The organism is Tsukamurella ocularis (genome assembly GCF_965138335.1).
Classification (GTDB): domain Bacteria; phylum Actinomycetota; class Actinomycetes; order Mycobacteriales; family Mycobacteriaceae; genus Tsukamurella; species Tsukamurella ocularis_A.
Map to the genome: position 1 here is coordinate 324574 of NZ_CBCSDV010000001.1, position 112730 is coordinate 437303.

Genomic DNA, 112730 nt, shown 5'->3' on the forward strand with positions numbered 1-112730 from the left:
GCGGGCGCGCCCGCAGNGNCGAGTCCCGCGGTCCCGATGCCCGAGCTGCTGCGCCGCGCCGCGGCCGCCCACGCCGACCGGATCGCCGTCGTCGACCGGGACCGCAGCATCACCTACGGCGAGCTGGACCAGTACAGCGATCGCCTCGCGCGCTATCTGATGACGGTGGGCGCGGCCCCCGAAGAGCGTGTGGCCCTGCGCATCCCGCGGTCGCTCGAATCCGTGATCGCGGTGTGGGCGGTCGCCAAGACCGGTGCCGCCTTCGTGCCGATCGATCCCAAGCTCCCCGCCGAGCGTGCCGAGCACATCGCGTCCGCCGCGGCGCCCGTCGCCACCCTCACCCCGGGCGATCTCACCCGCGTGTGGGGGCCGGGTGCGAACGCCGGCGCCAGCGATGCCGAGTGGCCCACGATCGACCTGGCGAACCCCGCCTACCTGATCTTCACCTCCGGTTCCACCGGCCGCCCCAAGGGCGTCAGTGTGACGCACTCCGGCCTGTCGAGCCTCGCGGCGGAGCTGGTCCGCGCGCACGGCCTGGCCGACGGCTCGCGGGTGATGCACTTCGTCTCCCCGGGATTCGACGCCTCGGTACTCGAGCTCCTCATGGCGGTCGACAGCGCCTCCACGCTCGTCGTCGTCCCGCCGGACGTCTACGGCGGTGAAGAACTGGAAGACGTTCTGGCGCAGGGCGAAGTGAACGGTGGGTTCATCACCCCCGCCGCCGTCGCCACGCTCGATCCGGCGAAGCTCCCCGCCCTCACCTCGCTCGGCGTGGGCGGCGACACGGTGCCGCAGGCGCTCGTCGACAAGTGGGCGGGCAGGGGACGCAGCCTCGTCAACGTCTACGGACCCACCGAGACCACCATCGCCGTGACCCTCGGCGCGCTCCGCGCCGGTGAGCCGGTGCGCCTGGGCGGTCCGATCCCCGGCACCCGCCTCTACGTGCTCGATCCCTACCTGCGGCCGGCGCCCTCGGGCGTCGCCGGCGAGTTGTACATCTCCGGCCCCGGCATCGCCCGGGGGTACCACGGCAACCCCCTCCTCACCGCGGAGCGGTTCGTGGCGGACCCCTTCGGGACCGACGGTGCTCGCATGTACCGGTCCGGCGACCTCGTCCGCTGGGACGCCGACGGCGCGCTCGAATTCCTCGGTCGGATCGACTCGCAGGTGAAGCTGCGCGGCTTCCGTATCGAGCTCGGCGAGATCGATGCCGCCGTCATGCGGGTGCCCGGCGCCGAGCGCGCCGTCACTCTCGTCCACGGCGATGACACCGCCACCGCGGAGCTCGTCACCTACGTCACCGGTACCGCCGACGTCGACGCGATCACCGCGAGCATCTCCGCGGAGCTGCCGGCGTACATGGTCCCGGCGCACATCATCGCCCTCGGCGAGTTCTCGCTCACCGTCAACGGCAAGGTCGACCACAAGCAGCTGCCGCAGCCCGAGCGCGCGGCGATCGCCGTGGCCGCCGGCCGCGGCCCGAAGACCGACGCCGAGACGCTCGTCGCCGAGGCGTTCGCCGAGGTGATCCCGGGCGTGCGCAAGGACGACCTCAACGTCGCCACCACCCTCTTCGATCTGGGCGGAAACTCCCTCTCGGCCACCCGTATCGCCGCGCGCCTGGGCTCGGCCACCGGCACCCGCGTCAGCGTGGCGACGGTCTTCGCCAACCCCACCGTCGAGGGCCTCGCGGCCGCGATCGGAGGCGCGCCCGTGCCCGCCGCGGCGATCGCGGCCGCGGTCGCGGCCGAGCCGGTGACCGCCGCCGAGCCGGAACCCGAGTTCGCGGCGTCGTCGGATCCCGAGGAAGCGGCCGAGCTGCTCCCCGCCCAGCACCAGATGTGGGTGCGCAACCGCGTGAGTCCCGATGGTTCGTACCACATCCCGGTCGCGCTGCACCTGCGCGGCGATGTGGACGTCTCCGCCATGCGCGTGGCGCTGGGCGACGTGGTGGCCCGCCACACGCCCCTGCGCACCGTCTACCGCAACGGCCCGACCGCGGGGGAGCCCGAGGTCCAGGTGCTGCCCGCCGGCCCGAATCTCGTGCCGTTCACGGAGCGCTCGGTCGCGCTCGACGAGCTGATGGCGGCCGCCTCGGACTACGCGGGCGAGCCCTTCGACCTCGCCGCCGACGTGCCGATCCGCGCACGCCTCTACCGCATCGACGACCGGCACCAGGTACTCGTACTGGTGATCCACCACATCGCCGCCGACGGTTGGTCCATGATGCCGCTGGCCGGCGATCTGGCGACCGCCTACGCCTCGCGCACGCACGGCAAGGCGCCGAAGTTCCCGCCGCTCGCGCGCACCTACACCGAGCATGCGCGCTCCTACAAGCACCGTCTCACGGGGGCGCCCCGCCAGGCGCTCGACCGGTTCTGGGCCGACGTGCTCGCCGATCCTCCGGCCGAGTCCGTGCCGCCCGCGGCGGTGCCGCGGTCCGGCGGCGTCGTCTCCGCGGCCCGCACGATCGACACCCGCGTCGCGCCCGAGGTGTGGGCCGGCGTCGCCGGCCTCGCTCGCGCGCACACCACCACCCCGTTCATCGTGGTGCACGCTGCGCTCGCCGCGGCGATCTCGCGACTGTCCGGCCAGGGCGACCTGGTGGTCGGCACCGCCGTCGCCGGGCGTGGCGAAGCCGAACTCGACGGTCTCGTCGGCATGTTCGTGAACTCGATCCCGCTCCGCACCCGCACCACCAACGATCAGACCTTCGCGCAGCATCTCGCCTCCGTCAGCCGGGGCGATCTCGACGCGCTGGACCACTCGGACCTGCCCTTCGAATCCGTGCTCGAGCTCGTCGATCCCCCGCGCGCGGCCGGTCGCCACCCGATCTTCCAGGTGATGCTCAACCAGCGGCCCTTCGACACCCAGCACTTCCCGATGGCGGGCGTCGACGTCGAGGTCGTGCCCGTCGACGTGCCGATCGCCCGGTTCGACCTCGAGTTCACCCTCGGTGCCGACGGCACCATCGAACTGCGCTACGCCTCGGAGCTGTACCGCCGCGAGCAGGTCGAGTCGATCCTCGACGCCCTCGTCGCGGTGCTCACCGCGGTGGGCCCGAACCCGCAGACCACGATCGGGGAGCTACCGATCATGTCGGCGGAGCGGCTCGCCGAGCTGACCCCGGTGCGCGGTGTGCAGGCCGACTTCCACACCCCGCTCGGCCAACTCATGCGCGAGGCCGCCCGCACCTACTCCAACCGGCCAGCCGTGATCGACGGGCAGCGGGTGCTGACCTACCGCGAGCTGTACGCCGATGCCCGCAAGGTGGCCGCCGCCGTGCTCGCCGCCGGCTCCCGCCCCGGCGAGGCCGTGCTCACCGACCTACCGCGTTCCGCGGAGTCCATCACCGCCTTCTGGGGGATCACCCTGGCCGGCGCCGCGGTGGCCCCGGTGGATCCGAAGTACCCCCAGGACCGTCGCGACTACATCGCCGACGACGTGCGCGCCCGCGTGGGAGTGACCGCCACCGGATCCGGTGTGGAGGGCGTCAACTGGGTCGCGATGGACAACCTGGACGGTGACGGCTACGACCCGCAGATCGTCCCGAACCTCGACGACGCCGCCTACGTCATCTACACGTCCGGCTCGACCGGCCAGCCCAAGGGCACCGTGGTCACGCACCGCGGCCTCGGCAACTTCGCCGAGGAGCTGCACGTGCGCCTGCAGACCGGCGCCGACACCCGCGTGATGGCGTTCGCCTCCACCGCCTTCGACGCCACGGTGCTCGAGCACCTCATGGCGATCCGCGTGGGCGCACCGCTCGTCGTGGTGCCCGCGGGCACCACCGGTGGCCGCGAGCTGGAGAAGATCATCGCGGATCACGGTGTGACGCACGGATTCCTGACCCCGTCGACGTTGGCCACCGTCGACCCGGACGCCGTGCCGTCGTGGACGCACGTCCTCGCGGGCGGCGAGGCGCTGGGCCCCGGCCTGGCGAAGAAGTGGAGCGTCGGCCGACGCCTGCACAACGGCTACGGTCCGACGGAGACCACGATCATGACCGCGATTTCCGACGCACTCTCCGGCGACGGCCGCGTGCCGATCGGCCCGCCCGTCCGCGGCCAGGGACTCATGGTGCTCGACGACGAACTGCGTCCCGTGCCCGTGGGCATGCCCGGCGAGCTGTACGTGGCCGGCCCGCAGCTGGCGCGCGGCTACCACCGCCGCCCGCAGCTCACCGCCGCGCGCTTCGTCGCGAACCCCTACGGCGAGCCCGGTGCGCGCATGTACCGCACCGGCGACGTGGTCCGCTGGACCCGCGGCGACAACGGTCGACTCATCGTCGACTTCGTGGGACGCAACGACTTCCAGGTCAAGATCCGCGGTATCCGCATCGAACTCGGCGAGATCGACGCGACCATCGACACGATGCCCGGCGTCGATTTCGTCTCGACCCAGGTCCGCCCGGGTCCCGACGGTGCGCCCGCCCTCGTCGCGTACGTCAAGGGCGACGTCGACCCGTCGGCGGTCCGGGCCCACGTGCGGACCCGCCTGCCCGGCTTCATGGTCCCCGCCGCAGTGATGATCATCGCCTCGGTGCCCATGGGCAGCACCGGCAAGCTCGACAACGCCGCCCTGCCGGATCCCTACTTCGGCGGCACCGGCAACGCCGCGGCCAAGCCCACCACCCCGGGGGAGAGCCGCGTCGTCGAGGCCTTCCGCAAGGTGCTCGGCAACGACGCCATCGGCGTCGAGGACGACTTCTTCGACCTGGGCGGCAACTCGCTGTCCGCGAACGAGCTGGTGAGCCTGCTGGGCAACGGGATCGAGGCGCGCACCGTCTTCGACCTGCGCACGCCCGCGGCGATCGCCACCGCGCTCACCGGCGATCCCGACCGGATCGCCAACGAGTCCGCGCTCGAGGACCAGGGGCTGCGCCGCGTCCAGCGCGGCGACCGCATGCCGCTGTCGTCCGCGCAGGAGCGGATGTGGCTGCAGAACAAGATCGATCCGGGCCCGACCTACAACATCGGCGCGGCCTTCCTCGCGAGCCGCCCGGTCGACAAGACCGTCCTGGACGCCGCCCTGCGCGACGTGCTCGCGCGGCACGAGAGCCTGCGAACCCGGTACCCGTCCTCGGGTGAGGGCCCCTACCAGGAGATCCTGCCCGCCGACGCGCCCGAGGTCCGCGATTTCGCGGCCGAGTTCGGCACCGCGACCTCCAACGTCGCGGGCCAGGAGTCGGCGATCGCCGAGTTCGTGGCGCGACCGTTCGCCCTCAACCGCGACGTCCCGCTGCGCGTCATGACGGCGCCCACCGGCAAGGGCTCGATCCTCGCGATCGCGGTGCACCACATCGCGGCCGACGGCGCCTCGGTGGTCCCGCTGACCCGCGACCTGATGGCCGCGTACCTCGCCCGCAGCACCGGCTCCGCGCCGCAGTGGACCGAGCTGCCTCTGCAGTACGCGGATTACGCGGTGTGGCAGCGCGGCCAGGCGGAGAAGGACGCCGGCGCGGTGGACTACTTCGCGGAGCGACTCGCGGGTGTGCCCGAGGAGAGCTCCTTCCCGGCCGACGGACCGCGCCCGACGATCGGCTCCACCGACGCGGGCGAGGTCGCCATCGTGCTGCCCAAGGCGGAGCGGGACGCTCTGGCGGACTTCGCCGGTCGGCGGGGCGTCTCCATGTTCATGGTGCTGCACGCGGGCCTCGCGGCCCTGTTGCACCGCGTCAACGGCGCGGACGACGTGGTCGTGGGCACCCCGGTGATCGGCCGCACGGACCGGCGCCTGCGCGATGTGGTCGGCATGTTCGTCAACACCGTGGCGCTGCGCACCGCGGTGACCGGCGAGGAGAGCTTCAACGCCCTCGTCGATCGGATCCGCAGCGGCGACCTGGACGACCTGGTCCACGCGACCGCGCCGTTCGAGCGCGTCATCGAGGCCCTGCAGCCGCCGCGCAGTCGCGACCGGCACCCCGTCTTCCAGGTGGTGCTGAGCCATCAGAACCTCGGCGACCCGCTGAGCGTCATCACCTCCGACGGCGGCGGCATGTTCGAGCTCGAGCCGCTGCCGCTGGCCGCCGCCACGACCACGTTCGACGCCACCTTCGAGGTGCGCGAGGTCGAGGAGGGGCTCCGGTTCAACCTGCGCTACCGCACCGACCTGTACCGGCCCGCGACGGCCGAGGGCATCGTCGGCCGGCTCGCGCGGCTGGTGACGGCCGGCGTCGCGTCCCCGGACACCCCCGTCGCCGACCTGCCGGTGCTGCTGCCCGAGGAGCAGGAGCTCTTCCAGCGCGCCTCCACCACGATCGAACCGCACACCATGGCGGAGATCCTGGCGCGGGCCGTGCGGCAGCGCCCGGGCGCTCCCGCGGTGCGCGAGGGCGATCTGCACTACACCTACTCCGAGCTGGACTCGGCGGTCTCGGCACTCGCCAACCGCCTCGCCGGCCTCGGCGTGGGTGCGGGCACCAGGGTGGCGGTGTCCATTCCGCGATCCGCCGCCTCGGTCGTGGCCTTCTGGGCCGTGGCCCGGCTCGGCGCCGTGTACCTGCCCGTCGACCCGAACTACCCGGCGGAGCGGATCGAGTACATCCTCGAGGACGCCAAACCCGCACTGGGGCTGACGGTCCGCGACGCGGCCGACGGCCTGCCGAAGTCGGTCGACTGGGTGACCGTGGATCTCTCGCCCTCGCGCGTCCAGCATCCGCCGGCGGAGGTCGCGCCCGTGGGCGTGGACGATCCGGCGTACGTCATCTACACCTCCGGCTCGACGGGCAGGCCCAAGGGCGTCGTGGTGCCCCACCGCGGGCTCGCCGCGATGGCCGACACCCTCGTCCGCCAGCACGCGGTGGGCGCCGGCGCGCGTGTGCTGCACTTCGCCTCGCCCAGCTTCGACGCCTCGATCCTCGAGCTGCTCCTCGCGACCTGGTCGCGCGCCGAGCTCGTGATCGCGCCGGTCACGTTGTACGGCGGCTCGCCGCTCGGCGACTTCCTGGCGGACAACGAGGTGACCCACGCCTTCATCACTCCGGCCGCGCTCGCCACGATCCCCGATCGCGACCTGCCGCTGCTCGAGGCGCTCAGCGTGGGCGGCGACGTCCTGCAGACGGAGCTGGCGCGCCGCTGGGCGGGCGGACGCATCCTGATCAACGCCTACGGCCCGACCGAGGTCACCATCGCCGCGACCATGGGCGCCGTCGACCCCGATGCCGTGGGCATCGGCAGCGCGGTCACCGACGCGCAACTGATGATCTGCGACGAGCGGCTCAATCTCGTGGCGCCCGGCACCGTCGGCGAGCTGTACGTCGCGGGCCCCGGGGTGGCGCACGGCTACCTGGACCGCCCGGAGCTGACGGCCGCGCGGTTCGTGGCCAACCCGTACAACGACACCGAGGGCTACAAGCGGATGTACCGCACGGGCGACCTGGTGCGCTGGCGCGCCTCGGACTCCGGCGAGCCGGTGCTCGAATTCGTCGGCCGCAGCGACGATCAGCTCAAGGTGCGCGGCTTCCGCGTGGAACCCGGCGAGGTCGCCACCGCCGTCGAGAGCCATCCGGACGTGCGGCAGGCCGTCGTGGTCGTGGACCGCGGGGACGGCTCGCTCGAGGCGCAGGCCGCGGCCCGCCTGGTCGCGTACTACGTGGCCGAGCGCGCCGTCACCGTCGACGCCCTCCGCGCATGGGTCGGCGATCGCCTTCCGCGGCACATGGTCCCGGCGGTCTTCCAGGAGATCGACAGCGTGCCGGTCACCGCGCACGGCAAGACGGATCTCAAGGCCCTGCCGCCCGTCGGCGCCCCGGCGGCCGGCCGCGCGTCCGACGAGGTCCTCGTCTCGCCGCTCGCGGACATCGTGCGCCCCGTGACGCGGCAGCTGCGTGTGGACGCGGCCGCCGATCTCGAGGACGCGGTCGCCGAGATCCTCTCCGATGTGCTCGGCGTGGCCTCGCTCGGGGTGGACGACGACTTCTTCGCGGTCGGCGGCACCTCGCTGCAGGCCGCGATCGCGGTCGACCGGTTGCGTGAACGGTTCAACGCGGAGGACGCCAGTATCCGGTGGTTCTTCGAGGACGCCAAGGTCGGCACGATCGCGGCGCGGATCGCGGGCGCGCCGGCGCCGGTGTCCACCACCGCTGTGATCACCGGTGTGGCAGCGGATTCCGACACCGCGATCACCGATCCGATCCTGCCGCTGCGCGCGGGTACTCCGGGCGTCGACCCGCTGTACTGCGTGCACCCCGCGGTGGGCCTCGCGTGGAACTACCTCGGCCTCTCGGGAGAGCTCGACCCGAGCATCCCGATCATCGGCCTGCAGGCGCCGGGCATCTCCTATCCGATGCCGCCCGCGGACTCCATCAAGGAGCTCGCGCGTACCTACGTCCGCAGCATCCGCGCGAGCCGTCCCCACGGCCCGTACAACCTGCTCGGCTGGTCGCTCGGCGGCCTCATCGCACACGAGATGGCCGTCGAGCTCCGGGAACTGGGCGAGAAGGTCAACCTGGCCCTCATGGACGCCTATCCGCTGGGCGACTACCGGGGCGCCCGCGAGGAGATGTCCATCGCGGCGCTGCTGCGGGAGTTCGTCGGGCTCGACGTCGACGAGGACGCCGAGATCACCGCGGACGCCGCGCTGGACCTGCTCTCCACCGCGGGCGGGCCCGCGCGCGAGCTCTCCCGCGGCCAGATGGAGCGGCTGCTGGCGAACTACCGGCACAACACGATGCTCGGGTACTCGCACCGTCCGCGCGAGTACGACGGCAACATGCTGGTGTTCCGCGCGACGGAGCAGAGCACGGGCGGCCTCGTGCCGCAGCTGTGGCGGCCGTACGTGACGGGCCTGGTGCAGGTGCACGACATCGAGGCGACGCACAACCAACTCGGCGCGTCGCCGGCGATCGACGAGGTCGCCCGGACGATGAACGTCTTCCTCACGGGCAACTACACCGCGGTGGTCAAGTCCAAGACCAAGACGCTCGACGACTCGAAGCCCCTGGTCAGCGTCCGCGGCCTGACGCGCAAGTACGGGCGCGGCAAGAAGGCCGTGTACGCGCTGGGCGGCGTCGACCTCGACATCGCGCCCGGCAGCGTGCACGCGCTGCTCGGCCCGAACGGCGCCGGTAAGACGACCACGGTGAAGATCATCTCGACGCTCATGAAGCCCTCCGAGGGCTCGGTGACGATCGACGGTGTCGACGCCCTGGCCGATCCGCGCCGCGCGCGGTCGATCATCGGCCTCTCGGGCCAGTACTCGGCGGTCGACGAGAACCTCACCGGCCGCGAGAACCTCGAGATGTTCGCCCGGCTCTACGGTTTCGACAAGATCTCGGCGAAGGCCCGTGCGAACGAGCTGCTCAAGCAGTTCCGGCTCACCGCCGCGGCGGACCGCGCCTCGGGCACGTACTCGGGTGGTATGCGGCGGCGCCTCGACCTGGCCGGCGCCATCATCGCGCGGCCCCGCTTGGTGGTGCTCGACGAGCCGACCACGGGCCTCGACCCGCGTAGTCGCAAGGACGTCTGGGACGTGATCGCCCGGCTCAGCAAGGAGGACGGCATCTCCGTGCTGCTCACCACGCAGTACCTGGACGAGGCCGAGATCCTGGCCGACCTGGTCACGATCATCGATCAGGGGCGGATCATCCGGTCCGGCACCGTGCCCGAGCTGAAGGCCGCCGCCGCGGCGGACCTGATCCAGATCGGCCTGCGCGAGCGCGATCGCGTGACCGCGTGGCCGATCCTCGCCCGGCACGCCATCGACGGCACCGCGATCCGGGAGGCCTCCGGGCTCAGCGCGATCCGCGTGGCCGACGGTCAGCGCAAGTTGGTCGCGGTGCTCAACGACCTGCGGGAGGCCGGCGTCCACCTCGAATCGGCGATGCTGCGCGAGGCCACCCTGGACGACGTCTTCTTCGCTCTCACCGGCGAGGACGCGAACAAGACCGAGGAGAACAACGCATGACCGCGATCATCTTCCCGCGGGAGCGGGAGCCGTCGCTGGGCGGATTCGTCAGCGATTGCGCGGTGATGACCCGCCGCAACCTGACCACCCTGGTCCGGATCCCCCAGTTGCTGCTGGGCGCGACGGTGCAGCCGATCATGTTCGTGCTGCTGTTCAGCTACGTCTTCGGCTCCGCGCTCGGCGGCGAGGTGGGCGGCGACCGGTACCGCGAGTTCCTCCTGGCCGGCATCCTGGTCCAGACGGTGGCGTTCAGCTCCGGGCCCACCGCGATCGGCGTGGCCTCGGACATGAAGAACGGCATCATCGACAGGTTCAGCTCGCTGCCCATGTCGCGTCTCGCGGTCATGGTCGGGCGCACGACCTCCGACCTCGTGGTCAACGTGATCAGCGTGGCGGTGATGCTGCTGGTCGGCCTGGCCGTGGGCTGGCGTTTCCGCGGCAGCTGGGTCGACGCCGCTCTCTCGCTGGTCGTGCTGTTCCTCTTCGGCTTCGCGATGTCCTGGCTGGGCGCCCTCATCGGCCTGTCCGTCTCGACGCCCGAGTCCGCGCAGGCGCTCTGCATGATCGTCATGTTCCCGATGGCCTTCATCTCGTCGGCCTTCATCGCCTCCGGCGATCTTCCGGGCCCGCTCCGCACGATCGCCTCGTGGAACCCCGTGACCTCGATGGCGCGCTCGCTGCGGGAGGCCTTCGGCAACCCGCTCAGCCCGAAGCCCGTGGTGGACGAGCCGATCAACTGGGCCGCCCAGCACGCGACCGCGTACTCCGCCCTCGTCTCCGTCGCGATGATCCTGGTCATCGTTCCCCTCGCCGCCCGTGCGTACATGAAGCACTGACGGCCCGAATTCCCACCGACCCCGTATCCCTGTGAAGAAGGAGCAGCACCCATGAACAACCCCTTCGACAACGAGTCCGGCGAGTTCCTCGTGCTCGTGAACGACGAGGGCCAGCACTCGCTGTGGCCCACGTTCCGCGAGGCCCCGCGCGGCTGGACCGTCGCGTTCGGCGAGGGCGGCCGCTCGCGGGCGGAGTGCCTCGAGTACATCGAGTCGGCGTGGACGGACATCCGTCCGCTCAGCCTGCGCGCCTGACCGTCGATCCCACCGCCGCGTCCGGCAGGGCACGTGCCCTGCCGGACGCCGGCGTACCAGCGACCGGGCCCGGGGCCATCGCCGCGGCCCCGGCCGTGCCCGGAACCGGGGCGCGCCGGGTCACATGGCGTGCGGGTACACGCTCACCATGTGTGCGCCGTACCAGCAGGTGACCGTGATGACGCCGACGCAGGTCCACACCTGCGCCGGCTTCGAGGCCTTCGCCAGTGCGATCGCGATCGGGATCAGCAGCACGAAGGCGGGCAGTAGCAGGCGCGGGCGGGACATCATGAGGCCGCCGGAGCCCAGCAGCGAGATCACCACCAGCGCGCCGTACAGCGTGATCGGCCACGGCATCTTCGAGCGGATCGCGAGCACGATCAGGACGATCGACGCCGCGAGCAGCGCGACCACCGAGAGGTCCGCGATGTCGGAGCCGTTGATCAACGTGTAGTTGACGAACTGCCAGGTCTGCACGCCCAGATCGAACGTCGTGCCCCAGCCCTCCGTCTGGATCCGGAACCAGCCCGTCAGGCTGCCGGTGTGATGGGCCACGATCAACAGGTAGGTCACCCAGCCCAGCGGCGTGAGCAGCACGCAGACGGCGGCCTTGACCCGCTCGGCACCGTCGGACGAGAGGACCGCGAGGATCGCCGCGAGCGCGACCACCCCGATCAGGACCACCGATGTGGGGCGGCAGAAGCCGGCCAGGGCCGTGCAGATCCCCGCGAGGATCCACTTGCGGTCCAGCACCCCCACCAGCGCCCAGCCGGCCAGCGCGCAGTAGAGGGCCTCCGTGTACGCCATCGTCAGCACGATCGACATCGGGGCCGCGGCGAAGAGCACCGTCGTGAGCAGGCCCGCGCGTTCGGCCAGCCGGGGCGGCACCTGGGGCATGTGCCGCACGCACAGTCGGCCCAGCCGGTAGGCCGCGACCGCGGCGACGCAGCCCAGGATCACGTTGACCGTGAGGGCGGCGCGATAGGCGTCGAAGCCGGGCAGCTGCGCCACGGCCCGGACCAGCATCGGGAAGCCCGGGAAGAAGGCGTAGGCGGTGTCCGCGGTGTGCTCGCCGCGGGCGTCGACGAACCGCCACGGCATGTCGTCGTAGCCGTACGTCGCGAGCCCGATCATCCACTTGCCGTCCCACGCCGTCAGGAGATCGGCGAGGTTCTGGTTGCGGAGCTGCGCGAACCGGGCCAGCACTGCCAGCCCGATGCCGCGGATCGCGAGGTACACGGCGATCGGGAGCCAGACGTCGCGGGTCCGGTCGAGCAGCGACGACGGTGCCGGCGCGGCTCCGGGGTCGGCGAGGTCGGGGGCGGTCGGCACGGCTTGCATCGTACCGACGGTGTCGGGCACGTCGCCCCCGCGCGCGCCGACCGCCGTCACGGCGCGGCGACCCGGGTGATCGTGCAGTTGACCGCGTTCGTGCCGGACTGCGTGAATTCCTGCTCGTTGACCACGATGGTGCAGGTCACGGGTCCGGTGCCGGTCACGATGAGCGACATCGTGTCGCCGATGGTCGCCGTGCCCTGCCACTCCCAGGGCAGGCTCGACGCCTTCGGGACGGTGGTGCCTCGCACCCCGACCACGAGGACCGCGCCCGCGCCGGTGCCGGTCGCGGAGAGCTTCAGCCGGACCGTCTGACCGGTGCCCGCGCCCGTGGTGGTCTTCGGTGCGGTGGTGAGGAAGCCGTCGGACTGGGTGGCCGGTTCGCTGGGCGGCGCGACGGTGCCGGTCGTCGGGGCGCCCGCCGTCGTCGTGGTGGCGCCCGCGGAGAAGGTGACCGGCGACGCCGTCGTGGAATCGTCGCTGCGCAGGCTCACGCCCAGCGCGACCGCCCCGGCGACCAGGACCACTGCGACGATCGCCACCAGCGCGATGATCAGGCCCTTGTTGCCACCGCCGCCGTTGCCCCCGCCGCCGACGGGTCCGTTCCCGTACGGCGGAGGCCCGGCGGGGTAGCCGCCCTGGGGCTGTCCCTGCTGGTCGAAGCGCTGCGTCCCCTGCGGACCGAGGGGGCGCCCGGCCTGCGGGTAGCCGCCCTGCGGGGGAGTGCCGGGGTAGCCGCCCTGCGGGTAGCCCCCCTGCCACTGTCCGGGCCGGGCAGCGGGCTGTCCGCCCGGTTGCCCGGTCGGGCGTCCGCCGGCGTCGTGGCCGGGGTTCTGGCCGCCGTAGGGATTCATGGGGATCTCCTGTGTTCGCGTTCGCACCGATTATCGGTGATGTCGCTGAACGGCGGGTTGCGCACCGCTTGGAACCGGTGCCCTCCGGACCCAAGAACCCAGGTCGGTAGGATCGAGGCGCACATCGAAGACCGCAACGGAGAGGTTCCACGTGGCACTCGTCGTCCAGAAGTACGGAGGCAGCTCCGTCTCCTCCGCCGAGCGCATCCGGCGCGTGGCCGAACGGATCGTGGAGACCAAGCGCGCGGGCAACGACGTCGTCGTCGTCGTGTCCGCGATGGGCGATACCACCGATGAGCTGCTCGATCTCGCCAATCAGGTGTGCCCCGCGCCGCCCGCCCGCGAGATGGACATGCTGCTCACCTCCGGCGAGCGGATCTCCAACGCGCTCGTCGCGATGGCCATCCACTCGCTCGGCGCCGAGGCGCAGTCCTTCACGGGCTCGCAGGCCGGCGTCATCACCACCAACCGGCACGGCTCGGCGAAGATCATCGACGTCACGCCCGGGCGCGTCCAGGCCGCGATCGACGACGGCAAGATCGTCCTCGTCGCCGGCTTCCAGGGCGTCTCGCAGGACACCAAGGACGTCACCACGCTGGGCCGCGGCGGCTCCGACACGACCGCCGTCGCGCTCGCCGCGGCGCTGAACGCCGACGTCTGCGAGATCTACACCGACGTCGACGGCATCTACACCGCGGACCCGCGCATCGTGCCCAACGCCAAGCACCTCAAGACCGTCTCCTTCGAGGAGATGCTCGAGATGGCGGCGTGCGGCGCGAAGGTGCTCATGCTCCGGTGCGTGGAGTACGCGCGCCGCTACAACGTCCCGGTCCACGTGCGTTCGTCGTACTCGACCAAGCCCGGCACCATCGTCAACGGATCTATGGAGGACATCCCCGTGGAAGAGGCAATTCTCACCGGCGTCGCCCACGACCGCAGCGAGGCGAAGATCACCGTCGTCGGCCTCGAGGACAAGCCGGGCTACGCCGCCCGCGTCTTCCGCGCGATCGCCGACGCCGAGATCAACATCGACATGGTGCTGCAGAACGTGTCCAAGGTGGACACGGGGCGCACCGACATCACCTTCACGCTGCCGCGCGAGCTCGGCCCGCTCGGCGTCGAGAAGCTCGAGGCACTGCGCAGGGAGATCGGCTTCGACTCGGTGGTCTACGACGACCACGTCGGCAAGGTCTCCCTCGTGGGCGCCGGCATGAAGAGCCACCCCGGCGTCACGGCGACCTTCTGCGAGGCGCTGTCGAAGGCCGGCATCAACATCGAGCTCATCTCCACCTCGGAGATCCGCATCTCGGTCCTCATCCGCGACACCGAGCTCGACGAGGCCGTCAAGGTGCTGCACGACGCCTTCGACCTCGGCTCGGACGAAGAGGCCACCGTCTACGCCGGAACGGGGCGATAGTCATGGGCGTACGCGTCGGAGTCGTNGGCGCCACCGGACAGGTGGGCGCCGTCATGCGACAGCTGCTGCTGGACCGGAACTTCCCGGCCGACGAGGTGCGGTTCTTCGCGTCCTCGCGGTCCGCGGGCAAGAAGCTGCCCTTCGGGGACCGCGAGATCGTCGTCGAGGACGCCGAGACCGCCGACCCGACGGGGCTCGACATCGCGCTGTTCAGCGCGGGCGCGACGATGTCGCGGGTGCAGGCGCCGCGCTTCGCGGCCGCCGGTGTCACCGTGATCGACAACTCGAGCGCCTTCCGCAAGGACCCGGACGTGCCGCTGGTGGTCTCGGAGGTGAACCCGGAGCAGGTCCACGACCTGAAGAAGGGCATCATCGCCAACCCGAACTGCACCACCATGGCCGCGATGCCGGTGCTCAAGGTGCTGCACGACGAGGCGGGCCTGCAGCGGCTCATCGTCTCGTCGTACCAGGCCGTCTCCGGCTCCGGCCTGGCCGGCGTCGAGGAGCTCGTCTCCCAGGTCCGTGCCGTGGAGCCGGAGGCCGAGAAGCTCGTGCACGACGGCTCGGCGGTGGACTTCCCCGCGCCGAACAAGTACGTCGCGCCCATCGCGTTCAACGTGCTGCCGTTGGCCGGTGCGATCGTCGACGACGGCTCCGGTGAGACCGACGAGGACCAGAAGCTGCGCAACGAGTCGCGCAAGATCCTCGGCCTGCCCGACCTGCTGGTGTCCGGCACGTGCGTGCGCGTGCCCGTCCTCACCGGTCACTCGCTGTCGATCAACGCCGAGTTCTCCGCGCCGTTGTCGGTGGCACGGGCCCAGGAGCTGCTGGCGGACGCTCCGGGCGTGAAGCTGGTCGACGTGCCGACGCCGCTGGCCGCCGCGGGCGCCGACGATTCGCTGGTCGGCCGCATCCGCCAGGACCCGGGCGTGCCCGAGGGCCGCGGCCTCGCGCTGTTCATCAGCGGCGACAACCTGCGCAAGGGCGCCGCGCTGAACACTGTCCAGATCGCGGAGCTGCTCGTCTGACGCTGCTGGATCGAACGGATCGAACGGCCCACGGAAGAGGACTCCGTGGGCCGTTCGTCGTTCCCCCGGGTCAGGCGGGTGCTGGGGCGATCCGCCCCGTCACCTCGCCGAGATCGATGCGGCCGCCCCCCGGGGCCGGGGCACTCGCGCGGATGGTGACGGCGTCGCCGTCCGCGAGGAAGGTGCGCTCGGTACCGTCGGCGAGACGCAGCGGCTCCGCGCCGTTCCACGTGAGCTCGATGAACGAGCCGCGCTGGTCGCGCTCGGGGCCGGAGATGGTGCCGGACGCGAACAGGTCGCCGGTGCGCAGCCGCGCGCCGTTCGAGGTCATGTGCGCGAGCATCTGCGCGGGGGACCAGTACATCGGCGCGTAGGGCGGGCGGGAGACCGTCTCGCCGTTGAGCTCGACCGCGAGCTCGATGTCCAGGCCCCAGTCCTCGGCGTCGCGCAGGTGGGGGAGCGGCTCGGGATCCTGTGCGGGCGTCGCGACGCGCGCGGCCTCCAGCGCCTCCAGCGGGGTGATCCACGGCGAGATCGAGGTCGCGAAGCTCTTGCCGAGGAAGGGGCCGAGCGGCACGTACTCCCAGGCCTGGATGTCGCGGGCGGACCAGTCGTTGACGATGCAGACGCCGAAGACGTGCTCGGCGAAATCGCCGGTGGGTACGGGCGTCCCGGCGTCGCTGCCCGCGCCGACGACGAAGCCGAGCTCCGCCTCGATGTCCAGGCGCACGGACGGCCCGAACACGGGGGCCTCGTCCGACGGTGCCTTCCGCTGCCCGGCGGGCCGCACGACGGGCGTCCCGGAGGGAACGACGGTGCCCGCGCGGCCGTGGTAGCCGACGGGCAGGTGCTTCCAGTTCGGCAGCAGCGCAGCGGAGTCCGGGCGGAACAGGCGGCCCAGGTTGGTGGCGTGGTGCTCGCTGGCGTAGAAGTCCACGTAGTCGGCGACCTCGAAGGGCAGCAGCAGCGTCACCTCCGCGACGGGGTACAGGGCGGCGGTGCCCTCGGCCGCGCGTGCGGGATCGGTGAGCAGCGCGACGATCTCGGCGCGGACGCGCCGCCAGTCCGCGCGGCCTCGGGCGAGGAAGCCGTTGAGCGACGGTGCCGCGAAGACCGGATCGCCCAGCGCCGCGGCGAGATCGAGCACGTGGTCGCCGATGCGCACGCCCACGCGGGGTGCGCCGGTGGTGGGACGGAAGACGCCGTACGGCAGGTTCTCGACGCCGAAGCCGGAGCCGGCGGGCACGGGCGCCCAGGTGGTGGTCACGATCGCTGTCCTTCGGTCACGGGTTCGGGGGCGAGGCCCGCGGCGGCGGCCTCGGCGGGTGGGGTCGTGGTGCTGCAGGAGCCGTAGGCGTGCAGCAGCCGGCGGGCCGCCGCGGCCCCGTCGGGCGGGAGGCGCAGGGCCTCGGCGGTGAGCGCCGGGCCGTCGGTGCTCGCCACCGCGTCGGCGACGGTATCGGGGTCCGCGCCGACCGCGGCCCGCGCGGCGGCCAGCACCAGGTTGAGGAAGCCGTGGTGGAGGAAGCCGGTCGCCGGATCCCGGTGCCGCACCGCGTGATGCAGCCCGGCCGTCGCCTTGACGCGGACGCCCGCGGCGGCGGCCGCGACGAGCGCATCCGCGACCTCGTCGGGACGCGGGAACAGGTCGGCCCGGATTCCGCCGCACCGGATCTTCAGCCCCGCCCCGTGCCCGGCGAGCGCCGCGGCGAGGCGGGGCGTGGCCGCGCGGTCGGGTGCCTCGACGAAGACCGGCCTGCCGAGAGCGGTCAGGGCCGGGATCGTCGCGCCCAGATCGGCGGGATCGCAGGCGATCTCCAGCAGGGCGAGCCGGGAACGGGGGTCGGCCTCGACGGTGGCCGCCGCGGCCGCGAGCGCACCGTCGGGCGTGGCCGCGGAGGCGATGAGGCCGAGCGCGATGCGGTCGTCCGGGGCGAGTCCGGCCCTTAGCTCGTCGATCCGCTCGACGGGGCAGAGGAACCGGTGCGTGAGCATCGGGTCGTCACCGGCCAGGTCACGACGGTGCCGCGCCAGCGCCTCGCCCATCGACAGCGCCGTCGGCGGGAAGAGGCCGGCGTCGTCCACGAGCGCGGCGAGCAGCGCGCTCACCGCGACCAACTGCGGTAGTACGCACCGTCGTCCACGGCCCGCGCGCCCTCGCCCAGCTGGAGGGGAGCGAAGGTGTCGACCATGACCGCGAGCTCGTCGAACCGCTCCAGACCGATGCTGCCCTCCATCGCGCCCGGCTGCGGGCCGTGCGCGTGTCCACCCGGGTGCAGCGAGACCGAACCCGGGCCGATGCCGGTGCCCTTGCGTGCCTCGTAGTCGCCGGCGACGTAGAACATCACCTCGTCGGAGTCCACGTTCGAGTGGTAGTAGGGCACCGGGATGGACAGGGGGTGGTAGTCGACCTTGCGCGGCACGAAGGTGCAGACCACGAAGCCCGAGCCCTCGAAGACCTGGTGCACCGGCGGCGGTTGGTGCACCCGGCCCGTGATCGGTTCGAAGTCGGCGACGTTGAAGGTGTACGGGTACAGGCAGCCGTCCCACCCCACCACGTCGAACGGGTGCGTCGGCAGCACGTACCGGGTGCCGGTCGCGCCGCCGGGCCCGCGGTGCTTGACCAGCACCTCGACGTCGGTGCCCTCGCGCAGCAGGGGGGCCGACGGGCCGTGCAGGTCCCGCTCGCAGTACGGCGCGTGCTCGAGCAGCTGCCCGTACCGCGAGAGGTAGCGTTTCGGCGGCGCGATGTGCCCGCCGCCCCCGCCGCACGCCTCGATCACGTAGGCGCGCAGCGTCGTTCCCGCAGTGGGTACCCAGCGGTGGGTGGTCGAGCGAGGCAGCAGGACGTAGTCGCCGGCACGGAACTCGAGCTCACCGAACACGGTCTCGACGATGCCGGAACCCTCCTCGACGAACACGCATTCGTCGCCGATCGCGTTGCGGTACAGCGGCGACGGATTCGCGGCCACCACATAGGAGATCCGCACGTCCGCGTTGCCCAGCACCAGGCGTCGCCCGGTGACCGGGTCCGCGGCAGGGGCGTCGCCGTCGAAGAGGTCGTGCAGGCGCAGATGCCGGGGCAGCAAGGGGGCGTTCGGCGACAGGCTCAGGTCGCCGGGCTCCCATACCTCGGCGGAGATGATCGCCGAGGGGACGCCGCGGTGATAGAGCAGTGAGGAGTCGGACGAGAAGCCCTCCTCGCCGACGAGCTCCTCGTAGTACAGTTCGCCGTCCTCGCGCCGGAACTGCGTGTGGCGCTTGGGCGGAATCGTTCCGATGCTGCGGTAGTAGGCCATGGGAGTCCTCCTGTATCCGGAACGGTGTCAGAGATTGCCGCGCCGGTCCTGCTCGCGCTCGATGGCCTCGAACAGGGCCTTGAAGTTCCCCTTGCCGAAGCCGAGCGAGCCGTGGCGCTCGATGATCTCGAAGAACACGGTGGGCCGGTCGCCCAGCGGCTTGGTGAAGATCTGCAGCAGGTAGCCGTCCTCGTCGCGGTCGACCAGGATGCCGCGCGAGCGCAGCTCGTCGACGGGGACCCGGACCTGCCCGATCCGCGCCCGCAGCTCCGGATCGTCGTAGTAGGCGTCCGGGGTGTTCAGGAACTCCACGCCCTCGGCCCGCAGCGCGTCCACCGCAGCGAGGATGTCGTTCGTGGCGACGGCGAGATGCTGCGCGCCCGGGCCGCCGTAGAACTCGAGGTACTCGTCGATCTGCGAGCGCTTCGCGGCGATCGCCGGCTCGTTGAGCGGGAACTTCACCCGGTGGTTGCCGTTCGCGACCACTTTGGACATGAGGGCCGAGTAGTCGGTGGCGATGTCGTCGCCGATGAACTCGGCCATGTTGGTGAAGCCCATGACCCGGTTGTAGAAGCCGACCCACTCGTCCATCCGGCCGAGTTCGACGTTGCCGACGATGTGGTCGAGTGCCTGGAAGATGCGCCGGGGCGCGCCGTCGCGCTTGCGGAAGGTGCTGGTGGCGGGCACGAAACCGGGAAGGTACGGCCCGTCGTACCGGGCCCCGTCGACCACCCGCTGCACCAGCGTGTGTCGCGTCTCGCCGTAGGTCGCGATGGCGCCGATCCGCACGGTGCCGTGATCGTCGGTCACGTCGTGGGGCTCCTCGAGCACCGTCGCTCCGGATGCGCGGGCGTGCGCGATGCACCGATCGACGTCGGGGACCTCGAGCGCGATGTCGACGACGCCGTCGCCGTGCCGGGCGTGGTGCTGGACGAGGGGGCTGTCCGGGCTGACGGCGCCCTGGACGACGAAGCGGATGGATCCGGAACGCAGCACGTAGGCCTTGTGGTCGCGCGCGCCCTGCTCCGGGCCGCGGTACGCGACGAGCTCCATGCCCCAGACGGACTGGTAGTAGTGCGCGGTCTGGGTGGCGTTGCCCACGACGAAGACGATCGCGTCCCAGCCGTTGACCGGGAAGGCGTCGCGCGTGGCGTCGTAGGAGACGAGCCCGACGAGTTGCTGGAGCTGCTCGGCGCCGAGCCCGGCGAGCTTCTCCTCGTCGGTCAGGGTCTGCTCGAGGGAGGTCTGCTCGGGTGCGGTCCTCGTCGTCATGGTCGTCTCACCTTCCGGGCCGGATGTAACGTGTGTCACCACCATCGACCCGCGTCTCCCCGATGACAACATCGACAGCTCTCTCTGCCCAAACTGCCGCCGATCGCCGCTGATTCGGTACATCATGTAGTCAGATCGACTAGAAAGAACCCGCCATGCTGGAACCCGTGAAACTGGACGACGTCGACTTCGCGCTCCTCGACTCACTGCATCGTGACCCGCAGATCGGGGCGCTCGAGACGTCGCGGCGCGTCGGGGTGGCCCGCGCGACGGTGCAGGCGCGGCTGAAGAAGCTGGAGGAGGCCGGTGTCATCGCGGGGTACCAGCCGCACCTCGACGTCGCGGCCGCCGGTTTCGGCGTGCAGTGCTTCGTCCAGCTCGAGACCGCGCAGGGCGAACTGAGCGCCGTGGCCGACGAACTGGCCGCCATCCCGAACGTCCTGGAGGCCTTCGCGACCACCGGCGGCAGCGACGTGCTGTGCCGGGTGGCCGCGGCATCGCATCAGGGCCTGCAGGAGACGCTGCTCCGGATCGGGCGGTCCCCGCTGGTCGCGCGATCGATCAGCATCGTCGTGCTGTCGGAGATCGTGCCCTTCCGGGCGATGCCGCTGCTGCGGACGCTGGACGCGCGGCCGGTGCCCCGCGCACCGCGGTACCGCGGCTGAGCAGATTGCACAGTTCTGTGTACCGAGGCTGTACATCCGGTGGGCACTCTGCCCGATCATCCGGCGGATCGTTGCCGTCGCGCCACCGGGGGTCTCACAGTGATGTCGTTCACATCGGCATTCCGCAGTCCCCAGGAGCGACATGAAGCAGCTGCTCACCCGGTTCGAAGCCAAGGCGCCCGAGGTGGTCTTCGAATGGCACGACCCCGAGACCTCCGCCCGAGGCTGGACCGTGATCAACTCCCTGCGCGGCGGCGCGGCCGGCGGTGGCACCCGGATGCGGCAGGGCCTGGACCGCCGCGAGGTGGAGTCGCTCGCGAAGACCATGGAGATCAAGTTCACCGTCGCCGGGCCGGCGATCGGGGGCGCCAAGTCGGGCATCGACTTCGACCCGACGGACCCGCGCAAGGACGAGGTGCTGCGGCGCTGGTTCAAGGCGGTCGCACCGCTGCTCAAGACGTACTACGGCACCGGCGGGGACCTCAACGTCGACGAGAAGTCGGAGGTCGTCCCGATCACCGAGAGCCACGGGCTGTGGCATCCGCAGGAGGGCGTGGTGAACGGGCACTTCGCCGCGGACGGCCGCGACCGCGTGCAGCGGGTCGGCCAGTTGCGGCTGGGCGTGGCGAAGATCGTCGAGGACCCGCGGTTCACGCCGGACCACGGCAGTCGCTACAGCGTCTCCGATCTCATCACGGGCTGGGGCGTCGCCGAATCGGTGCGGCACTACTACCGGGTCTACGGCGGCTCGCTCGCGGGCAAGCGGGTGATCGTGCAGGGGTGGGGCAACGTCGGCGCGGCCGCGGCCCTCTACGCCGCGCAGGCGGGTGCGCGCGTCGTCGGGATCCTGGATCGCGACGGTGGCCTCGTCCGGCGCGAGGGGATCAGCGCCGACGAGGTGACGGACCTGTTCCTCGCGAAGCGCGGCAACCAGTTGATCGCGGACGACCTGCTCCCCGTCGGGGAGGCCGCCGAGCAGATCTGGTCGATCGGCGCCGAGGTCTTCCTCCCCTGCGCCGCTTCGCGTCTCGTGACCCGCGACCAGGTGGACGCGATGATCGGGGCCGGCCTGCAGGTGGTCGCCTCGGGCGCCAACGTGCCCTTCGCCGACCCCGAGATCTTCTACGGGCCGGTGTACGAGCACGCGGACCGGCAGGTCGCGGTGATCCCGGACTTCATCGCCAACTGCGGCATGGCCCGTGCCTTCGCGATGCTCATGGAGGGCGAGGTCGAGGTCTCCGACGAGGCGATCTTCAGCGACGTCTCGCGCACGATCGGCACCGCTCTCGAGCGTTGCCGGGAGCGGTCCGCGAGCTCGACGCTACTGGCCGCCACCGCGTTCGAGATCGCGCTGGACCAGCTCGTCTGACGGTGCCGGGCGGGCCGACGTGGGGCCGGCCCGCCCGTGATCTCACATGCGCCGCAGCTCCGGCCACAACGTCGACCACGGCGCGCGCGGGTGGCAGAGCCGGATGTCGACGCCGGTCGACGCGGTCGGGAAGCCGATCCGGTGGTCGAACCGCCGCAGCGTGCGCGCCCGGTCGCACATGTCGTCCTGCAGCTCGGCGTCGGAGCTGATGACGCGCAGCACCGTCGTCGCCGCATCGTCGGGCTCGCCGAAGAAGCCGTAGCCGCGACTCGGGCTGAACACCGGGGGCAGGCCGTGCCCGTAGTACTGCAGGGCGGAGGCCTGCCAGTAGGAGCTGGCGACGATCGCCTGCGGCCGTTCGCCTTCCGGCAGTTCCGCGATCGACTGCTCGACCGCACGGGTCAGCTCGGGCCACCCGAACTGGCCGTAGACGGAGATCTGCATGCCCGCCTCCATCACCGACTTCGGCTCCTCGATCTCGGATTCGGGGGTGAACGGCAGGCTGACGACGATCGAGGCGGCCGCGAGGATCGACAGCGGCGCGGTCACCGCCAGGCGCAGCGTGGGCCTGGGGAGCGCCTCGAAGGCGACGGCGCCGGCCGCGATGATCACCGGCAGCATGCCACCGGGGTAGTACGGCCGCCCGGCGGTGATGATGAAGACGATCACCAGCAGGACGAAGGCGGGCGCGAGGAACCGGAACGGGCGGAGCCGGTCCGAGCGCATCAGCGCGTACAGGCCGTAGAGCAGGAGGAGGCTGCCGAGCACGCCGGCGGTGAGGAGCATGATCGGGATGAAGCCGATCCGCCCGCCCGCGTACTGGCTCTCCTCGGCGACCTGATCGGTGAGCTGGAGGTACGGCCAGCCGCGCTGCGCCTGCCAGAGCAGGGCGGGGATCATCGTGACCACGGTGAACGCCCCGCCGAGCCACAGCGCCGGCCGGCGCACGAGATCCCGTGGCCCCCAGATCAGCGAGGCCACGATCGCACACACCCAGAACACGGGGATCAGCCATTTGACCTGCATGTCGATCGCGGTCACGACCCCCGCCGCGAACAACAGCCAGTCCTGGCGGGTGCGCACCCAGCGCACCACCAGCCACGTGATCGCCACCCACAGCGGCGTGTCGATCGCATTGGTGGCGAGCAGTGAGGACTGCAGCAGCAGGAAGGTGGACGTCGCGTAGGCGCCCGCGGTGAGGGCCTGCGCGAAGCGACCGCCGCCGAGTTCGCGGGCGATCAACGCCGACAGCAGGATCCCCATCAGGGTGATGAGGATCGACGGCAGGCGGAAGAGCACGAGCGAATCGCCCGGCAGGGCGTCGCCGAGGAGCGCGAGCAGAGGCAGGATCGGCCCCTGGTCGGCGTAGCTCACGGACAGGTGATGGCCGGCGGCGATGAAGTACAGCTCATCGCCGAACAGGTGGTACTTGCTCGCGCCGAACGTCGCGACGATCCCGCTCAGCAGCAGGATCGGCGCGAGGGCGACCCAGGCGATCGGCGCGGGGTCGACGGCGTCGGTGCGATCGACGGGGGCGGAAGCGGTCTCAGTCATCGGTGTCCTCCGACGGTGCGAGGGGTGCGGTTCCGTGCGGCGAGGGCTGCACCGCTGCGAGGAAAGTGCAGATCATCTGATCGGCGTGGGCGTCGATGTCGAATGCGGATGCGCGGGCGGCCCGGCCCGCGGCGCCGTCGATCGCGTCGCGGATCAGGCGGGCCATGATCGTGGGCTCGAAATCGGAGGAGAACTCGCCGGATTCCTGTCCGTCCCGCAGTATCGCGGCGAGCGGCGCGAGCATCTCCTTCTCACCGTCGCTCGGGCTGAAGGCGGGGGTGCCGTCCGGGTTCCGCAGGTTGAGGACCACTTCGACCATGGCGCCCAGGTATCTGCGTTGCTCCTTGATGTATTCGAGGTTGGTGGCGATGTAGGTGCGCAGGACGTCGGTCGCGGAGTGCTGCTCGGCGAGCCGGGGCCCCATGAACTCCGCACCGGCCACGAACAGCTGGATCACGACCTGTCGCATCAGGTCGTCCTTGCCGTCGAAGTGGTACGAGATCACGCCCTTGGAGATCCCGGCCTGCTGCGCGATGCGGGCGAGGGTGGCACGGCCGTATCCCTCATCGGCGAGGACCTCGACCGCCGCAGCGATGATCTGGCGGCGGCGGGCCTCCTCGATGAACGACCTCTGGCCGCTCGGTTCCTTTTCTGGCCGCATGGTCAAAAAATAGCACGCGCGGCCAGGATCGTCGACCCTGTTCGGCGGGGCGGAGACGAGAAACGGGGCCCTCCGTGGTGGAGGACCCCGTTTCCCGGGCTGCAATAGGTGGCTTGATCAGGCCTCGGTGGTGCGCGTCGGCCGCGAGCCGAGCTCCTCGTCGAGACGCAGGAGGCCGGGGCCGTCACCGTCGATGAGCTTGAGGCGACCGACGATCTCGCTGACGGTGGCCTCCTCCTCGACCTGCTCGTTGACGAACCACTGGATGAGGCTCTTGGAGTCGATGTCGTCGTTCGCGGCCCGGTACAGGTCGCGGATCGAGTCCGACACGCGGCGCTCGTGCTCCAGCGCGACGTTGAAGACGTCGAGGACGGTCGTCACGTCCACCTTCGGGGCGGCGGAGGCGCCGATCTTCGGGTGGTTGTCGCGGTCCGAGAGGTGGTCGATCCACTTGTTGGCGTGGACGATCTCCTCGTCGGCCTGATGGCGCAGCCAGGCCGCGATGCCCGGCAGGTCCCGGATCTCCATCTCGATGGCCAACTGGCGGTAGACCAGCGAGGCCTCGAACTCGAGCGTGATCTGATCGTTGAACTTCTCTTCGAGTGCATCCGTGAGCTTCATGGACCCGACTCTAGAACCGTTCCAGGATTCCCGCAACGCAGGCAAGGCGACCCTTTGCGCAGGTCAGGGGCTATTTCTTAGGTTAGCCCTACCCCTCTTAGCCACGCCTATCGCAAGATCGAGCACCACGAACGCGAGCAGCGAAACGCCGAAGACCGGCAGGAACCAACCGAGGAACGCGATGCCCAGAATCGCCGGAATCGCGTGCGACGGTTCGACCTTCCGGATCGCGCCCCGCGCCGGCGGCTTCGGGAGCCCGCCGCGCTTCGGCCGCCGCTGCCACCACATCAGGTAGCCGCGCACGATCACGGTCACGAGAAGTGCTGCGAACGCAACCAATGCGATCTGGTTGAGCAGACCGAACTGCCAGCCCATGTGGGTGTTGATGAGCAGCTCCGTCGCCTTCGCCAGCAGGGGCCATGACGCGAACGCGAGCACCGTGATCACCTGACCGGTCGCCGGATCGACGGTGGCCGAGTCGATCCCCATCCGCCACGGCTGCCGGGTCTGCGCCACCGTGATCGCGACGTTCGGGTCCGTCGGGATCGAGACCTGGACGGCACCGTCGACGCCCCGCGCCGCGGCCTCCGTGACTGCCCGGTCCAGGACCGCGATGTTCCGGGACCGGGTCTGCTCCGCGACCTCCGGTGCCACCGCCGGTGCGGCCGCGGGCATCTGGTGGTCGGCGTGCTCGCCGCCCCCGGTGTGACCGCCGTCCGGCGTCAGCGATGTGGACAGCGCGGGCTTCGTCCAGCCCAACTCGGCCCGCAGCTGGCCGATGTTCTCGCCGGCGTACTTGGACCAGGTCAGGCCCGTCGCGGAGAAGAACAGCAGCCCGAGCAGGAGCCACGTGCCCACGGCGGCGTGCCGGCTCATCCGGCCGCCCCGGCCCTTGGCCCGGCGGTCGTAGGCCAGCATGCGGCGCGGGTTCCCGCGACGGTGCCGCCACCACAGGTAGAGGCCGCCGAGCGCGACGACCCACAGCCACGACGCGGCGAGCTCGCTGTAGAACCGGCCGACGTCGCCGAGGTGCAGGTCGACGTGCAGCCGGTCGATCCAGAACCGGATCGGCAGCGCTTCGACGGATCCGTACACCGGCAGCGCGCCCTGCACCTGCGCCGACGCGGGGTCGACGTAGACGGCGAGCTGGCGGCCGTCGGCGGCGAGCGACGGGTCGTCGAACAGCACGCGAGTGGTGAGCCCGGGGCCGTCGCCGGTCCGCACCGCCGCCACCGGCAGGCCGGGCCGGGCGGCCTGCGCCGCGGCGACCTGCTCGGCCAGGGGCCGGGCGGGGCCGTCCGTGCGCGCCTCGATCTGGTCGGCGTAGACGAACTTCTCGACGGTCGGCGCGGCGGCGTAGAGACCGCCGCTGATCGCCGCGATGAGCAGGAACGGTCCCACGAGCAGGCCCGCGTAGAAGTGCAGCCGCAGGATCGCGGCCCGCCACCCGGTCCGCGTGGGGGCGGGTGTGGCGGCGGGAGGGGAGGACTCGGTCGGCGGCGCGTTCTCGGCCGCCGAATCGGTTACTGACATGAGGACACCTCACGGGTAATGCGCGTACGCGCGGGGAGCCCGGGCGGCGAAGCCGATCCGGGCGGGTGACGAGGGGGTGAGGGTGTCAGGCGGGCGGCGCGCGGAGCGCCCCGTTTCGCGCGAGCACGGGGAGCGGGACGGCGCGGAAGGTCCAGACCGGGGTGACGACGGTGCGCGAGCGCTCCCGCCATGTCGGGATCAGGGGCGTCAGCGTCGCCAGCGCGACCCGCAGGGCGTGCTCCGCCCCGGCGATGACGGTGCCCGCGACGATCGCCGCCATGAGGTGCGCGGCGGCCATGGTCGGGCTCACGGCGAGGTGCCCCATCGTCAGGCCGAGCGCGAGGTGGCCCCCGCCCTGTCCAAGGAGCAGCAGCCCGGCGACGGTTCGCGCGCCCGCGGTCCGCGGCCGCGCGGCCACCGCGCCCAGGACGGCGCACACCGCGGCGAGCAGCAGTACCGCGGTCATCGGGACCGACGGTGCCGGGGCGCCTGCGGACATGTCCATCGCGTGGGTGGTCAGGGCCGGCGTCGAGTGCATCGCATGTCCGCCCACGGCGTGCTCGGGCATCGCGGACACGGCGTCGGATGCCATCGCGGACATGCCGTGACCGGGCATGGCGTGCCCCGGCATCGCGTGCCCGGGCATCGAGTGGGTCGCCATCGCGGCACCGCCGGCGCGCATGGCGAACGCGTGCGCGGTCAGGCTCGCCGCGAAGGAGACCGCGCCCACCGCCGCGCCACGGACCGTGGCTTCGGGGCTGGCGGGGCGGAACACAGGCGGAATACTACTCCCCGTAGGGGGCGCGTCCGGAACGGGAACCGCAGGTCAGGGCCGGGTGGCGGCGACGAAGGCGCGAATGAGGGCGGGATCCTTCACGCCGGGCTCCGCCTCGACGCCGCTGGAGACGTCCACCCCCGACGGTCCGAAGGCGGCGATCAGCGCGGCCACGTTGTCGGGGCGCAGGCCGCCTGCGAGCAGCCAGTCGACGGTGGGCGGTACCGGCAGGTCCGCAGGCGAGAACGTCGTGCCCGAGCCGGGCACCGTCGCATCGATGAGCAGGCGCTGCGCGCCGGCGTGACCCGCGGCGGTGAACCGGGCGGCGGAGATCGCCCGGATGGTGCGGAAGCCGGCATCGGCGGCGCGGGCGAAATGGTCGTCGGGTTCGTCGCCGTGGAGCTGGATCGTGCCGACGCCGGCCTCGCGGGCCAGCCGCAGCACCTCGTCGATCGGCTGGCCGCGGAAGACCCCGACGGTCTCGACGCCGGCGGGCACCCGCGCGACCAGCGCCGCAGCGTCAGCGGCCTCGATCAGCCGGACGCTGCCGGGGGCGAAGACGAATCCCACGGCATCGGCACCCGCCTCGACCGCGGCGTCCACGGTCTCCGCGGTGCGGAGCCCACACACCTTGACGAACACACTCGGGATCGTATCGCGACGCCGCAGGACGGTATGAGGCCCGTTCGCGGGAGCTCATTTGCTCTCGCTGGTGGCCCGTTCACTGCCGCGCGGGATTCTTCGGGGCGACGTGTCCTCCGATTGGATGATTGATCGAATTCGGTGCCGCCGGCTAGCGTTGATCTAAATCATTCAGGCGCGTCGCGATGAAATTGCGCGATCGAGCGAAGGGGTCGATATGAAGTGTAAGAAGTGTTTCACTACCGTCCATCAGTGTTCTGGATGCAGTGGCGGTCGCAGCAACTTGACCTGCAGCAGATGCAACAACACCGGCTACGTCTGCGGACAACACGGCGGGTTCTGGAAGTAGGTAAGAGCAATGGAAATTCCTTTGATTGTCGGAGTTGTTGCGTACGTCATCACCGGCTTCATTCTCGGCAAGATCTATTATCAGCGGCGTCATGGCGTGTACAGTCCATTGTTCGGCCCCGGTGCCAAGAATCCCACCCGGATCGCATTCGCATTCGCCTGGCCGGTGATGATGCTTCTGCGGAAATCGGAGCTGTGCACGTGTCGTGACCACGTGATGGAACGAGCGCAGGCGCGTCAGGAGTACGACGCGTACAACAGCGCGCTGCGAAACGAGCGCGGCGGCTACTGAGCCGTCCCCGGTTCTGGGCGGGGCGGCCACTCGAATGGGTGCCCGATCGCGCCGGCTATTGACTGGACTTCGGGGCGCCTCCTACGGCAGATCGCCGCCCGCGCCGCGGAGGAAGGCGCCGCTCACGGCGACGGCGGGTCCGGAGCTCTCGCCGGAGACGACGAGCGTCGCGAAGGCGAGGTCGCCGACGATGCCCGCGAACCAGCCGTGCGCGTGGGTGTTGTCGCCGAACTCGGCGGTGCCGGTCTTGCCGCCGAGACCCTCGATGTCGCGCAGCGCCGTCGCCGTCCCCGAGGTCACCGTCTCCCGCATCGCGGTGCGGAGCGCGTCGGCGACGCCCGGATCGATCGGCTGGGGCGCGACGTTCGTAGGGGCGGGCTCACCGTCGAACAGCGCGGGCCGGGCCGTCGTGCGGGCGGCCAGCGAGGCCTCGACGACGGCGAGCCCGAACGGTGAGGCCGTGACCCGGCCCTGGCCGATGGACTCCTCCACGCGCTCCGCGGGGGTGCGGGCGGCGGGGACCGAGCCGGTCACCGTGGTGATGCCCGGGATGGTGAAGTCGACGCCCAGGCCGAAACGCCGGGCGGTGTCGGTGAGCGCGGTGTCGCCGAGCTTGGTGCCCAGGCCCGCCATCGTCGTGTTGCAGGACTTCGCGAAGGCGGTGTGCAGCGGCACGGTGCCGAGCGCGAACTCGTTCTCGTTGGGGATCGTGCGGTCGCCGAAGGTCGCGCGGCCGGGGCAGGCGAGCTGCGCATCGGGCGTCGTGAGCTTCGCGTCCAGCGCGGCGGCCGTGGTGATGGTCTTGAACGTCGAGCCGGGCGCGTAGAGGCCGGTCAGCGCGACGGGGCCCTGCCGATCGGCGGCGGCGTTCTGCGCCACCGCCAGGATCCCGCCGGTCGACGGGCGGATCGCGACGAGCATCGTCGCGCGCTTCTCGCCGGAGACGGCCGCGTTCGCGGCGCGCTGCAGGCCGGCGTCCAGCGTGGTCCGCACGGGGCGCACCGGGGCGGCGGGGAAGGAGTCGACGAGCCGCAGCGGCTTCCCCTCGCCGTCGACGACGGTGACCGACGAACCCGCCGCGGCGTCCACGTCCCGTCGCCAGCGCTCCTCCAGGCCGGAGACGACGGGCGAGCGGTAGGCGGGCGCGGCGGTGAGCAGGCGTCCCTCCTCGCGCACGGTCACCCCGTCGATACCGGTGAGCGCGCCGACCTTCTTCGCGTCGGCCGCGCGTAGGGAGATGACCGCCGTGGGGGAGTCCTTGCCCTCCACCGTCTTCCGGAGCCCGGCGGCGGTCACCGTCGGGTCGGCGGCGGCGAGCCGGGTGGCGAGGGCGTCGGCGGCGGAGGTCGCCTTCGCCGGGTCCAGATTCACGACGGTGACCGTCTGCCACGTCATGAGCGGCGCGTTCTTCCGGTCGACGACCGGGGTGTCGTAGGGCTTCTCGTCGGCGTAGAGCAGGCGCGCGCCCTCGGCAGTCGCATCCGGGTGCACGACGGTGGGCGCCCAGGTCACTTTTCCGCCCCCGGCGGCGACCTTGGTGGTGAACCGCACGCCGTGCTTGCGGGGAAGAGCCCACGACCAGGTGAGCGTCCGGTCCTCACCGTCCTTGCCGGCGGTGACGGTCGGCTTCGCGTCTCCCATGCCGTCGAAGGTGGCCTGCAGCGCCTTCGTGGCCGACTCGGGATCCGAGGTGAGGTTGGCGGCGTGCGAGGCGTCACGGCCCGAGAGGGCGGTCGCGAACTTGGTCACCACGTCGTCCTCCGAGCAGGCGACGAGGGACCCCGCGAGGGCGGCGACCGCGAGGATCGCCGCGGCGCCGCGGGCGGGGCGGCGACCGGCGGCGCCGGAGGCGTGGCGAGCGGGCCTGTTGAGGGCGGAGCGCATGCGTCCAGTCAACCCGCGCCGGTGATACCCGCCAAAGAGCGAAATCGGCGTCGACGATAGCCGTTCGCTATCACTGCAGGTCCAAGGGCACACGAAGCGCGTCGACCGCGATGGCTGCCACGGTTCCGATCGCGGCGTCGACCCGCGGAAGGCTCGGATCGTTGCGCGCCGCGTGCGTGAAGACCGCCACCGCGACGGGGTACTCGCCCGGGTAGGCGATGACCGCGACCTCGTTGCGGAGCGCGCCGAGGGTCCCCGTCTTCCCCGCGATCGACGGTGCCGAGCCGAAGCCCGACGCGACGCGGTGCCGGAAGACCTGCCCCGCGAGCGCCGAGCGGGCGAAGGCGCACTGCTCGCTGGACGCCGCGGCGTCCGACCAGACCGCGGCGAGCAGCGCGGTCATGTCCGCGGCCGTGGTCGCGCTGCCGAAGGTCGGGTCGTAGGCGCGCACGGGGCGCGCGAGGTCGTCGTCGGCGAGCGCGGCGAAGGCCTCGGCGACGGTGTGCGTATCGGTCTCGGCCATCATCGCTGCGTGGATCTCGGCGTCGCCGCCGACGATGCGGGTGCCGCGCAGCCCCAGGTCGCGCGCGGTCCGCTGCACCGCGTCGAGGCCCACGAGGCGCATCAGTACGCCCGCCGCCGCGTTGTCCGAGACCGCGATCATCGAGCGCACCAGGTCGCGCACGCTCATCTGGACCGGGTCGGACAGCGCGGCGATGCCGGTGGGGCCCGGCGTCGAGGCCGCGGGGTCGACGACGACCCGCGCGCGCGGGTCGAGTCGGCCGGCGTCGACCGCGCGCGCCGCGGCGACCAGGAGCAGCACCTTGTAGACCGACGCGGGTACGACGGGTTGCTCCCCGCCGACGGACAGTGCGACGACCGGATCCGCCGGGCGGCCCACGACGCGGGCGTGCAGCCAGCCGTTGCACCCGGCGTCGGCGAAGACCGCGTCGATCCGCTCGGCCGCCGTCACCGGCCCCGCCGCCACAGCGCCGATTCCAGCCGCGCCGCGTCCGGGTGGTCGCGGCGGCCGAGGACCTTGACCCGCAGCGGAAAGTCCGTCGCCGGGCGGCGGGCGGTCCCGGCGGGGGTGTCGTCGCCGGCGGCGACGGGCGTGAACGCCAGGCCCGCGGCGACGGCGGCGTGCGCGGCGGCCTCGGTCTCGGTGATGAGCACGGTGGACGTGATGCCCCGCGCGGTGAGTCGGTCCAGCAGGAGGTCGGCGGCGGGCGGGTTCGCCGCGCGCGGCGGCAGCGCGACCGCCAGTGTCGAGAGGTCGCGCAGACGCGGCGAGCGGAATCCCTCGGGCACCAGGAAGTCTCGTGGCAGGGCGATCACGGGGCCCGACGGTGCGCCGTCCCCCAGTACCGGGTGCTCGACCACCGCGACGTCCAGGAGGTCCTCGGCGACGGCACGCGCCAGCTGCGGCGAGGCCCCCGCCGAGAGGGTGAGCGGCGCACCGTCGATCCCGGGGGAGAGCGCGGCCGCGCACGCCGCGGCCACGGCGGAGCCGAGCGCGTCGCAGAGCGCGACCCGGCGCTCACCGGTGCCCGCGCCGAGGCGTGCCGCCTCCGCCACGAACCGGTCGGCGTCGCGGACCATGACCCGGGCCCGCGGTAGCAGCTCGCGGCCGGCGGGAGTGAGGTCGGCCCCGCGCCGGCTCCGGTCGATGAGCGTGACGCCGAGCGCCTCCTCGAGCCGGCGCAGGCCCGCGGAGACCGGCGGCTGGGTGATGCCGAGCCGGTCGGCGGCGCGCCCGAAATGCTGCTCCTCGGCGACCGCGACGAAGAAGCGCAGGTGCCGGATGAGGTCCATGTGCCGGAGTCTAGCCAGCCGAAACCCGCACGCGCGGCGGTGGGAACGACGACAATCGACAGGCGTGAGTGCTGCCGTGGACGCCGAGATCGCGCAGATCCGCGATGCCCTGACCGCACGAATGGGCGAGATCACCGTCTCCGTCGTCGCGGCGATCCGGAGCGAGATCCCGTTCTACGCCGACGCCGGCGCGGTCTCCGAGGAGATGGTGACCACCGCGGTGCACGACAACCTCAGCTACATGGTGCGAGCACTCACCGACAGCCGCTTCGACACGGCTCCGGCCGCGGTGACGGGTCGCACGCGCGCGGAGATCGGGGTGCCGCTCGCCGCGATCATGCACGCCTACCGGATCGGCGTGCACCGCGTCTGGCAGGAGGTGCATGCGATCGCCGAGGCGCGGCCCGGGCTGAGCAGGCAGGCGCTGCTCCTGGCGACGCAGCACATGTGGGAGGCGCAGGACGCCTTCGTCGACGCGATGGCCGGCGCGCACCGGGACCGCACCACCGAGCAGGCGCTCGACGACGCGGCCGAGCGGGCCGCTCTCGCGGAATACCTTCTGCAGGGCCATATCCCGAGCGATCAGAGCCTGTGGGAGATCGCGACGCTGCTGCGCATCCCCACGAAGGGCCCGTACCTCGCGGTGGCGGCCGCGACCGTCGACGTGGGCAGGTCCCCGCTGCCCGGCATCGCCGACCGGCTGCGCGCGATCGACGCCTATTCGGCCTGGCGGCTCCTGCCCGATCAGCAGATCGGCATCATCCACGCCCCCACGCCGGCGGTGCGGGGCGCGGTGATCGACCTGCTGCGGCGGGTCGCCGTCGCCCGCGTCGGCGTGAGCGCGCCGTTCGGCGACCTGCGCGACACCCCGCACGGGCTCAACTTCGCCCGTCGGGAGTTGGTCGGGCCGGGCACCGGCGTCTCGGTGTTCGACGGCTCCGTTCTCGGCACCGCCGCGATCGCCGCGCCCGAGACCACCGTCGACCTGGCGCGGGGCGTGCTGCGCGGCCTGTACGAGCTGCCCGACGACGACCGCGAGCCGCTGTTCGCGACCTTCCGCGCCTGGGTCGCGCACGACGGGAACGTCAAGGACGCCGCCGCCGAGCTGTTCGTGCACCCCAACACCGTTCGGCACCGCCTGCGCAGGGTCGAACAACTGACGGGTCGCTCGGTGGGGTCGCCGCGCGAGGTCGCCGAGTTGTGCCTCGCCTTCGAGGTCGACGCCCGGGTCCGTTTGCGGGTGGGAACCTCGCGCGATGTGACGGCCTGAGGTCGCCGGCGGCGAGCCGACCCGCGAGTAGCGGATGGCAAAGATGTCAGGTGCCGAACTGCAGTTCCAAGCTGTGGTGATTGTGTTTGGTGACACTCCAGCGGGCTGAACGGTGTTTGCGTCACCATCGACGCCACAGGGTGTTCCGGGTCACTCTGTAAAGGACGAATCCGACACCCGCCCACGAAGGACTCCGATGACGAACCTCGCCGAGAACCTCACCGCCGCCGCGGCTTCACACGCGGACACCATCGCCCTGAAGTGCGACGACCTCCAGTTCACGTACGCGGGGTTCGACGACGCCACGGCGCGGTTCGCCACCTACCTCGCGGAGCAGGGCATCGCGCCGGGCGACCGGGTGGGCATCATGCTGCCGAACACCCCGGCCTTCGCCATCGTCTTCTACGGCATCATGCGCCGCGGCGCGATCGCGGTGCCGATGAACCCGCTGCTCAAGGCCGCCGAGGTGGAGTACTACCTGGCCAACACCTCCGCCAAGGCGCTGTTCGCCACCCCGGTCTTCGCCGAGGACGCCGAGTCGGGCGCCAAGGCCGCCGGCGCGGCCTGCCACTTCGGTGACGACGCGGCCCTCGCCACGCTGCTCGCGAAGTACGAGCCGACCGCGGCGGTCGAGCCCCGGGAACCGTCGGACACGGCGGTGATCCTGCACACCTCCGGCACCACGGGCAAGCCCAAGGGAGCCGAACTCACGCACGACGGTCTGGGCCGCAACTGCGAGATCGCCGGTCGCACGCTGCTGCACCTGCACAACGAGGACGTGGTCATGGGCTGCCTGCCGCTGTTCCACGTCTTCGGCCTCACCTGCGGCCTCAATGCGGCCGTCCGCTTCGCCTCGACCCTGACCCTGATCCCGCGGTTCGATCCGCGCAAGGCGATCGAGGTGATCGGGCGGGATCGCGTGACCGTGTTCCTCGGCGTCCCGACGATGTACTCGGCGATGGTCGCGGCGCTGCAGCCCGGCGACGACGTCTCCTCGCTGCGGGCCTGCGCGTCCGGCGGCGCCGCGCTGCCGCTGCAGGTCATCACGGATTTCGAGAAGGCCTTCGGCGCCATCATCATGGAGGGCTACGGCCTGTCGGAGACCTCGCCCGTCGCCTCGTTCAACCATCCGGACAAACCGCGCAAGGCCGGTTCCATCGGCACCCCCATCGAGGGCGTCGAGATGCGAGTCGTCGACGACGCCGGCAAGGAGGTGCCGCAGGGCGAGCGCGGCGAGGTGCAGGTGCGCGGCCACAACATCATGAAGGGCTACTGGCAGCTGCCCGAGGCGACGGCCGCCGCGATCGACGCCGACGGCTGGTTCTCCACCGGTGACATCGGCATCGCCGACGAGGAGGGCTACTTCTCGATCGTCGACCGCAAGAAGGAGATGATCATCCGCGGCGGCCTCAACGTCTACCCGCGCGAGCTCGAAGAGGTGCTCTACAGCCACCCGGAGATCGCGGAGGCCGCGGTCGTCGGCATCCCGCACCCCGAGCTCGGCGAGGAGGTGGGCGCCGCCGTCGCGCTCAAGTCCGGCAGCACGCTGACCGCGGAGGCCGTCCGCGAGTTCATCAAGGAGCGCGTGGCCGCCTACAAGTACCCGCGCCACGTCTGGCTGCTGCCGGAGCTGCCCAAGGGCGCCACCGGCAAGGTCCAGAAGCGCGACATCGACGTTCCTTCCGAGTACACGGCCTGACATTCCCCTTCGCACGAGAGATCGAGGCACCACCATGACCACCGATTCCAACCAGGCCCCCGATGTGGAGCTGGGCGCTCCGCTCGACCTGCTGCTCGTCAATTCGACGAAGTCCTTCGCCTCCCGCATGATGCCGAACGCCGCGTGGGCGCGGATGGCGCAGTCGCTGGCGGGCAAGCCCGTCACCGTCGCCGAGCGCGGCGCGGGGCTGGTGAAGGAGCTCGGCCTCATCGCCGCGGGCAAGAGCCAGCGCGCCCCGAAGAAGGGCGACTTCCGCTTCTCCGATCCGGCGTGGACGCAGAACCCGTTGCTGCGCCGCGTCGAGCAGGCCTACCTCGCCGCGTCCGACACCGCCGAACAGCTCTACTCGGACGCCGACCTCGACTGGAAGGACGCCGAGAAGATGCGGTTCGTCCTCGACAACGCGATCGAGGGCCTCTCGCCGACCAACAGCCCCCTGCTCAACCCGCTGGGCTGGAAGGCGCTCATCGACACCGGCGGCCTGTCCGCGGTGCGCGGCGTGAAGAACTTCGCCCGTGACATGTCCAGCACTCCGCGGATCCCGTCGATGATCGACCCGGACGCGTACGTCGTGGGCGAGACGCTCGCGACGACCAAGGGCACCGTCGTGCTGCGTACGCGGATGTTCGAGCTGATCCACTACGCCCCGCAGACCAAGCAGGTGCACGAGATCCCGCTGCTGCTCATCCCGCCGGTGATCAACAAGTTCTACATCATGGACCTGGCGCCGGGGCGCAGCCTCATCGAGTACTACCTCAAGGGCGGGCACCAGGTGTTCGCGATCTCGTGGCGCAATCCGCAGGCGCGGCATCGTGATTGGGGCTTCGACGAGTACGGCGCGGGCATCGTCAAGGCGCTCGACGCGCTCGAGGTGATCACGGGCGCCGACAAGGCGAACCTGTTCGCCACCTGCTCCGGCGGCATCATCACCTCGATGCTGCTCGCGCACCTGTTCGCGACGGGCCGCGGTGACCGCATCTCCTCGATCACCTTCGGCGTCACCGTGCTCGACCAGAGCCACGCGGGCCTGGGCTCGGCGATCGCCAGCGAGCGCGGCGCCGACGCGGCGATCCGCAGCTCGGCCGGCAAGGGCTACCTGGAGGGCGCCGCCATGGCCGAGATGTTCGCCTGGCTGCGCCCGACCGACCTGGTGTGGCGCTACTGGGTGAACAACTACATCCAGGGCCGCTCGCCGGCGCCCTTCGACGTGCTGTTCTGGAACGCCGACACCACGCGGATGACGGCGAACCTACACAAGGACATGGTGACGATGGGTGTGAACAACACCCTGGTGACCCCGGGCGAGCAGATGATGATGGGCACGCCCGTCGACCTGTCGAAGGTCGAGTGCGACGCCTACGTGCTCGGCGGCCTCTCCGATCACATCTGCCCGTGGCAGGCCACCGAGCGCAGCGGCGCGCTGCTGGGCAGCAAGGACAACACGTACGTGCTCTCCACCGCCGGCCACATCGCCGCCCTGGTCAACCCGCCCGGCAACCCCAAGTCCTCGTTCCGCGCCGCGCAGGTCCAGCACGATCAGACCCCCGAGGAGTGGTTCGAGACGGCCGAGAAGCAGTCCGGTTCGTGGTGGCCGCACCACCTGGCCTGGCTGACCGAGCGCGCCGGCGCGGAGGTCGACGCGCCCGCCCAGCTCGGCGCCCCCGGCTACGAGCCGCTCGCGCCCGCGCCCGGCACCTACGTGCACGAGAAGTGAGGACACCGTGACCACCACGATCTCCACCCCGAAGGAACTGCTCGGCCTCGTCGGTCAGCCGCTCGGCACCACCGAGTGGTTGACGATCGACCAGGAGCGGGTGAACCTCTTCGCCGACGCGACCGGCGACCATCAGTGGATCCACGTCGACCCGGAGAAGGCGGCCGCCGGCCCGTACGGGCGGACCATCGCCCACGGCTATCTGACCCTGTCGCTGGCGCCGCTCCTGATCGCGGAGGCGCTCGTCGTCGAGAACGTGCAGGCCGCCGTCAACTACGGCCTCAACAAGGTGCGGTTCCCGGCGCCCGTCCCCGTCGGCTCGCGGGTGCGCGCCGCCGTGGAACTGGCCGGGGCACAGGAGAAGCCGGCGGGGATCGAGGCCGTCATCCGCCTGACGTACGAGGTCGACGGTGCCGACCGTCCGGCCTGTATCGCCGAGACGGTGGTGCTCTACCGATGAGCGACGACCTGACGCAGGACGTCGACGTGGACCTGCCCGAGGACCTGCTGATCGCCACCGGTGGCCAGCGGATCCGGGTGCGGTACCGGCCCGGAACAGGCGTGCCGCTGGTGCTGTGCAACGGGATCGGCGCGAGCCTCGAGGTGCTGGACCCGTTCGTGGACGCGCTCGATCCGCAGCGGCCGGTGGTCCGGTTCGACGTGCCCGGCACCGGGGAATCACCCACGTCGATGCTGCCCTACGGCTTCCCGTACCTCGCCTGGGTGCTGGGCCGGGTGCTCGACGAGCTGAACATCGGCGTCGTCGACATCCTGGGCCTGTCCTGGGGTGGGGCGCTGGCGCAGCAGTTCGCGTTCCAGAACCCGATGCGCTGCCGACGGCTGATCCTGGTCTCCACCGGCACCGGCGCGATCATGGTGCCCGGCGATCCCCGGGTGCTGCGGAAGATGGTGACGCCCCGGCGGTTCCGCGACCCCGAGTACGCGGCGCAGGTGGCCGGCGAGCTGTACGGCGGCGGTGTCCGGGACAACGGCAACGACGTGGGGCAGATCTTCGTCCGGCAGATGCACGCCGGCTCGAAGATGGGCTACCTGCATCAGTTGCTCGCCGGCTCGGTGTGGACGTCGATCTTCGCGCTCCCCGCGATCCGGCAGAAGACGCTGCTCGTCTTCGGCGAGGACGATCCGATCATCCCGATGATCAACGGCCGGATCTTCGAGAAGCTGATGCCGCGGGCCACGCTGCATCGCCACGCGGGCGGCCACGTCGACCTGGTGACCCGCGCCGACGTGCTGGCGCCGGTGATCGATGAGTTCCTCGGGGTGCCGCACGTGGGGCGGCGGGAGTGGCGCGGGCGGACCGGCGGCCTGCTCACACCTCGCGATTGACCCTGGAATGATTCCAAAGTCGGGCGTACTCTATTTCGCATGAGTGAGGTGGACACGGCTGAGGACCGGCTGCGGGGCGTGGGGCTGCGGATCACCGCGCCCCGCGTCGCCGCACTCGGCTATCTCGACGGGCACCCGCACGCCACGGCGGACGACGTGGCCGAGTACCTGCGCGGCAGGCTCGGCACCGTCGCCACGCAGACGGTCTACGACGTGCTGCGCGTGTGCGCCGAGAAGGGCCTCCTCCGGCGCATCGAGCCCGCCGGCTCCGCGGTGCGGTACGAGGCCCGCGTCGCCGACAACCACCACCACCTGGTGTGCCGGTCGTGCGCGAAGATCGTCGACATCGACTGCGCCGTCGGTGCCGCGCCGTGCCTCACCGCCGACGACGACCACGGCTTCGTCATCGACGAGGCCGAGGTCACGTTCTGGGGCTACTGCCCTGACTGCGCCCCCTGATCCCCCGCCCGGCGGCGGATCGAGGCGTCGGCCGGAGGCCGGTTGTGATTCGGACTACTGTCGGAAGGGAACGCCGCCCGGACGGGCGGACACACCTACGCGAAGGAGCGCCGGATATGAGCTTGGACGTCGTCTACACCATCTCCTCGACCGCCACCGGTGGCGGCCGCGACGGGCACGTGACGTCGGCCACGGGCCGCATCGACCTGGATACCCGGCCTCCGAAGGAGATGGGCGGCAACGGCGAGGGCACCAACCCGGAGGAGCTGTTCTCCGCCGGCTACGCGGCGTGCTTCCTGGGTGCGATCCGCGCCGTCGGCCGCAACGAGAAGGTCGCCGTCCCGGACGACACCACCGTCGACGTCACCGTCGGCTTCGGCAAGACCGAGTCCGGTTTCGGCATCAACGCCGCGATCAAGGCCACTCTCCCGGGCCTCGCCCAGGCCGACGCGGAGGCACTGGTCGCCAAGGCGCACCAGCTGTGCCCGTACTCGAACGCGACGCGCGGCAACATCGACGTCGATCTGACCACCGCGGTCTGATCGACACCTGAGCACGCTACTGCGGCCCGCCGCCCTGGGACTGGTCTTCCTGGGCGGCGCGGCCGGCACCTTTCTCCGCGCCGCGGTGGGGCATTGGCTGCCCCACAGCCCGTTCCCGTGGGCCGTCTTCGCGGTGAACATGCTGGGCGCGTTCCTCCTCGGCGGCATCGTCGAGGCACTGTTCCGCCGGCCCGACGACGAGCGGCACCGTCGTATCCGCCTGCTCCTCGGCACCGGCTTCTGCGGGGGCCTCACGACCTACAGCGCGTTCGCGCTGGACATCCACGACGCGGCCCCGGCCGTCGGCGCCCTGTACGCCGGTGCGACGGTGCTGCTGGGCCTCGTCGCGGCCCTCGTGGGGGCGGCGGTGGTCCGGCGATGACGACCCTGCTCGTGGCCCTCGGGGGCGGGCTCGGGGCCGTCCTGCGCTACCTGGTCGACGGTGCGCTGCGCGCCCGACTGTCCTTCTGGGCGACGGCCGCGATCAACGTGTCCGGCTCGTTCGTGCTGGGGCTGCTCGCGGGGGCCGTCGCCGGGGGAGGCCTCGGCGGGACCGCGCTCGCGGTGCTGGGCACCGGCGTGTGCGGCGGCTACACGACCTTCAGCACCGCCACCGTCGAGACGCTGACCCTGCTGCGGGACCGTCGCTACCGGGACGGCGCGGTGTACGGGCTGTCCACGCTGGTCGCGAGCGTCGTCGCGGTGTGGGGCGGCTACGCCCTCGGCGCGCTCTGAGTCATGCGCCGCTGCGCTCGACGGCGTACCGGTACACCGGCCGGCTGAGCGCGAGCGAGAACAGCATCAGGAACATCACGATCAGTGCGCCCCACATCGGCAGGCCGGCCAGCGGCGCGCCGTTGTGGTCGATGCCGAAGCGGCTCACCGGATCGTCGTACTCGCGCGGATTGCCGAGGAGGACGGACGCCGCGGCCAGCAGGAAGCCGACGAACACGGCGAGCCCGTAGAGCACCGTCGCCCAGCGCTGCCCGAAGAGGGCGAACAGCCCGGTGAGGGCCATCGCCGCGACGGCCACCAGGCCGGCGATGGCGATGATCAGGATCGTGATCGTCCGCACGCCCAGCGGCGACGCGGGGAAGTTCCCCGGGTAGCCCGTGGTGCCGAGCAGTGCCGAGCACTGGATGATCGCGGTCACGTAGAGGGCGATCGCCCCCGCGCCCGCCGCGAGCGACACGAGGACCCACAGCCACATCGCGCCGGGCCGGCTCGGTTTAGCCACTAGGCGAGCTTCGCCTTGACGGCGGAGGACAGGCGCTTGCCGTCCGCCGCGCCCGCGGCCTTCGCGTTCGCGACCTTCATGACCTGGCCCATCTGGCGCACCGTCGGCGGCTCCCCGAGCTCGGCGGTGACCTCGGCGATCGCGGCGCCGACGAGGGCGCCGAGCTCGTCGTCGCTCAGCTGCTTCGGCAGGTAGCGCGACATGACTTCGGCCTCGGCGCGCTCCTTGGCGGCCAGCTCGTCGCGGCCGTTGGTCGCGAAGATCTCGGCGGCCTCGCCGCGCTTCTTCACCTCGCGGGCGACCACCTTGAGGAACTCCTCGTCGGTCAGCGCGTGCGCGGTGCCGGAGGTCTCCTCGTTCTGGATCGCGGAGAGCAACATGCGCAGCGTCCCCGTGACCAGGGTGTCCTTAGCCTTCATCGCGGTCTTGAGATCGTCGCGGATAGCGGCCTTCACTTCTGACATGACGTCCAAGTTACGCGGTGTGCGCGCCTGCGGCAGCTGAGTATCCTGGGGGAATGGCAGTTCATCCTCTTCTCAAGGCCGGCGCCGGGCTGGCGGGCGCGGGCGTCGCGTCCATCGCCTACGCAGGAGTCTTCGAGCGCAACGCCTTCACCCTGCGCGAGCACACGCTGCCGATCCTGCCGCCGGGCACGCCGACGCTGCGGATCCTGCACATCTCGGACCTGCACATGACGCCCGGGCAGCGGCTCAAGCAGGCCTGGGTGCACGAGCTGGCCGCGCTCGAGCCGGACCTGGTGGTGAACACCGGCGACAACCTGTCGCACCCGCGGGCGGTGCCCTCCGTGGTGCAGACGCTCAACCCGCTGCTGGGCCGGCCCGGTCTGTTCGTCTTCGGCTCCAACGACTACTTCGGTCCGACGCCGAAGAACCCCGCCAAGTACTTCGACAAGAACCACGAGCGCAAGCACGGCGATCCGCTGCCCTGGCAGGACCTCCGGGCGGCGTTCTCGGAGCGCGGCTGGCTCGACGCCACCCACCAGCGGCGGCGGCTCGAGGCCGGTGGCGTCACGATCCAGGTCGCGGGCGTCGACGATCCGCACATCGAGCGGGACCGGTACGAGACCATCGCCGGCCGCGCCGACGAGTCCGTCGACCTGCGGCTCGCCCTGACGCATTCGCCCGAGCCCCGCGTGCTCGACAGGTTCGCCGCCGACGGCTACGACCTCGCCCTCGCCGGCCACACGCACGGCGGGCAGCTGTGCCTGCCGGTGTACGGCGCGCTCATCACCAACTGCGGGCTGGACCGCTCGCGGGTGAAGGGTGCCTCCGCGTGGGGCGCGCACATGAAGCTGCACGTGAGCGCGGGGCTCGGCACCTCGCCGTGGGCACCGTTCCGCACCTTCTGCCGGCCGGAGGCCTCGCTGCTCACCCTCGTCGGCGCGCCCGTGCGCGACCGGGAGGTGGAGATCGGCCCCGTCGTCGCCCCGGAGGCGGTGCAGGCCTGACCTGCCGATTTCCTGCCCGACGGTGGCTGTAGTAATCTATTGCAGGTTGTCACCACGGGGTGTGGCGCAGCTTGGTAGCGCGCTTCGTTCGGGACGAAGAGGTCGTGGGTTCGAATCCCGCCACCCCGACTCGTTGGTTGAGACGACAGCAGGGCCCCTGATCAGTGGAAACACTGGCCAGGGGCCTTACTTGTCGGCATGGGGTGTCGGCTCGTGCTCCGCGTACGTTCCGAAGTCAGTGCGGTGGACGCGTGCTGGCACGACCTTGATCATGATTTCCTGGCGGTCCGGTAGTGCTCCAGCGTCACCAGCCGCTCGTGAGCGTGGTCGACGATCCGCGCCGGGTAGCCGTGGTCGTATCCGCCGGTGTGCTTCCACGGTGTCAGTGCAGCGGCGCCGCTCAGGTGCCGGAGTTCCGGGACGTATCTGCGGACGTACTCGCCCTGGGGATCGAACTTCTCGGCCTGCGCGGTGGGGTTGAACACCCGGAAGTACGGAGCGGCGTCGGTCCCCGTCCCGGCGACCCACTGCCATCCGTGCGCATTGGATGCGGGATCGCCGTCGATCAGCAGATCCTGGAAGTGTGCGGCGCCGTGGGGCCACCAGACGTGCAGGTCCTTGGCCAGGAAGCTGGCGACCACCATCCGCACGCGGTTGTGCATCCATCCCTCGGCAAGCAGCTGGCGCATGCCGGCGTCGACGAGGGGGTACCCGGTCTCGCCCCGTTGCCACGCCTCGAACTCCGGGCCCGGAGCGAGGTACTCCAGACCAGCGAGTACTTCGGTGAGGTCCGTGGTCAGGCTGCCGGGATGATGGTGCAGGACGTCGGCGTAGAAGTCGCGCCAGCACAACTCGGAGGCGAACTTCTCCGCCCCTTCGCCGCTTCCGAGCCCGTCGAGCAAGGTGCGGGGATGCACTGCGCCCACCTTGAGGTACGGCGACAGGCGCGAGGAACCATCGAGGTCCGGGCGGTCGCGGTCCAGCGCGTAGCGCGGAAGACCGTCGGTCCGGAAACGCTCCCAGACGGCCAGCGCGGCCTTCTCCCCCGCGGCGGGGAGCGGGACTTCGCACGACCGGACCGCGGCGTGGAGCGCCTCGCGCGCATCCGCGCCGGAGCTCCCGCTCGGAGCGGTCCAGTGGATCTCCGACGGGAGCCGGGCGGGGCGCGGCCAGCGGTGCTCGCGCCACGCTCGCTGGAACGCGGAGAACACCCGGTACGGCGAACCGTCGGGCTTGACCACCCGGCCGGGAGTGACGGCGTACGGCGATCCCGTCTCGATCCAATCGATCCCGTGCTCGGCGAGCGCCGCGCGCACGGCCGCATCGCGGCGTCGTCCGAAGGGGGTGGTCTCGCGACTCACGTGCACGGCGCTCGCGCCGACGTCGCGCGCGACGGCGACCACCTCGTCGACGGGCGAACCCGAGCGGAGGACGATGCCGCCGCCCAGTTGCTCGTCGAGCGCGAGCACGGTGGCCGCGAACCACGCTTCGCGCGGCCGGGCTCCGTCGTGCAGCAGTGCCGGGTCGACGACGACCAGGGGAACGACCGGTCCGTCCTCGGTCGCCGCGCACAGCGCCGGGTTGTCGCCCAATCGCAGGTCTCTTCGGCACCACCAGATCACGGTCACATCGCAAACGTACCGACCGAGGGAGACCCCGCCCTCGGTCAGTTCGTTCCGGCGAAGGAGAACGATTGCCATATATACCCCTAGGGGGTATATATGGAGGAGTCCTCCGACTGTGGAGGCAGCCGACCGCGAACTCGCGCACGCACACCGAAGGAGCACGTCATGGACCACAGTGCACACGCCGCCGCACCGTTCCCGCAGGGTCTGCAGACCGTGGAGCAGGGCTACCGCATCACCCCGTCGCTGACGATCCTCGGCGCCGGTCGCACGCGCGTCGAGTTCGCGATCCTCGGCCCGGACGGCGCGCCGGTCACCGACTTCGACGTGCAGCACGACAAGCGGTTGCACTTCATCGCCGTGCAGCGCGACACCAGCGGCTTCCAGCACGTGCATCCCGTCATGGACGCCACCGGCACCTGGTCGGTCGAGCTCGACCTCACCCCGGGCGTCTGGCGCTTCTTCGCGGACATCGTCCCGACCGCGCTCGGCACGGGCATCGTGCTCGGCGCCGACGTGGCCGTGCCCGGCGAGTACCGCCCCGTCGACCAGCTCGCCCCCCGCGCCGTCGCCGACATCGACGACTACCGGGTCACGCTCGACGGTGCCCTCGCGCCCGGGCGGGCCGGCGAACTCGTCGCCACCGTCACCCGCGACGGTGCCCCCGTCACCGATCTCGAGCCCTATCTGGCCGCCTACGGCCACCTGGTCGCGCTGCGCGCCGGCGACCTCGCCTTCCTGCACGTCCACCCCGAGGGCGACCCGTCGGACCCGTCGACCCCCGCCGGCCCCGAGATCCGGTTCCACGCGATGGCCCCGTCGGCGGGCACGTACCGGCTGTTCCTCGACTTCCAGCACGAGGGCACCGTCCGCACCGCGGAGTTCACCCTCGTCGCCGACGGTGCCGCACCGCACGACGGAACCGATGCCCACGCCGGTCATACCGGCGGCCACGCCCACCACTGATCCGTCCGCACCGACCACCAGGAGCCACCGTGGGTCCCTTCTCGCACCGCGACTTCCGTCTGTTGTTCGGCGCGCAGATCGTCGCGCTGCTCGGCACCGGGCTGACCACCGTCGCGCTGGGCCTGCTCGCCTACGAGATCGCGGGCTCCTCGGCCGCGGTCGTGCTCGGCACCGCCCTCACGATCAAGATGGTGCTGTACGTGGTCATCGCGCCGCTGGCCGCGGCGTACGTCGACCGGCTGCCGCGCCGGGCCTTCCTGGTGGCCCTCGACCTCGTGCGCGCGGCCATCGTGCTCGCCCTGCCCTTCGTCACCGAGGTCTGGCAGGTCTACGTGCTCATCGGCGCGCTGCAGGCCGCATCGGCGGCGTTCACGCCCACCTTCCAGGCCGTGATCCCGGACATCATCACCGACGAGCGCGAGTACACCACCGCGCTGTCCGCGTCCCAGGTCGCGTACACGATGGAGAGCCTGGTCAGCCCCGTCGTCGCCGCGGTGGCGCTGCTCCTCATCGACTTCGACGTGCTGTTCCTCGGCACCGCAGTCGGTTTCGTGATCTCCGCGTTCCTCGTCCTCAGGGCGACGGTGCCGAACGCGCGCCGTGCGCCCATGGGCGGCCCTGCGGACCGGATCCTCTCCGGCGCACGGCTGTTCGCCCGCACCCCGAGCCTGCGCGGTGTCCTCGGCGTGAACTTCGCGGTGGCCGCGGCCGGATCGATCGTGGTGGTCAACACCGTCAACTACGTCCGCGATCGACTGGGCGGCAGCGAGTCGCAGGTCGCGTGGATGCTCGCCGCGTCCGGCGGCGGAACTCTGCTCGTCGCCCTGGCCGTGCCACGGCTCCTGGACCGATTCACCGAGCGGTCCGTGATGCTCACGGGCGCAGCGCTGCTCACCGCCGCGGCCGCCGGTGCAGTCGCGATGGCCGCCGCCGATACCCCGTCGTGGGGGCTGACCGCGGCGGTCTGGTTCGCCAGCGGCGCCGGCTCCGCCATGGCGATCACACCCACGGGCAAGGTGCTGCGCGCCGCCGCGGCGCCCAGCGACGTGGCCGCCGTCTTCGCCGCGCAGTTCTCGCTCTCGCATCTCGCCTGGCTCGTCGCCTATCCGATCGCGGGCTGGGGCGCGAACCGCTTCGGGCTCGTTCCCGCCTGGGCGCTGCTGGCCGGAATCGCCGCTGCCGGAGCGATCCTCGCACCCGTACTCTGGCGCCGCGCGCCCGCCGCACTGCCGGCGCCGACGACCGCCCACACCACTGCGGACGCGGCCACCCCGGCACCGTCGGGAACGGCGGACGGTACGCCGGAGCGCGAGCCCGCGCTCGTACCCGGCAGCGACGCGTGGCGGCACACCGCCGCCGCGGGCGGCACGCTCACCGAATGCCAGTGCACCTGCGGGCAAGCGGCCTGACGCGCCACCGGTAGGGCGACGCGCCGGCGCTGGTCACCAGGCCGCGACGAAACCCGCGAGAAGGACTGCGAAAGCGCCGATCTCGGCGACGACGAGCAACACCATGAAACCGCGTACTCCCGGTGCGGGCGGCGCCAATTGGTTGTCGGTGTCGCGGCGTGCGCCGTGCCAGCAATAGCTCGCGATAGCGGCGACGAAGAAGAAGGCGAGGACAGCGGAGGCTGTCAGGTCCACCCACTGCGGCCACGCGCTCAGCTCCACGAAGATCGCGATCAGCGCGAGCGCGAAGGAGTACATCAGCGCTGCGCGGTGCGCGATGTCCACGTACACGTGGGCCTGGTGCTCGGGGGACGTCATGATCCCGTGGTACTTCCACACTCCGAGCCCCAACGCCCACAGGAAGACCAGCCCCGCGGCGAGCAGCGTCAGTCGGGTGTCGAGGCCCAGCGCGGCCGCGTCGAGCGTCATGCGTGCGCGCGGCCCAGGACCAGCGGCGAGGTCGGGAAGGGCACCCATGCGGGCGCGAGCATCCGGTCCTCCACAGTGGTCACGGCGAAGCCCGCCCCGCTGATCAGCCCGACGGCGTCGCGGTGGGCGTGGCAGTTCCCGAACACGCGCGGCCACAGGGTGGTCGCGTCCACCGCCTTCTGCAGGCCCTCGAGCATCCCGCCGCGCGCGGCGACGTGCTCGAGGAAGCGCAGCTCGCCGTCGGGCCCGAGGAACCCGCGTACCTGTCGGACCGCGCCCTCGGGGTCGGGCAGCGAGCACAGCACCAGGCTGAAGACCACGGCGTCGAAGGGATCCGCCGGGACGTACTCGTCGAGCCGCTCGGGCCGGACCTCGATGCGCTCGTCGGCGACCTTCGTGGCCTCGGCGCGCAGTGCGCGCTCGGGCTCCAGCGCGACGACCGCCGTGACCTCCGGCGGGTACAGCGCGAAGTTCGTTCCGGTGCCCGCGCCCACCTCCAGCACGCGACCCGACAGCCCGGCCAGGTTGCGCCGCCGCAGCTCGGTCAGCAGCGGCGGCTCGTTGCGCACCAGCCGCGGCCACATCGTCACGAAGAACGTCTCGCCCATGCTCCATCAGTACCGCATGGCCGCCCTCGCGGCGGCATTCCGGCGGATGCGAGTACCGGGCGCCCCGCGCCGCCTGGTAAACCCAATGGAATGACCACCCTGGAGGTACCCGCGCAGTTCGCCCGCAGCGGCGGCGGATTCGATTCGCTGCCCGCCGCGGAGGGCCGATGGGCGCCCGGCACCCTGTCGGGGCCGGCGATCGCGGGCCTGCTCGCGCAGGTCCTCGACACCGAGTTCGGCGACGGCCTCGTCGGAACGCGCTGGCACTGCGACATGTTCCGCATGGTCCGCTCGGGCCACCTCGACGTGCGCACCCGCCTGGTCCGCTCGGGACGCCGCATCCGCGTCGCCGAGGCGGAGATCGTTCAGAACGACAAGACCGTCGTGCGTGCGGCCGTGACGTTCTACCACCGGGCCCCGCAGCCCGACGGTGCCGTCTGGTCGGATCCGCACGTTCCCGCCCCGCCGCCACCCGAGGCGCCGCGTCTCGCGATGGCGGGCGGCAGCGGTGACTACGTCTCGTCCGACACCCCGGAGCACTGGGCCACCGCCGAGCGCAAGCGCGTGTGGACCCGCGGCTGGCGCGTCCTCGACGGCGAGGAGACGACGCCCTTCGCCCGCGCCGCGATGGTCTCCGACTGCACCAACCTGGTGACCGGCATGGGCACGGGCGGCGTCGAGACCATCAACGGCGACGTCTCGATGGCCATCGCCCGCGCGCCCCGCGGCGATGAGATAGGGCTGGAGGCGGACCAGTTCGTCATCGTCGACGGCATCAGCATCTCGTCCGCGAGCATGTTCGACCGCGCCGGCCGGTTCGGCGTCTGCACCGTCACCGGGGTCGCCACCGGCTCCGCCGTTCACGGGCCGACGTCTTCCTGAGTGCGCGGAATCGTCGGGTAACGGACACGCAACGGTCACCTGTAATTCGTCACACCGGCCACAGCCGCCCCTTACTGTGCAGGTGAACGCCCCACCCGGGGGCGCGCAGAGAGGGACTCTCATGGGGCTCGCCAGCGTTCGCAGCGAACTCGACGATCTCACCGCCCAGCTCACGCTCATCGCCGCGTCCGTCGGTCGCACCGGCGACGACCTCCAGATCGACGCCCGCAGCCTGCACGAGACCGGCTCCTGCGATGCGGTCAACTCCATCGCCCGCCGCCTCGACGACCAGGGGCTCCAGCTCCGTCGGCTCCAGGCGCGGATCACCCGCGTCGTCGACGCGCTCGCCTGATCAGCCCCGCCCGATCCGCATCTCGGCGAGCCAGGCGCGGAAGTCGGCGTACGCAGCCGTGAGATCGTCCGAGGGCCAGTCCGGGGGTCGCAGCTCCGGCGGCAGCAGCGGGTCGCGGTACAGGTGCCGCACCACCGACACCATGGTCAGGAAGCGCGCCTGACCGTCGTCGCCGGCGTCGGCGATCGCGCCCAGCAGCGCGTGGCCGTGCCGGGACCACTCCGGCAGGTCCCACAGCGTTCGGGCCAGGTCGACGGGGTCGTCGTCCGGCCGTGCCGTGAAGCCGGTGGTCACCTGTCGCACCGTGGCGGGGAGTGCGCGGTCCAGGTTCGCCGGCCGCATCCACACGCCCTCGCGCAGCTCCGCGAGCCGCAACCGCGTCATCTCCGTCCGCAGCTCGGCGCGGTCGCCCGCGCTGCGCCCACTGGTGGTGATGATCGCCGTCTCCCAGGCCCCGTCCCACGCGACGGTCGCGGGGGAGTCGGTGCGCGCCTGTCGCTGCGCGAGTCTCTCCGACAGGGCGTACAGGCCACCGTCGCGGACCAGATCGCCGGAGGCCACCATGCGCGACATCGCGGCGCGGGTCGTGGACTCCGAGACCCCGAACAGCCGCATGGCGGCCACGATCTCGCGCCCCTCCAGTTCCGGCGGGTGCGCGCCGAGCAGCAGACTCAGCACGGCTGAGCGCGCGGAGACCGTCGTGGCGAGGGGCATGGACATCGGCGTCGACGCTACACCGGGGCGCCGTCGCTTCTTCGCTACTGAAACCCGTCCGATTCTCGGTCGGGCCGAGACATATCGATCCTGGGTGAGGAACAGGCCGGTTTCGGAACCCGACCCCATTGCATATCTGGTGCGACTGTCGCGAATATGCAACACTGAGAGGGGCGGCCCGAGCGGGCCGCGCACCGTCGAACGAAGGAGCAGGCGTGCCGACCCACGAAGTGACCAACCAGGTGCCGCCGCTGCTCGGCTTCAACGCCGCCGAGACCCCGATGATCGACGACGCGTTGCGGCGGGCCCACGTCGACGCGGCGCAGTCGGACGCCATCCATGCGCTCGGCGCGCTCGCCGGCACGGCCGAGGCCCTCGAGTGGGGCGACCTCGCCGAGGCGCATCCGCCCGTCCTGAAGACCCACGACCGGTACGGCAACCGCGTCGACGAGGTGGTCTACGACCCCGCGTACCACCAGCTGATGAAGGTCGCCGTCGAGCACGGTCTGCACGCCGCGCCCTGGGCCGAGACGGATCGCAACGCCCACCTGGTCCGCGCCGCGAAGTTCAGCGTGTGGGGCCACGTCGACGCGGGCCACGGCTGTCCGATCTCCATGACCTACGCGGTGGTGCCGGCGCTGCGCGCCAACGCCGAGCTCGCCGCCCAGTACGAGCCGCTGCTCGCCGCGAAGGAGTACGACTTCGGCCTGCGGGCCCCGCTGGGCAAGCGCGGCCTCATCGCCGGTATGTCGATGACCGAGAAGCAGGGCGGCTCGGACGTCCGTGCCAACACCACGCGCGCCGTCCCGCAATCCGATGGGACGTACCGGATCACGGGCCACAAGTGGTTCACGTCCGCGCCCATGTCGGACCTGTTCCTGACCCTCGCGCAGACCGAATCCGGCGTCTCCTGCTTCTTCATCCCGCGCGTGCTGCCCGACGGGACGCGCAACGTCTTCGCCCTGCAGCGCCTCAAGGACAAGCTGGGCAACCACTCCAACGCGAGCAGCGAGGTGGAGTACGACGAGACCGTGGGTTGGCTCGTGGGGGAGGAGGGCCGCGGTGTCCGCACGATCGTCGAGATGGTCAACATGACCCGCCTCGACTGCGTGCTCGGCACCGCCACCGGCATGCGCGCGGGGCTGGCGCAGGCCGCGCACCACGCCGCGCACCGGAAGGCCTTCGGCGCGAACCTGATCGACCAGCCGCTCATGCGGAACGTACTCGCCGACCTCGCCGTCGAGGCCGAGGGCGCCACCACCGCGGGCCTGTGGCTCGCGGGCCTCACGGACCGCTCCGTCGCCGGCGACGAGGACGCGTCCCTGCTGCGCCGGATCGCCCTGGCGGTCACCAAGTACCACGTCTGCAAGCGCGGCCCGATCCACGCCGCCGAGGCGCTGGAGTGCCTGGGCGGCAACGGCTACATCGAGGATTCACGGATGCCGCGCCTGTACCGCGAGGCGCCGCTGCTCTCCGTCTGGGAGGGCTCCGGCAACGTGGCCGCCCTCGACGTGCTGCGTGCGATGGCCCGCGAACCGCAGTCCGTCGCGGCCTTCTTCGCCGAGCTCGACGCGGCCGCGGGCGCCGACACCGTCTACGACGAGGCCGTCACGAGGCTCAAGGGCACGTTCGGCGCGCTCGACCTCACCGACCAGGCCGCGATGCAGTTCGGCGCCCGCCGCCTCGTCGGCGACATGGCCGCGGCGCTGCAGGGCTCGCTCCTCGTGCGCTACGGGCACCCCGCCGTGGCCGACGCCTACACCCGCACGCGCCTGGCGGGCGACCGCGGCGATGTCTTCGGCACCCTCCCGCAGGGCGTCGACACCGACGCGATCCTGGACCGCGTCACGCCGAAGATCGGCTGATCAGGCGCGGAGCACGTCGCGCACGTCGGCCGGGACGATGTCCGCGAGATCCGACCAGGGCAGCGCGAACGGCCTGAAGTCGCCCGCCGCGTGCGCGACGGGCACGTAGAACGTGATGCCCGCGTCCGTGGGGAGCCAGTTCGCCAGCGTCGTCGACTCGTTCAGAAAGAGCGTGGGGCCGTCGGCGGTGGCCTGCTCGCGGATCAGCTCCTTCACCCGCGCCGTCGCATCGGGGGTCGGCAGCAGCTGGGACAGCAGGATCGGCTGCGCCGTATCGGTGTTGATGACGACGGTCCCGATCTGGTTGTTCGGGTGCGCCGCGCCCTGCATGAAGTAGTTCGTGAGCAGGATCCCCGCGACCGAGCGGAGCCCGATGCGGCTCACGCGGGAGCCCTCGCCGTTCGCGAGGGAACCGCGGGCGAGGGTGACGGGCCTCGGTGCTCCGCCGAGTTCGCGCACCCGATCGTCCAGGGACGCCCGGATCGAGGTGGTGAACCGCGCCGTGACGGACGCCGAGCCGTCGGACAGGGTCGGCACCTCCACGTCGTAGGTGACGGCCCGATCGGATCCGGAGACGCGGGTCGATCCGGGCACGTAGCCGTGCGCAGCCGCGGCCGTCGGGCCGATCGGGCCGAGATCGCGCGGGGGCGCCGTGGACGACGTGGCCGCTGACGTCCCCGTGGAGACCGATCCGCCGGCGGCGCGGCTCGTCTCGGTCGGTGGCGCGGAACGGTCACCGCAGGCCGTGAGCACCGCGGCGACGACGAGCCAGCCCGCGGCGATCCGGGTGCCGCGCATGATCAGTTGCCCGGGGGCTCCGGTGCGGGGGTCTCCACCGGGCCGCCGCCCTGGCCGCCCGCGCCCGGAATGGTGAACTGGCCGAAGCCGGGAATCGTGATGGTGGTGCCGCCCGGGCCGGTCTGCACGCCCGGCGCCGACGGGTTCGACGGGGCCGGCGCGATCCCGTTCGACAGGTTCAGCGTGATCGTCGAGCCCGGCTGGCTGAAGCCCGACGGCGACGTGGAGACGACGGTGCCGTTGGCGGCCGAGTTGTTCACCCACGCGACGGTGGTCTTGAAGCCCGCGGCCTCGACGCGCGCCTTCGCCGCGGCCTGGTTGAGCCCGATGACGTTGGGGATCTTGCCCGGCCCGAAGCCGTCCTTGTACTTCGGATCGACCGGCGGCAGGGAGACCGGGCCGTAGATCGTGGACACCGGTTTGAGGCCGTTGTACCAGGCCAGGGCGGGCTCGTTGCCGCCGTACACGTTGCCCTCGCCGCACGGGCGCAGGGGGCTGGTGCAGATGGGTCCGGGGGAGTTGCCGTCGTTGTAGACGTAGCTGGCACCCGCGTACTGGTTGGTGTACGCGAGGAACGCCGAGGAGCGGAAGGTCTCGGTGGTGCCCGTCTTGCCGGACAGCGGCAGGGTCCAGCCCGCCCGCGAGGCGGATCCGGCGGAGGTGCCCGCACCGCGGTCGTCGGCGCTGAGCGCGTTGGCGAGCGTGTTCGCCAGGCCCTTGTCGATGACCTGCTCGCACTTCTCGGACTTGTAGGGCACCGGTGTGGTCTCCGGCTTACCGTCGGCCCCGACGGTCTGAATGCCGTCGCTGTTGCGCTTGGGCTGGGTGATCGACTGGACCGGATTCGGCGGGCACCACACGCCGCCGGACGCCAGCGTCGCCGCCACGTTGGTCAGCTCGAGCGCGCTCACCGCGGTCGGTCCGAGGGTGAACGACGCCAGGTTCTGCTTCTTGAACATGTCGGCGAGGCTGTCGTTGCCGAAGCCCGAGCTGCCCGGCTGGGTGTACGAGCGGAGCCCGAGCTTGACCGCCATATCGACGACGGGCGTCACGCCCACCTGCTCGATCAGCTTGACGAACGGGGTGTTCGGCGACGTGGCGAGGGCCTGGGTGAGCGACATCGAATACGGATACGGACCCGCGTTCTTCACGCAGTAGGAGTCCGAGGGACAACCGGCGTAGCCGCCGTGGCCCATGCCCTTGACGTGCGAGTTCTCGCCCGGCCTGATCACGTTCATGACCTGCGCGACGTTCGACAGCGTGGGGCTGGCCGTGCCGGTGAGAGCGCCCTGCACCGAGTCCTGCACGCGCGGATCCAGCGTGGTGCGGATCGTGTAGCCGCCCCGCATCACGGTCTCCTTGGGGATGCCCGCCTCGGAGAGGTACTGCAGCACGTAGTCGCAGAAGTAGCCGCGGTTGGCCACCGCGGAGATGCAGCCGCCCGGCAGCGTGTTGGGCCGGGGGAGCACGCCGAGCGGGGTGTTCTTCGCCGCGCGGTACTCGTCCGCCTTGTCCGGGAAGTTCGCCACCAGGGTGTCCAGCACCGTGTTGCGGCGGTCGATCACACCCTGCGGGTTGGCGTACGGATTGAGCGAGGAGCTCGACTGCACCATCCCCGCGAGCATCGCGGACTCCTGGATGTTCAGCTGCGAGGCGCGCTTGCCGAAGTAGGTCTGCGCCGCCACCTCGATGCCGTAGGCGCCGTTGCCGAAGGGGACCAGGTTGAGGTAGCGCGCCAGGATCTGCTCCTTGGCGATCACCTTGGCCCGCGCGTCGTCGACCCCGTGCTCCTCCTTCGCGCGCTCGGTGAGCGTGCGCTCGAGGGTCAATGCCATCCGCACCTCGCGCAGCTTGCGGGCCGGGGTGGTGGCGACCGCCGCCCGACGGTCCGCGTCCGACTTCGCGAGCACGAGCAGCTGATAGTTCTTGATGTACTGCTGATCCAGCGTGGACGCGCCCTGCTGCACCTCGCCCGCGGACTGGTTCTTGAGGAAGGCGCGCACGGTGCCCTGGTAGTCGACGCCGTCGTGCTCCATGAACCGCTTGTCCTCGATCGAGATGATCGAGCGCACCATGTTGGGCGAGATCTGATCGAAGGGGACCTGCACGCGGCGCTGGTCGTAGAGGTAGGCCATGGGCGCCCCGGTGGTGTCGGAGACCGTGGTGACCTCCGGGACCTGCCCCTCGAGCAGCTCGGAACTGATGTTGTCGACGGTGTCCGCGGCGCGGTTGGAGATCAGGCCCAGCCCGCCGATGTAGGGGAACAGGACGCCGGCGACCAGCAGTCCGGCCAGCAGGACGCAGCCGGCCAGCTTCGCGATCACTCCGGGTTTCGACACGGTCACCAGGATACGTGCCGACCCGCCGTGAACCCCGGTCCCGACGCGCCGACCAGGTGATCGGTACGGGCGTCCTGGATTTCTTGGACCACTGTTCGATTTACCTCGGCCCTCGACTTGTTTCCGCCGTGTGATTCAGGTAACACTATTGCAGACGATGTGGCGAGCACCTCGATCGGCCCCCCGCACACCTCCGGGTGGGACCGCCGCCGGGGCCGGGCCGCACCACGCGAAAGGGGAGTCAGATGACAAGTGCACGCGTTCTGGTCGACGACGAGGATCGCCTGGTTTGGGTTTCCAAGGCCAAGTGCCGCGATGTGGACCCCGACGAGTTGTTCGTCCGCGGCGCCGCCCAGCGCAAGGTCGCCACGATCTGCCGGCACTGCCCCGTTCAGCTCGAATGCGGCGCCGATGCGCTCGACAGCCGGGTCGAGTTCGGTGTCTGGGGCGGCATGACCGAGCGTCAGCGCCGTGCCCTCCTCCGTCAGCACCCCGAGGTCACCAGCTGGCGATCCTTCTTCGAAGCCCAGCGCGACCGCAAGCGCGTCGCCGCGGGCTGATTCCCCCGGCTCCCGCCCGGGAGTGATCAGGGCCTCGTACCGTTCGACGGTGCGGGGCCCTTTCGTTTGTCCAGCTACGTTTCTCGGGAGGAACAACAGGGGGCGTCGGCGGGGCCGGGCGACGGGCTAGGAGCCCACGATCTGCTCGGCGACGGCCTGCAGCGCCTCGAGGTTCGCCACCTCGAAGGGGAGCGAGGGCACCCCGACCACCGGCACCGTCGGGCATCGGCCCACGAACTCTCCGAGCACCTGCACCTCGCGGGCGGCGATCTCCGCGCGCCACGCGTGCACCCGCAGCAGCCCCTCGGCGGTGCGGGCGGCACCGTCGGACCCGAGCCGGCTCGCGGCCTCCCGGGCCTGGTCCGCGCCGATCGTCGCCAGCCCCGGATGGGTGCGGTTGACGATGAGCCCGGCGAGCGGCATCGACTCGCCGGCGAGCCGCTCCACGAAGTAGGTGGCTTCGCGCAGCGTGTCCTCCTCGGGCGAGGCGACCACCACGAAGCGGGTGCTGGGGCGCGCCAGCAAGGCGTACGTGCGATCGGCGCGCTCCTGGAATCCGCCGATCAGCGTGTCCATCTGCGCGACGAAACCGGAAGCGTCGGAGAGCATCTGGCTGCCCACGATGGTGGAGACCAGCTTGAGGGCCAGGCCCATGCCGCCGGAGACCATGCGGCCGAAGCCGCGCGTCGGGCCGGCGATGAGGCGCATCAGCCGCGAGTCCAGCAGGGAGCCGAACCGCTTCGGCGCGTCGAGGAAGTCGAGGGCGTTGCGCGACGGCGGGGTGTCCACCACGACCAGGTCCCAGCGGTCGTCGGCGGTGAGTTGCCCCAGCTTCTCCATCGCCATGTACTCCTGCGTGCCGGAGAACGACGAGGCCACGGTCTGGTAGAAGGGGTTCGCGAGGATCTCCTGCGCCCGAGCGGGATCCGCGTTGGAGGTGACCATCTCGTCGAAGGTCCGCTTCATGTCGAGCATCATCGCGTGCAGCGACCCCTCGCCCGGGACGGAGACGGTCTGCGGCTCGTTCGTCAGGTCCGCGACGCCCAGGGCCTGCGCCAGGCGGCGCGCGGGGTCGATCGTCAGCACCACCACGCGACGGCCGTGCTCGGCCGCCCACAGGGCCATCGCCGCGGCCGTCGTGGTCTTGCCGACGCCGCCGCTGCCGCAGCAGACGACCACGCGGGTGCCGGGATCGAGCAACTGCGGGCCCAGCTTCAGGTCGATCATCGGACCCCCGCCTCGATCAGTGCGCCGGAGAGCTCGTCCACGCCGCCCAGGTCGACGCCGCCCGTGAGGAGCGGCAGTTCCAGCCGGCCCGGGGCCTCGATCAGCGCCAGGTCGTTCCGCGCCTCGGCCTGCCCGCGGACCGTGCGCGCGAACTGGATGGTCTCCGTCAGCAGGCCGGCGAGGTCCGCCTCGGACAGGGGCAGGCCGGCACCGTCGAGGGCGGCGCGCACGGCGGGCCCGTCCACGGCGCCGTCGGCGGCCGTGTCCAGCTCCTCGTCGGAGAGCAGCTGCGGCAGCGAGCGGTTCACGATCACCGCGCCGACCTTCAGGTCCAGCGCGTGCAGCTCCTTCGCGGCCTCCGCGGTCTCCTGGATGGGGAGCGACTCGAGCAGCGTCACCAGGTGCACGACGGTGTCGGGGGAGTGCAGCAGGCGCACCACGCGGTCGGCCTGGCCCGCGATCGGGCCGGCCTTCGCGATCTCCTTCATCGCCCGCGTCACGTCGAGGAACTTGCCGATCCGGCCCGTGGGGGGAGCGTCCACCACGATCGCGTCGTAGGCGTAGCGTCCGTCGCTCGCACGGCGCTGGGTGCACTCCATGATCTTGCCGGTGATGAGGATGTCCTTGAGGCCGGGCGCCAGCGTCGTCGCGAACTCGATCGCGCCGATCGACTTGAGCGCGCGCGCCGCCAGGCCCATGCCGTAGTTCGTCTTGAGGTAGTCGAGGAACGTCGCCTCCACGTCCATCGACAGCGCGTGCACCGCGCCGCCGCCGTCGGCCGTCGTGATCTTCGTCTCGGTCGGAGGCAGTGCGTCCACATCGAAGATCGGGGCGATGCCGCCGCGCCCCTCCACCTCGATGAGCAGCACCTTCTTGCCGACGGAGGCGAGCGCCAGCGCGAGCGCCGAGGCCACCGTCGACTTGCCGGTGCCGCCCTTGCCGGACACGAAGTGCAGTCGCGACTCCCGGAGCCCCTCGGGCCAGGCCGTCGCCGCGTCCTGCGCGACCCCGCCGGGGTCCGCCTCACTCACCACCACGACCGGAGCATATCCATACCTCCGTACACGGCCGGGCCGTTAACGTGAACCTCCCCCGGCAATGCGACCGAGAACACGTTCTGCGTCGGCGTAGGGATCGCGCCTGTCGCGCCGCGCCCGCGGTGGATAGGGTGATGCCATGAGCGAGAAGACCACCTGGGAGTACGCCACCATTCCGCTGCTGACGCACGCCACCAAGCAGATCCTGGACACCTGGGGCGCGGACGGCTGGGAGCTCGTCACCGTGCTCCCCGGCCCGACCGGTGAGCAGCACGTCGCGTACATGAAGCGGGCCACGTCGTGACCGCCTCCGAGCGCCTCGCCGAGCTGGGCATCGTCCTGCCCGAGGTCGTGCCCCCGCTGGCCGCGTACGTCCCGGCCACGCAGGTGGGAGACTTCGTCTACACGTCCGGCCAGCTGCCGATGCGCGACGGCGAGCTCGTGGCGCAGGGCAAGGTCAGCGAGAACCGCGAGGGCATCGTCCACCTCGAGGACGCGACGTTCGCGGCCCGGCAGTGCGCGCTGAACGCCCTCGCGGCGATCCACGCGCTCGTCGGTATCGACTCGGTCAAGCGCATCGTCAAGGTCACCGGTTACGTGGCCTCCGCGCCCGGCTTCTCCAACCAGGCGCAGGTGCTCAACGGCGCATCGCTGCTCCTCGGCGAGGTCTTCGGAGACGCCGGCGTGCACGTGCGGTCCGCCGTCGGCGTCGCGGAGCTGCCGCTCGGCGCGCCCGTCGAGGTCGAGCTCACGGTCCAGGTATGACGCCCGCGTCCACGACGGACTCCCGCCCGGGCCACCCGCTGCCGAAGAAGCTGCGGCAGGTCACGCCGTACGCGGCGGTGCTGCTGTGTGACAACCCGTCGGTGATGACGCTCGAGGGCACCAACACCTGGATCCTGCGCGCCTCGGGCCGCGAGGAGGCCGTCGTCGTCGATCCCGGGCCCAAGGGCGACAAGAAGCACCTGCGGCGCGTCGCGAAGGCCGCGGGCACCGTCGCCCTGACCCTGGTGACGCACCGGCACGCCGACCACACCGGCGGCCTCAAGCGGTGGGCGGAGCTCACCCGCAGCCCCATCCGCGCCTTCTCCCCGACGTACTGCATCAACACCGCGACGCCGCTCACCGGCGGCGAGGTGATCGAGGTCGCCGGGCTGCGGATCGAGGTGCTGCACACCCCCGGCCACACCGCCGACTCGCTGAGCTTCCTGGTCGACGGTGCCGAGGGCGAGCCCGGCGCGCTGGTCTCGGGCGACACCATCCTCGGCCGCGGCACCACCGTGCTCGACGCGGAGGACGGCACCCTCGCCGACTACCTCGGCTCGCTCGACGCCCTGTCGACGGTGGCCGCCGGCCGCGTCCTGCTCCCCGGCCACGGCCCGGACCTGCCCGACGCCGCCCCCGTCGTCGCGGCCTACGCCGCGCACCGCCGGGACCGGCTGCAGCAGGTCCGCGACGCGCTCGACGAGCTGGGCGTCAGCGCGGCCGACGCGAAGCCGATGAAGGTGGTCAAGCACGTCTACCGCGATGTGGACAAGAAGGCCTGGCCGGCCGCGCGCATGTCGGTGAAGGTGCAGCTGCAGTATCTCGCCGAGCACGGCTGACCGACGATCGTGGCGCTGCGGTGGATCGACGCGACCTTCCTTCGGGGCGGCACCAGCAAGGGACTGTTCTTCCGCGAGGGGGACCTACCGCCCGCGGGCTCCGAGCGCGACGGGCTGTTCCTGGCCGCGCTCGGTTCGCCGGATCGATTCGGACGCCAGCTCGACGGCATGGGCGGCGGACTGTCGTCGCTGTCGAAGGTCGTCGTCGTTCGGGCGACCGATCGTCCCGACGTCGCTCTGGAGTACACCTTCGGCCAGGCCGCGATCCGCGAGCCCGTGATGGACTACTCCGGCAACTGCGGGAACCTCTCCGCCGCCGTGGTCCCGTTCGCGCTCGAGGCCGGGCTGCTCAGCCTCGACGACGGCGATCGCGCCGTCGCCGTGCGCAACACCAACACCGACAAGGTGATCCGCGTCCGCCTGGCCGTCGCCGGCGGTGTCGCCGCCACCGAGGGCGGGCTCGCGATCCCCGGTGTCCCCGGGACCGGTGCGCCGATCGAGCTCGAGTACCTCGAGCCGGGCGGGTCGCGCACGGGGAGGCTGCTGCCCGGCGGCGGCCCGCGGACGGGGCTGCGGTTCCAAGGCCGCGACTACACGTCATCGGTGGTGGACGCAGCCACGCCGATGGTCTTCGTCGCGGCGGGGGAAGTGGGAGTGACGGGCGCCGAGACGCCGGACGAACTCGACGCCGACGTGGGCCTGCAGGCGCGGCTCGACGGCCTGCGCCGTGCCGGAGCGGTCGCCATGGGGCTGGCGGACCGGCCGGAGGAGACGCCGCTCGCGGTGCCCAAGATCGCCGTCGTCCTCGGCCCGCGCGCGACGCGCACCCTCGACGGCGCAGAACTCCCGGCCGCCGCAGCCGACGTCGTGGTGCGGACGATCTCGATGGGGCAGACGCACCGCGCCATCCCCGGTACCGCCGCGCTCGCGGTGGCCGTCGCAGCCGCGGTGCCCGGCTCGGTGGTCGCGGAGGCGGCGTCGAGCGCTGAGGGCGACGTGCGCATCGCCACCCCGTCGGGTGTGGTCACGGCCCGGGCCGTGGTGGCCCCGCGGCCCGACGGCCCGCACGCCGTCAGCGCTTCGCTGCTGCGGACGGCCCGGCCCCTCATGCGCGGTCGGGTCGCCGTCCCCGGCGTGTGATCCCGCAGTCGGCGGGACCGGAGCCGCGCGACGCTAGCGGGCGCGGCGGGCCAGGCGCTCGGAGTCGGTGATCACCACGGACTTGCCTTCGAGGCGCAACCAGCCGCGGTGCGCGAAGTCGGCCAGGGCCTTGTTCACGGTCTCGCGGGACGCGCCCACGAGCTGCGCGATCTCTTCCTGTGTGAGGTCGTGCGTCACCCGCAGCGCGCCGTTCTCGTGCGTACCGAAGCGCTGTGCGAGCTGCAGCAGCTGCTTGGCGACGCGGCCGGGGACGTCGGTGAAGATGAGGTCGGCCAGGTTGTTGTTGGTGCGCCGCAGGCGACGGGCCAGCACGCGCAGCAGCTGCTCCGCGATCTCGGGCCGGTCGCGGATCCACGCGCGCAGGGCCTCGCGGTCCATCGTCATCGCGCGGACCTCGGTGATGCAGGTGGCGCTCGACGTGCGGGGGCCCGGGTCGAAGATCGACATCTCGCCGAACATGTCCGACGGGCCCATCACGGAGAGCAGGTTCTCGCGGCCGTCCGGCGAACGGCGGCCGAGCTTCACCTTGCCGGACAGGATGATGTACAGCCGGTCGCCGGGCTCGCCCTCATTGAAGATGACGTGGCCACGGGGGTAGTCGACCTCGTGCAGATCCTTGGTGAGCGCATCGACCGCGCCCGGCTCGACACCCTGAAAAATGCCGGCCCGCGCCAGGACCTCGTCCACGGGGTACCTCGTTCCTTGATCGACGATCCGTCGCAGGCGGCGATCGCCGCGACCTGGTGTGTGAGTTTATGCAGCGTTCCGTGCAGATGTGGGAAATCGCACAGACGACTAACGGAAAGACTACCCGCTCACATGTCCAAGGGCACGACGGCGTTCCGCATTGCGGCCGCTCTGGGCCCTCGCGCGGTCAGCTGGCGCGCCGCTCGGCGCCCCCGTCGAGGTCGAGGCTGTCGACGGCCTTGGGGAGGCCGATCCGCGCCAGTGTCTCGACGTCGGGGGCCTCGTCGTCGGCGGTGGCGGGGGGCGCGACGGGCTCGGCCGTCACCCGCGTCTCGATTCGTTCCATGGCCAATGCGAAGAGCATCAGCACCACCGGGAACAGCAACCCGAGCAATCCTTGCATGCCGGACAGTAAACACAGCCAAGGTCTCGATACGGCAACGAACGAGCCACGGCAGCGTCGTTAGAATCGGTTCCCATGCCCCCGGAGCCGGAAACCCACCTCGGACTGGTGCGCCGTGCCCGGCGGATGAATCGGACACTCGCCACCGCGTTCCCCCACGTGTACTGCGAACTCGACTTCACCGATCCACTGGAGCTGTCGGTCGCCACGATCCTCTCCGCGCAGTGCACCGACGTGCGCGTGAATCAAGTCACACCGGCGTTGTTCGCCCGGTACCGGACGGCCGCCGACTACGCCGGGGCCAACCGGGCGGAACTGGAGGAGTACATCCGCTCGACGGGCTTCTACCGCAACAAGGCCACGTCGATCATGGGGCTCGGCCAGGCCCTCGTGGACCGTTTCGACGGCGAGGTTCCGCGCACCATGAAGGAACTGGTGACCCTGCCCGGCTTCGGCCGCAAGACCGCCAACGTGATCCTCGGCAACGCCTTCGACGTGCCCGGCATCACCGTCGACACCCATTTCTCGCGGCTCGTGCACCGCTGGGAGTGGACCGAGGAGACCGACCCGGTGAAGATCGAGCACGCCGTGGGGGAGTTGATCCCGCGCACGGAGTGGACGCTGCTCAGCCACCGCGTGATCTTCCACGGCCGCCGCGTGTGCCACGCCCGTAAGCCCGCGTGCGGCGTCTGCGTGCTCGCCAAGGACTGCCCCTCGTTCGGGACCGGGCCCATCGACCCCGTCGAGGCCGCCGATCTCGTCAAGGGCCCCGAGCGCGACCACCTGCTCGAGATCGCGCCGCCCCCGCCGCGGCGGCGCCGGGTCCCGGCCGGGGGCGCCCGGTGACCGAGCCCTCGAAGCCCGATGCCGACCGCGCGCCCGCGCCCCTGCTGCCCGGCGAGCGCAGCCGCGTCCCCGCCGGCGTGCGTTGGCTCATCGTCTGCGCGATCGTCGCGGTCGCCCTGGCCGTCGCCATCTGGCCCCGCGGGAACGACGGTGCCGCGTCCCCGACGGCGCCGGCGGCGGCACCGTCGACCAGCGTGAGCCCGGGGCAGCTGGCGGACGCGCGTGCCCGGGCGGCCCTGCCCCCGTGCCCCACCGGGATCGGCGCCGCGCAGCTCGCGGGCCGGTCGCTGAGCTGCCTCGGCGACGGCGGCCCCGTCGACCTGGCCGCCGCGGGGAACAAACCCGTCCTGCTCAACATCTGGGCCTGGTGGTGCGGCCCGTGTCGCGTCGAACTCCCCGTGCTCGCCGACGTCGCGGCGCGCGCCGGGGACCGGCTCACCGTGCTCGGCGTCCACGCCGACCCGAACGCCGTCGCGGGCCTGGACCTGCTGGCTGAGCTGAAGGTCGCGCTGCCGACCGTGCAGGACCCGCAGAGCGCGGTCGCGACGGCTCTCGGCGCGCCGCGGGCCTACCCCGTGACCGTTCTGTTGCGTTCCGATGGCACTGTGGCCGGTGTGCACGCACAACCCTTCACCTCCGTCGACGAGGTGGCCGCCCTGCTGACGACCGAGCTCGGGGTGTCCCTGTGAGCGCGCCGCGGTGGCTGGACCCGCTGCTCGGCAACCTCGGCGACGTGGCGAGCGAGATCGAGCAGCGCGGCGGCGCCGTCGCCGCCCTGCAGCGCGTGCGGAACCCGCGCCGCGCGTCGGTCCTCATCCTGTTCGACGGTGACCCCGCCGCGTCCGGCGCGACGCCGCCCGCGGACGCGACGGTGCTGCTCACGCAGCGCGCCTCCGCGATGCGGCAGCACGCGGGGCAGGTGGCCTTCCCCGGCGGCGCCCGCGACCCCGAGGACGCCGACGACGTGGCGGTCGCCCTCCGCGAGGCGTGGGAGGAGACCGGGCTCGACCCCGACTCCGTCGAGGTGGTCGCCGAACTGGATCCGATCGAGGTGCCCGTCTCGGGTTTCCGCGTGGTCCCGGTCATCGGCTTCGCGGCGCGTCCCTCCGAGGTCCGCGCCGTCGATCCCGCCGAGACCGCGCTGGTCCGGCGGGTGCCGCTGACCGAGCTCATCGACCCCGCGCACCGGTTCATGGTGCGCAAGTCCTTCTACCGCGGCCCCGCCTTCGCCGCCGGGCCGATGCTGGTGTGGGGCTTCACCGGCGGCCTGGTGAACGCCCTGATCGGGGCCGCGGGCTGGGAGCAGCCCTGGGACACCGACGACGTCCGGCCGCTCACCGATGAGGTGCGCGCCGCGGCCGCCCGCGCCCAGACCTGGCAGGAGAGCGCTCGATGACCGGTTCGACCTGGGTCGACGTGATCGTCGTCGTCCTCATGATCCTCGCGGCGATCTCCGGCTACCGGCAGGGCGCGGCCGCCTCCGTGCTCGCCTTCGTCGGCGTGGTGCTCGGCGCCGCCGCCGGCGTGCTGCTCGCGCCGCACGTCCTCGGCTCGGTCGACGGCGCGAAGGGCCGCGTCATCCTCGGCGTCGGGTTGCTGGCCGGGCTGGTGATCATCGGCGAACTCTCCGGCATGGTGCTCGGGCGCGCGGTGCGCAGCTCGATCCGCAGCCCCGGACTGCGCACCGTCGACTCCGGCGTGGGCGCCGTGGTGCAGGTCGGAGCGCTGCTCGTCGCCGCCTGGCTGGTGGCGATCCCGCTGACCTCGGCGGCCGCGCCGCAGGTCTCCCGGTCCGTGAACGGCTCCGCGGTGCTCGGCGCCGTCAACGACTTCGCGAAGGCCGTGGGCGCCGACGGGCTGCCGCAGAAATTCTCCGCGGTCATCGACGACTCCGGGTTGCCGCAGGCCCTCGGCCCGTTCGTCAACACCCCGGTGGTCAGCGTCGAGACGCCCGACCGCGTCGACTTCACCGACCCCGCGGTACAACGCGTCCGGTCGTCGGTGGTCCGCATCGACGGCCAGGCCCCGTCGTGCAGTCGCGCGCTGGAGGGCTCGGGTTTCGTCGCGACCCCCGGCCGCGTGGTCACGAACGCGCACGTCGTCGCCGGCACCCGCAGCGTTCAGGTCACCGTCGACGGCACCAAGAAGTACAGCGCCCAGGTCGTCTACTTCGACGCGCAGACCGATGTGGCCGTGCTCAATGTGCCCGGGCTGCAGGCCAAGCCGCTGCGGATCGTGTTCAACGGCGCCAAGCCCGGCGACCCCGGCTTCGTGCTCGGCTACCCCGGCGGCGGGCCGCTCACCCTCTCGTCGTCGCGGGTCCGCAGCCAGCAGACGCTGGAGGGCCGCAACATCTACCGTGATGCGCAGGTCCGGCGCGACGTCTACCTGCTCCGCGGGCAGGTCCGCCCCGGCAACTCCGGCGGCCCCGTCTTCGACCGCGAGGGCAACGTCGTCGGCGTGATCTTCGGCGTGGCCGTCGACGACGCCGACACCGCCTTCGCCCTCACCGCCAAGCAGGTCGAGCCCGCCCTGCAGGCCGGCACCACCGCCACGGCGGGCGTCTCGACGGGGGCCTGCGTCAACCGCTGACGGCGCCGGTCGCCGGGCGCGTGCCGACGGCACCGTCGGGCGAGGGAGGTCAGGTCAGGGCAGCAGACGGGGCCCCGGCAGGCCCGCGAGGAAGTCCACCAGCTGCGGCCCGACGATGCCGGGCGCCTCCTCGTGGGCGTAGTGCCCCGCGTTCTCGACGGCGCGCACGCGGTAGTCGGTGGCCCAGTCGTGGCTGGAGTAGACGGGTTGCGGCAGCACGTACGGATCGGCCTCGCCGCGGAAGGCGAGCACGGGGATGTGCAGCCGCTGGTTCATGCTGCTGAGGAACCGGGCCCCGTCGGGGCGGAACTGGCTGCGCCAGGCCCAGCGGGCGTACTCCAGGGCGCTGTGCGCGGTGCCGGGGATCTGGATGGCGCTGCGGTACTGGGCGAGGGCGTCGGCGTAGTCCGCGGTACGGCGCCACGTCGCGCCGCTCCGCGCGGCGTACACGGCGCCGATCTCGGCACCGTCGTCGCGCGTGAGGCGTTCCTCCGCGACACGGGGGAGCTGCGCGAAGGTGATGGGGCCCAGCATCGCCGAGCGCTGGTCCTTGTTGCGCAGCGCGGAGCGCTTGAGCGCGATGGGGTGCGGCGAGGAGACGACCGCGATCGCGGACACCACCCGCGGGTGCAGCGTGGCGGTGGCCCAGCAGCCCAGGCCGCCCTCACCGTGCCCGACGACCGCGGCCGACGTGTGGCCGAGCGCGCGGATCAGCCCGGCGACGTCGCCGGAGAGGGTCCACCCGTCGTAGCCGCGCGGCGGCTTGTCGCTGTCGCCGTAGCCGCGCAGGTCGAACGCGACGGCGCGGTAGCCGGCCTCGTGGAGTTGCGGCAACACGTGCCGCCAACTCCACCAGAATCCGCCGAAACCGTGCAGCAGCACCACGAGCGGCCGATCGGAATCGAGGGTCTCGGCGGCGGAGTCCGCGGCGGGCCGGTACTCGACGGCGTGCAGCCGGATGCCGTTGGCGCGGACGTCGAGGTGTTCCCACGGGCCGGGGAACCGGACGGTCGACGGATCGGGGCTGGTCACCGACGGTGCCTCAAGGTCGGGCCGTCAGCGTCGTGCGACGCTCGACGGTGCGCCCTCCGGCTGCTTGAGGGCAGCCGGGGCGGCCTCGCTCTTGAGCATCGACTGCGACTCCTTGAGCGAGGCGATGGTCTTCTGCGGGCCCTTGATCCGCTTGACCTTGAGGTAGCCGAGGAACGCCGCGATGCCGGCCACGACCAGCATCAGGACGAAGACGATGAGGGACGCGGCCCACATCGGCAGCCAGACGTTGAGCAGCCAGGTGAGGAAGAAGAAGAAGAAGAACGACGAGTACAGGGCCACGACGCCCGCGACGGCGAAGAAGGCCGAGCCGGTGGCCGCCTTCTTCACGTCCCGCATGGTCTCGGCCTTGGCGAGCTCGACCTCGGCGCGGACCAGGGAGGAGACCTGCGTCGATGCGTCCCGCACCAGGCTGCCGATCGTGGGATCGCCCGAGGCGGTCACGTTGGGATCGGTCAGCGGGATCGCCGAGAGCGTCCGCGGGGTCCCGCCGGTGGGTGTGCTGTCCAAGCTCACTGTAGGTCCTCCTCTAGTTGATAGTCATCGTGCCAGAGGTCACCCCCGCGTGTCCGCGCGACCACGACGTGTCGACCCCTGAGCCGCACCCGCGGCCCGTCACCGAGCCCCGTGGACCCGCCCGCGCCGCAGCAACAACAGCGCGCCGATCACCGACGCGGCCACGGAGGTCAGCAGGACCGCGGCCTTGGCGAGATCGGCCTCCCCCGGCGGCAGTGCGAGCTCCGCGACCAGCAGGCTCACGGTGAACCCGATCGCGCCGAGCACGCTGAGCGCCAGGATGTCCCGGTTGTCGAGGCCTTCGGGGCGCTCGGCCAGCCGTAGCTTCACCGCGATCACGCTGGCCCCCGAGATGCCGATGATCTTGCCGAAGAACAGGCCGATCATGATGCCCAGGGCCAGCTCGTCGGTGAACAGCTCGCGGAAGACCTCACCGTTGACGGCGACGCCGGAGGCGAAGAACGCGAAGATCGGCACGCAGATCAGGGCCGAGACCGGCTGGATCTTGTGCTCGAGCCGCTCCGCGGGGGAGTCGAGCTCGCCCGGATCGGACTTGACCCGGGTCAGCAGGCCCAGTGCGACGCCCGCGATGGTGGCGTGCACGCCCGACTGCAGCATCGCGACCCAGACCACGATCGCGATGGGCACGTAGTAGAGGGGTGTGGAGATCCGACGGTGCTGCCCGAACCAGTAGAGCGCGCAGCCGGCGGCGGCGACCGCGAGCCACCCGGCCTTGAGGTCGCCCGCGAAGAGAACGGCGATCACGGCGATGGCGATGAGATCGTCGACCACGGCCAGCCCGAGCAGGAAGACCCGCGCGCCCGACGGCAGCCGCGAGCCGATGAGCGAGAGGATGCCCAGTGCGAAGGCGATGTCGGTGGCGATGGGGACGGCCCACGCACTGCCGATGTAGGGGTTGTCGCGGGCGATGCCGAAGGCGATGATCGCGGGCACCACCACGCCGCCGACGGCGCACAGCACGGGGAGCGCGGCACCGCGCAGCGTGGACAGCTCGCCGACCACCAGCTCGCGTTTGAGCTCGACGCCCGCCACGAAGAAGAAGATCGCGAGCAGCCCGTCCTTGGCCCAGTCGGCCAGCGAGAGCTGCAGGTGGAGGCTGTGGCCGAAGATCGTCCAGTCGTCGCTGCCGACCTTGATCTCGGCGAGATGGAGATAACTCTCGGACCAGGGCGAGTTGGCCCACAGGAGTGCGATCGCCGCTGCGATGAGAAGCGCTGTGCCGCCCACGGTCTCGGTGCGCAGGAAGCGGATCAACGCCCGTGAGGCCCGGAACCGGGGCGGTGCGTCGTTCATTGGTCGACCGTACCGCAGGTGGTGACGGTGACCCGGGTCACCGCGTCCACTCGGTGCCGCCCCGCGTAATCTCCTGCGAATGAATCGCAGGCGAATCGTCGTCGCCTCCATGGTGGGCACCACCATCGAGTTCTTCGACTTCTACATCTACGCGACCGCAGCAGTGCTGGTCTTCCCCACCCTGTTCTTCCCGAAGGGGGACGACACCGCGGCGCTGCTCGCCTCGTTCGCGACCTTCGGCCTGGCGTTCGCGGCGCGGCCCCTCGGGTCGATCCTGTTCGGCCACTTCGGTGACCGGGTGGGCCGCAAGGCCACCCTGGTGGGGTCGCTCCTCACCATGGGCATCGCGACCTTCCTCATCGGCGTGCTCCCCACCTTCGACCAGGTGGGCTACTGGGCGCCGGCCCTACTCGCCGTGATGCGCTTCGCGCAGGGCCTGGGCCTGGGCGGCGAGTGGTCGGGCGCCGCGCTGCTGGCGACGGAGACGGCTGCGCCTGGCAAGCGGGCGTGGGCGGCGATGTGGCCCCAGCTGGGCGCGCCCTTCGGCTTCTTCCTGGCCAACGGCACCTTCCTGGTGATCATGCAGCTGATGGACTTCGATTCGAAGACCTCCACTTCGAACCACGCGTTCATGACGTGGGGCTGGCGCATCCCGTTCCTCGCCTCGGCGGTGATGGTGATCGTGGGCCTGTACGTGCGTCTCAAGCTGACCGAGACCCCGGTGTTCGCGAAGGCCGTCCAGGACGGCAAGAAGGTCAAGGCCCCGCTGGGCGAGGTGCTGCGCACCGCGTGGCGGCCGCTCATCATCGGCACCTTCGTCATGGTCGCCACCTACACGCTGTTCTACCTCGTGACCACGTGGATCGTCTCGTACGGCACCGGCAAGGTGGTCGACAAGTCGGGCGTCAAGCTCGGCATCTCCTACATCGACTTCCTGCAGATGCAGCTCATCGCGGTGCTCTTCTTCGCCGCCTTCGTCGCCGTCTCCGGGTACTTCGCCGATCGCATCGGCCGCCGCAAGGTGCTCATCGTGGTGACGCTCGCGATCATCGCCTACGGCCTGTCCTTCCAGTGGATCCTCGACCCGGCGACCACCACCCAGGGCACGATGCTCGCCGTGCTCATCGCGGGCCTCACACTGATGGGCCTCACCTTCGGCCCGATGAGCGCCGTGCTGCCGGAGCTGTTCGCCACCAACGTCCGCTACACGGGCAGCGGCATCTCGTACAACTTCGCGTCGATCCTCGGCGCCGCCATCGCGCCGTTCATCGCCACCTGGTTGGTGAGCGACTACGGCGTCGGCTGGGTGGGCGTGTACCTCGCGCTCGCCGGCGGCGCCACGCTGATCGCCCTCCTCGTGATGCACGAGACGCGCGACGTGGAGCTGGAGAAGGTGTGAGCATGCGGATCCTCGTGGTGGGCGCCGGCGCGACCGGCGGGGCCTTCGGCAGTCGGCTGATCGAGGCCGGCCGGGACGTGACCTTCCTGGTCCGCCCCGCCCGGGCCGCGGCCCTGCGCCGCGACGGGCTGCGGTTCACGGACCCGGCCGGCACCCGCACGCACGAGGTCGCCGTGCTCACGGCCGACGAGCTCGCGGCGGCCCCGCAGGCCTTCGACCTGGTGATCCTCACGGTCAAGGCGCCCGCGCTCGAGGCGGTGATCGACGACCTGCGCCCCGCGGTGGGGGAGGGCACCGTCGTCCTGCCGATCCTCAACGGCATGGCCCATCTGGACCGGCTCGAGGCCGAGTTCGGGCCGCGCGTGCTGGGCGCGCTGGCGATGATCGTCGCCACGCTGGACGACGGGGCGGTGGTCCAGATGACCGACTGGTCCGCCCTCACCCTCGGCGACGGTGCGCCCGACGTCGCGCGGGCGCTCGACGTCCCCGGCATCCGGCTCACCGTGAGCGAGGACGTCACCGGGGCGCTGTGGGCGAAGTGGGCGTTCATCGCGGCCACCGGGATCCTCTGCTGCCTGTTCCGCAGCTCCGTGGGGCCGGTGATCGCGGCCGGCGGCGAGCCGCAGGTGCGGGCGATCATCGCGGAGACCGAGGCCGTCGCGGCCGCCGCCGGGCATCCGGTTCCCGCGGACGCGCACGAGCGGACCGAATCGGTGCTGCTGGATCCGGACTCGGCGATGACCTCGTCGCTCTACCGGGACCTGGTGGCGGGCCTGCCGAACGAGGCCGAGCACATCCTGGGCGACCTCGCCGCGCGCGCCGGGGAACTGGGCGTCGCGACGCCGCTGCTGGACCTCACGCTGGTGCAGGTCCGGGCGGACGCGCTGCAGCGAGGGTGATCCCGGCCGCCTCGGCGGCCCGACGGTACGCCGCGGCCAGCGTGGCGACCGTCTCGTGCGCGTTGAGCCCGCTCGGGTTGGGCAGCACCCACACCCGCGTCCCGCCGATGGTGCGATCCTGCGGCCCGGGCACGGCCTTCGGCTCGTGGAAGGCGGTGCGGTAGGCGGTGATCCCGAGGACCGCGAGGATCCGCGGCGCCACCTCGAGCACGCGCGCGACGAGGGCCTCGCCGCCCTCCCGGAGCTCCTCGGCGGTGAGTTCGCTCGCCTTCGCGGTGGCGCGGGGTGCGACGTTCGTGATGCCGATTCCCGCGTCCACCAAGACGTTCCGGTCGGCGAAGCTCATCCCGTCGGTGGCGTCGATGGCGCGGTCGACGATGCCCGCGGCGTACAGCGCGGGGTAGAAGCGGTTGCCGGGCCGGGCGAAGTGCGCTCCCGTCGCCGCCGTCCACAGCCCGGGGTTGATGCCCGAGAACAGCAGCCGGCACTCCGGCCCGATGAGGTCCGGCACCGTCGTGTCCGAGTAGGCGAGCAGCTGCTCGCGGGTGAAGCCCATGGATACTGCCTACCGGTTCGCGCCCGCGTGGTCCACCTCCCGTGGTCCACTGGCGCCATGACCGTCGACGACCTGCTCGCCCGCACGGAGATCCACGACGTGGTGCTGCGCTACTGCCGCGGTATCGATCGCCTCGATCCGGAGGCGGTGCGCGCCTGCTACCACCCCGGCGCCGTCGACCACCACACCGGCTTCGACGGCCCGGTCGAGGAGTACGTGCCCTGGGTGCGCGGACAGCTGGAATCCCTGGGCGGCACGCATCACCAGGTCGGCAACCACCTGTGCGAGCTGCACGGCGACGTCGCGGTGGTCGAGACCTACTGCACCGCGACGCACTGGTCGGCCCCGGGCGCCGAGCTGCAGGCGTATCTCACGGTGGGACTGCGGTACGTGGACCGGTTCGAGCGCCGGGACGGCCGCTGGGCGATCGCCGAACGCTGGGCGGTCACGGACTGGACCCGCTGGGAGAAGGACCTGACCGGGCCGCTCGGCGTGCCGGAGGCCGGGCCGCCGCCCGCGCGCGGCGGGGGCGATCCGGTGGACGTCCTGCGCGCTCAGGTGTTCGGCCGCGAACGCTCGTAGAGCCGCCGCACCACGTCTTCGATGTCGGGTTCCTCGACGGTGAGGTCGCGCACCGTCGCCCGCTCGGCCACGGCCGCGAGCACCTGCGGCAGTGGGGCGTTCAGCTCCAGTCGCTGGCGCAGGCCCCCGCCCTCGCTGGCGAGGTGCCGCGCACCGTCGACCGCGAGATCGGGGGTGGGGCGGTCCAGGTCGAGCACCAGGACGCGCGCGGCGCCGACGGTGCCGACCAGCCCGGCGAGCGTGCCGTCGAAGGCGGTGCGGCCGTGGTCGACGACGAGGATCCGCTCGCAGAGGCGCTCCACGTCGCCCATGTCGTGGGTGGTCAGCAGCAGGGTGAGGCCGCGCTCGGCGCGCTCGGCGATGAGGAACTCGCGCAGGCGCTGCTTGCTCAGGACGTCGAGGCCGATGGTGGGCTCGTCGAGGATCAACAGCTCCGGCGAATGCATGAGCGAGGCAGCGACTTCCGCGCGCATCCGCTCGCCGAGGCTGAGCTGGCGCACCGGCCGGTCGAGGTAGGCGCCCAGCTCCAGCTGCTCGATGAGCCGGCCCGCCCGCGCCGTCGCCACGGCGTCGGGGAGGCGGTGCACGGCGGCGAGGATCTCCAGCGATCGCCCGGTGGGCAGGTCCCACCACAGCTGCGACCGCTGCCCGAAGACGACGCCCACCCGCCGGGCCACGTCGCGTCGCCGGGCCAGGGGATCGAGTCCGACGGTGCGCACCGTCCCCGACGTGGGTACGAGGATGCCCATGAGCATCTTGATCGTGGTGGACTTCCCCGCGCCGTTCGCGCCGATGTACCCGACGGATTCGCCCGGTGCGATCGTCAGGTCCAGGTGGTCGACGGCGGTGGTGAGCATCTTGGTACGGCCGTTCCACCCGCGCTTGGCGAACGTGCGCGTCAGGCCGCGCGTCTCGATGATCTGCTCCGTCATCCGCCCGCTCCCCGGTAGTGCCGTAGTCCCGCCCGCCAGGCGATCGCTGCCAACAGCATCGCCCACAGGGTGACCACCGGGAGCAGCCACGCCGACCACGGCTGGAAGACCCCCTGTCCCGGCAGCCCCAAGATGACCAGCGAGGGAAGATATCCGGTGAACGCCAACGGGAGAACGAACCCCAGAGTCACCTTCACGGCACCCGGCCACACCGATGCCGGCTGGGTGGATGCGTAGTGCCCGCCGTACACGAACGCGTTGGTGAACTCCGCGCCGTTGACGAGGACGAACTGCACTCCCGCCGCGATCACGAACAAGGACGCGTAGATCACGGGGCCGCACGCCATCGCGAGTGCCACCATCCCGATCGTGGCCGGGCGCCAGTCGATCGGATTGTGCGTGAGGGCGTACCCCAGTGCGAAGATGCTCACCAGCGGCCGCGTGAGTCGGTGGAGCCTGATGTCGCTGGTCATCAGTTGCAGCAGGATCGGCTGCGGGCGCAGGTAGAAGACGTCGACGGTGCCTTTGCGGATGTACCGGTGCAGCTTGTCGAGGTGCCCGAACAGGATGTCCGCGGAGCAGAACGAGAGGTCGGCGAGCGCGAAGACGAGCAGCACGGCGGAGAAGGTCAGGCCGCCGATCACCTTCGCGTTGTGGAACAGCAACCATACTTCTGCGAATTCGACGAGCCCCAGCACCGCCGCCGTGACCAGGTCGAGCGTGAGGGAGGCGCGGTACGACGCCTGCGCCTGGACGCGCGAGGCCAGCACGGCGCGATACGGAGCGAGCGGCCCGGGGCAGGTATCGGTGGAGAGGTCAGCCACCCTGCACCTCCAGTCGCTTGCGCCCCGCGGCGGTGAGCACGGCGCCGAGTACGAGCGCTCCCGCGCCCCACGCCGCCTGCGCCGCGACGACGGGTAGTGCAGCGGCTACGTCGATCCTGCCCGACAGGATGTCGCAGGGCGGCATGAGGATCGACGCGAAGGGCGAGTACGCGGCCATCGCCGCCAGCCAGTCGGGAAAGAGCCCGATCGGCACGAACATGCCCATGAGGAAGCTGGCGACGATGACGTAGAACAGGACGATGCCGCGTGTCTCGACCACCCAGAAGCCCAGCACCTCGACGGCGTACAGCAGGGCGCGGGCCAGGACTATCGACAACAGGATGCTCAGCACGGCGAGCGGATAGGCCGCGGGCTGGTCGGCCCAGGCCATCATTCCCGTCACCAGCCCGACGGCGACGAGCGGTGTCCACCGGGGAATGAGGGAGTAGAGGGCACCGCCGATCCCGGTGGCGAGCGTGGCGAACTGCACGTTGAGCGGGCGGAGGAAGTCGACGGCGATGTCGCCGGTGCGTATCCGCTCGGGGAGGTCGCCGTCGGTGCCGAAAGCACCGACAGCCGTGAGGAGGCCTTGCGAGAGGAAGATGTAGCTCACCATGAGCTCGGGCGTGTAGCCGCCCGCGGAACCGCCCGCGCCCGCGAGCGTCGCGAGCAGGATCGCCATCTTGAGGAAGCCGAAGACGGCGTTGGTGAACAGGCCCGCCACCGCCGCGCCCAGGTAGGTCGACTGCTGGCGGAAGCCGGCCACCGTCAGGCGGACGTACGGGCGGAGAACAGCGAGGAGGGCGGCACGCCCGGGAACTGCGGCCGCGGATGGCGACGACACAGCTACCGGACGTTACCGCCCTCGGTCGCTCGAAGCGAGGTGATTCAGCTCCGCTGCTTGCGGATGTTCTCGAAGACCGTCGGATCCACCAGCGTCGACGTGTCGCCCAGCTCGCGGCCCTCGGCCACGTCGCGGAGCAGGCGGCGCATGATCTTGCCGGAACGGGTCTTCGGAAGCTCGGGCACGATGTTGATCTCGCGCGGCTTGGCGATCGGCGAGATGTCCTTCGAGACCTGCGCCGTCATCTCGGCGATCAGCGTGGCAGGGTCGGAATCGTCGACGCCCTGGCGCAGGATGACGAACGCGGCGATGGCCTGCCCCGTCGTCGCGTCGGACGCGCCCACCACGGCCGCCTCGGCCACGGCCGGGTGCCCGACGAGCGCGGACTCGACCTCGGCGGTCGAGATGCGGTGGCCCGAGATGTTCATGACGTCGTCGACGCGGCCCAGCACCCAGAGCGCGCCGTCCTCGTCGTACCGCGCACCGTCGCCCGCGAAGTACCAGCCCTGGTCGGCGTAGCGCGACCAGTAGGTGTCCACGAACCGCTCCGGATCGCCCCAGATGCCGCGGAGCATCGCCGGCCACGGCTTGTCGAGCACCAGCAGGCCGGATTCGCCGCGGGGCAGGCTGTTCCCGTCGTCGTCGACGATGTTCGCGCTGATGCCGGGCACGGGCTCCATCGCCGAGCCGGGCTTGAGCACGGTCGTACCGGGGAGCGGCGCGACCATCGCGGCGCCGGTCTCCGTCTGCCACCAGGTGTCGACGATCGGGGCCGTGCCGGCGCCGATGACGTCGCGGTACCAGCGCCACGCCTCGGGGTTGATGGGCTCGCCCACCGAACCGAGCACGCGGATCGAGCTCAGGTCGTGCGCGTCGGGGATCTCGCGGCCCCACTTCATGAACGTGCGCACCAGCGTGGGTGCGATGTAGTAGATCGAGACGCCGTACTTCTCGATGATCTCGAAGTGCCGGTGCTCGTTCGGCGAGTTCGGCGTGCCCTCGTACAGGATCTGGGTGGCGCCGTTGGCCAGCGGGCCGTAGACGATGTAGGTGTGGCCCGTGACCCAGCCGATGTCGGCGGTGCACCAGTACACGTCCTTCTCCGGCTTGAGGTCGAAGAGGTAGTGGTGCGTGTACGCGGCCTGCGTGAGGTAGCCGCCTGAGCTGTGCACGATGCCCTTGGGCTTGCCCGTGGTGCCGGAGGTGTACAGCAGGAACAGGGGGTGCTCCGCGTCGAAGGCCTCGGGGGCGTGCTCCGACGATGCCGCGCCCACCGACTCGTGCCACCACACGTCGCGGTCGTGCCAGTCGATGTCGTTCTTGCAGCGCTGCACCACGATGACCTTCTCGACCGTGGTGGTCGTGGTGCCGTCGACGTCCATGTCGAGCGCCTCGTCGACATTGGCCTTGAGCGGCGCGGGCTTGCCGCGGCGGAACTGGCCGTCGGTGGTGATGACCACCTTCGCCTCGGCGTCGTCGACGCGCGAGCGCAGGGCCGCGGCGGAGAAGCCGCCGAAGACCACCGAGTGGGTCAGGCCCAGGCGCGCGCAGGCGAGCATGGCGACGATGGCCTCGGGCACCATCGGCATGTAGATCGCGACCCGGTCGCCGGGCTGCAGGCCCAGCGAGCTCAGGTAGTTGGCCGCGCGGCTCACCTCGTCCTTGAGGTCGTTGTAGGTGAGGTCGCGGCTGTCGCCGGGCTCGCCGATCCAGTGGATCGCGACGCGGTCGCCGTTGCCCGCGTCCACGTGGCGATCGACGCAGTTGTACGCGACGTTGAGCCTGCCGCCCACGAACCACTTGGCGAAGGGGGCGCCGCTCCAGTCCAGAACCTCGCCGAACGGGGTGTCCCAGTGCAGCCGGTTCGCCTGCTCGGCCCAGAAGCCCAAACGGTCCGCTTCGGCACGGTCGTACAGGTCGCGCCCCTGCGTGTTGGCCTGAGCTGCGAATTCTGCGGAAGGCGGGTATGCGGCGGTCGCGGAATCAGTCATGGGTCAATCGTAGGGACCCCGTCAGGGCACGGGCAGGGCTTTTCCGAATCTGGGACGCCGAGGGCCGGGGTTGCACGGGGTTGCCCTCCTCTTATACCCCGGGACGACGACGTTCGGTGCGGACTCGCCGGGACGGGGATCGACAGCGAGCATTGCCGGGACAGAGTAGTGAGGTGCGCTTAAAGTGCTGTGCACTGAACTGGCCAACTCCGGCGGAGGTAGTAGTGAGAAGACAAACACAGCGGTGGTCGACGACGCGGGCGATCCTCGCGGTCGCCGTCGCCGCGAGCCTGGCGGTGTCCGGGTGCAGCATGGACGGCGCGCGGTCGCAGAACACCGTCGGGCCCGATGCGATCGTGCGGGTGAACGGCGGTGAGCCGCAGAGCGGACTGGTTCCCTCGGACACCAACGAGAACATGGGCGGTCGCGTGGTCGACTCCCTGTTCACCGGGCTCTACAGCTATGAAGCGGACGGGACACCCGAGCTCGCGAACGCTGAAGCGGTCGAGACCACGGATAACAAGCGGTTCACGGTCAAGCTCAAGCGCGACTGGAAGTTCACCGACGGCACCCCCGTGAAGGCGCAGAACTACGTGCGCGCCTGGAACTTCGGTGCCGCCATCGGCAACCTGCAGAAGCAGCAGAGCTTCTACGCCCCGATCGCCGGCTTCGACGAGGTGTCCGAGAAGGGTGCCACCAAGACCGAGATGAGCGGCCTCAAGGTGGTCGACGACTACACGTTCACCATCGACCTCGCCGCCCCGAACATCGACTTCAAGCTGGCGCTCGGGTTCACCCCGTTCGTGCCCCTCCCCGACGTGTTCTTCACCGAGGGCAAGGAGAAGTTCGGCCAGAACCCCGTCGGCAACGGCCCGTACAAGCTCAAGCAGTGGCGGCACAACGTCCAGCTGGACGTCGTCCGCAACGAGGACTACAAGGGGCCCAAGCCGAAGAACGGCGGCCTCACGTTCGTGATGTACGAGTCGTTCGACCCGGCGTACACCGACCTGACGTCGGGCAACCTCGACGCGCTCGACACCATCCCCAACAGCGCGTTGCGCTCGTTCAAGAAGACGCTGGGCAAGAAGGCGATCACCAAGCCGACCGCGCAGACCCAGTCGTTCGTGATCCCCGAGTTCCTCGAGCACTTCGGCCCGGACGAGGAGGGGCGGCTGCGGCGGCAGGCGATCTCCATGTCGATCGACCGGCAGCAGATCATCGACGTGGTCTTCCAGGGCTTCCGCAACCCGGCGCTCGAGTTCACGGCTCGCTCGATCCCCGGGTGGAGCGGCGATATCCCGGGCAACGAGACCGTCAAGCACAATCCGGAGCTCGCGAAGCAGCGGTGGGCGCAGGCGAACGCGATCAAGCCGTGGACCGGTGCGTTCACCATCGCCTACAACTCCGACGGTGATCACAAGCAGTGGATCGACGCGGTCACCAATCAGATCAAGAACACCCTCGGCATCGAGGCCGAGGGCAAGCCGTACGCCACCTTCAAGCAGATCCGCGACGAACTGACCAAGCGCACGTTGAAGTCGGCCGGCCGTAACGGCTGGCAGGGCGACTACCCCACACTGCTGAACTTCCTCGAGTCGAACTACGTGACCGGCGGCGGCTCGAACGACGGCGACTACAGCAATCCGGCGTTCGACAGGAAGATCGCGGAGGGGCAGCAGGCGCTGGATCCGGCGCAGTCGACCCGACTGATCAACGAGGCGCAGTCGATCCTGCTGGCGGACCTCCCCGTCGTTCCGCTCTGGGACTACAACGCTGCAGCCGGTGTCGGCGAGGGCGTTCACGGGGAGCTCACGTGGAACGGCCGCTTCGACTTCACGAACATCACGAAGGAGTGATGGCATGACCAGATATCTCCTGAGCAGGCTCGGGCAGTTGGTGATCGTGTTCTTCGGCGCCACGCTGCTCATCTACGCGCTCGTGTTCCTGGTGCCCGCGGACCCCATCGCGGCGCTCGGCGGCGATCGCACGCTGCCTCCCGAGGTGGTCGAGGGCCTGCGCGCCCAGTACCACCTCGATCAGCCCTTCCTGGTGCAGTACTGGTACTACATCAAGGGCGTCTTCTCACTCGACTTCGGCACCTCGTTCTCCGGACAGCCGGTGTGGGACGTGATGAAGCGGGCCTTCCCCGTCACGGTGAACCTCGCGCTCATCGCGCTCGCGGTCGAGACGATCCTGGGCATCTTCTTCGGCGTCATCGCCGGCCTGAAGAAGGGCAAGCTGTTCGACACGTCGATCCTGTTCGTCTCGCTGATCATCATCGCGGTGCCGATCTTCGTGCTCGGCTTCATCGCCCAGTTCATCTTCGGTGTGAAGCTGGAGTGGTTCCCGGTGACCGTCGGCGGCAACCTGGACTTCTACCACCTGCTGCTGCCGGGCATCGTGCTCGGCCTGGTGTCCTTCGCGTACGTCGTGCGGCTCACCCGCTCCCAGGTCTCGCAGAACCTCACCGCCGACTACGTGCGGACCGCGACGGCCAAGGGCCTGCCGCGCTCGCGCGTCGTCCTGGTGCACGTGCTGCGCAACTCGCTGATCCCGGTGGTCACGTTCCTGGGCGCCGATATCGGCGCGCTCATGGGCGGCGCGCTCGTCACCGAGGGCATCTTCAACATCCCCGGCGTGGGCGGCACCATCTACCAGGCCATCATCCGGGGCGAGGCCACCACAGTGGTCTCCTTCGTGACGGTGCTCATCGTCATCTACCTCATCTGCAACGTGGTGGTCGACCTGCTCTACGCCGCCCTCGACCCGAGGATCCGTTATGCCTGAGAATCACACCTATCCCGGACAAGAACGCTTCGTCGCCGCGGCCGACGACGTGGTGTTGGGCGCGGTCGACGCCGTGGCCAAGGACGTCGAGCCCGCCGGCTTCTGGAAGACGGCCTGGCTGCAGCTCAAGGTGAAGCCCCTGTTCTGGGTCTGCATCGCGCTCCTCGCACTGATCCTGCTCGTGGTCCTGTTCCCATCGGTGTTCGCCTTCGGCAAGGATCCGCACGAGGCGTCCCTGGACCGCTCTCTCCTGCCGCCGAGCGGCGAGCACTGGTTCGGCACCGACCTGCAGGGCTACGACATCTACGCGCGCACGATCTACGGCGCCCGGGCCTCGGTCCTCGTCGGCGTCCTCACCACGATCGCCGTGGTGGTGATCGGCGGCATCCTCGGTGCCACCGCCGGCTTCTACGGCGGCTGGCTCGACTCGCTCATCGCGCGCCTGTCGGACATCTTCTTCGGTGTCCCGTTGATGCTCGCGGCCGTCGTGGTCATGCAGATGGTCAGCTCGCGCACCGTGTACTCGGTGGTACTGGTCCTCGCGATCTTCAGCTGGCCGCAGATCGCCCGCATCGCGCGGTCGGCGGCCATCTCGATCCGCAACGAGGAGTACATCGACGCCTCGAAGTCGTTGGGGTCGTCCAAGGTCCGCACCTTGTTCACGCACGTGATCCCCAACTGCCTGGGCCCGGTGATCGTGGTCGCGACCGTCGCGCTGGGCATCTACATCGTCACCGAGGCCACCCTGTCGTACCTCGGCATCGGCCTCCCGGCCAGCGAGGTCTCCTGGGGCATGGACATCTCCGACGGGCAGACGCTCCTCCGCGAGGGCACGCCCATCCTGTTCTTCCCCGCGACCGCCCTGGCGATCACCGTGCTCACGTTCATGATGCTCGGTGACGTCCTGAGCGACGCACTCGATCCGAAGGCGAGGAAGCGCTGATGTCCGACGAGCACAAGCACGGCCTGAGCAAGGTCAAGGACAAGGTCGCCTCGGCGCTCGGCAAGTCGCCGTCGCCGCTGCTCGAGATCCGCGACCTGGTCGTGGAATTCGACGTCCAGGGCAAGCCGGTCCCCGCGGTGCGGGGCGCCAACCTCACGGTCTATCCGGGCCAGACGGTGGCGATCGTCGGCGAGTCCGGCTCGGGCAAGTCCACCACGGCCGCGGCCGTGATGGGCCTGCTGCAGGGCACTGGCAAGGTCGCGAGCGGCCAGATCGTCTTCGACGGTCAGGATCTGTCGAAGGCCTCCGAGAAGGACTTCCAGAAGATCCGGGGCGACGGCATCGGCCTGGTCCCGCAGGACCCGAACACCAACCTGAACCCGCTGTGGCGCGTGGGCTTCCAGATCAAGGAGACCCTCAAGGCCAACAACGCCGAGGAGGGCGACGCCAAGAAGCGGGCGATCGCCCTGCTGGCCGAGGCGGGGATGAAGGATCCCGACAAGCGGGTGAACCAGTACCCGCACGAGTTCTCGGGCGGCATGAAGCAGCGCGCGCTCATCGCGATCGGCCTGGCCTGCCGGCCGAAGCTGCTCATCGCCGACGAGCCGACGTCCGCGCTCGACGTCACGGTGCAGCGGCAGATCCTGGATCACCTGGACACGCTCACCTCCGACCTCGGCACCGCGGTGCTGCTCATCACGCACGACCTGGGGCTGGCCGCCGAGCGCGCCAGTCACCTCGTCGTGATGTACAAGGGTCGCGTCGTGGAATCCGGTCCCGCGCTGGAGATCCTGCAGGATCCGCAGCACGAGTACACCAAGCGGCTCGTCTCCGCCGCGCCGTCGCTCTCGGCGCGCCGGTCCGAGATCCCGCCGGTCGCGGCCGCGGTGACGGACGTTGCGGAGGCCGGCGCCGGCGGTTCGGACGCCGGGCTGGAGACGGCCAAGGCCGCGCTGAGGGACTCCGCAGCGAAGGGTCCGGCGGAGGTCGTCGTCGCCGCGAACCTGGTGAAGGACTTCCCGATCCGGGGATCGCTGCCGTTCCAGAGCAGCGACTTCCGCGCGGTCGACGACGTCAGCTTCACCATGCTGCGGGGCACCACGACCGCGGTGGTCGGCGAGTCCGGCTCGGGTAAGTCGACGGTGGCCCGCATGGTGCTCGGCCTGCTCGAACCGACCAGCGGCACCGTCGAATTCGATGGGAAGGACGTCACCACCCTCCGCGGCGCGGAGGCGAAGGCGTTCCGGCGGCGGGTGCAGCCCGTCTTCCAGAACCCCTACGGCTCTTTGGATCCGATGTACTCGATCTACCGAGCGATCACGGAACCGTTGGTGGTGCACGGCATCGGGGACAAGACGTCGCGGGTGGAGCGGGCGAAGGAACTGCTCGAGATGGTGGCGATGCCGGCGGACACCATGCACCGCTACCCCAACGAGCTGTCGGGCGGTCAGCGGCAGCGCGTCGCGATCGCGCGAGCGCTGGCCCTCAACCCCGAGGTGATCGTGCTCGACGAGGCGGTCTCCGCGCTCGACGTGCTGGTGCAGGCCCAGATCCTCACGCTGCTCGAGGGTCTGCAGCAGGAGCTGGGGCTGACCTACCTGTTCATCACGCACGACCTGGCGGTGGTCAAGCAGATCGCGCACCAGACGCTGGTGATGGCGGGCGGCAAGGTGGTCGAGTCCGGTCCGACGGATCAGGTCTACGACAACCCGACGTCGGACTACACACGGACGCTGATCGCGGCCATCCCCGGCGGCTCGATCGAGCTGGCGGGCTGATCGGAGGGGACGCGCGGCGCGCGGGTTAGGGTGGGTCGTGTGACCGACCCGCTGAGCCCGCTCGTCGCCGTCCCCGCCGTCGCGGAGGCGGCCGCCGCCGCGCGGGAGGCGCTCGCCAAGGTGCACCGGCATCCCGCGAACCGGCGGGAGTGGCGGGCGACCGCGACGGAATCGTCGCTGCGCGGGGCCCGGGCCTCGGCCGCGCTCGACGGCGCGGCCGTCGCGCTGAGCCGCGACGAGCTGATCAACGATCCGGTGCTCGCCGGCTCGATGCGCGCCTACCAGGCGATCGACGGTGACCTGCTGGACGCCTCGGTCGGGGTGTGGCGGCGCGCGCCGTTGCAGGTCCTCGCCCGGCTGCACACGCTGGCCGCAGCCGATCTCGTCGACGGTGACGATTCCCGGCTCGGGCGGCCGCGGCCCGGGACGGGGGAGCGGCTCGGCCTGCTCGCGCAGCTCGTGACCGGTGGCACGGAGGCGCCCGCGCCGGTCGTGGCGGCGATCGTGCACGGGGAACTGCTCTCGCTGCGCCCGTTCGAGGTCGCCGACGGGGTGGTCGCGCGTGCCGCGTCGCGGTTGGTGACCGTCGCGTCGGGGCTCGATCCGCACGCGCTCGGTATCCCGGAGACCACCTGGCTGAAGTTCGCGCCGAGCTATGCCGATGCGGCGGACGCGTTCGGCATGGGGGAACCCGACGGCGTCGTGGCGTGGGTGGTGTTGTGCTGCCAGGCGCTGGAGGCCGGCGGGCTGGAGGCACTGGCGCTCGCGGAGCGCTGACGGCGGAGTCCGCTCCGCCCGTGAGTGTTCGGGCATGACCCGGACATGCGCAACGGCGACCCGGCCTGAGCTGAGGAAGGGGCACTCGAGGTGCTTTCCTCAGAACGGGTCCGAATCGCCGTTCGCTAGCACGGATCCCGGTTACCAAGCGTGCGTGAGGGTGGGCTGTATTACGGCCTCGGCGTGCACCGGTGGAGAGATCCACTATCCGCGGATCTTGTGCTGACCACTGAAGTTCCCCGGTGACGCAGGCTCACAGCGCTTTCCGCCATAGGTGGCGAGCTCCGCGTGGGTGCCTGGTGTCCGTGCTGGGAGCCTTGACGCTCAGGAACCCTCGACCTTCTCTTCCGGTGGGGGTTTGGCTTTGCGCCGCTCCGTGACTCCTTTCTACCCTGTGAGCGCCGTCACAGCAAGGGGTCGGCCGGAATTTTCTCGGATCTCTTGCTACCGGCCGGTATCAGCGCTTCTTGCGGTGCAGCACAAGGTAAGTCGCCACACCGGCGCCCGCGGCGACCACGCCGAGGCCCGCGCTGGCGAGCACGGAATTCCGCGACGGTGTGGGTATCCGATCGCGCAACGGTGTGGGGTTCGAGAACGAGACGACGGGCCACCCGCGCTCGGCCGCCTCCTTGCGCAGGCCGCGGTCGGGATTGACCGCGGTGGGGTGCCCGACGGCGGCGAGCATGGGCACGTCGGTGATGGAATCCGAGTATGCGAAGCACTGCTCGAGGTCGTAGCCGTGCTCGGCCGCGAGCGCCTCCATGGCGACGACCTTGTTCTCGCCGTAGCAGTAGAACTCGACCTCGCCGGCGTACTTGCCGTCCTCGACCTTCATCTTCGACGCCACCGAGTAATCGGCACCCAGCATCTCCGCGATCGGACGCACCATCTCCTCGCCCGAGGCGGAGACGATCACCACGTCGTGGCCGCGGGCGTGGTGCCCGGCGATCAGCTCGGAGGCCTCGGCGAAGACCAGCGGGTTCACCACGTCGTGCAGCGCCTCGCGGACGATGGTCGACACCTGCTCCACGTTCCAGCCCTCGCACATCTGCGTGAGGTGGTCGCGCATGCGCTCCATCTGGTCGTGATCGGCGGCCGTCAGCATCATGAGGAACTGCGCGTAGCTCGACTTGAGCACCGCGCGGCGGTTGAGCAGCCCCTCGTCGAAGAAGGGACGCGAGAAGGCCAGCGCGGACGATTTCGCGATGATCGTCTTGTCCAGGTCGAAGAAGGCGGCGACCCGGCGCACCGGGGCCTCGTCGGGCGCGGTAGGGCTCACGTCGATCAGCCTACCGGTGCCCCAGCGCTCCGCACCGCGCAAGAGCGGAGACCGGTTTCCTCCACAGCTTTCGCGAATCGGACAGGTTTCTCCACAGGCCGGGGCGGGATCGGACGAACCGGACAGCGGTTCGGACGATGCTGTGGTCATGCGGGGGATCGAGATCGGGATGGCGGTGGCCGACGGGGCCCTGGCCGACGACGTGCGCCGGGCCGCCGCCGCGGCCGCGCGGGCGGTCACGGACATCGATCGGGGCAGGCCGCGCGCGTGCTGGGCCTCCGCGGCGGGGCTCGTGCTGGACCTCGCCGCGGCGTCGGCGATGGCGGAGGCGGCGCGTGCCGGCGGCCTTCCGCGCCGCGAGGGGGTCGCGATCGTCGCGGGCGAGGCGGGGATGGCGGAGCTGGCGGCGGCCGTCGAAGTGGGGGCGACGCAGGTCTTCGTGCTGCCTGCGCAGGTCCGTGAGCTGGCTCGATTCCTCGCCGCCCGGGAGCAGGACGACGGCGCGCGCTCGCGCGTCGTCGCCGTGCTCGGCGGCCACGGCGGGGCCGGCGCCTCCGTCCTCGCGGCGGCCGTCGCAGTGACCGCGCCCGGCCGCGGGATCACGGCGCTCGCCGTCGACGCGGACCCCTGGGGCGGCGGGCTCGATCTGCTCCTCGGCTGCGCGGACACGCCGGGCCTGCGCTGGGGCGACCTGGCGCTGCGCGGCGGCCACGTGCCGTCGGACGCGCTGGTCGCGGCGCTCCCGGGGCGGTCCGGGGCCGTCGCGGTGCTCTCTGCGGGTGGCGCGGTGGCGGGCGCGGGCCGCGACGCGGGAGGCGCACCGTCGCCCGAGATCCCGGTGGAGGGGCTGCTCGCCGTCATCGACGCGGGCCGCCGCAGCGTGGGCGTCACCGTCGTGGACCTGCCCCGGCGCGACGACTCCGCGACCTCGGCGTGCCTCGAGGTCGCGGACGTCGTGATCGTCGTCGCGGGGGCCACGGTGCGAGGGTGCGCGGCCGCCCGCTCGGTGGTCGACGGCGTGACGGGCCGCGCGCGGCGGATCGGGCTGGTGGCGCGCGGCCCCGCGCCGGGCGGTCTCTCGGCGCGGGACGTCGAGCGGGCGGTCGGGGTGCCGTTGGTGGCGTCGATGCGTCCGCAGCCGGGCCTGGCCGCCCAACTCGACGACGGCGGTCTGCGGCTGCGGCGGGGCACGCCGCTGTCGGTCGCGGCCGGGCGCGTGCTCGACGCCGTGCGGCGGAGCGCGGCATGACCTCCCCGGACGGCGACCTGCTGGCGAGGGTGCGGGAGCGGCTCGCGCACACCGCCGCGGTCCTCACCCCCGATGTCATGGCGGCGGCGCTCCGCGCGGAATGCGGAGGCGTGCTGGGCGATACGGACCTGCTCGACGGCCTCGCCTACCTCGAGACCGAGCTCGTCGGCGCCGGGCGGCTCGAACCGCTGCTCGCCGACCCGGACGTGGCGGACGTACTGGTCCACGGCCCGCGGAAGGTATGGGTGGACCGGGGTCGGGGGCTCGAGCCCGCCGGCATCGCCTTTGAGGACGACGCCGCCGTGCGCCGGCTCGCGGCCCGGCTCGCGCTGGCGGCCGGTCGGCGTTTGGACGATGCGCAGCCCTGGGTCGACGGGCACCTCCCCGCCGGTCCGGGTGGCCGGGCGGGCAGCGGGATCAGGCTGCACGCCGTGTTGCCGCCGCTCGCGCACGGCGGCACTTGCATCTCGCTGCGCGTGTTGCGGCCGGCGACGCAGACGCTCGACTCGCTCGTCGACGGCGGCGCGGTGCCCGCCGACGTGGCCGGACTGGTACGCCGGGTGGTGGCGGCACGGCTCGCCTTCCTCGTGGTCGGCGGCACCGGCAGCGGCAAGACGACGCTGCTCAACGGGCTGCTCGGCGCGGTGGACCCGGGGGAGCGGGTGCTGTGCGTCGAGGATGCGCACGAGCTCGATCCCGTGCACCCGCACGTGGTCTCGCTGCTGGCGCGGGGCGCGAACGTCGAGGGCGTCGGCGAGGTGACGGTACGCGACCTGGTGCGGCAGGCGCTGCGGATGCGGCCGGACCGGATCGTCGTCGGGGAGGTCCGCGGCGCCGAGGTCGTCGACCTGCTCACCGCCCTCAACACCGGCCACGACGGTGGCGCCGGCACCGTGCACGCCAACTCCCCGCGCGAGGTACCCGCCCGGCTCGAGGCGCTCGCCGCGCTGGGCGGCCTGGGTCGGGAGGCGCTCCACGCCCAGCTGGCCGCCGCCTTCCAGGTGGTCTTCGCGGTCCATCGCTGGACGTCGGGGAGGCGCGGGCTGCGCAGCATCGGCATCGTCGACCGCGGCGACGACGGCTACGTGCGCGTGCTCCCCGCGTGGGACCGCGACGGCGGATTCACGGCGGAGGCCGACCGCGTGCGCGCGCTGCTCGCGGAGCGGGGCGTCCCGTGACCGCCGCGATCGTGCTGCTCGCCGCCGCGGCGCTGGCCTGGCCCGGCGGCCCCGCCGCCGCGCGCCTGCGGGCGGCGCACGCGCCCGCGGCCGCTCCGGTCGCACTGCGCTGGGGCTGGCTGGCGGTCGCGCTGCCGGTCGGTGCCCTGCTCATCGGACCGGGGCAGGCGCTGGCCGCGGCGCTTGCGGCCGGCACCGTCCGCGATCTCCGCTCGCGCAACCGAGCTGCGCGAGCGCGGATGTCGCGACTCTCGGCGATCCTCGCCGGCGTGGACGCGATGGTCGCCGAACTGTCCGTCGGGGCGCACCCCGCGGCCGCGTGCACCACCGCGGGCCGCGACGCCGAGGAGCCCCACGTGCGTGCCGTCTTCGCCGAGATGGCCGGCCGGGCGGAACTCGGCGGCGACGTGGCCGCGGGCCTGCGCACGCACGCCGACGAGAGTGCCGCGTGGCCGCGGATCGCGGCGGCCTGGGAGACGGGCACGCGCCACGGCATCGGCATGGGCGAGCTGCTCGCCTCCGTCCGAGAGGACCTGCGCGCGCGGGAACGGTACGAGCGGCGCGCGCACTCGTCGCTGGCCGGNGCGCGCGCCACCGCCCAGGTACTCGCCGCGCTGCCGGTGCTCGGCGTGGCGATGGGACAGCTCATCGGTGCCGACCCGCTCGGCACGCTCTTGGGCACCGGCGCGGGCGGTGCACTGCTGGTGGTCGGGACCTGCCTGACCTGCGCCGGACTGCTCTGGTCCCGCGCCATCGCCGACGGTGCCGGCGGCACCGGCCTGGGAGCCCGGACATGAGCGGGCACGGGCCGCTCGCGGCGGCGCTCGCCCTGCTGGCGGCGGCACTGCTCGTGCTCCCGGTGGCGGCGCGCCCCGCCGCGCGGCCGCGCCGGACCCGTTCGAGGCCGCCGCGGCCTACGACCTGTTCGCCGTCTGCCTGCGCGCGGGCATGCCGACAGCCGACGCCGCCAGAGCCGTCGCCGCGGGCGCCCCGCCCGCGCTCGCGGACATGCTCACCCGAGCCGCCGAGCTGCTCGCCCTGGGCTCCGACGCCGAGACCGCCTGGCGGACGGATTCGACGGATCCGCAGGTGGTCGGACTCACCCGCATGCTCCGACGGTCCGCCCGCGCGGGCTCCTCGCCGGCCGCCGGCCTGGCGGATCTCGCGCGCACCGAACGCGCACAGGCGGAGGACCGCGCGGTGGCGGCGGGCGAGCGGGCCGGTGTCGCGGTGGCGGGACCGCTGGGGCTGTGCTTCCTGCCGGCGTTCGTGTGCCTCGGCATCGTGCCGGTGGTGATGGGACTCGCGGGCAGGGTGCTCGGGGAGGGGCTGCTGTAGCGGCCCGACGGAAGGGGGATGGAATGTGGATCCGATTGCGATGCAGGATGACCGAGCTGATGCTGGAGGACGACGGCATGAGCACCGTCGAATACGCGATAGGCACCATCGCGGCCGCCGCGTTCGGCGCGGTGCTCTACGGGGTCGTCACCGGCGACAACATCGTCAGCGGGCTGACCGACATCATCGGCAAGGCGCTGGGCACCTCCACCGGCTAGCCGGCGAGGCGGGCGCGGTCACGGTGGAGGCGGCGTTCGCCGTCGCCAGCCTGTTCACCGTGCTCGTGCTCAGCGTCGGTGCGGTCGTCGGCGTCACCGCGCACGTGCGGTGTGTGGACGCCGCCCGGGAGGCGGCCCGGCTCACTGCCCGAGGCGACGACGCTCGTGCCGCGAACGCCGTCGCCGAGGTGGGGCCACCGGGCGCGACGTCGACGGTGCGTCGCGACGGCGACACGGTGACCGTGCAGGTCCGGGCGCCGGTGGCGCTCCTCCCGGGGCTGACGGTCTCCGCCACGGCGGTCGCCGCCGCGGAGCCGGGGACGGTCCCGTGACCGCGACCGCCCGCGCCGGGCCGCGGAGCACACCGCGGGCGCGGGCGCGCTCGGCGGGCGGGGCGGAGGACGGGGTGGCGACGGTGCTCGCCGCCGTCATGGTCGCCGCGATCGTCGTGGTGGCGGTCATGGTGGTCGACGTCGGTGCCGCCGTCTCCGCCCGCCATCGCGCGCAGACGGCGNCCGACCTCGCGGCGCTCGCNGGCGCCGCGAGCGCGATCGACGCGGAGGAGGCGTGCGCGGCGGCGGACCGTCTGGCCCGGGCCAACACGGGATCGCTGCGCGCGTGCGCCGTGGACGGCTTCGAGGTGACGGTGCGGGTGAGCGTCCCGGTCTCCCTGTCGGTCTTCGGAGCCGACGAGGCCGCCGCCGTCGCCCGGGCGGGACCGGAATGAGCGGCCTCACCCGGCCAGGAAACCCCACTCCCGCGCGAGGTCCGTCCACGGCCCGACCGCGACGATCCGCCCGTCGACGAGCACCACCACCCGGTCGGCCCGGGCCAGCGCGGCCCGTTTGGACGTCGCCCCGATCACGGTGGCACGTCGCTCGCGCAGCGCCTCCCACAGCTCGATCTCCGTGGTGGCGTCCAGCGCACTGGACACGTCGTCGGCGAGAAGGAGCTCGGCGTCGGTCGCCAGCGCCCGCGCGAGCGCGAGTCGCTGCACCTGACCACCGGAGAGCCGCACCCCTCGGTGCCCGACCAGCGCGTCCCGTCCGCCCGCCGCGGCGACATCGGCTCCGAGCCGGGCGTCGGCGACGGGCCCCTCGAAGGCGCGGTCGTGCCCGAGGCGGACGTTGTCGGCGAAGGTGCCCGACAGCACCCGGGGCACCTGGGCGATGTGCGCCACCTGTCCCGGCCGCAGGAACATCTCGGCGTCGGTGACCTCCCGGCCGTTCCACAGGATGTCGCCGCGGTGCGAGACCAGACCGGCGAGGGCCGCCAGCAGGCTCGACTTGCCGGAGCCGACCTGTCCCACCAGGAGCACGAGCTCGCCCGCCGAGACGCGCAGGTCGACGTGCTCGACGCCGATCGTCCCGTCGTCGTGGACGGCGGCGACGTCCCGCAGTACCAGTTCGTTCAGCGGAACCCGGGGCACCGGCGGCGGCTCCGGTGCGGTGCCGGAGACCAGGTCGACGCCGGGCGGCACGGTCATCAGGTCGACGCCGCCGGCGAAGCGGCTCGTCTCCGCCTGCCAGGCCCGGGTGCCGGGCGCCTCCGTGACCACGCTGCCGGCGACCCGGCCGAACCAGCCGAAGCCGCTCACCGCGTTGGCGACGAGCAGCGCCGTCGCCAGCGACCAGACCCCGCCCGAGTACGCGGCCCAGGCGGCGACCACACCGGCGTTCACCATCACCACGGGGACGCCCTCGAGGACCGCTTGCACCCGGTGCTCGGTCACCGCCGCCTCGACGCGACCCGCGTCGACGCGACGCAGGTGCGCGAGCACGGACGGCGTCGTCGCCGCGAGCTTGACCGTCCGGGCCGACTCCAGGGCAGACACGAGCGCCCGGCCGAACCGCGCCCGCGCGCTGGAGGCGGCGGCGGCGGACCGCCCGGCGATCGGCCGGCCGGCGCTCGACGCCACCGCCGACGCGACCAGGACGACGATCAACACCGCACCCGCGAGCCAGGTGCCTCCGAGAACCGCCGTCGCGGCGGCGATGAGGAACCCGCTGCCGAAATCCACCCAGCGGTCCGCGTACCGCGCGAACCGGTCGGCGTCCATCGTCCGGGCGACGACCTCACCCGCCGGAGTGCCGGCCAGCCGGTGCGGCTGCGTCTGGCCGCGCAGGACCACCATCCGGACCCGCAGCATGACCTCGACCCACCAGCGCGGATAACGACGGAACGCCTCGGCGATCGCCAGGGGCGCGACCATCAGCGAGACGACCACGCCGACCATCAGCCACCCCGGGCGGTCGCCCGCGCCGGCGGCCTCGACCGTCTCGCCCCACAACAGGCCGGTCACCGCGCCCTGCGCGCCGGTGAGGGCGGCGAGGAGGAAGAGGACCGCGCCGACCACGCCCCAGGTCGGCCTCACCAGGAGGGCGTGCGTGATGCCGCGGGTCAACGACGGTCCGCCGCCGACCTCCCGGACGGGCGGCGGCGGTCCCGTCCGGCGTCGTCCGCCGACGCCGGCGCTCCCCGCCACGGGGAGCGCCGCCGGGATCGTGTGCGCCGCAGGCGGGACAGCGGACGGTGCGCGGCCGCGACCCGATGTGGAATCCGGCCCGCCGGGCGCGGCACCGTCGGGGTCCACCGCCTCGGACCGACTGGCGGCGAGGAGGGTGGCGAACGGCCCCGGCGTCGCGGCCAACGCGGCCCGTGCCCCGAACTGCACGATCCGCCCGCCGTCGAGCACCGCCACCAGGGGCGCCCGCTCGATCGTCGTCAGCCGATGCGCGATGAGGATGCCCGTGCGGCCCGCCAGAAGCCGGTCCGAGGCTGCGATCACCAGCCGCTCGGTGAGCGGGTCCATCCGCGCGGTGGCCTCGTCGAGCACCACCACGTCGACGTCGCGGACCATGAGGCGGCAGAAGGCGACCAGTTGCTCCTCGCCGGCCGACAGTGTGGTTCCGCCCGGTCCGAGCGAGCTGCTCAGGCCGCCCGGCAGGCCGTCGACCCACGAGCGCAGGCCCAACTTCTCGATCGCGGCACTGATCCGATCGCGGGTGACGGAGGGGTCGAACAGGGCGATGTTGTCCGCCAGGGAGCCGATCAGGATCTCGGTGCGCTGTGTGACGACGCCGACGCGCGACCGCAGTCGTTGCAGGTCGATTCGCGTGATGTCGTGGCCGCCGACGAAAACGGTGCCGGGCGGTGGGTCGATGGCGCGCGAGAGCAGGGACGCCAGGGTCGACTTGCCGGATCCGGTGCGCCCGACGAGAGCGACGGTGTGCCCCGCCGGGATCGTGAGATCGATGCCGCTGAGCGCGAACGCGCCTTCCGCATAAGCGAAGTCGAGTCCGCGGATGTCGATCTCGAGCCCGGACGCCGATTCCGCGGACGACGGAACGTCGGTGCCGCCCTCGGGCTCAGGGGGAGCGGCCAGCATGGTCCGGATCCGGATGATCGCTCCCATCCCGGCCTGCAGGTCGGGTAGCTGCTCCGCGAGCTGGGCCACCTGGCCGACGAACATCGAGGTCACCAGGAACAGCGTGACGAGGCGGGCGACCGACATCGAGCCGTCGATCGTGAGAACGACCCCGGTGACCGCGATCGCCGCGAGCAGCGCGTGCAGCAACACGCCCGCCCGGCGGGCCAGCCGCGATTCCATCTGGACGACCGCGAGGAAGCGCGTGTGAATCTGGGCCGAGAGTCGTGCCAGCCGTGCGATCACGTGCGACTGGCCCAGGCTGGTCCGCAGATCGTTGCGGCCGGCGATCCCCTCCTCCAGGGCGGCGGCCTGGTCCGTCCACGCGATCTCCTCGATGACCTTGCGGCGGGCGATCTCGCCGAGGAAGCCGCGGATCGCGAACCAGGTGACGACCGCCAGCAGCGGGAACAGGAACGCCGCCGGCCACCACGCGACGGCCGCCACGAGCCACATCGGCACGCTGGACGAGACGGTGCGGAACAGGCCCCACAGCTGCCACCGGGCCAGGTTGCCGATCTCATGGGTGTCGTCATCGACGCGGTCCAGGATCTCGCCGACCGCCTGTTCGCTCAGCGCGGCGAGCGGCTGGTGCATCGCCGCGTGGAGCACGTCGTCCCGCAGCCGCCCCTCGGCGCGATCCACGACGGCGACCCACGCGATCTTGCCCACCGACTCGATCACCGCCGACCCGATCAGGCACAGCGCGAGCACCCCGATGAGCCCGCCCGTCGGATCCTGCGCCACTCGTCCCGCCACCACGGTCCCCGCGGTGGCCCCGATCGAGGCCACGCAGACGGCGACGATCGCGCCGAGGGCCACGGGGCCGCGGAGCCGCCGCCAGGTGACCCGGCGTTCAGGGCCGATCGGCGGAACCGGCGGAACCGGCGGTGCCGGAGCCGGTGCGTCGGAAAGGGTCGAATCGGACATCGTGCTCCACGGTAGAGCGCGCCGGTGATCGCTGTCGCGTCGTTTTCCGGCGGTCCGGCCTGCCGTCGTGTGCCCACTGTGGTCGCAGCTCCGCCGCGAATCCCGTTCGCTCAGCCCTCGATCAGCGCAGCGGCATAGCGGCGCGCCGAGATCCGGTAGCGGGGGAGGTGGTCCGCGAGGGCGTGCATCGTGGAGGCGAGTGCCTCCCGCTCGCGCCCGAGATCCGCAAGCATCAGGGCGCGGAACACGACGACGGCGTCGTCGAGCCCGTCACCCGAGCCGGTGTCGAGAGCGGCGAGCAGCCGGAGTCCTTCGTCCGGTGCGCCGAGGTTGCGCAGGGAGCTCGCAAGCTGGATCGTCGCCTGGCGCGCGCGGTGCTCGTCGAGCCCGGCCTCCAGCGCCGCTCGGTAACCAGCCACGGCGAGGTCGGGGCGGCCGAGCGCGTCGTGCGCCCCGGCCCCCCTCGAACAGGCGCACGCCCTCGGGCACCTCGGGGTCGGCGACGGTGCGTTCCATCCGGGCGAGGAACGCGGCCGGGGCATCGGTGTCCAGGTGCCGCCAGACCGCGTCGACATCGTCTTCCCACGCCATCCGATCGGTCGTCACTCCGCCACCGTAGTTCCCGATCGCCGGCGAGGTGCTGCGCGCAGCCGAAGACCGGCGCACACTGGGGCGGTGGCGTACGACGAGGGACTGGCGGACAGGATCCGGGACGCGATCGACGGGCGGTCCGGCGTCGTGGAGAAGCGGATGTTCGGCGGGCTGGCGTTCCTCGTCGACGGACACATGGCGATCGCCGCGAACAGCAAGGGCGAGTCGATGGTGCACCTGGACCCGGACGTCGCGGAGGAGCTGCTCGGGCCGCACGTGCGGCGCACCGTCATGCGGGGGCGGGAGATGCGCGGCTGGCTCGACCTCGATGCGGAGGCGACGGCCTCGGACACCGAGCTCGCGGAGTGGGTGCGGCGCACCGTCGACTACGCGCGGTCGCTGCCGCCGAAGTGACCGGGCCCGGGGTCTCAGCCGGCGGCCACCGCCGCGAGCACCAGGTCGAGCACGAGCACGGCGCCCTCCTTGTCCAGCGGGTCGTTCCCGTTGCCGCACTTGGGCGATTGCACGCACGACGGGCACCCCGACGGGCACTCGCACGCCGCGACCGCGTCGCGGGTCGCGACCAGCCACGTGGCGATCGACTCGTAGCCCCGCTCGGCGAATCCCGCACCGCCGGGGTAGCCGTCGTAGACGAAGATCGACGGCAGGCCGGTGTCGTCGTGCAGCGCGGTCGAGAGCCCGCCGATGTCCCAGCGGTCGCACGACGCCACGAGCGGCAGCAGGCCGATCGCCGCGTGCTCGGCGGCGTGCAGCGCGCCCGGCCAGCGTTCCGGCACCAGGCCGGCGCCCTCCAACACCTCCGGGGTGAGGGTGATCAGCGCGGCGCGGGTCGCGAGCGTGGTCTCGGGCAGGTCCAGCTCGACCGCGTCCATCACCTCGCCGCTGCGCAGCGTCCGCAGGTAGCCGACCACGCGGCTGGTCACCTCCACCGAGACGAACCGCGCCGTGACCTCGCCCAGTACCTCCGTCGAATGCACCGCGGTCACGTGCACGTCCAGGTCCTCGCGCGCGGATGTCGTCCACTCCGGCTCCTCCGCGTGCACGAGCGCCAGCCCGTCGTCGAGGTCCAGCTCGTCCACCACGTAGGACTCGCCCTGGTGCACGTGCACCGCGCCCTCGTGCACCGTCGACAACGCCCGGGCGAAGTCGACGGTCCCCAGCAACCGGCCGGTGGCCTCCTCGACGATGAGGATCTCGCTGCCCGCGCCGCCCCGGATGTTCACGCCCGCATGGGGATCGATGCCGGCGGCGAGGAAGTAACCCGCGGGCCGCTCGCGCAGCAGGCCGTCGGCCACCAGCCGCCCCACCACGTCGACGGCGCCGAGCGTCCCGACCTCCGCTCGCGTGAGCGGGATCTCGCTCGCGGCGCACAACAGTTGCGGCCCCAGCACGTACGGGTTCCAGGGGTCGGTGATCGTCGCCTCCACCGGACGGCCCAGTAGCGACTGCGGGTGGTGCACCAGATAGGTGTCCAGCGGATCGTCGCGGGCGATCAGCAGGATCAGCGAGCCCTGACCGCGCCGCCCGCTGCGCCCCGCCTGCTGCCAGAACGAGGCGACGGTACCGGGGAAGCCCGCTATCAGCACCGCGTCGAGGCCCGCGATGTCCACGCCCAGTTCCAGCGCGTTCGTCGTGGCCACGCCGAGCAGCGCCCCGTCGTTCAAGCCCTGTTCCAGCCGGCGGCGGTCCTCCGCGAGATACCCCGCCCGGTAGGCGGCGATCCGTTCCGCCAGTTCGGGCGTCGCCTCGGCGAGCATCCGACGGGCCGAGAGCGCGACGGTCTCCGCGGACCGTCGGGACCGGACGAAGGCGAGGGTGCGCGCTCCCTCGACCACCAGGTCCGCGAGCATCCTGGCGGCCTCCGTGGTGGCCGCGCGGCGGACCGGCGCCCCGTTCTCGCCCTCGAGGTCGGGCAGCAGCGGCGGCTCCCACAGCGCGACGGTCCGCGGTCCGTGCGGGGACGAATCCTCGGTGACGGCAACGCACTCCGCCCCGATGAGCCGTGACGCCGCGCCAGCCGGATCCGACGTGGTGGCGGATGCGCAGATCACCGTGGGCGTGCTGCCGTACTTCGCGGCCACCCGCAGCAGCCGGCGCAGGACGAGGGCGGTGTGCGAACCGAAGACGCCGCGGTAGTGGTGGCACTCGTCGACCACCACGTACTGCAGACCGCGCAGGAAGCGGGCCCACTTCGCATGCCGCGGAAGAAGTCCCACGTGCAGCATGTCCGGGTTGGTGAACACCCAGCGGCTGTCGGAGCGCGCCCAGCGTCGCATCTCCTGCGACGTGTCGCCGTCGTACATCGCCGGGGAGGCGTCGGCGGGGCCGTACGCCGTGGTCAGGCGGACCGCGGCCCGATGCTGGTCGGTGCCGAGCGCCTTCGTCGGCGACAGGTACAGCACCGTCGCCCGGGGATCGTCCGCGAGTGCCGCGAGCACCGGCAGTTGGTAGGCGAGGGACTTGCCGGAGGCGGTCCCCGTCGAGATCACGACGTGCCGGCCCGCGTACGCGTGCTCCGCGGCCTCGATCTGGTGCCGCCACGGCTCGCGCACGCCCTCGTCGACCAGTCCCTCCCGCACGCGGGGCGGGACCCACGCCGGCCACGGGGCGAATTCCGCTCGGCGTGACGGGATGTCCGCGACGTGGGTCAGGCTCTCGGTGCCGGAGCCCGAACCGGCCATGACGCGGTCGAGCAGTTCCCTGCCGAAGGTGTTGTGCTCCACCGTGATAGCCCCCGCATCGACGCGCAGTCCGGGCGGCCGGACGGGCCGTGGACGTGCCGGTCGTCCAGTCTAGCGGCGACGGTAACGGACCGTCGTCCGGTGGGACGGCGGGTGAACAGAAGGCGAAATCGCTCCGCCCGCTGTCGCTCGATGGGAAATCGTGATTGACTGTATGCGGTCGCAGCTCCCGCCGGGGTCCGTCAGGGACCATCGGGGGATCGATGTTGCGGGCGTGGTACTGAAGGTTTTTGTGTGCGGTCTCCGCAAACGGCTCCAGAAAGTATGGCGGCCGGAACCGGCCAGGAGTCGCACCCCACTCGGGGAACGGTTCCTACACCGGTAGAAAGACAAGTTAGGAAACATCTCAATGGCACAGGGAACTGTGAAGTGGTTCAACGCGGAGAAGGGCTTCGGCTTCATCGCACCGGCCGACGGCTCGGATGACGTGTTCGTCCACTACTCGGAGATCCAGGGCAACGGCTTCCGTACCCTCGAGGAGAACCAGCTCGTGGAGTTCGAGGTGGGCCAGGGCACCAAGGGCCCGCAGGCCACCGGCGTCCGCGCTCTCTAAGAAACCCCGCACCACGCGATAAGAGTTTCTCGCAGCACCCCTCCGCCTTCTCGGCGGAGGGGTGCTGTGCATTTCACGGCCTGTTCGACGTGTCGGCGGTGCCGCGGCGCACCACGGCCCTCTAGGCTCATCACGTGTCCCAACTGTCACTCTTCTCCGCCGAGCAGACCGAGCCGTCGCCCCGCGACCTCGCCGGCCTGCTCGCCTCGACGGGGCAGATCGTGCAGGTGGGAGGGAGTGCTCGGGTCTCCGTGGTCGTCGCCGATCAGTGGCGCGCCGAGGCGATCGCCGTGATGATCGAGGAGGCGGGCCTGCGCGCGCAGCTGGACACCTCGGAGGAGGGGAATCCGCTGGTCCGGACGCTCGCGGCGCCCGAACTGCAGCCGATGGCCGTCGCCTGGACGCGCGGCGCGGCGAAGGCGGCACCGTCGACCTGGGTCCCCGGCCCGCGTGCCCTGCGCGCCTGGTCGCTCGCCGGCGGCGACGTGGACGGCGTGCACTACCTCCTCGCCCTCGACCAGCACGCGCCCGAGAGCGCCCCCATCCTCGCGACGGCCCTGATGCGGGCCGGCGTGGCGCCCACCCTGGTGGGCACCCGCGGCACGAAGCCCGCCCTCCGGGTGTCCGGGCACCGTCGTCTCCTGCGCCTCCGCGAGAGCATCGGCGACCCGCCCGAGCACCCCGACGCGGGCGCGCACTGGCCGCAGCCCTGACGCCTCGATCGGGACCGTCCGACGGAATCCATGAGGCGTGCAGCGGCCCCTGTATATAAGGTGGGGCCCGAGGTGCGGCAGAATGGGCACCGGAGTGGCCGCCTACGTCGCAAGTGACGCACGGGGTCGAGGTGGTGACGCAGGTGCCACCGGAACAGATCAGGAGGGTCCATGGCGGCACGAGGGAAGGCAGCAGCTGGAGACGGCCTGCATCGTCTGGTGATCGTGGAGTCCCCCGCCAAGGGCAAGAAGATCGGCGACTTCCTCGGCCCGGACTACACGGTCCGCGCGTCGATGGGCCACATCCGCGACCTCCCCAGCCGTGACAACCCGCTGCCCGAGGCCGACCAGGGCAAGCCCTGGGCCCGCCTCGGCGTCGACGTGGACCACGACTTCGAGGCCCACTACGTCACCTCCGCCAGCAAGCGCTCCACCGTCTCCGAGCTGAAGTCCCTGCTCAAGCAGGCCGACGAGCTCTACCTCGCGACGGACGGTGACCGCGAGGGCGAGGCCATCGCGTGGCACCTGCAGGAGGTGCTCAAGCCCAAGGTCCCGGTCAAGCGGATGGTCTTCCACGAGATCACCCAGCAGGCCATCCAGGCCGCCGCGGAGGAGCCGCGCGAGCTCGACATGAACCTCGTCGACGCGCAGGAGACCCGCCGCATCCTCGACCGGCTCTACGGCTACGAGGTCAGCCCCGTGCTGTGGCGCAAGGTCAACCAGGGCCTGTCCGCCGGCCGCGTCCAGTCGGTCGCGACCCGCATCATCGTCGACCGGGAGCGCGAGCGCATCGCCTTCCGCACCGCCGGGTACTGGGACATCGCCGCGCAGCTCGACGCCGGCGCCGAGGCCACCCCGCGCACCTTCGGGGCGCGGCTGGTCACCGTCGACGGCGATCGCGTCGCCACCGGCCGCGACTTCGACGCGCAGGGGCAGCTCAAGAAGCCCGCCGGCATCACGGTGCTCGACGGTGCCCGGGCGAACGCCCTGGTGGCGGGCCTGCAGGGCGCCAGCCTGACGGTGACCTCCGTCGAGGAGAAGCCCTACACCCGCAAGCCCTACGCGCCGTTCATGACCTCGACGCTGCAGCAGGAGGCGAGCCGCAAGCTGCGGTTCAACACCGACCGCACCATGCAGATCGCGCAGCGCCTCTACGAGGGCGGCTACATCACCTACATGCGTACCGACTCGACCACGCTCTCGGAGACCGCCATCGCCGCGGCCCGCGAGCAGGCGGGCCAGCTGTACGGCCCCGAGTTCGTGCACCCGACGCCGCGGCAGTACACCCGCAAGGTCAAGAACGCGCAGGAGGCGCACGAGGCGATCCGTCCGGCGGGCGAGACCTTCCAGACGCCGGGCGCGCTGGCGTCGGTGCTGAACTCGGACGAGTTCCGCCTGTACGAGCTGATCTGGCAGCGGACCGTCGCCTCGCAGATGGCCGACGTCAAGGGCACCACCCTGAGCCTGCGCATCGGCGGCGCGGCCTCGACCGGTGAGAGCGTCGAGTTCGCCGCCTCGGGCCGCACCATCACCTTCCCGGGCTTCCTCTCGGCCTACGTCGAGACCGTGGACGACCAGGCCGGCGGCGAGGCCGACGACGCCGAGTCGCGGCTCCCGCAGCTGGTCAAGGGGCAGGCCATCACGGCCGCCGAGCTGGCCGCCGCCGACCACGTCACGAGCCCGCCCGCGCGCTACACCGAGGCCTCGCTGGTCAAGACCCTCGAAGAGCTGGGGATCGGCCGACCGTCGACCTACGCCTCGATCATCAAGACCATCCAGGACCGCGGCTACGTCGTGAAGAAGGGCAACGCCCTCGTCCCGCAGTGGGTGGCCTTCGCGGTGATCGGCCTGCTCGAGGGCCACTTCGGCGGCCTCGTGGACTACAACTTCACCGCGTCGATGGAGGACGACCTCGACGAGATCGCCGGCGGCCGCGAGGGCCGCGTCGACTGGCTCACGCGGTTCTACTTCGGCGACGGCGGACCCGAGGGCGACGGTGCGGCGGTCTCCGGTGCCGACGGCCCCGGGCCGGACAGCCCCGGCCTGAAGAACCTCGTCGCCGCGAACCTCGACGCCATCGACGCCCGCGCCGTCAACTCGATCCCGCTCTACACGGATCCGGACGACAACGTCGTCTACGTGCGCGTCGGCCGGTACGGCCCGTACCTGGAGCGCACCGTCGCCCCGAAGGAGGGCGAGACCGAGCCCCAGGTCCAGCGCGCCAACATCCTCGCGTCGATGACCCCCGACGAGCTCACTGAGGAGGTCGCGGAGAAGCTCTTCGCGACCCCGCAGGACGGCCGCCCGCTGGGCATCGACCCGGCCACGGGCCACGAGATCGTCGCCAAGGAGGGCCGCTTCGGCCCGTACGTCACGGAGATCCTGCCGGAGCCCGAGAAGGACCCCGAGGCGGAGGACCTGGACGCCGAGGCCGCGAAGCCGAAGACGCGCAAGAAGAAGGCCGACGCGCCCAAGCCGCGCACCGGCTCGCTGCTCAAGACGATGGACATCGAGACCGTCACCCTCGAGGACGCGCTGCGACTGCTGTCGCTGCCCCGCGTCGTGGGCGTCGATCCCGAGTCCAAGGAGGAGATCACCGCCCAGAACGGCCGCTACGGGCCGTACCTGAAGAAGGGCACCGACTCCCGCTCGCTGGCCACCGAGGAACAGCTGTTCACGGTGACCCTCGAGGAGGCGCTCAAGCTGTACGCGGAGCCCAAGCGACGGGGCCGCGGCGCGGCCGCCGCGCCGCCGCTGCGCGAGCTGGGTAACGACCCGGTGTCCGGCACCCCGATGGTGATCAAGGACGGCCGGTTCGGCCCGTACGTCACCGACGGCGAGACCAACGCCTCGCTCCGCAAGGGCGACGAGGTCGCGACCATCACCGACGAGCGCGCCTCCGAGCTGCTCGCGGACCGTCGCGCGCGGGGACCGGTGAAGAAGAAGGCGACCAAGAAGGCGGCGGCCAAGAAGGCGCCGGCCAAGAAGGCGCCCGCCAAGAAGGCGGCGGCGAAGAAGGCCCCGGCCAAGAAGGCCGCCGCGAAGAAGACCACGGCCGCGAAGAAGACCGTCGCGAAGAAGACCACGGCAGCGAAGAAGGTCGCGCCCTCGACGGAGTCGGCGGCGACGTCGAACGCGGAATAGGGCGTCGCCCGGAGATTGCCAGCGGTTCCGGCGGCGATGACCTGGGATTCCGTCGCCGAAACCACTGGCAACCGTAGGTTCAGTCGTCGACGGGGCGAGCCAGTTGCGTGAGCTGCCCGCGTCCGCGCAGCTCGATGGCCTCGCCGAGTGCCCACATGTCCTGCTCGGCGGGGGTCGCGGCCTCGACGGCCCGTCCGGCCGCGAGCAGTGACGAGGGCTCGGACTTCGCGATCTCGGTGATCCGCGCGGCCTCGTTCACGGGGTCGCCGATCACGGTGTACTCGAAGCGGGCCTTGGCGCCGATGTGTCCGGCGACCACCTGGCCGGCCGAGACGCCGATGCCGAAGCCGGTGCCGCCGAGGACCTCGCTGAGCTGGATCCGCATCTCGCGCGCCGCGGCCAGTGCTGCGCCCGCGGCGTCCGGGTGGGGGAGCGGGGCGCCGAAGATGGCGAGGGCCGCGTCGCCCTGGAACTTGTTGACGAAGCCGCCGTGCAGGTCGACGAGGTCGACGACGACCTTGAAGAAGTCGTTGAGCAGGTCCACGACCGCCGCGGGCTCCTCCGTGACGGCCAGCTTCGTCGAGCCCACCAGGTCGACGAACAGCACGCCGACCTCGTTGATCTCGCCGCCGAGGTGGGTGCCGTGTTCGAGGGCTTGGCGCGCGACGTCCTGGCCGACGTACCGGCCGAACATGTCGCGCATCCGCTGGCGCTCGGCCAGATCGTGCACCATGTCGTTGAAGCCCGCCTGCAGGAGGCCCAGCTCGCTGGAGTCGTAGATCTTCACGGACGCCGTGAAGTCCCCGTCGCGCACCTTGCGCTGCGCGCTGAACAGGTCGCGGATGGGGTCGCCGATGGACTTCGCGGCCCGCACGGTGCCCAAGAGGCCCGCGGCGAGCGCGACCACCGAGAGCAGGAGCACCGGGTTGATCAGGGTCGGTGCGTCCGGGTCGATCACGCCCGACTCCTGCGAGACGACGACCATGATGATGCCGACGATCGGCGTGGCCGTGCCGAGCACCCAGCTGAGCAGGATGCGGGTGGTGACCGACAGTCCGGCCGAACCGTGCGGCTCCTGCGCCAGCGCGGCGACGGTGATCGGCCGCAGCACGCGCTCGGTCTGCATGTAGCTCAGTGCGCAGGTCGTGATGGCGCCCAGCAGCACCGTCAGGGCGACGACCACGCGGATCCCGCCGGGCGAGTTGAAGTTGATGACCACGAAGATGGCGCCGCCGATGAGCCAGAAGATCGCCTGCATGAGGGCCATCCGCAGCGGGATGGCGAGGGCCCGGCGGGAGATCTCGGGGTCGTACGGGGCGCTGCGCCGGTGCCAGCGCAGCACCGGCAGCACCAGGCGGAGCCCGATCAGCATGCCGAGCACGCTCGCGGCGACGAGGTACGTGATGAAGACGAGCAGGTTGACGCCGCTGATCTCCTGCAACTGCACCGATTGCTGCACGGGCAGCGCGAAACGCAGGAAGCCGAAGACGAAGACCGCGCCCAGGATGTTCGACCGCAGGATGTCCAGCGCGAAGATGGGCCAGGGGGTCTTGGCGAGCCACCGCGCCAGTCGCAGTGCGCGACTGAGTCTGCTCCTGGGTGCTGCCACCGCTCCAACTTAGCCTGCGTGGACAGTCGGATGGGAGGGCTAGGGTAGGGGGGTGAGCTCAGTGTTCGATCGCCTGGTGGGGCAGGAAGCGGTGGTGGTCGGCCTGCGGGCCGCTGCCGCGGCCGCGCGCGAGGTCGTCGCGAGCGGGGGCACCGTCGCCGATCTGGCGGGATCGTCCATGACGCACGCCTGGCTGTTCACGGGCCCGCCCGGTTCGGGGCGGTCCGTCGCGGCCCGGGCGCTCGCCGCGGCCCTGCAGTGCGACGACCCGGGCGAACCCGGGTGCGGACGCTGCCGCGCGTGTACGACGGTGCTGGCGGGCACCCACGCCGACGTGCGGTCCATCGCGCCCGACGGCCTGTCCATCGCCGTCAAGCAGATGCGCGAGGTGGTGGCCGATGCCTCGCGGCGGCCGTCCGTCGGGAACTGGCAGATCGTGCTCATCGAGGACGCCGACCGGCTCACCGAGCAGGCGGGCAACGCGCTGCTGAAGATGGTCGAGGAGCCGCCCGCCCAGACGATCGTGCTGCTGTGCGCGCCGACCGTCGACCCGGAGGACATCTCCGTCACGCTGAAGTCCCGGTGCCGGCACGTGCCGCTCGTCACACCGTCGGCGCCCGCGATCGCCGCGGTGCTGGAGCGGGACGGCATCGACGCCGAGCGTGCGGCCTGGGCCGCGGGCGTCGCGGGCGGGCACGTCGGGCGGGCCAAGCGCCTGGCGACCGATCCGGAGGCGCAGAAGCAGCGCAAGCAGGCGCTGGGCCTGGCGCGCGCGGCCACGTCCGAGGGCGTGTACGGCGTCGTCGAGCAGCTGCTGCGCGACGCGGAGAGCACCGCCAAGGAGCTCAACGCCGACCTCAACGAGCGGGAGACCGAGGACCTCAAGACCGCGCTCGGCGCGGGCGGCGTGGGCCGCGGCACCGGAGGCGTGATGCGCGGCTCGGCCGGTCAGCTCAAGGACCTGGAGAAGCGGCAGAAGGCGCGCGGCACCCGCGCGGTGCGCGACGCCCTCGACCGCGCCCTCATCGACCTCGCCGCGCTGTTCCGCGACGCGCTGGTGCAGGGCGCCGGTGCGGAGGTCACGCTCATGCATCCCGACGAGGCGGAGCAGACCCGTCGGCTCGCGGGCTTCGCGCGCCCCGAGGGCCTGCTGCGCTGCGTCGAGTCGGTCCTGGAGTGCCGCGAGGCCATCGACCTCAACGTCAAGCCCGTGGTCGCGCTGGACGCGATGGCCGCGGGCGTCTCGTCGGCCCTGCGGGACCACCGCCGCTAGCCGCTAGCTGCCCTTGAGCTGCACGTGCTCGAGCATCGTGGACCACTGGCCGTTACCGACCTGGACCAGCCCGGTGATCCATACCAGAACGTACTTCGACGACGGTGCGTCGCTCGCCGTGAAGTCGGTATCGCCGTTCGACAGCGTCCCGCTCCACACCCGCTGCGTGTCGTCGATGGAGCTCGGCGACGCCGAGTCCGCGATGCGGACCTCGACCGTCGAGCCGGAGCTCGGAGAGGTGATGGTGCCGGACGTGATCCGCGTCGCCTTGTCCAGTGTGATGAGTAGGCCCGTGCCCTGCTTGAGCCCGCCGAAGCCGGGGCCGGACTTGTAATAGTCGGTGCGCCACGACGGCTTGTCGCCGGTGAGGATGTTCTCCGCCGACTTCGATGCCTCGGCGCCGCCTTGGTAGTAGAGCTGCTTGACCGAGGAAGCGGTCACCGTCGAGCCGCCACCGGACCCGCCCAGGCCGCCGACCGACGGCTTGACCAGGTAGAAGACCCCCGCGGCCAGCGCGACGATGACGACGGCGGCGAGTGCGGCCACGGCCCGGCCCCAGCGGCGGGGCTTCGCGGGCGGCGGCGCGACGGGCGCCTCCTGCCGCGCGGACGCGGGCAACTGCTCGGCGCGGGTGGGCGCGGGCTGCGCCGCGGTGTGCGGGCCGGGGTACTCGCCGGTCGGGACGTACTGCCCCGTCGGCGGCCCCGGGTAGGGCGCGGTGCCGGGCCCGGCGTGGGCGCCCGTGTGCTCGCCGGTGTACGCAGGCTGCCGGGCCGTGCCGGCCGGGGTCGCCTGGGGTGCGGTGCCCGCGGGCGGCGACGACGGCGCCTCCCCGCGCAGCCCCGCGACGAACTCGGAGCACGTGGCGTACCGGTCCTCGGGGCGCTTGGCGAGCGCCTTGCGGAAGACGGCGTCGAGGTGGCCCGGCAGCGCGGGATTGCGCGCGGTGATCTTCGGCGCGGGCTGATTCAGGTGCGCCGCGATGACGGCCGCGGGGGAGTCGCCGGGGAACGGGGGTTCGCCCGTGAGCAGCTCGAAGACGGTGCAGCCCAGCGAGTAGAGGTCGGCCCGGTTGTCGAGGATCTTGTTGTCGAAGGCCTCGGGCGACATGTACGCCATGGTCCCGACGGTGATCCCGGTCGACGTGACGCCCACGGCGTCGCCCGCGGCCTTGGCGATGCCGAAGTCCGCGAGCTTGACCTGCGGCGCACCGTCGGAGTCGAAGGCGACGAGGATGTTGGCGGGCTTGACGTCGCGGTGGGTGATGTTCGCGCGCCGGTAGGCGTAGTCCAGGGCGGCCCCGGCACCGTCGGCGATGTCGATCGCGAGCGACAGCGGCATGGGGCCCCGCTCGGCGACCATGCGCGCGGTGTCCGGCCCGGCGACGTACTCCATCGTGATCCAGAGCCGTCCGTCGACCTCGCCGCGGTCGTACAGGTGGATGATGTTGCGGTGGTTGAGCTGTGCAAGCACGTAGGCCTCGCGGTCGAACCGCGCCTTGTACTGCGGGTTGCTGCTGACGGAGGTGTGCAGCAGCTTGAGCGCGTCCTGCCGGGGCAGACGCGGGTGCTGGACGAGGTACACCTCGCCCATGCCGCCGCCGCCGAGCTTGCGGACCACCCGGTAGCCCGCGACCTGCTGCTCGTTCATCCGTCCCCTCGAAACACGCGACCGCCCGTCGGCCGCACCGAGTCAACGGTAGCGGTAGACGGGCGGCAACGGTGATCGTCGCAGGTCAGACGGTGACCTTGGCGTGCTTGCTGGAGCTCAGGCGCAGGCCGGACTCCTCGCCGAAGGAGAGCTCGCTGTTCAGGCGCTTGGCGTCCTCGAAGTAGCTCATCGACATGCGCCAGTCGTCGGCCTCGCCCTGGCGGGGGAGCTCGGCGAGCGCGCGCTGGACGTAGCCGGCCTCGAAGTCGAGGGCGGGGCGGGTCGCCATGTCGGGATCGGCGACGGCGACGGCGGTGTCCAAGCCCTTGGCGTCCATGGTGGAGATCAGCTTGGTGATGTACTTCCACAGCATCCCGACCTTGAGCGTCCACGACGAGTTCGTGTAGCCGATGGCCAGGGCGGCGTTCGGGACGCCCGAGAGCATCGCGCCGCGGTGGATGACGGCGTTCGGCACGTCGACGTCGCGGCCGTCGACCGAGAGCGTCACGCCGCCGAGCAGCTTGAGCTTGAGGCCGGTCGCGGTCACGATGATGTCGGCGTCGAGGTGCTCGCCGCTCGCCAGCTCGATGCCGGTCTCGTCGAAGGTCGCGATCCTGTCGGTCGCGACGTCCGCCTTGCCGGAGCGGATGGCCTTGAACAGGTCGCCGTCCGGGACGGCGCACAGGCGCTGGTCCCACGGGTTGTACGGCGGGTTGAAGTGCACGTCCACCGGGTAGCCCTCGGGGAGGCGCTTGGCGTTCTCGTTGCGGATGATCTTGCGCGCGAGATCCGGGAACCGCTGCGCGAAGACGTACACGCCGCGCTGCTGCCAGATGAACCGCTTGCGGCTCAGGTCGTGACCGATCTTGTGGCCGAAGACCTTGTGCAGGGTGTTCGTGATCGGGTCCTGCTTGGGCACCGGCATGATGTAGCTCGGCGTGCGCTGCAGCATGGTGACGTGCGCGGCGGGCTTGTCGCCGGTCAGCAGCGACGGGACCAGGGTCACCGCGGTCGCGCCGGAGCCGATGACGACGACCTTCTTCCCGCTGTAGTCCAGGTCCTCCGGCCAGAACTGCGGGTGGATGACCTGCCCGGCGAACGTGTCGCGGCCCGCGAACTCGGGCGTGAAGCCCTGCTCGTAGTCGTAGTAGCCGCTGCCGAAGAGCACCCAGCTCGCGGTGAGCGTGATGCGCTCGCCCGCGTGGTCGACCTGCACGGTCCAGCGGCCGTCCTCGCTCGACCAATCGGCCGCGACCACCCGGTGGTCGTAGCGCACCTTGTCGACGAGGTCGTTCTCGACCATCGTCTCCTGCAGGTAGTCGAGGATCTTGTGCGCGTCGGCGATGGAGTCCTTGGACTCCCAGGGCTTGAACTCGTAGCCGAAGGTGTGCAGGTCGGAGTCCGAGCGGATGCCGGGGTACGTGAACAGGTCCCAGGTGCCGCCGAAGGTCGACCGACCCTCCAGGATCGCGAACGACTTCCCGGGCAGCTCGGTGCGGATGTAGTGGCCGGCGCCGATGCCGGAGATGCCGGCCCCGATCACGAGGATGTCGAGGTGCTCGGGCGTGGTGCTCGTCATACTTGTCTCTCCTGGTCCGAGGGCTCAGTGATAGAACCGATGACCTACTCTCTCGCTCGACGAGGTGTCGAGGCCAGCGCAGAGTGCACCCGGATGCTCACCGGCCTGGTGCAGATCGTCACGCCAGGCCGTCAGGCCGCATTACGCGGGAGCGTCGGGGCCGAGCCAGCGCAGCACGTCGAGCGCGACGGCCACCCCGGTGGGGTTGTCGGCGAGGGGGCGCGGCAGCAGCTCGTCGGCCCTGGTCAGGCGGCGGATCACGGTGTTGCGGTGGGTGTAGAGGCGCTCCGCGGTGCGGGAGGTGTTGAACTGCTCGGCGACGTAGGCCGCGACGGTCTCCCGCGTCTCCTGATCGGCGGTGAGCAGGTCACCGAGCGTGTCGCGCACGAACTCGTCGGCCTTCCCGGTGTCGCTGGTGACCAGCGAGATCAGCGCGATGTCGTCGTATCCGGCCACCCGCCGCCGGGTGCGCAGGCGCGTCATCACGCGCTGCGTGGTGCCGGCGTCGAGGTGGCTGCGGCGGAATCCGTCGAGATCCTCGCCCGGCCGCCCGATCGCGACGCGCACCTCGGGGTGGTCGGCCAGTTCGCGGGCCAGGTCCGCGGAATCGAGGACGACGGTGCCCGGCAGCCACAGCCACAGCGCCGACGCGCTCGCCACCACGGTCAGCGGCCGGGGCGTCCCCGCGCGCCGGGCGAGGGCGTGCGCAGCGGCATCCAGGTCGCCGACGGTTCCCGTCGTCCAGATGACCGCCGCGGTGTGCGGCCCGGTCAGGCGGTAACCGAGCTGCTGCTCGGCGCGCGGCCGGGTGATGGGGGCGCCCTCCAGGATCAGCGAGACCGCGGCCAGACGGTCCGCGTTCGTCCCGGTGGTCAGCTGCTCGCGTTCCCCCGCCATGCGGAGCGTGATGGCGTCGATGGTGTCGTCGACGTACGTCGACATCGACGCCCAGGTCACCGCCAGGAGCTCCCGCAGCTCGGCGGGGTCGTCGGTGAGCTCGAAGCAGACGTTCATCCACAGCGTCCACGCGGTGTTGAGGCCCTTGCGGTAGGTGTCGATGCCGTGCAGATCGAGGCCGCGCCGGACCAGGTCGCGGGCGACGGCCAGGGCGTCCGCGGAGTCGATGTTGGGCGGCACCCGGCGGCCGGGGTGGGCCAGGTTGTGCGCGGCCCAGTGCAGCATGACGGCGGTGTCGGAGTTGCGGACCAGCTCGGCGAGGGTCGGGTCCGCGGCGATCGGCGAGAGGATGACGCCGGTCAGCGTGGCGTCCTGCAGCGAGGTCACCCACTCCTCGGGCGCGTTGTTCGCGAACTCCGCGGCGCGGCGGATCAGCTCCTTCACGCGGTCCGAGGGCTCGGGCCAGCTCTGCTCCGTCGGCGCACCCATGCGTGGAACCCTACTGACCCGGCGCCCGAACTAGGGTGTCCGCGTGACGGGAATGCGGTCGGCGGCCGAGTGGGCGGAGGCGCACCAGGTCCCGCTGTACCTTGCCGGGCTGGCTCTCGGGGCCGCGCTCGGCCTCTCCGTCCCGACGGTGGCGGGCCCCGCCGAGGCCGTCATCAACCCGGTGCTCGCGCTGCTGCTGTACGCGACCTTCCTCGGCATCCCGTTCGCGCGCATCGGGGAGGCGCTGCGGGACGTGCGCTTCCTGGGCACCGTGCTGGCGGTGAACTTCGTCGCGGTGCCGGTCGTCGTGTTCGCGGTGTCGCGGATCGTCGCGCACGACCGGGCGCTGCTCGTGGGCGTGCTGTTCGTGCTGCTCACGCCGTGCGTCGACTACGTGATCGTGTTCAGCGGCCTCGCGGGCGGGGCGAAGGACCGGCTGCTCGCCGCCGCGCCGCTGCTCATGCTGGTGCAGATGGTGCTGCTGCCGGCGTACCTGTGGCTGTTCGTCGGAGCCGACGTGGTGCGGACCGTCGAGTACGGGCCGTTCGTGGAGGCCTTCGGGTGGGTGATCGCGGTGCCGCTGCTGCTCGCGGGAGCGACCCAGTGGGCGGCCGCCCGGACCCGATGGGGCGCTGCGCTCGCGGACGGGGTGGCCGGCGCGATGGTGCCGATCATGGTGCTGACGCTGGCCGTCGTGGTGGCCTCGCAGATCGCGGGCGTGCGCGACCAGCTCTCGTCGCTGCTGCTCACGATCCCGGTCTACGTGCTGTTCGCGGCGGTGATGACCCCCGTCGGCGCGGTCGCGGGCCGGCTCGCCGGGCTCGACGTGCCGAGCCGGCGCAGCGTGGTGTTCAGTGGTGTCACGCGGAACTCGCTGGTGATCCTGCCGCTGGTCCTCGCTCTGCCCGCCACCTATGCGCTGGCGCCGCTGGTGGTCGTGACGCAGACCCTCGTCGAGCTGGTGGTCATGGTGCTCTTCGTCCGCCTGATCCCGCGCCTCCTACGCTGACGGGTGAGATGAGCCCAGGGACACGCAGGGAGGTCGGTGAGTGGCAGATGCGACCACCACCTGTGCGCGCGCATCCGCTCGGAGTGAGGCGACGGCACCGTCAGGTCCAACGGCCGGCTTTCGATGTGTGGCGACGCCGACACAGAAAAAGCCGGGTGCTGGAACCGGCTTGACCTGTGATTGCTGGAGCTGCCTGCGAGAATCGAACTCGCGACCTTTTCATTACGAGTGAAGCGCTCTACCGACTGAGCTAAGGCAGCGTGGTCACCCGCGAACGCGTGACCGAGGACCAAGTGTACTGACCACCCTCGCGACCACCAAATGAGCCGCTCAGCTGGGGCGCTCGCAGGCACCAGCTCTCTCGGGCATCGTCATGATCATCGCCGCCGCGGGAGGATTCGGACCAGGAAGAACACGATGACCGCGACGATCAGAAGCGCCGGCACGCCGAAGACGATCCCGAAGAAGATCGTCATTCCGGCGTCCATGTCCTGTGCGCACTCCGGCGTCCGTGCGCATTCGCTCAGCCCGGACTCGGCGAGTATCGGCACCGTCGTCATGATCCGATGCTACGGAAAACCCGATGACCGCCAGTGACGCCCCGGACAAGGCCTGACCTTGTCACTGGCGGTCACGATTGCATAGTCGCCCGTGTGGGGCCCGGGCTCGCGCCGCCGGCCACCGCACGCCCCGGCACCGTCGACCTACTTCCCCGAGATCCACGCCGGGATCACGGGACCGGGCACGTCGAAGGCCTTCGCGATGTCGGCGAGGATGTGGTACGCGCCCTGCACGCTCACGGCGCTCATCCACTCGGCGTCCTTGACCTCGACGGTGCGCGGCTCGAGCGGCGCCCACAGCGGATTCTGCCGGTAGGTGTTGAGCGAGTCGACGCCCTTGTCGCCGTTGGTGGTCACGAAGATCTTCGTGCCGTCGGCCGACGGGATGCGCTCGGCGCTGATCTCGGTCATGAACTCATCGATGTTCTGCGACTCCGGCCGCGCGAGGCCGGCGTCCTGCAGGACGATGCCGGAGAACGACTTCTTCGCGTACAGGCGCGTGGGGCCGTCGAGGAAGCGGACCACAGAGATGGTGGTGTCCGGCCCGGACTTCGCCTTCACCGCGGAGCCCACGGCGCGGGCCTGCGCCTCGTACTCGGAAAGGCGCTTCTCGGCGAGGCTCTCCTTGCCGAGGGCCTTCGCCAGCAGCCGGATGTTGTCCTTCCACGTGGGGCCTGTGGTCTCGCTGAAGACCGTCGGCGCGATGCCGGTGAGCTGCTCGTACTCCTTCGCGTGCCGCACCTTGGCGCTCACGATGAGGTCGGGCTTCACCGCGACGATCTTCTCCAGCGACGGGGCCGCCAGCTTCCCGACGCTCTGCGCCTCGGCCCCGTAGTTCGTCGCCGACGCGCCCAGGTAGTCGGGGAGCTTGCTGCCCAGGGTGTTGTACTCGGTGAACGCGACCACCTGGGTGTCGAGCATGAGCGTCGCGTCGGTGAACGAGGCGTCCAGCGCGGCGACGCGCTGCGGCCGGCTCGGGATCGTGGTGCTGCCCATCGCGTGCTCGACGGTCCGCGGGAACGCGCCGTCGCCGGCGGTGCTGCTGCCGGTCGTCGTGTCCGACGGTGCGCCGCTGCCGCACGCCGTGAGCGCGCCGATCGTGAGCACGGCGAGCGTCACGCGCGCCAGGGAGAGCTTCATGGGTTCCGGGCTTCCTTCCTCCCCGCGTGCATCACGAGGATCGGGAGGGAAGGTTACGCTCGCCTTACTGGTCGGGCAACGATGATGAGCGCTGGTCAGGGTTTGCAGGTGGCCGCCCGGGCCGGCGCATCGGTTGCACCTTCCGCGGCATCCGGCCCGCGTCGTCGAGCGCCCGGCGCAGCAGGAACTCGATCTGCGCGTTGACGCTGCGCAGATCGTCCGCGGCCCATTTCGCGAGCGCCTGGTAGACGGAGGGATCGATCCGGAGCGGGACCGCCTTGCGGCCCCGCTCCGGTCGGTCGCCCGCGGCGGGGCGCTCGGGGGAGTCGGTCGAGCCCACTAGCTGTACAGGCTCCCCGTGTTCACGACAGGCGTGGTGCGGCTGTCGGAGCACAGCACCACCAGCAGGTTCGAGACCATCGCCGCGCGCCGGTCGTCGTCGAGCTCGACGGTGCCGTTGTCCTCGAGCCGGGTGAGGGCGTTCTCGACGATGCCGACCGCACCCTCGACGATCTTCTCCCGCGCTGCGAGCAGTGCGGAGGCCTGCTGCCGCTGCAGCATCGCCTGGGCGATCTCGGGGGCGTACGCCAGCGACGAGATGCGGGCCTCGAGGATCTCCAGGCCGGCCAGCTCGACCCGGGCGGCCACCTGCTCGGCCAGCTCCGCGGCCACCTGGTCGGTGGACCCGCGCAGCGACGTCGCGCCGGCGACCGCGTCGTCGGCGTCGTACGGGTGGCTCGTGGTCACGTGGCGGAGCGCGGACTCGGCCTGGGAGACGATGAACTCCTCGTAGTCCTCCACGGCGAAGGTGGCCCGGGCGGTGTCCGCGACCTGCCACACGATGATCGACGCGATGTTCACCGGGTTGCCCGTCGAATCGTTGACCTTCAGCTCGGCGGTCTCGAAGTTGTGCACGCGCACCGAGACCCGCTGGCGCGTGGTCAACGGCAGCACGAGCCCGAGGCCCTGCGTGCGCACGGTGCCGACGTACCGGCCGAAGAGCTGTACCACCAGGGTGTGCCCGGGTGCGACCACGACGACCATGCTGATCAGCAACAGCGCCACGATGCCGAGCAGCACGCTCCCCACGATCAGCACCGGCGCCTGCGCCGAGATCGACAGCACGACTAGGCCGACGGCTCCGGCGACGAGTGCGAGGAAGCCGAAGAACGCGGCGACGGCGGCGCCGGCCCCGGCGTGCCACGCCGCCCGCTCCGTGACGGCCACCTGGGTGTCCTCCGGTTGAACGATGCCTGTCATCACCCCTCCTTATTCTGATATCACTTATCTAAGTGATATCAGTTTTTCTTTCGCAGCGTCAAGGACGCGTCAGGGTCCCGTCAACATCCCTTCCGGTCGGTGCGGGCCGGCAATAGCGTTCCGAGCCATGACCTTCCTGCTGATCGTGACGGGCGTGCTGCTGGTGCTGCGCCTGGTCAACGAGCTGTACTACCGCCATGTCGATCGACTGTCGATCGAATCGCGCTGAACCGAAGGCTTGACCTCAACCGGGGTTGATAAGCGAGCCTGGAGGCATGGCTGACGACCTCTCGCGGGACCGCCCCCGCGACCTTCCGGACATCCTCGGCGACGGCGCGGACGCCGACGCCACGGCGATCGTGGACTTCGTCGTCGAGGTGCTCGAGGCGCAGCGCGCCGGCAGCGTCCCGCGCGTGCGCTCGCTGTTCCGCGACGACGCCGTCTGGACCACGGCGCACGGTCGGCGCCTGCACGGCCGCGCCGCGATCGACGCCTTCCTCGCGCGCACGGTGCACGGATCGATGGCGCGCGGCGCCGCCGACTACGTCGTGGAGCGGGTCCTGTTCATCCGCCCCGATGTCGCCGCGGTCAGCGTCCGGGTACGGCCCCTCGGCCCCGACGGTGCGCCGCACCCCGCGGTCCCCGACGCCGCTCCGCTGTACGTGCTGTCCAAGGACGACGGGGCCTGGCGCATCGCCGCCGCGCAGTCGACCGCCGTCTTCGACGATCCGGCGACGGAGCACCGGCGCGCCGGGTAGCCTTCGCTCGGCATCCTCCCGCGGTGACGTGCCGCTCGCGCATTCCTTCGCGAACGACTTCCGGGAAAAATGGAACGTGTTACAGTTCTGCCCACGAGACCGTGAGCGTCGAGCCGTCCTGCCTGGGCTTTTCCGACGGCGCTGCGGGAAAGGGGTAGCACCATGGCGACATCACAGCCCGAGACCGACGACCTGACCGACGACGTGACCGACGGGCCCGGCACCGGCGCGGGCGAGTCCGCTTCCGAGTCCGCGGCGTCGGAGACCACGGCGAAGATCACCACCGCGAAGGCTCGCAAGCCCGCGCCGAAGGCCGCGAAGGCCCGCCCGGCGGCGGAGCAGGCCGAGGAGGCCGCGCCCCGCGGCATCGTCGTCACGCCGCTCATGCTGGCCCTCTCGGCCGTCGTGGTGCTCCTGGCGGTGGCCGCCACCGCCTTCGGATTCCTCTGGCAGTCGGCGGCCTCCGACCGGGACGACGCGCGCGATCAGCTCGCGGCGGTGACCGAGACGCAGGACACGAACGCCCGCGCCGAGGACATCGCCAAGAAGTACGCGATCGGCGCCGCCACCATCGACTACCAGAACCTGGCCGCGTGGCGCACCGCGCTGACGGCCGGCACCACGGACGAGCTCGCGAACCAGCTCCGCGAGGCGTCCACGCAGTTCGAGCAGGTCGTGGTGCCGCTGCAGTGGCAGTCCACCGCGACCCCGCTCGGCACCATCGTCGCGTCCAACAAGGACGGACTGATCACGCTCAACGTCTTCGTGAACATGATCACCAAGAGCACGCAGCGCCCCGAGGGCATCCCGTCGACGGCGACCTACACGCTGACGATCGACACCAAGCAGGACTGGAAGATCAGCGACGTGCGCGGCATGGACGCCGCTCTGTCCGGCAAGTAGCCGTCTCCCACACGAAACGGCGCNGCCCCTCGGGGCCGCGCCGTTGTCGCGTGTCGACGGTGTCGACGGTGTCGCCGTGCCGGCGGGTCAGGGCTGGCCGGGGAGCAACTGCACCATGAGTCCCTCGCCGTCGGCGAGCAGGGTGCCGTCCTCCTCGGTGAGCCTCGCGGTGATGAAGGTCTTCCGACCGTCCACGCGGTCGACCTTGCCCTCGATGACCAGCGGCACGTCGAGCGGCGTCACCTTGCGGTAGTTGACGTGCAGGTAGGCGGTGCGGCTGATCGGGCGCTTCGCGGCGTAGACCACGTTGCCGAAGTTGTCGTCGAAGATCAGCGGGAGCACGCCGCCGTGCGCGACCCCGCCGCCACCGAGGTGGTATCGGCGCAGCACGCCCCGCGCGACGACCGACTCCTCGTCGAACTTCTCGACGTGGAAGGGCGGCATGAGCAGGCTGCCGCGACCGGGCAGCTTCATGCTGCGATTCGCCGGCCCCTTGCCCTCGCGCGCCGCGAACGGCGCCAGGAGTTCGACCAGTTCCGCGGCGCGGTCGCGGGCCTCGGCGAACACCTCGTCGGGTGCGTCGACACACACCGCGAGGTCCTGCAGCCGGCGCATGTTCTCCACGAAGTCGCCGAACGACGGCGGGGGAGTGGCCTCCCGAAAGCGCGGGATCTCGCTCCGCAGATCCACCTTGTCCGAATCCGGCTCACTCATTCCTCAGACCTTACTCAGTACCAATCCGCTGGTCGGAACCCCGGTGCCGGCAGT

Annotated in this window: 103 protein-coding genes, 2 tRNA genes and 3 pseudogenes (1 of these 108 running past the window's edge); 58 read left to right on the forward strand and 50 right to left on the reverse strand. The window is 71.5% G+C overall.

Annotation, left to right across the window (positions count from 1 at the left end):
- Nucleotides 1–36 precede the first annotated feature (36 nt).
- From ACNAYW_RS01765 to ACNAYW_RS01775, 3 genes are read left to right on the forward strand one after another with little or no spacing between them, the layout of a single operon-like run.
- The gene (locus tag ACNAYW_RS01765) at nucleotides 37–9906 is read left to right on the forward strand and encodes an amino acid adenylation domain-containing protein (RefSeq protein ID WP_415848037.1); all 9870 of its coding nucleotides are present in this window, start codon (nucleotides 37–39) and stop codon (nucleotides 9904–9906) included.
- Nucleotides 9903–10742: an ABC transporter permease gene (locus ACNAYW_RS01770; RefSeq protein WP_415848038.1), complete on the forward strand. Its 840-nt coding sequence runs from the start codon at nucleotides 9903–9905 to the stop codon at nucleotides 10740–10742. The genes ACNAYW_RS01765 and ACNAYW_RS01770 overlap by 4 nt, the downstream gene beginning before the upstream one ends.
- A 51-nt stretch (nucleotides 10743–10793) precedes the next feature.
- On the forward strand, nucleotides 10794–10997 hold the full coding sequence (locus tag ACNAYW_RS01775) for an MbtH family protein (protein WP_146433818.1): 204 nt from the start codon (nucleotides 10794–10796) through the stop codon (nucleotides 10995–10997).
- A gap of 120 nt (nucleotides 10998–11117) precedes the next feature.
- Here the strand turns inward: ACNAYW_RS01775 and ACNAYW_RS01780 are convergent, their stop codons facing one another.
- Together ACNAYW_RS01780 and ACNAYW_RS01785 are read right to left on the reverse strand one after the other, a co-directional pair.
- Nucleotides 11118–12338 carry a mannosyltransferase family protein gene (locus ACNAYW_RS01780; RefSeq protein WP_415848039.1) on the reverse strand — a complete coding sequence of 407 codons (1221 nt, stop codon included), beginning with the start codon at nucleotides 12336–12338 and terminating at the stop codon, nucleotides 11118–11120.
- A 47-nt stretch (nucleotides 12339–12385) separates the two neighbouring features.
- Nucleotides 12386–13186: a hypothetical protein gene (locus ACNAYW_RS01785; RefSeq protein ID WP_415848040.1), complete on the reverse strand. Its 801-nt coding sequence runs from the start codon at nucleotides 13184–13186 to the stop codon at nucleotides 12386–12388.
- Nucleotides 13187–13337: 151 nt separating this feature from the next.
- Between ACNAYW_RS01785 and ACNAYW_RS01790 the strand changes: the two genes are divergently transcribed.
- Together ACNAYW_RS01790 and ACNAYW_RS01795 are read left to right on the forward strand one after the other, a co-directional pair.
- Nucleotides 13338–14603 carry an aspartate kinase gene (locus ACNAYW_RS01790; RefSeq protein ID WP_415848041.1) on the forward strand — a complete coding sequence of 422 codons (1266 nt, stop codon included), beginning with the start codon at nucleotides 13338–13340 and terminating at the stop codon, nucleotides 14601–14603.
- Nucleotides 14604–14629: 26 nt separating this feature from the next.
- A pseudogene (locus ACNAYW_RS01795) lies at nucleotides 14630–15631 on the forward strand (aspartate-semialdehyde dehydrogenase); the annotation flags it as partial.
- 70 nt (nucleotides 15632–15701) lie between these two features.
- On the opposite strand, the gene fahA reads toward ACNAYW_RS01795, so the two are convergent.
- From fahA to hppD, 4 genes are read right to left on the reverse strand one after another with little or no spacing between them, the layout of a single operon-like run.
- Nucleotides 15702–16898, reverse strand: a complete 1197-nt coding sequence (gene fahA / locus ACNAYW_RS01800) for a fumarylacetoacetase (protein ID WP_415848042.1) — start codon at nucleotides 16896–16898, stop codon at nucleotides 15702–15704.
- Complete coding sequence (locus ACNAYW_RS01805; protein ID WP_415848043.1) at nucleotides 16895–17740, reverse strand: hypothetical protein; 846 nt, start codon at nucleotides 17738–17740, stop codon at nucleotides 16895–16897. The genes fahA and ACNAYW_RS01805 overlap by 4 nt, the downstream gene beginning before the upstream one ends.
- The gene (locus tag ACNAYW_RS01810) at nucleotides 17737–18930 is read right to left on the reverse strand and encodes a homogentisate 1,2-dioxygenase (RefSeq protein ID WP_415848044.1); all 1194 of its coding nucleotides are present in this window, start codon (nucleotides 18928–18930) and stop codon (nucleotides 17737–17739) included. The genes ACNAYW_RS01805 and ACNAYW_RS01810 overlap by 4 nt, the downstream gene beginning before the upstream one ends.
- Nucleotides 18931–18957: 27 nt before the next feature.
- Nucleotides 18958–20202, reverse strand: a complete 1245-nt coding sequence (hppD, locus tag ACNAYW_RS01815) for a 4-hydroxyphenylpyruvate dioxygenase (RefSeq protein WP_415848045.1) — start codon at nucleotides 20200–20202, stop codon at nucleotides 18958–18960.
- Nucleotides 20203–20357: 155 nt separating this feature from the next.
- Between hppD and ACNAYW_RS01820 the strand changes: the two genes are divergently transcribed.
- Together ACNAYW_RS01820 and ACNAYW_RS01825 are read left to right on the forward strand one after the other, a co-directional pair.
- On the forward strand, nucleotides 20358–20867 hold the full coding sequence (locus tag ACNAYW_RS01820; RefSeq protein WP_415848046.1) for an Lrp/AsnC family transcriptional regulator: 510 nt from the start codon (nucleotides 20358–20360) through the stop codon (nucleotides 20865–20867).
- 142 nt (nucleotides 20868–21009) lie between these two features.
- Nucleotides 21010–22236 (forward strand): Glu/Leu/Phe/Val dehydrogenase dimerization domain-containing protein, encoded by a 1227-nt coding sequence (locus ACNAYW_RS01825; RefSeq protein WP_415848047.1) that lies wholly within the window; start codon nucleotides 21010–21012, stop codon nucleotides 22234–22236.
- Between the two features lie 42 nt (nucleotides 22237–22278).
- On the opposite strand, the gene ACNAYW_RS01830 is transcribed toward ACNAYW_RS01825, so the two are convergent.
- The 6 genes from ACNAYW_RS01830 to ACNAYW_RS01855 form a co-directional block, all read right to left on the reverse strand.
- Nucleotides 22279–23790 (reverse strand): ArnT family glycosyltransferase, encoded by a 1512-nt coding sequence (locus tag ACNAYW_RS01830; protein ID WP_415848048.1) that lies wholly within the window; start codon nucleotides 23788–23790, stop codon nucleotides 22279–22281.
- Nucleotides 23783–24451, reverse strand: a complete 669-nt coding sequence (locus ACNAYW_RS01835; RefSeq protein WP_415848049.1) for a TetR/AcrR family transcriptional regulator — start codon at nucleotides 24449–24451, stop codon at nucleotides 23783–23785. Before ACNAYW_RS01835 ends, ACNAYW_RS01830 begins: the two co-directional genes overlap by 8 nt.
- Before the next feature lie 117 nt (nucleotides 24452–24568).
- Nucleotides 24569–25072: a ferritin gene (locus tag ACNAYW_RS01840; RefSeq protein WP_415848050.1), complete on the reverse strand. Its 504-nt coding sequence runs from the start codon at nucleotides 25070–25072 to the stop codon at nucleotides 24569–24571.
- A gap of 63 nt (nucleotides 25073–25135) precedes the next feature.
- On the reverse strand, nucleotides 25136–26605 hold the full coding sequence (locus ACNAYW_RS01845; protein WP_415848051.1) for a PepSY-associated TM helix domain-containing protein: 1470 nt from the start codon (nucleotides 26603–26605) through the stop codon (nucleotides 25136–25138).
- An 85-nt stretch (nucleotides 26606–26690) separates the two neighbouring features.
- Nucleotides 26691–27380: a hypothetical protein gene (locus ACNAYW_RS01850; protein WP_415848052.1), complete on the reverse strand. Its 690-nt coding sequence runs from the start codon at nucleotides 27378–27380 to the stop codon at nucleotides 26691–26693.
- Nucleotides 27381–27431: 51 nt separating this feature from the next.
- Nucleotides 27432–28022, reverse strand: a complete 591-nt coding sequence (locus ACNAYW_RS01855; RefSeq protein ID WP_415848053.1) for a phosphoribosylanthranilate isomerase — start codon at nucleotides 28020–28022, stop codon at nucleotides 27432–27434.
- A gap of 358 nt (nucleotides 28023–28380) precedes the next feature.
- Between ACNAYW_RS01855 and ACNAYW_RS01860 the strand changes: the two genes are divergently transcribed.
- Complete coding sequence (locus ACNAYW_RS01860) at nucleotides 28381–28662, forward strand: hypothetical protein (protein ID WP_415848054.1); 282 nt, start codon at nucleotides 28381–28383, stop codon at nucleotides 28660–28662.
- Nucleotides 28663–28743: 81 nt separating this feature from the next.
- On the opposite strand, the gene ACNAYW_RS01865 is transcribed toward ACNAYW_RS01860, so the two are convergent.
- The 3 genes from ACNAYW_RS01865 to ACNAYW_RS01875 form a co-directional block, all read right to left on the reverse strand.
- Nucleotides 28744–30546: a penicillin-binding transpeptidase domain-containing protein gene (locus tag ACNAYW_RS01865; protein WP_415848055.1), complete on the reverse strand. Its 1803-nt coding sequence runs from the start codon at nucleotides 30544–30546 to the stop codon at nucleotides 28744–28746.
- A gap of 70 nt (nucleotides 30547–30616) precedes the next feature.
- Entirely contained in the window at nucleotides 30617–31534 is a 918-nt protein-coding gene (locus tag ACNAYW_RS01870) for a serine hydrolase (protein WP_415848056.1), read from the reverse strand.
- Nucleotides 31516–32361: a LysR family transcriptional regulator gene (locus ACNAYW_RS01875; RefSeq protein ID WP_415848057.1), complete on the reverse strand. Its 846-nt coding sequence runs from the start codon at nucleotides 32359–32361 to the stop codon at nucleotides 31516–31518. The genes ACNAYW_RS01870 and ACNAYW_RS01875 overlap by 19 nt, the downstream gene beginning before the upstream one ends.
- Before the next feature lie 64 nt (nucleotides 32362–32425).
- Between ACNAYW_RS01875 and ACNAYW_RS01880 the strand changes: the two genes are divergently transcribed.
- From ACNAYW_RS01880 to ACNAYW_RS01920, 9 genes are all read left to right on the forward strand, one after another.
- Nucleotides 32426–33631 (forward strand): PucR family transcriptional regulator, encoded by a 1206-nt coding sequence (locus tag ACNAYW_RS01880; protein WP_415848058.1) that lies wholly within the window; start codon nucleotides 32426–32428, stop codon nucleotides 33629–33631.
- A 196-nt stretch (nucleotides 33632–33827) separates the two neighbouring features.
- Entirely contained in the window at nucleotides 33828–35330 is a 1503-nt protein-coding gene (locus tag ACNAYW_RS01885) for a long-chain-fatty-acid--CoA ligase (protein ID WP_415848059.1), read from the forward strand.
- A 34-nt stretch (nucleotides 35331–35364) separates the two neighbouring features.
- Nucleotides 35365–37065, forward strand: coding sequence for a PHA/PHB synthase family protein (locus tag ACNAYW_RS01890; RefSeq protein ID WP_415848060.1), 1701 nt, complete (start codon nucleotides 35365–35367; stop codon nucleotides 37063–37065).
- Nucleotides 37066–37072: 7 nt separating this feature from the next.
- Nucleotides 37073–37525: a MaoC family dehydratase gene (locus tag ACNAYW_RS01895; protein WP_415848061.1), complete on the forward strand. Its 453-nt coding sequence runs from the start codon at nucleotides 37073–37075 to the stop codon at nucleotides 37523–37525.
- A complete protein-coding gene (gene phaZ / locus ACNAYW_RS01900) occupies nucleotides 37522–38412 on the forward strand; it encodes a poly(3-hydroxyalkanoate) depolymerase (protein ID WP_415848062.1) in 891 nt (296 codons plus the stop codon). Before ACNAYW_RS01895 ends, phaZ begins: the two co-directional genes overlap by 4 nt.
- 39 nt (nucleotides 38413–38451) lie before the next feature.
- Nucleotides 38452–38871, forward strand: a complete 420-nt coding sequence (locus tag ACNAYW_RS01905; protein ID WP_126195974.1) for a Fur family transcriptional regulator — start codon at nucleotides 38452–38454, stop codon at nucleotides 38869–38871.
- 116 nt (nucleotides 38872–38987) lie between these two features.
- The gene (locus tag ACNAYW_RS01910; protein WP_415848063.1) at nucleotides 38988–39413 is read left to right on the forward strand and encodes an organic hydroperoxide resistance protein; all 426 of its coding nucleotides are present in this window, start codon (nucleotides 38988–38990) and stop codon (nucleotides 39411–39413) included.
- 49 nt (nucleotides 39414–39462) lie between these two features.
- A complete protein-coding gene (locus ACNAYW_RS01915; protein ID WP_415848211.1) occupies nucleotides 39463–39795 on the forward strand; it encodes a fluoride efflux transporter FluC in 333 nt (110 codons plus the stop codon).
- Nucleotides 39792–40148: a fluoride efflux transporter FluC gene (locus ACNAYW_RS01920; protein ID WP_415848064.1), complete on the forward strand. Its 357-nt coding sequence runs from the start codon at nucleotides 39792–39794 to the stop codon at nucleotides 40146–40148. Before ACNAYW_RS01915 ends, ACNAYW_RS01920 begins: the two co-directional genes overlap by 4 nt.
- 1 nt (nucleotide 40149) lies before the next feature.
- Here ACNAYW_RS01920 and ACNAYW_RS01925 read toward each other — a convergent pair whose 3' ends face one another.
- Both ACNAYW_RS01925 and ACNAYW_RS01930 read right to left on the reverse strand, forming a co-directional pair.
- Nucleotides 40150–40650: a hypothetical protein gene (locus ACNAYW_RS01925; protein ID WP_415848065.1), complete on the reverse strand. Its 501-nt coding sequence runs from the start codon at nucleotides 40648–40650 to the stop codon at nucleotides 40150–40152.
- Nucleotides 40650–41114, reverse strand: a complete 465-nt coding sequence (locus ACNAYW_RS01930; RefSeq protein ID WP_415848066.1) for a GatB/YqeY domain-containing protein — start codon at nucleotides 41112–41114, stop codon at nucleotides 40650–40652. Before ACNAYW_RS01930 ends, ACNAYW_RS01925 begins: the two co-directional genes overlap by 1 nt.
- A gap of 53 nt (nucleotides 41115–41167) precedes the next feature.
- Here ACNAYW_RS01930 and ACNAYW_RS01935 point away from each other — a divergent pair, with 53 nt between their 5' ends.
- On the forward strand, nucleotides 41168–42118 hold the full coding sequence (locus ACNAYW_RS01935; RefSeq protein WP_415848067.1) for a metallophosphoesterase: 951 nt from the start codon (nucleotides 41168–41170) through the stop codon (nucleotides 42116–42118).
- 55 nt (nucleotides 42119–42173) lie between these two features.
- Nucleotides 42174–42247, forward strand: a tRNA-Pro gene (locus ACNAYW_RS01940).
- Nucleotides 42248–42387: 140 nt separating this feature from the next.
- Here ACNAYW_RS01940 and ACNAYW_RS01945 read toward each other — a convergent pair.
- Nucleotides 42388–43746 carry a cryptochrome/photolyase family protein gene (locus ACNAYW_RS01945; RefSeq protein WP_415848068.1) on the reverse strand — a complete coding sequence of 453 codons (1359 nt, stop codon included), beginning with the start codon at nucleotides 43744–43746 and terminating at the stop codon, nucleotides 42388–42390.
- Nucleotides 43747–43908: 162 nt separating this feature from the next.
- Between ACNAYW_RS01945 and ACNAYW_RS01950 the strand changes: the two genes are divergently transcribed.
- Nucleotides 43909–44709, forward strand: coding sequence for a hypothetical protein (locus tag ACNAYW_RS01950; protein WP_415848069.1), 801 nt, complete (start codon nucleotides 43909–43911; stop codon nucleotides 44707–44709).
- Between the two features lie 29 nt (nucleotides 44710–44738).
- On the forward strand, nucleotides 44739–46118 hold the full coding sequence (locus ACNAYW_RS01955; protein WP_415848070.1) for an MFS transporter: 1380 nt from the start codon (nucleotides 44739–44741) through the stop codon (nucleotides 46116–46118).
- 33 nt (nucleotides 46119–46151) lie between these two features.
- On the opposite strand, the gene ACNAYW_RS01960 is transcribed toward ACNAYW_RS01955, so the two are convergent.
- Complete coding sequence (locus ACNAYW_RS01960) at nucleotides 46152–46586, reverse strand: hypothetical protein (protein WP_415848071.1); 435 nt, start codon at nucleotides 46584–46586, stop codon at nucleotides 46152–46154.
- The gene (locus ACNAYW_RS01965; RefSeq protein ID WP_415848072.1) at nucleotides 46583–47194 is read right to left on the reverse strand and encodes a class I SAM-dependent methyltransferase; all 612 of its coding nucleotides are present in this window, start codon (nucleotides 47192–47194) and stop codon (nucleotides 46583–46585) included. Before ACNAYW_RS01965 ends, ACNAYW_RS01960 begins: the two co-directional genes overlap by 4 nt.
- Before the next feature lie 90 nt (nucleotides 47195–47284).
- Here ACNAYW_RS01965 and ACNAYW_RS01970 point away from each other — a divergent pair, with 90 nt between their 5' ends.
- Together ACNAYW_RS01970 and ACNAYW_RS01975 are read left to right on the forward strand one after the other, a co-directional pair.
- Complete coding sequence (locus ACNAYW_RS01970; protein WP_415848073.1) at nucleotides 47285–48076, forward strand: acyl-CoA thioesterase domain-containing protein; 792 nt, start codon at nucleotides 47285–47287, stop codon at nucleotides 48074–48076.
- A gap of 121 nt (nucleotides 48077–48197) precedes the next feature.
- The gene (locus tag ACNAYW_RS01975; protein WP_146485023.1) at nucleotides 48198–48428 is read left to right on the forward strand and encodes a hypothetical protein; all 231 of its coding nucleotides are present in this window, start codon (nucleotides 48198–48200) and stop codon (nucleotides 48426–48428) included.
- On the opposite strand, the gene ACNAYW_RS01980 is transcribed toward ACNAYW_RS01975, so the two are convergent.
- Nucleotides 48429–49148 (reverse strand): PaaX family transcriptional regulator, encoded by a 720-nt coding sequence (locus ACNAYW_RS01980; RefSeq protein WP_415848074.1) that lies wholly within the window; start codon nucleotides 49146–49148, stop codon nucleotides 48429–48431.
- Nucleotides 49149–49357: 209 nt separating this feature from the next.
- Between ACNAYW_RS01980 and ACNAYW_RS01985 the strand changes: the two genes are divergently transcribed.
- Nucleotides 49358–51007 (forward strand): acyl-CoA dehydrogenase family protein, encoded by a 1650-nt coding sequence (locus ACNAYW_RS01985; protein ID WP_415848075.1) that lies wholly within the window; start codon nucleotides 49358–49360, stop codon nucleotides 51005–51007.
- On the opposite strand, the gene ACNAYW_RS01990 is transcribed toward ACNAYW_RS01985, so the two are convergent.
- Nucleotides 51008–51805: a hypothetical protein gene (locus ACNAYW_RS01990; RefSeq protein WP_415848076.1), complete on the reverse strand. Its 798-nt coding sequence runs from the start codon at nucleotides 51803–51805 to the stop codon at nucleotides 51008–51010.
- A 2-nt stretch (nucleotides 51806–51807) separates the two neighbouring features.
- Nucleotides 51808–54144 carry a transglycosylase domain-containing protein gene (locus ACNAYW_RS01995; protein WP_415848077.1) on the reverse strand — a complete coding sequence of 779 codons (2337 nt, stop codon included), beginning with the start codon at nucleotides 54142–54144 and terminating at the stop codon, nucleotides 51808–51810.
- A 245-nt stretch (nucleotides 54145–54389) separates the two neighbouring features.
- Between ACNAYW_RS01995 and ACNAYW_RS02000 the strand changes: the two genes are divergently transcribed.
- A complete protein-coding gene (locus tag ACNAYW_RS02000; protein WP_415676032.1) occupies nucleotides 54390–54704 on the forward strand; it encodes a WhiB family transcriptional regulator in 315 nt (104 codons plus the stop codon).
- Between the two features lie 126 nt (nucleotides 54705–54830).
- Here ACNAYW_RS02000 and ACNAYW_RS02005 read toward each other — a convergent pair whose 3' ends face one another.
- Nucleotides 54831–55931, reverse strand: a complete 1101-nt coding sequence (locus tag ACNAYW_RS02005) for an ArsA family ATPase (RefSeq protein ID WP_415848078.1) — start codon at nucleotides 55929–55931, stop codon at nucleotides 54831–54833.
- Nucleotides 55928–56968 (reverse strand): ArsA-related P-loop ATPase, encoded by a 1041-nt coding sequence (locus tag ACNAYW_RS02010; protein ID WP_415848079.1) that lies wholly within the window; start codon nucleotides 56966–56968, stop codon nucleotides 55928–55930. Before ACNAYW_RS02010 ends, ACNAYW_RS02005 begins: the two co-directional genes overlap by 4 nt.
- A gap of 139 nt (nucleotides 56969–57107) precedes the next feature.
- Here ACNAYW_RS02010 and ACNAYW_RS02015 point away from each other — a divergent pair, with 139 nt between their 5' ends.
- The 4 genes from ACNAYW_RS02015 to ACNAYW_RS02030 are packed head-to-tail and all read left to right on the forward strand — an operon-like array spanning nucleotide 57108 to nucleotide 59712.
- Complete coding sequence (locus ACNAYW_RS02015) at nucleotides 57108–57272, forward strand: DUF4177 domain-containing protein (protein WP_415848080.1); 165 nt, start codon at nucleotides 57108–57110, stop codon at nucleotides 57270–57272.
- The gene (locus ACNAYW_RS02020; RefSeq protein ID WP_415848081.1) at nucleotides 57269–57733 is read left to right on the forward strand and encodes a RidA family protein; all 465 of its coding nucleotides are present in this window, start codon (nucleotides 57269–57271) and stop codon (nucleotides 57731–57733) included. The genes ACNAYW_RS02015 and ACNAYW_RS02020 overlap by 4 nt, the downstream gene beginning before the upstream one ends.
- Entirely contained in the window at nucleotides 57730–58572 is an 843-nt protein-coding gene (locus tag ACNAYW_RS02025; protein ID WP_415848082.1) for an MBL fold metallo-hydrolase, read from the forward strand. The genes ACNAYW_RS02020 and ACNAYW_RS02025 overlap by 4 nt, the downstream gene beginning before the upstream one ends.
- 9 nt (nucleotides 58573–58581) lie before the next feature.
- Nucleotides 58582–59712 carry a PrpF domain-containing protein gene (locus ACNAYW_RS02030; protein ID WP_415848083.1) on the forward strand — a complete coding sequence of 377 codons (1131 nt, stop codon included), beginning with the start codon at nucleotides 58582–58584 and terminating at the stop codon, nucleotides 59710–59712.
- A 33-nt stretch (nucleotides 59713–59745) separates the two neighbouring features.
- On the opposite strand, the gene ACNAYW_RS02035 is transcribed toward ACNAYW_RS02030, so the two are convergent.
- Nucleotides 59746–60420 carry a Crp/Fnr family transcriptional regulator gene (locus ACNAYW_RS02035; RefSeq protein WP_068523121.1) on the reverse strand — a complete coding sequence of 225 codons (675 nt, stop codon included), beginning with the start codon at nucleotides 60418–60420 and terminating at the stop codon, nucleotides 59746–59748.
- A gap of 187 nt (nucleotides 60421–60607) precedes the next feature.
- The gene (locus tag ACNAYW_RS02040; RefSeq protein ID WP_415848084.1) at nucleotides 60608–60823 is read right to left on the reverse strand and encodes a hypothetical protein; all 216 of its coding nucleotides are present in this window, start codon (nucleotides 60821–60823) and stop codon (nucleotides 60608–60610) included.
- Nucleotides 60824–60898: 75 nt separating this feature from the next.
- Here ACNAYW_RS02040 and nth point away from each other — a divergent pair, with 75 nt between their 5' ends.
- From nth to ACNAYW_RS02060, 4 genes are read left to right on the forward strand one after another with little or no spacing between them, the layout of a single operon-like run.
- Nucleotides 60899–61669 (forward strand): endonuclease III, encoded by a 771-nt coding sequence (gene nth, locus ACNAYW_RS02045; RefSeq protein WP_415848085.1) that lies wholly within the window; start codon nucleotides 60899–60901, stop codon nucleotides 61667–61669.
- Entirely contained in the window at nucleotides 61666–62358 is a 693-nt protein-coding gene (locus tag ACNAYW_RS02050) for a TlpA family protein disulfide reductase (protein WP_415848086.1), read from the forward strand. Before nth ends, ACNAYW_RS02050 begins: the two co-directional genes overlap by 4 nt.
- Entirely contained in the window at nucleotides 62355–63065 is a 711-nt protein-coding gene (locus ACNAYW_RS02055) for an NUDIX hydrolase (RefSeq protein ID WP_415848087.1), read from the forward strand. Before ACNAYW_RS02050 ends, ACNAYW_RS02055 begins: the two co-directional genes overlap by 4 nt.
- Entirely contained in the window at nucleotides 63062–64261 is a 1200-nt protein-coding gene (locus ACNAYW_RS02060; RefSeq protein WP_415848088.1) for a MarP family serine protease, read from the forward strand. Before ACNAYW_RS02055 ends, ACNAYW_RS02060 begins: the two co-directional genes overlap by 4 nt.
- Before the next feature lie 54 nt (nucleotides 64262–64315).
- Here ACNAYW_RS02060 and ACNAYW_RS02065 read toward each other — a convergent pair whose 3' ends face one another.
- The 3 genes from ACNAYW_RS02065 to nhaA form a co-directional block, all read right to left on the reverse strand.
- Nucleotides 64316–65293, reverse strand: coding sequence for an alpha/beta fold hydrolase (locus ACNAYW_RS02065; protein ID WP_415848089.1), 978 nt, complete (start codon nucleotides 65291–65293; stop codon nucleotides 64316–64318).
- Between the two features lie 24 nt (nucleotides 65294–65317).
- Nucleotides 65318–65827: a phage holin family protein gene (locus tag ACNAYW_RS02070; protein WP_415848090.1), complete on the reverse strand. Its 510-nt coding sequence runs from the start codon at nucleotides 65825–65827 to the stop codon at nucleotides 65318–65320.
- Nucleotides 65828–65926: 99 nt separating this feature from the next.
- Complete coding sequence (nhaA, locus tag ACNAYW_RS02075; RefSeq protein WP_415848091.1) at nucleotides 65927–67141, reverse strand: Na+/H+ antiporter NhaA; 1215 nt, start codon at nucleotides 67139–67141, stop codon at nucleotides 65927–65929.
- A gap of 79 nt (nucleotides 67142–67220) precedes the next feature.
- Between nhaA and ACNAYW_RS02080 the strand changes: the two genes are divergently transcribed.
- Nucleotides 67221–68540: an MFS transporter gene (locus ACNAYW_RS02080; RefSeq protein WP_415848092.1), complete on the forward strand. Its 1320-nt coding sequence runs from the start codon at nucleotides 67221–67223 to the stop codon at nucleotides 68538–68540.
- 2 nt (nucleotides 68541–68542) lie between these two features.
- Nucleotides 68543–69439: a 2-dehydropantoate 2-reductase gene (locus ACNAYW_RS02085; RefSeq protein WP_415848093.1), complete on the forward strand. Its 897-nt coding sequence runs from the start codon at nucleotides 68543–68545 to the stop codon at nucleotides 69437–69439.
- Here the strand turns inward: ACNAYW_RS02085 and mug are convergent.
- A complete protein-coding gene (mug, locus tag ACNAYW_RS02090; RefSeq protein ID WP_415848094.1) occupies nucleotides 69396–69995 on the reverse strand; it encodes a G/U mismatch-specific DNA glycosylase in 600 nt (199 codons plus the stop codon). The genes ACNAYW_RS02085 and mug overlap by 44 nt on opposite strands.
- Before the next feature lie 57 nt (nucleotides 69996–70052).
- On the opposite strand from mug, the gene ACNAYW_RS02095 reads away from it, so the two are divergent.
- Nucleotides 70053–70577 carry a nuclear transport factor 2 family protein gene (locus ACNAYW_RS02095; protein ID WP_415848095.1) on the forward strand — a complete coding sequence of 175 codons (525 nt, stop codon included), beginning with the start codon at nucleotides 70053–70055 and terminating at the stop codon, nucleotides 70575–70577.
- Here ACNAYW_RS02095 and ACNAYW_RS02100 read toward each other — a convergent pair.
- From ACNAYW_RS02100 to acs, 4 genes are read right to left on the reverse strand one after another with little or no spacing between them, the layout of a single operon-like run.
- Nucleotides 70550–71509, reverse strand: a complete 960-nt coding sequence (locus ACNAYW_RS02100) for an ABC transporter ATP-binding protein (RefSeq protein WP_415848096.1) — start codon at nucleotides 71507–71509, stop codon at nucleotides 70550–70552. The two genes, ACNAYW_RS02095 and ACNAYW_RS02100, sit on opposite strands and share 28 nt — an antisense overlap.
- Entirely contained in the window at nucleotides 71506–72333 is an 828-nt protein-coding gene (locus tag ACNAYW_RS02105; protein ID WP_415848097.1) for an ABC transporter permease, read from the reverse strand. Before ACNAYW_RS02105 ends, ACNAYW_RS02100 begins: the two co-directional genes overlap by 4 nt.
- A complete protein-coding gene (locus tag ACNAYW_RS02110) occupies nucleotides 72326–73177 on the reverse strand; it encodes an ABC transporter permease (protein ID WP_415848098.1) in 852 nt (283 codons plus the stop codon). Before ACNAYW_RS02110 ends, ACNAYW_RS02105 begins: the two co-directional genes overlap by 8 nt.
- Nucleotides 73178–73221: 44 nt before the next feature.
- Complete coding sequence (gene acs, locus ACNAYW_RS02115) at nucleotides 73222–75168, reverse strand: acetate--CoA ligase (protein ID WP_415848099.1); 1947 nt, start codon at nucleotides 75166–75168, stop codon at nucleotides 73222–73224.
- A gap of 311 nt (nucleotides 75169–75479) precedes the next feature.
- Here acs and ACNAYW_RS02120 point away from each other — a divergent pair, with 311 nt between their 5' ends.
- From ACNAYW_RS02120 to ACNAYW_RS02140, 5 genes are read left to right on the forward strand one after another with little or no spacing between them, the layout of a single operon-like run.
- A complete protein-coding gene (locus tag ACNAYW_RS02120) occupies nucleotides 75480–77024 on the forward strand; it encodes a peptide ABC transporter substrate-binding protein (RefSeq protein ID WP_415848212.1) in 1545 nt (514 codons plus the stop codon).
- Between the two features lie 4 nt (nucleotides 77025–77028).
- Nucleotides 77029–77955 (forward strand): ABC transporter permease, encoded by a 927-nt coding sequence (locus ACNAYW_RS02125; RefSeq protein WP_415848100.1) that lies wholly within the window; start codon nucleotides 77029–77031, stop codon nucleotides 77953–77955.
- The gene (locus tag ACNAYW_RS02130; protein ID WP_415848101.1) at nucleotides 77948–78898 is read left to right on the forward strand and encodes an ABC transporter permease; all 951 of its coding nucleotides are present in this window, start codon (nucleotides 77948–77950) and stop codon (nucleotides 78896–78898) included. The genes ACNAYW_RS02125 and ACNAYW_RS02130 overlap by 8 nt, the downstream gene beginning before the upstream one ends.
- Nucleotides 78898–80676: a dipeptide ABC transporter ATP-binding protein gene (locus ACNAYW_RS02135; RefSeq protein ID WP_415848102.1), complete on the forward strand. Its 1779-nt coding sequence runs from the start codon at nucleotides 78898–78900 to the stop codon at nucleotides 80674–80676. Before ACNAYW_RS02130 ends, ACNAYW_RS02135 begins: the two co-directional genes overlap by 1 nt.
- Nucleotides 80677–80715: 39 nt before the next feature.
- The gene (locus tag ACNAYW_RS02140) at nucleotides 80716–81453 is read left to right on the forward strand and encodes a Fic family protein (RefSeq protein ID WP_415848103.1); all 738 of its coding nucleotides are present in this window, start codon (nucleotides 80716–80718) and stop codon (nucleotides 81451–81453) included.
- 457 nt (nucleotides 81454–81910) lie between these two features.
- Here ACNAYW_RS02140 and ACNAYW_RS02145 read toward each other — a convergent pair whose 3' ends face one another.
- Nucleotides 81911–82741 (reverse strand): HAD family hydrolase, encoded by an 831-nt coding sequence (locus ACNAYW_RS02145; RefSeq protein ID WP_415848213.1) that lies wholly within the window; start codon nucleotides 82739–82741, stop codon nucleotides 81911–81913.
- Nucleotides 82742–82880: 139 nt separating this feature from the next.
- On the opposite strand from ACNAYW_RS02145, the gene ssd reads away from it, so the two are divergent.
- The 9 genes and pseudogenes from ssd to ACNAYW_RS02190 all read left to right on the forward strand — a co-directional run.
- On the forward strand, nucleotides 82881–83981 hold the full coding sequence (gene ssd, locus ACNAYW_RS02150; protein ID WP_415848104.1) for a septum site-determining protein Ssd: 1101 nt from the start codon (nucleotides 82881–82883) through the stop codon (nucleotides 83979–83981).
- Nucleotides 83978–85159 (forward strand): TadA family conjugal transfer-associated ATPase, encoded by a 1182-nt coding sequence (locus ACNAYW_RS02155; RefSeq protein WP_415848105.1) that lies wholly within the window; start codon nucleotides 83978–83980, stop codon nucleotides 85157–85159. The genes ssd and ACNAYW_RS02155 overlap by 4 nt, the downstream gene beginning before the upstream one ends.
- Nucleotides 85160–85437: 278 nt before the next feature.
- Nucleotides 85438–85742 (forward strand): type II secretion system F family protein (locus ACNAYW_RS02160; RefSeq protein ID WP_415848214.1); only part of this gene is annotated, 305 nt, incomplete at its 3' end.
- A 1-nt stretch (nucleotide 85743) separates the two neighbouring features.
- Nucleotides 85744–85956, forward strand: a pseudogene (locus ACNAYW_RS02165) (hypothetical protein); the annotation flags it as partial.
- Complete coding sequence (locus tag ACNAYW_RS02170) at nucleotides 85922–86497, forward strand: type II secretion system F family protein (RefSeq protein WP_415848106.1); 576 nt, start codon at nucleotides 85922–85924, stop codon at nucleotides 86495–86497. The pseudogene ACNAYW_RS02165 and the gene ACNAYW_RS02170, both read left to right, overlap by 35 nt.
- A gap of 23 nt (nucleotides 86498–86520) precedes the next feature.
- A complete protein-coding gene (locus ACNAYW_RS02175; protein ID WP_224648440.1) occupies nucleotides 86521–86715 on the forward strand; it encodes a DUF4244 domain-containing protein in 195 nt (64 codons plus the stop codon).
- Nucleotides 86716–86738: 23 nt separating this feature from the next.
- Nucleotides 86739–87047, forward strand: a complete 309-nt coding sequence (locus ACNAYW_RS02180) for a TadE family type IV pilus minor pilin (RefSeq protein WP_415848107.1) — start codon at nucleotides 86739–86741, stop codon at nucleotides 87045–87047.
- On the forward strand, nucleotides 87044–87229 hold a 186-nt coding region (locus ACNAYW_RS02185; protein ID WP_415848108.1), incomplete at its 3' end, for a pilus assembly protein TadG-related protein. The genes ACNAYW_RS02180 and ACNAYW_RS02185, both read left to right, overlap by 4 nt.
- A gap of 21 nt (nucleotides 87230–87250) precedes the next feature.
- Nucleotides 87251–87442: pseudogene (locus ACNAYW_RS02190) on the forward strand (Rv3654c family TadE-like protein); the annotation flags it as partial.
- A gap of 6 nt (nucleotides 87443–87448) precedes the next feature.
- On the opposite strand, the gene ACNAYW_RS02195 reads toward ACNAYW_RS02190, so the two are convergent.
- Complete coding sequence (locus tag ACNAYW_RS02195; protein WP_415848109.1) at nucleotides 87449–91072, reverse strand: ATP-binding cassette domain-containing protein; 3624 nt, start codon at nucleotides 91070–91072, stop codon at nucleotides 87449–87451.
- 110 nt (nucleotides 91073–91182) lie between these two features.
- Nucleotides 91183–91647, reverse strand: coding sequence for a tetratricopeptide repeat protein (locus ACNAYW_RS02200; protein WP_415848110.1), 465 nt, complete (start codon nucleotides 91645–91647; stop codon nucleotides 91183–91185).
- A gap of 100 nt (nucleotides 91648–91747) precedes the next feature.
- Between ACNAYW_RS02200 and ACNAYW_RS02205 the strand changes: the two genes are divergently transcribed.
- A complete protein-coding gene (locus tag ACNAYW_RS02205) occupies nucleotides 91748–92077 on the forward strand; it encodes a TfoX/Sxy family protein (protein ID WP_415848111.1) in 330 nt (109 codons plus the stop codon).
- A gap of 14 nt (nucleotides 92078–92091) precedes the next feature.
- On the opposite strand, the gene ACNAYW_RS02210 is transcribed toward ACNAYW_RS02205, so the two are convergent.
- The gene (locus ACNAYW_RS02210; RefSeq protein ID WP_415848215.1) at nucleotides 92092–94365 is read right to left on the reverse strand and encodes a DEAD/DEAH box helicase; all 2274 of its coding nucleotides are present in this window, start codon (nucleotides 94363–94365) and stop codon (nucleotides 92092–92094) included.
- A 409-nt stretch (nucleotides 94366–94774) separates the two neighbouring features.
- Between ACNAYW_RS02210 and ACNAYW_RS02215 the strand changes: the two genes are divergently transcribed.
- The 3 genes from ACNAYW_RS02215 to topA all read left to right on the forward strand — a co-directional run bounded on the left by ACNAYW_RS02215 (nucleotide 94775) and on the right by topA (nucleotide 98835).
- Nucleotides 94775–94978 (forward strand): cold-shock protein, encoded by a 204-nt coding sequence (locus ACNAYW_RS02215; protein WP_068523077.1) that lies wholly within the window; start codon nucleotides 94775–94777, stop codon nucleotides 94976–94978.
- 134 nt (nucleotides 94979–95112) lie between these two features.
- On the forward strand, nucleotides 95113–95691 hold the full coding sequence (locus tag ACNAYW_RS02220; protein ID WP_415848112.1) for a hypothetical protein: 579 nt from the start codon (nucleotides 95113–95115) through the stop codon (nucleotides 95689–95691).
- Nucleotides 95692–95862: 171 nt separating this feature from the next.
- The gene (gene topA / locus ACNAYW_RS02225) at nucleotides 95863–98835 is read left to right on the forward strand and encodes a type I DNA topoisomerase (protein WP_415848113.1); all 2973 of its coding nucleotides are present in this window, start codon (nucleotides 95863–95865) and stop codon (nucleotides 98833–98835) included.
- A 79-nt stretch (nucleotides 98836–98914) separates the two neighbouring features.
- On the opposite strand, the gene ACNAYW_RS02230 is transcribed toward topA, so the two are convergent.
- The gene (locus ACNAYW_RS02230) at nucleotides 98915–100444 is read right to left on the reverse strand and encodes an adenylate/guanylate cyclase domain-containing protein (protein ID WP_415848114.1); all 1530 of its coding nucleotides are present in this window, start codon (nucleotides 100442–100444) and stop codon (nucleotides 98915–98917) included.
- Between the two features lie 52 nt (nucleotides 100445–100496).
- Between ACNAYW_RS02230 and ACNAYW_RS02235 the strand changes: the two genes are divergently transcribed.
- The gene (locus ACNAYW_RS02235; RefSeq protein ID WP_415848115.1) at nucleotides 100497–101717 is read left to right on the forward strand and encodes a DNA polymerase III subunit delta'; all 1221 of its coding nucleotides are present in this window, start codon (nucleotides 100497–100499) and stop codon (nucleotides 101715–101717) included.
- A gap of 3 nt (nucleotides 101718–101720) precedes the next feature.
- On the opposite strand, the gene ACNAYW_RS02240 is transcribed toward ACNAYW_RS02235, so the two are convergent.
- The 3 genes from ACNAYW_RS02240 to ACNAYW_RS02250 form a co-directional block, all read right to left on the reverse strand.
- On the reverse strand, nucleotides 101721–103367 hold the full coding sequence (locus tag ACNAYW_RS02240; protein ID WP_415848116.1) for a serine/threonine-protein kinase: 1647 nt from the start codon (nucleotides 103365–103367) through the stop codon (nucleotides 101721–101723).
- Nucleotides 103368–103452: 85 nt separating this feature from the next.
- Nucleotides 103453–104946 carry a flavin-containing monooxygenase gene (locus tag ACNAYW_RS02245; RefSeq protein ID WP_415848117.1) on the reverse strand — a complete coding sequence of 498 codons (1494 nt, stop codon included), beginning with the start codon at nucleotides 104944–104946 and terminating at the stop codon, nucleotides 103453–103455.
- Between the two features lie 141 nt (nucleotides 104947–105087).
- Entirely contained in the window at nucleotides 105088–106332 is a 1245-nt protein-coding gene (locus tag ACNAYW_RS02250) for a PucR family transcriptional regulator (RefSeq protein WP_415848118.1), read from the reverse strand.
- Between the two features lie 52 nt (nucleotides 106333–106384).
- On the opposite strand from ACNAYW_RS02250, the gene ACNAYW_RS02255 reads away from it, so the two are divergent.
- Nucleotides 106385–107341: an arsenic resistance protein gene (locus tag ACNAYW_RS02255; protein ID WP_415848216.1), complete on the forward strand. Its 957-nt coding sequence runs from the start codon at nucleotides 106385–106387 to the stop codon at nucleotides 107339–107341.
- Nucleotides 107342–107525: 184 nt separating this feature from the next.
- Here ACNAYW_RS02255 and ACNAYW_RS02260 read toward each other — a convergent pair.
- The 5 genes from ACNAYW_RS02260 to ACNAYW_RS02280 form a co-directional block, all read right to left on the reverse strand.
- Nucleotides 107526–107601: transfer RNA gene (locus tag ACNAYW_RS02260), tRNA-Thr, on the reverse strand.
- A gap of 117 nt (nucleotides 107602–107718) precedes the next feature.
- The gene (locus ACNAYW_RS02265) at nucleotides 107719–107901 is read right to left on the reverse strand and encodes a hypothetical protein (protein WP_415848119.1); all 183 of its coding nucleotides are present in this window, start codon (nucleotides 107899–107901) and stop codon (nucleotides 107719–107721) included.
- A gap of 144 nt (nucleotides 107902–108045) precedes the next feature.
- Nucleotides 108046–109041: an ABC transporter substrate-binding protein gene (locus tag ACNAYW_RS02270; RefSeq protein ID WP_415848120.1), complete on the reverse strand. Its 996-nt coding sequence runs from the start codon at nucleotides 109039–109041 to the stop codon at nucleotides 108046–108048.
- A gap of 64 nt (nucleotides 109042–109105) precedes the next feature.
- On the reverse strand, nucleotides 109106–109381 hold the full coding sequence (locus ACNAYW_RS02275; RefSeq protein ID WP_415848121.1) for a type II toxin-antitoxin system antitoxin: 276 nt from the start codon (nucleotides 109379–109381) through the stop codon (nucleotides 109106–109108).
- Nucleotides 109381–110301, reverse strand: a complete 921-nt coding sequence (locus tag ACNAYW_RS02280; protein WP_415848122.1) for an SPFH domain-containing protein — start codon at nucleotides 110299–110301, stop codon at nucleotides 109381–109383. Before ACNAYW_RS02280 ends, ACNAYW_RS02275 begins: the two co-directional genes overlap by 1 nt.
- Nucleotides 110302–110576: 275 nt before the next feature.
- Here ACNAYW_RS02280 and ACNAYW_RS02285 point away from each other — a divergent pair, with 275 nt between their 5' ends.
- Both ACNAYW_RS02285 and ACNAYW_RS02290 read left to right on the forward strand, forming a co-directional pair.
- On the forward strand, nucleotides 110577–111059 hold the full coding sequence (locus tag ACNAYW_RS02285) for an SgcJ/EcaC family oxidoreductase (RefSeq protein ID WP_415848123.1): 483 nt from the start codon (nucleotides 110577–110579) through the stop codon (nucleotides 111057–111059).
- Nucleotides 111060–111221: 162 nt separating this feature from the next.
- Nucleotides 111222–111962: a hypothetical protein gene (locus ACNAYW_RS02290; protein WP_415848124.1), complete on the forward strand. Its 741-nt coding sequence runs from the start codon at nucleotides 111222–111224 to the stop codon at nucleotides 111960–111962.
- A gap of 87 nt (nucleotides 111963–112049) precedes the next feature.
- Here the strand turns inward: ACNAYW_RS02290 and ACNAYW_RS02295 are convergent, their stop codons facing one another.
- Complete coding sequence (locus ACNAYW_RS02295; RefSeq protein ID WP_415848125.1) at nucleotides 112050–112676, reverse strand: PaaI family thioesterase; 627 nt, start codon at nucleotides 112674–112676, stop codon at nucleotides 112050–112052.
- 3 nt (nucleotides 112677–112679) lie between these two features.
- Nucleotides 112680–112730 carry the 3' end of a lipid-transfer protein gene (locus tag ACNAYW_RS02300; RefSeq protein WP_415848126.1) on the reverse strand. The gene runs 1122 nt beyond the window's last position, so only the last 51 of its 1173 coding nucleotides appear in the window; the start codon falls outside the window, past its right edge; the stop codon is at nucleotides 112680–112682.

Excerpts from the sequence above, each read along its gene's own strand:
- ACNAYW_RS01950 (WP_415848069.1), top strand. The coding sequence starts at position 43,909 with ATGGACCACAGTGCACACGCCGCCGCACCGTTCCCGCAGGGTCTGCAG.
- ACNAYW_RS01810 (WP_415848044.1), bottom strand. The coding sequence starts at position 18,930 with ATGGCCTACTACCGCAGCATCGGAACGATTCCGCCCAAGCGCCACACG.
- ACNAYW_RS02100 (WP_415848096.1), bottom strand. The coding sequence starts at position 71,509 with ATGACGGAGCAGATCATCGAGACGCGCGGCCTGACGCGCACGTTCGCC.
- ACNAYW_RS02005 (WP_415848078.1), bottom strand. The coding sequence starts at position 55,931 with ATGATCGACCTGAAGCTGGGCCCGCAGTTGCTCGATCCCGGCACCCGC.
- ACNAYW_RS02060 (WP_415848088.1), top strand. The coding sequence starts at position 63,062 with ATGACCGGTTCGACCTGGGTCGACGTGATCGTCGTCGTCCTCATGATC.
- ACNAYW_RS02280 (WP_415848122.1), bottom strand. The coding sequence starts at position 110,301 with ATGACAGGCATCGTTCAACCGGAGGACACCCAGGTGGCCGTCACGGAG.
- ACNAYW_RS01775 (WP_146433818.1), top strand. The coding sequence starts at position 10,794 with ATGAACAACCCCTTCGACAACGAGTCCGGCGAGTTCCTCGTGCTCGTG.
- nth (WP_415848085.1), top strand. The coding sequence starts at position 60,899 with ATGCCCCCGGAGCCGGAAACCCACCTCGGACTGGTGCGCCGTGCCCGG.
- ACNAYW_RS01765 (WP_415848037.1), top strand. The coding sequence starts at position 37 with ATGCCCGAGCTGCTGCGCCGCGCCGCGGCCGCCCACGCCGACCGGATC.
- ACNAYW_RS01830 (WP_415848048.1), bottom strand. The coding sequence starts at position 23,790 with ATGACTGAGACCGCTTCCGCCCCCGTCGATCGCACCGACGCCGTCGAC.
- ACNAYW_RS01890 (WP_415848060.1), top strand. The coding sequence starts at position 35,365 with ATGACCACCGATTCCAACCAGGCCCCCGATGTGGAGCTGGGCGCTCCG.
- ACNAYW_RS01910 (WP_415848063.1), top strand. The coding sequence starts at position 38,988 with ATGAGCTTGGACGTCGTCTACACCATCTCCTCGACCGCCACCGGTGGC.
- ACNAYW_RS01865 (WP_415848055.1), bottom strand. The coding sequence starts at position 30,546 with ATGCGCTCCGCCCTCAACAGGCCCGCTCGCCACGCCTCCGGCGCCGCC.
- ACNAYW_RS02250 (WP_415848118.1), bottom strand. The coding sequence starts at position 106,332 with ATGGGTGCGCCGACGGAGCAGAGCTGGCCCGAGCCCTCGGACCGCGTG.
- ACNAYW_RS02040 (WP_415848084.1), bottom strand. The coding sequence starts at position 60,823 with ATGCAAGGATTGCTCGGGTTGCTGTTCCCGGTGGTGCTGATGCTCTTC.
- phaZ (WP_415848062.1), top strand. The coding sequence starts at position 37,522 with ATGAGCGACGACCTGACGCAGGACGTCGACGTGGACCTGCCCGAGGAC.
- ACNAYW_RS02135 (WP_415848102.1), top strand. The coding sequence starts at position 78,898 with ATGTCCGACGAGCACAAGCACGGCCTGAGCAAGGTCAAGGACAAGGTC.
- nhaA (WP_415848091.1), bottom strand. The coding sequence starts at position 67,141 with ATGAACGACGCACCGCCCCGGTTCCGGGCCTCACGGGCGTTGATCCGC.
- ACNAYW_RS02195 (WP_415848109.1), bottom strand. The coding sequence starts at position 91,072 with ATGTCCGATTCGACCCTTTCCGACGCACCGGCTCCGGCACCGCCGGTT.
- ACNAYW_RS01820 (WP_415848046.1), top strand. The coding sequence starts at position 20,358 with ATGCTGGAACCCGTGAAACTGGACGACGTCGACTTCGCGCTCCTCGAC.
- ACNAYW_RS02285 (WP_415848123.1), top strand. The coding sequence starts at position 110,577 with ATGGCTGACGACCTCTCGCGGGACCGCCCCCGCGACCTTCCGGACATC.
- ssd (WP_415848104.1), top strand. The coding sequence starts at position 82,881 with ATGCGGGGGATCGAGATCGGGATGGCGGTGGCCGACGGGGCCCTGGCC.
- ACNAYW_RS01785 (WP_415848040.1), bottom strand. The coding sequence starts at position 13,186 with ATGAATCCCTACGGCGGCCAGAACCCCGGCCACGACGCCGGCGGACGC.
- ACNAYW_RS01905 (WP_126195974.1), top strand. The coding sequence starts at position 38,452 with ATGAGTGAGGTGGACACGGCTGAGGACCGGCTGCGGGGCGTGGGGCTG.
- ACNAYW_RS02095 (WP_415848095.1), top strand. The coding sequence starts at position 70,053 with ATGACCGTCGACGACCTGCTCGCCCGCACGGAGATCCACGACGTGGTG.
- ACNAYW_RS01975 (WP_146485023.1), top strand. The coding sequence starts at position 48,198 with ATGGGGCTCGCCAGCGTTCGCAGCGAACTCGACGATCTCACCGCCCAG.
- ACNAYW_RS01835 (WP_415848049.1), bottom strand. The coding sequence starts at position 24,451 with ATGCGGCCAGAAAAGGAACCGAGCGGCCAGAGGTCGTTCATCGAGGAG.
- ACNAYW_RS01875 (WP_415848057.1), bottom strand. The coding sequence starts at position 32,361 with ATGGACCTCATCCGGCACCTGCGCTTCTTCGTCGCGGTCGCCGAGGAG.
- ACNAYW_RS02245 (WP_415848117.1), bottom strand. The coding sequence starts at position 104,946 with ATGACGAGCACCACGCCCGAGCACCTCGACATCCTCGTGATCGGGGCC.
- ACNAYW_RS02125 (WP_415848100.1), top strand. The coding sequence starts at position 77,029 with ATGACCAGATATCTCCTGAGCAGGCTCGGGCAGTTGGTGATCGTGTTC.
- ACNAYW_RS01840 (WP_415848050.1), bottom strand. The coding sequence starts at position 25,072 with ATGAAGCTCACGGATGCACTCGAAGAGAAGTTCAACGATCAGATCACG.
- acs (WP_415848099.1), bottom strand. The coding sequence starts at position 75,168 with ATGACTGATTCCGCGACCGCCGCATACCCGCCTTCCGCAGAATTCGCA.
- ACNAYW_RS01970 (WP_415848073.1), top strand. The coding sequence starts at position 47,285 with ATGACCACCCTGGAGGTACCCGCGCAGTTCGCCCGCAGCGGCGGCGGA.
- ACNAYW_RS02210 (WP_415848215.1), bottom strand. The coding sequence starts at position 94,365 with ATGGCCGGTTCGGGCTCCGGCACCGAGAGCCTGACCCACGTCGCGGAC.
- ACNAYW_RS02290 (WP_415848124.1), top strand. The coding sequence starts at position 111,222 with ATGGCGACATCACAGCCCGAGACCGACGACCTGACCGACGACGTGACC.
- ACNAYW_RS02295 (WP_415848125.1), bottom strand. The coding sequence starts at position 112,676 with ATGAGTGAGCCGGATTCGGACAAGGTGGATCTGCGGAGCGAGATCCCG.
- ACNAYW_RS01965 (WP_415848072.1), bottom strand. The coding sequence starts at position 47,194 with ATGGGCGAGACGTTCTTCGTGACGATGTGGCCGCGGCTGGTGCGCAAC.
- hppD (WP_415848045.1), bottom strand. The coding sequence starts at position 20,202 with ATGACGACGAGGACCGCACCCGAGCAGACCTCCCTCGAGCAGACCCTG.
- ACNAYW_RS01780 (WP_415848039.1), bottom strand. The coding sequence starts at position 12,338 with ATGCAAGCCGTGCCGACCGCCCCCGACCTCGCCGACCCCGGAGCCGCG.
- ACNAYW_RS02240 (WP_415848116.1), bottom strand. The coding sequence starts at position 103,367 with ATGAACGAGCAGCAGGTCGCGGGCTACCGGGTGGTCCGCAAGCTCGGC.
- ACNAYW_RS02175 (WP_224648440.1), top strand. The coding sequence starts at position 86,521 with ATGTGGATCCGATTGCGATGCAGGATGACCGAGCTGATGCTGGAGGAC.
- ACNAYW_RS02080 (WP_415848092.1), top strand. The coding sequence starts at position 67,221 with ATGAATCGCAGGCGAATCGTCGTCGCCTCCATGGTGGGCACCACCATC.
- ACNAYW_RS02265 (WP_415848119.1), bottom strand. The coding sequence starts at position 107,901 with ATGACGACGGTGCCGATACTCGCCGAGTCCGGGCTGAGCGAATGCGCA.
- ACNAYW_RS02015 (WP_415848080.1), top strand. The coding sequence starts at position 57,108 with ATGAGCGAGAAGACCACCTGGGAGTACGCCACCATTCCGCTGCTGACG.
- ACNAYW_RS01980 (WP_415848074.1), bottom strand. The coding sequence starts at position 49,148 with ATGTCCATGCCCCTCGCCACGACGGTCTCCGCGCGCTCAGCCGTGCTG.
- ACNAYW_RS01825 (WP_415848047.1), top strand. The coding sequence starts at position 21,010 with ATGAAGCAGCTGCTCACCCGGTTCGAAGCCAAGGCGCCCGAGGTGGTC.
- ACNAYW_RS02130 (WP_415848101.1), top strand. The coding sequence starts at position 77,948 with ATGCCTGAGAATCACACCTATCCCGGACAAGAACGCTTCGTCGCCGCG.
- ACNAYW_RS02120 (WP_415848212.1), top strand. The coding sequence starts at position 75,480 with ATGGACGGCGCGCGGTCGCAGAACACCGTCGGGCCCGATGCGATCGTG.
- ACNAYW_RS02215 (WP_068523077.1), top strand. The coding sequence starts at position 94,775 with ATGGCACAGGGAACTGTGAAGTGGTTCAACGCGGAGAAGGGCTTCGGC.
- ACNAYW_RS01885 (WP_415848059.1), top strand. The coding sequence starts at position 33,828 with ATGACGAACCTCGCCGAGAACCTCACCGCCGCCGCGGCTTCACACGCG.
- ACNAYW_RS01960 (WP_415848071.1), bottom strand. The coding sequence starts at position 46,586 with ATGACGCTCGACGCGGCCGCGCTGGGCCTCGACACCCGACTGACGCTG.
- ACNAYW_RS01920 (WP_415848064.1), top strand. The coding sequence starts at position 39,792 with ATGACGACCCTGCTCGTGGCCCTCGGGGGCGGGCTCGGGGCCGTCCTG.
- mug (WP_415848094.1), bottom strand. The coding sequence starts at position 69,995 with ATGGGCTTCACCCGCGAGCAGCTGCTCGCCTACTCGGACACGACGGTG.
- ACNAYW_RS01770 (WP_415848038.1), top strand. The coding sequence starts at position 9,903 with ATGACCGCGATCATCTTCCCGCGGGAGCGGGAGCCGTCGCTGGGCGGA.
- ACNAYW_RS02155 (WP_415848105.1), top strand. The coding sequence starts at position 83,978 with ATGACCTCCCCGGACGGCGACCTGCTGGCGAGGGTGCGGGAGCGGCTC.
- topA (WP_415848113.1), top strand. The coding sequence starts at position 95,863 with ATGGCGGCACGAGGGAAGGCAGCAGCTGGAGACGGCCTGCATCGTCTG.
- ACNAYW_RS02270 (WP_415848120.1), bottom strand. The coding sequence starts at position 109,041 with ATGAAGCTCTCCCTGGCGCGCGTGACGCTCGCCGTGCTCACGATCGGC.
- ACNAYW_RS01860 (WP_415848054.1), top strand. The coding sequence starts at position 28,381 with ATGGAAATTCCTTTGATTGTCGGAGTTGTTGCGTACGTCATCACCGGC.
- ACNAYW_RS02085 (WP_415848093.1), top strand. The coding sequence starts at position 68,543 with ATGCGGATCCTCGTGGTGGGCGCCGGCGCGACCGGCGGGGCCTTCGGC.
- ACNAYW_RS01930 (WP_415848066.1), bottom strand. The coding sequence starts at position 41,114 with ATGTCAGAAGTGAAGGCCGCTATCCGCGACGATCTCAAGACCGCGATG.
- ACNAYW_RS01845 (WP_415848051.1), bottom strand. The coding sequence starts at position 26,605 with ATGTCAGTAACCGATTCGGCGGCCGAGAACGCGCCGCCGACCGAGTCC.
- ACNAYW_RS01990 (WP_415848076.1), bottom strand. The coding sequence starts at position 51,805 with ATGCGCGGCACCCGGATCGCCGCGGGCTGGCTCGTCGTCGCCGCGGTG.
- ACNAYW_RS02255 (WP_415848216.1), top strand. The coding sequence starts at position 106,385 with ATGCGGTCGGCGGCCGAGTGGGCGGAGGCGCACCAGGTCCCGCTGTAC.
- ACNAYW_RS02025 (WP_415848082.1), top strand. The coding sequence starts at position 57,730 with ATGACGCCCGCGTCCACGACGGACTCCCGCCCGGGCCACCCGCTGCCG.
- ACNAYW_RS02000 (WP_415676032.1), top strand. The coding sequence starts at position 54,390 with ATGACAAGTGCACGCGTTCTGGTCGACGACGAGGATCGCCTGGTTTGG.
- ACNAYW_RS01935 (WP_415848067.1), top strand. The coding sequence starts at position 41,168 with ATGGCAGTTCATCCTCTTCTCAAGGCCGGCGCCGGGCTGGCGGGCGCG.
- ACNAYW_RS02200 (WP_415848110.1), bottom strand. The coding sequence starts at position 91,647 with ATGTCGACGCGGTCTGGCGGCACCTGGACACCGATGCCCCGGCCGCGT.